Origin of the sequence: Pantoea sp. PNA 03-3, from assembly GCF_003201175.1 — a bacterium.
GTDB classification, from domain to species: Bacteria; Pseudomonadota; Gammaproteobacteria; order Enterobacterales; family Enterobacteriaceae; genus Pantoea; species Pantoea stewartii.
This window is the reverse complement of record NZ_QICO01000004.1, coordinates 115344-230686: the sequence shown is the minus strand read 5'-3', so window position 1 is coordinate 230686 and position 115343 is coordinate 115344. Positions and strand designations below refer to the sequence as shown.

The 115343-nt window shown below is 53.9% G+C and carries 110 protein-coding genes and 1 other RNA gene (2 of these 111 cut by a window edge); 58 read left to right on the top strand and 53 right to left on the bottom strand.

Features of this window, described 5'->3' with window-relative positions; translation table 11 throughout:
• Both C7433_RS14110 and C7433_RS14105 read right to left on the bottom strand, forming a co-directional pair.
• Positions 1 to 206 carry the 5' end (the start) of an MFS transporter gene (locus tag C7433_RS14110; protein WP_110268383.1) on the bottom strand. The gene continues 1069 nt to the left of window position 1, outside the view, so 206 of the gene's 1275 nt are visible here — the first part of the coding sequence; the start codon lies at positions 204 to 206; its stop codon lies beyond the left edge, outside the window.
• Entirely contained in the window at positions 203 to 1624 is a 1422-nt protein-coding gene (locus tag C7433_RS14105) for a M20 family metallopeptidase (protein ID WP_110268382.1), read from the bottom strand. Before C7433_RS14105 ends, C7433_RS14110 begins: the two co-directional genes overlap by 4 nt.
• A 145-nt stretch (positions 1625 to 1769) precedes the next feature.
• On the opposite strand from C7433_RS14105, the gene C7433_RS14100 reads away from it, so the two are divergent.
• Positions 1770 to 2684 (top strand): LysR family transcriptional regulator, encoded by a 915-nt coding sequence (locus tag C7433_RS14100; RefSeq protein ID WP_033740086.1) that lies wholly within the window; start codon positions 1770 to 1772, stop codon positions 2682 to 2684.
• A 442-nt stretch (positions 2685 to 3126) separates the two neighbouring features.
• The gene (locus C7433_RS14095; RefSeq protein ID WP_006118252.1) at positions 3127 to 3489 is read left to right on the top strand and encodes a hypothetical protein; all 363 of its coding nucleotides are present in this window, start codon (positions 3127 to 3129) and stop codon (positions 3487 to 3489) included.
• 131 nt (positions 3490 to 3620) lie between these two features.
• Here the strand turns inward: C7433_RS14095 and C7433_RS14090 are convergent, their stop codons facing one another.
• The 8 genes from C7433_RS14090 to C7433_RS14050 form a co-directional block, all read right to left on the bottom strand.
• Entirely contained in the window at positions 3621 to 4829 is a 1209-nt protein-coding gene (locus C7433_RS14090; RefSeq protein ID WP_110268381.1) for an aldose 1-epimerase family protein, read from the bottom strand.
• A gap of 294 nt (positions 4830 to 5123) precedes the next feature.
• Positions 5124 to 5876 (bottom strand): DUF1868 domain-containing protein, encoded by a 753-nt coding sequence (locus tag C7433_RS14085; RefSeq protein ID WP_226374735.1) that lies wholly within the window; start codon positions 5874 to 5876, stop codon positions 5124 to 5126.
• Positions 5877 to 6343: 467 nt separating this feature from the next.
• Positions 6344 to 7630 (bottom strand): PAS domain-containing methyl-accepting chemotaxis protein, encoded by a 1287-nt coding sequence (locus C7433_RS24065; RefSeq protein WP_110268380.1) that lies wholly within the window; start codon positions 7628 to 7630, stop codon positions 6344 to 6346.
• A gap of 758 nt (positions 7631 to 8388) precedes the next feature.
• Positions 8389 to 9675 carry a PAS domain-containing methyl-accepting chemotaxis protein gene (locus C7433_RS14070; RefSeq protein ID WP_110268378.1) on the bottom strand — a complete coding sequence of 429 codons (1287 nt, stop codon included), beginning with the start codon at positions 9673 to 9675 and terminating at the stop codon, positions 8389 to 8391.
• A gap of 288 nt (positions 9676 to 9963) precedes the next feature.
• Entirely contained in the window at positions 9964 to 10359 is a 396-nt protein-coding gene (locus C7433_RS14065) for a thioesterase family protein (protein WP_006118258.1), read from the bottom strand.
• A gap of 187 nt (positions 10360 to 10546) precedes the next feature.
• Entirely contained in the window at positions 10547 to 12124 is a 1578-nt protein-coding gene (locus tag C7433_RS14060) for a methyl-accepting chemotaxis protein (protein WP_039342287.1), read from the bottom strand.
• 441 nt (positions 12125 to 12565) lie between these two features.
• Positions 12566 to 13231 (bottom strand): YfdX family protein, encoded by a 666-nt coding sequence (locus tag C7433_RS14055; protein ID WP_033739721.1) that lies wholly within the window; start codon positions 13229 to 13231, stop codon positions 12566 to 12568.
• A gap of 111 nt (positions 13232 to 13342) precedes the next feature.
• Complete coding sequence (locus C7433_RS14050; RefSeq protein WP_110268377.1) at positions 13343 to 13585, bottom strand: hypothetical protein; 243 nt, start codon at positions 13583 to 13585, stop codon at positions 13343 to 13345.
• 443 nt (positions 13586 to 14028) lie between these two features.
• Here C7433_RS14050 and C7433_RS14045 point away from each other — a divergent pair, with 443 nt between their 5' ends.
• The 5 genes from C7433_RS14045 (at position 14029) to C7433_RS14025 (ending at position 18204) form a co-directional block, all read left to right on the top strand.
• Complete coding sequence (locus C7433_RS14045; RefSeq protein ID WP_033739717.1) at positions 14029 to 14967, top strand: sensor domain-containing diguanylate cyclase; 939 nt, start codon at positions 14029 to 14031, stop codon at positions 14965 to 14967.
• Between the two features lie 140 nt (positions 14968 to 15107).
• Complete coding sequence (locus C7433_RS14040) at positions 15108 to 15938, top strand: alpha/beta fold hydrolase (RefSeq protein WP_110268433.1); 831 nt, start codon at positions 15108 to 15110, stop codon at positions 15936 to 15938.
• A gap of 596 nt (positions 15939 to 16534) precedes the next feature.
• Entirely contained in the window at positions 16535 to 16699 is a 165-nt protein-coding gene (locus C7433_RS14035) for a general stress protein (protein ID WP_006118264.1), read from the top strand.
• A gap of 504 nt (positions 16700 to 17203) precedes the next feature.
• Positions 17204 to 17701 (top strand): ferritin-like domain-containing protein, encoded by a 498-nt coding sequence (locus tag C7433_RS14030; RefSeq protein WP_110268376.1) that lies wholly within the window; start codon positions 17204 to 17206, stop codon positions 17699 to 17701.
• Positions 17698 to 18204 carry a ferritin-like domain-containing protein gene (locus C7433_RS14025; RefSeq protein ID WP_033739715.1) on the top strand — a complete coding sequence of 169 codons (507 nt, stop codon included), beginning with the start codon at positions 17698 to 17700 and terminating at the stop codon, positions 18202 to 18204. The genes C7433_RS14030 and C7433_RS14025 overlap by 4 nt, the downstream gene beginning before the upstream one ends.
• A gap of 70 nt (positions 18205 to 18274) precedes the next feature.
• Here the strand turns inward: C7433_RS14025 and C7433_RS14020 are convergent, their stop codons facing one another.
• The gene (locus C7433_RS14020) at positions 18275 to 19933 is read right to left on the bottom strand and encodes an alpha,alpha-trehalase (protein WP_050504863.1); all 1659 of its coding nucleotides are present in this window, start codon (positions 19931 to 19933) and stop codon (positions 18275 to 18277) included.
• 317 nt (positions 19934 to 20250) lie between these two features.
• Here C7433_RS14020 and C7433_RS14015 point away from each other — a divergent pair, with 317 nt between their 5' ends.
• The gene (locus C7433_RS14015) at positions 20251 to 20757 is read left to right on the top strand and encodes a GNAT family N-acetyltransferase (RefSeq protein WP_054687182.1); all 507 of its coding nucleotides are present in this window, start codon (positions 20251 to 20253) and stop codon (positions 20755 to 20757) included.
• A gap of 49 nt (positions 20758 to 20806) precedes the next feature.
• On the opposite strand, the gene C7433_RS14010 is transcribed toward C7433_RS14015, so the two are convergent.
• From C7433_RS14010 to C7433_RS13995, 4 genes are all read right to left on the bottom strand, one after another.
• Positions 20807 to 21517 carry a helix-turn-helix transcriptional regulator gene (locus tag C7433_RS14010; protein WP_110268375.1) on the bottom strand — a complete coding sequence of 237 codons (711 nt, stop codon included), beginning with the start codon at positions 21515 to 21517 and terminating at the stop codon, positions 20807 to 20809.
• Positions 21518 to 21522: 5 nt separating this feature from the next.
• Positions 21523 to 21906, bottom strand: a complete 384-nt coding sequence (locus C7433_RS14005) for an amino acid-binding protein (protein WP_110268374.1) — start codon at positions 21904 to 21906, stop codon at positions 21523 to 21525.
• The gene (locus C7433_RS14000) at positions 21899 to 22222 is read right to left on the bottom strand and encodes an antibiotic biosynthesis monooxygenase (RefSeq protein ID WP_006118272.1); all 324 of its coding nucleotides are present in this window, start codon (positions 22220 to 22222) and stop codon (positions 21899 to 21901) included. The genes C7433_RS14005 and C7433_RS14000 overlap by 8 nt, the downstream gene beginning before the upstream one ends.
• 171 nt (positions 22223 to 22393) lie before the next feature.
• The gene (locus tag C7433_RS13995) at positions 22394 to 23251 is read right to left on the bottom strand and encodes an SDR family oxidoreductase (protein ID WP_058702231.1); all 858 of its coding nucleotides are present in this window, start codon (positions 23249 to 23251) and stop codon (positions 22394 to 22396) included.
• 103 nt (positions 23252 to 23354) lie between these two features.
• Here C7433_RS13995 and C7433_RS13990 point away from each other — a divergent pair, with 103 nt between their 5' ends.
• The 8 genes from C7433_RS13990 (at position 23355) to C7433_RS13955 (ending at position 30154) form a co-directional block, all read left to right on the top strand.
• A complete protein-coding gene (locus tag C7433_RS13990) occupies positions 23355 to 23738 on the top strand; it encodes a helix-turn-helix domain-containing protein (RefSeq protein ID WP_033739707.1) in 384 nt (127 codons plus the stop codon).
• A 769-nt stretch (positions 23739 to 24507) separates the two neighbouring features.
• Positions 24508 to 25920, top strand: a complete 1413-nt coding sequence (locus tag C7433_RS13985; protein ID WP_033739705.1) for a cytochrome ubiquinol oxidase subunit I — start codon at positions 24508 to 24510, stop codon at positions 25918 to 25920.
• Between the two features lies 1 nt (position 25921).
• Positions 25922 to 26926: a cytochrome d ubiquinol oxidase subunit II gene (gene cydB / locus C7433_RS13980; protein WP_033739704.1), complete on the top strand. Its 1005-nt coding sequence runs from the start codon at positions 25922 to 25924 to the stop codon at positions 26924 to 26926.
• Position 26927: 1 nt separating this feature from the next.
• Positions 26928 to 27095 (top strand): DUF2474 domain-containing protein, encoded by a 168-nt coding sequence (locus C7433_RS13975; RefSeq protein ID WP_006118277.1) that lies wholly within the window; start codon positions 26928 to 26930, stop codon positions 27093 to 27095.
• A 223-nt stretch (positions 27096 to 27318) separates the two neighbouring features.
• Positions 27319 to 28185, top strand: coding sequence for a helix-turn-helix domain-containing protein (locus C7433_RS13970; RefSeq protein ID WP_110268432.1), 867 nt, complete (start codon positions 27319 to 27321; stop codon positions 28183 to 28185).
• 166 nt (positions 28186 to 28351) lie between these two features.
• Positions 28352 to 28546 (top strand): hypothetical protein, encoded by a 195-nt coding sequence (locus C7433_RS13965; protein WP_110268373.1) that lies wholly within the window; start codon positions 28352 to 28354, stop codon positions 28544 to 28546.
• A 212-nt stretch (positions 28547 to 28758) separates the two neighbouring features.
• Positions 28759 to 29541, top strand: coding sequence for a siderophore-interacting protein (locus tag C7433_RS13960; protein WP_058709065.1), 783 nt, complete (start codon positions 28759 to 28761; stop codon positions 29539 to 29541).
• Between the two features lie 79 nt (positions 29542 to 29620).
• Positions 29621 to 30154, top strand: coding sequence for a PadR family transcriptional regulator (locus C7433_RS13955; protein WP_110268372.1), 534 nt, complete (start codon positions 29621 to 29623; stop codon positions 30152 to 30154).
• Positions 30155 to 30170: 16 nt separating this feature from the next.
• Here the strand turns inward: C7433_RS13955 and C7433_RS13950 are convergent, their stop codons facing one another.
• Positions 30171 to 30464: a SelT/SelW/SelH family protein gene (locus C7433_RS13950; RefSeq protein WP_006118282.1), complete on the bottom strand. Its 294-nt coding sequence runs from the start codon at positions 30462 to 30464 to the stop codon at positions 30171 to 30173.
• 257 nt (positions 30465 to 30721) lie between these two features.
• On the opposite strand from C7433_RS13950, the gene C7433_RS13945 reads away from it, so the two are divergent.
• Positions 30722 to 31237 carry a CinA family protein gene (locus C7433_RS13945; protein WP_033740083.1) on the top strand — a complete coding sequence of 172 codons (516 nt, stop codon included), beginning with the start codon at positions 30722 to 30724 and terminating at the stop codon, positions 31235 to 31237.
• On the opposite strand, the gene C7433_RS13940 is transcribed toward C7433_RS13945, so the two are convergent.
• Complete coding sequence (locus C7433_RS13940; protein WP_039342315.1) at positions 31234 to 32217, bottom strand: MDR family oxidoreductase; 984 nt, start codon at positions 32215 to 32217, stop codon at positions 31234 to 31236. The genes C7433_RS13945 and C7433_RS13940 overlap by 4 nt on opposite strands.
• A 581-nt stretch (positions 32218 to 32798) precedes the next feature.
• Between C7433_RS13940 and C7433_RS13935 the strand changes: the two genes are divergently transcribed.
• Complete coding sequence (locus C7433_RS13935) at positions 32799 to 34949, top strand: ornithine decarboxylase (RefSeq protein ID WP_039342318.1); 2151 nt, start codon at positions 32799 to 32801, stop codon at positions 34947 to 34949.
• Between the two features lie 1415 nt (positions 34950 to 36364).
• On the opposite strand, the gene mltC is transcribed toward C7433_RS13935, so the two are convergent.
• The 5 genes from mltC to C7433_RS13905 form a co-directional block, all read right to left on the bottom strand.
• The gene (gene mltC / locus C7433_RS13925; RefSeq protein ID WP_033739669.1) at positions 36365 to 37444 is read right to left on the bottom strand and encodes a membrane-bound lytic murein transglycosylase MltC; all 1080 of its coding nucleotides are present in this window, start codon (positions 37442 to 37444) and stop codon (positions 36365 to 36367) included.
• A 52-nt stretch (positions 37445 to 37496) separates the two neighbouring features.
• Positions 37497 to 37769: an oxidative damage protection protein gene (locus C7433_RS13920; RefSeq protein WP_006120869.1), complete on the bottom strand. Its 273-nt coding sequence runs from the start codon at positions 37767 to 37769 to the stop codon at positions 37497 to 37499.
• On the bottom strand, positions 37769 to 38854 hold the full coding sequence (mutY, locus tag C7433_RS13915; protein WP_110268431.1) for an A/G-specific adenine glycosylase: 1086 nt from the start codon (positions 38852 to 38854) through the stop codon (positions 37769 to 37771). The genes C7433_RS13920 and mutY overlap by 1 nt, the downstream gene beginning before the upstream one ends.
• 248 nt (positions 38855 to 39102) lie before the next feature.
• Positions 39103 to 40515, bottom strand: a complete 1413-nt coding sequence (gene melB, locus C7433_RS13910; RefSeq protein ID WP_110268371.1) for a melibiose:sodium transporter MelB — start codon at positions 40513 to 40515, stop codon at positions 39103 to 39105.
• Between the two features lie 84 nt (positions 40516 to 40599).
• Positions 40600 to 41955 (bottom strand): alpha-glucosidase/alpha-galactosidase, encoded by a 1356-nt coding sequence (locus C7433_RS13905; protein WP_110268370.1) that lies wholly within the window; start codon positions 41953 to 41955, stop codon positions 40600 to 40602.
• 252 nt (positions 41956 to 42207) lie between these two features.
• On the opposite strand from C7433_RS13905, the gene melR reads away from it, so the two are divergent.
• The 4 genes from melR (at position 42208) to C7433_RS13885 (ending at position 45123) form a co-directional block, all read left to right on the top strand.
• Positions 42208 to 43143: a transcriptional regulator MelR gene (gene melR / locus C7433_RS13900; RefSeq protein WP_006120865.1), complete on the top strand. Its 936-nt coding sequence runs from the start codon at positions 42208 to 42210 to the stop codon at positions 43141 to 43143.
• A 175-nt stretch (positions 43144 to 43318) separates the two neighbouring features.
• Entirely contained in the window at positions 43319 to 44038 is a 720-nt protein-coding gene (gene trmB / locus C7433_RS13895; protein WP_033739664.1) for a tRNA (guanosine(46)-N7)-methyltransferase TrmB, read from the top strand.
• A complete protein-coding gene (locus C7433_RS13890) occupies positions 44038 to 44364 on the top strand; it encodes a YggL family protein (RefSeq protein WP_058702224.1) in 327 nt (108 codons plus the stop codon). The genes trmB and C7433_RS13890 overlap by 1 nt, the downstream gene beginning before the upstream one ends.
• Before the next feature lie 42 nt (positions 44365 to 44406).
• Positions 44407 to 45123, top strand: a complete 717-nt coding sequence (locus tag C7433_RS13885) for a DUF2884 domain-containing protein (RefSeq protein WP_110268369.1) — start codon at positions 44407 to 44409, stop codon at positions 45121 to 45123.
• Between the two features lie 56 nt (positions 45124 to 45179).
• On the opposite strand, the gene C7433_RS13880 is transcribed toward C7433_RS13885, so the two are convergent.
• Genes C7433_RS13880 through C7433_RS13870 form a run of 3 tightly spaced genes read right to left on the bottom strand, consistent with a single transcriptional unit; the run spans position 45180 to position 47357 of the window.
• Positions 45180 to 46556, bottom strand: a complete 1377-nt coding sequence (locus tag C7433_RS13880) for a PTS ascorbate transporter subunit IIC (RefSeq protein WP_033739662.1) — start codon at positions 46554 to 46556, stop codon at positions 45180 to 45182.
• A 44-nt stretch (positions 46557 to 46600) separates the two neighbouring features.
• A complete protein-coding gene (locus C7433_RS13875; protein WP_006120860.1) occupies positions 46601 to 46870 on the bottom strand; it encodes a PTS sugar transporter subunit IIB in 270 nt (89 codons plus the stop codon).
• A 25-nt stretch (positions 46871 to 46895) separates the two neighbouring features.
• Positions 46896 to 47357: a PTS sugar transporter subunit IIA gene (locus tag C7433_RS13870; protein WP_054633250.1), complete on the bottom strand. Its 462-nt coding sequence runs from the start codon at positions 47355 to 47357 to the stop codon at positions 46896 to 46898.
• A gap of 456 nt (positions 47358 to 47813) precedes the next feature.
• Here C7433_RS13870 and C7433_RS13865 point away from each other — a divergent pair, with 456 nt between their 5' ends.
• Positions 47814 to 48548 (top strand): GntR family transcriptional regulator, encoded by a 735-nt coding sequence (locus C7433_RS13865; RefSeq protein WP_039339294.1) that lies wholly within the window; start codon positions 47814 to 47816, stop codon positions 48546 to 48548.
• Positions 48549 to 48600: 52 nt separating this feature from the next.
• On the opposite strand, the gene hemW is transcribed toward C7433_RS13865, so the two are convergent.
• The 4 genes from hemW to C7433_RS13845 are packed head-to-tail and all read right to left on the bottom strand — an operon-like array spanning position 48601 to position 51622.
• Positions 48601 to 49740 carry a radical SAM family heme chaperone HemW gene (hemW, locus tag C7433_RS13860; protein WP_033739660.1) on the bottom strand — a complete coding sequence of 380 codons (1140 nt, stop codon included), beginning with the start codon at positions 49738 to 49740 and terminating at the stop codon, positions 48601 to 48603.
• The gene (locus C7433_RS13855; RefSeq protein WP_006120856.1) at positions 49733 to 50326 is read right to left on the bottom strand and encodes an XTP/dITP diphosphatase; all 594 of its coding nucleotides are present in this window, start codon (positions 50324 to 50326) and stop codon (positions 49733 to 49735) included. Before C7433_RS13855 ends, hemW begins: the two co-directional genes overlap by 8 nt.
• Before the next feature lie 21 nt (positions 50327 to 50347).
• Positions 50348 to 50902 carry a YggT family protein gene (locus C7433_RS13850; protein WP_006120855.1) on the bottom strand — a complete coding sequence of 185 codons (555 nt, stop codon included), beginning with the start codon at positions 50900 to 50902 and terminating at the stop codon, positions 50348 to 50350.
• Positions 50903 to 50914: 12 nt separating this feature from the next.
• Positions 50915 to 51622 (bottom strand): YggS family pyridoxal phosphate-dependent enzyme, encoded by a 708-nt coding sequence (locus tag C7433_RS13845; RefSeq protein ID WP_110268368.1) that lies wholly within the window; start codon positions 51620 to 51622, stop codon positions 50915 to 50917.
• A 15-nt stretch (positions 51623 to 51637) separates the two neighbouring features.
• Between C7433_RS13845 and C7433_RS13840 the strand changes: the two genes are divergently transcribed.
• Positions 51638 to 52633 carry a type IV pilus twitching motility protein PilT gene (locus C7433_RS13840; RefSeq protein WP_110268367.1) on the top strand — a complete coding sequence of 332 codons (996 nt, stop codon included), beginning with the start codon at positions 51638 to 51640 and terminating at the stop codon, positions 52631 to 52633.
• On the opposite strand, the gene ruvX is transcribed toward C7433_RS13840, so the two are convergent.
• The 9 genes from ruvX to metK all read right to left on the bottom strand — a co-directional run bounded on the left by ruvX (position 52630) and on the right by metK (position 62105).
• Complete coding sequence (ruvX, locus tag C7433_RS13835; protein ID WP_110268366.1) at positions 52630 to 53046, bottom strand: Holliday junction resolvase RuvX; 417 nt, start codon at positions 53044 to 53046, stop codon at positions 52630 to 52632. The two genes, C7433_RS13840 and ruvX, sit on opposite strands and share 4 nt — an antisense overlap.
• Entirely contained in the window at positions 53046 to 53609 is a 564-nt protein-coding gene (locus C7433_RS13830; protein WP_033739653.1) for a YqgE/AlgH family protein, read from the bottom strand. Before C7433_RS13830 ends, ruvX begins: the two co-directional genes overlap by 1 nt.
• 79 nt (positions 53610 to 53688) lie before the next feature.
• Positions 53689 to 54639, bottom strand: a complete 951-nt coding sequence (gene gshB, locus C7433_RS13825; protein ID WP_033739652.1) for a glutathione synthase — start codon at positions 54637 to 54639, stop codon at positions 53689 to 53691.
• 112 nt (positions 54640 to 54751) lie between these two features.
• Positions 54752 to 55483, bottom strand: coding sequence for a 16S rRNA (uracil(1498)-N(3))-methyltransferase (rsmE, locus tag C7433_RS13820; RefSeq protein WP_039339281.1), 732 nt, complete (start codon positions 55481 to 55483; stop codon positions 54752 to 54754).
• Positions 55484 to 55557: 74 nt separating this feature from the next.
• Positions 55558 to 56265, bottom strand: a complete 708-nt coding sequence (gene endA, locus C7433_RS13815; protein WP_033739651.1) for a deoxyribonuclease I — start codon at positions 56263 to 56265, stop codon at positions 55558 to 55560.
• A gap of 75 nt (positions 56266 to 56340) precedes the next feature.
• A complete protein-coding gene (locus C7433_RS13810; RefSeq protein ID WP_110268430.1) occupies positions 56341 to 56853 on the bottom strand; it encodes a SprT family zinc-dependent metalloprotease in 513 nt (170 codons plus the stop codon).
• Between the two features lie 95 nt (positions 56854 to 56948).
• Positions 56949 to 58883, bottom strand: a complete 1935-nt coding sequence (locus C7433_RS13805; RefSeq protein ID WP_054687090.1) for a methyl-accepting chemotaxis protein — start codon at positions 58881 to 58883, stop codon at positions 56949 to 56951.
• A 234-nt stretch (positions 58884 to 59117) separates the two neighbouring features.
• Positions 59118 to 60509 carry a sugar porter family MFS transporter gene (locus C7433_RS13800; protein ID WP_006120845.1) on the bottom strand — a complete coding sequence of 464 codons (1392 nt, stop codon included), beginning with the start codon at positions 60507 to 60509 and terminating at the stop codon, positions 59118 to 59120.
• A gap of 444 nt (positions 60510 to 60953) precedes the next feature.
• Positions 60954 to 62105, bottom strand: coding sequence for a methionine adenosyltransferase (gene metK, locus C7433_RS13795; protein ID WP_110268365.1), 1152 nt, complete (start codon positions 62103 to 62105; stop codon positions 60954 to 60956).
• Positions 62106 to 62906: 801 nt separating this feature from the next.
• Here metK and speA point away from each other — a divergent pair.
• Both speA and speB read left to right on the top strand, forming a co-directional pair.
• Positions 62907 to 64886, top strand: a complete 1980-nt coding sequence (speA, locus tag C7433_RS13785; RefSeq protein WP_033739647.1) for a biosynthetic arginine decarboxylase — start codon at positions 62907 to 62909, stop codon at positions 64884 to 64886.
• 159 nt (positions 64887 to 65045) lie between these two features.
• Positions 65046 to 65966: an agmatinase gene (gene speB / locus C7433_RS13780; RefSeq protein WP_033739645.1), complete on the top strand. Its 921-nt coding sequence runs from the start codon at positions 65046 to 65048 to the stop codon at positions 65964 to 65966.
• A gap of 42 nt (positions 65967 to 66008) precedes the next feature.
• On the opposite strand, the gene C7433_RS13775 is transcribed toward speB, so the two are convergent.
• Complete coding sequence (locus C7433_RS13775; protein ID WP_110268364.1) at positions 66009 to 66764, bottom strand: M48 family metallopeptidase; 756 nt, start codon at positions 66762 to 66764, stop codon at positions 66009 to 66011.
• A gap of 269 nt (positions 66765 to 67033) precedes the next feature.
• Between C7433_RS13775 and tkt the strand changes: the two genes are divergently transcribed.
• The 7 genes from tkt (at position 67034) to C7433_RS13740 (ending at position 75616) form a co-directional block, all read left to right on the top strand.
• Positions 67034 to 69028, top strand: a complete 1995-nt coding sequence (gene tkt / locus C7433_RS13770) for a transketolase (protein WP_006120840.1) — start codon at positions 67034 to 67036, stop codon at positions 69026 to 69028.
• Between the two features lie 308 nt (positions 69029 to 69336).
• Entirely contained in the window at positions 69337 to 70356 is a 1020-nt protein-coding gene (epd, locus tag C7433_RS13765) for an erythrose-4-phosphate dehydrogenase (RefSeq protein ID WP_033739643.1), read from the top strand.
• 51 nt (positions 70357 to 70407) lie between these two features.
• Positions 70408 to 71571: a phosphoglycerate kinase gene (gene pgk / locus C7433_RS13760; protein ID WP_033739641.1), complete on the top strand. Its 1164-nt coding sequence runs from the start codon at positions 70408 to 70410 to the stop codon at positions 71569 to 71571.
• 109 nt (positions 71572 to 71680) lie between these two features.
• Positions 71681 to 72760 carry a class II fructose-bisphosphate aldolase gene (fbaA, locus tag C7433_RS13755; RefSeq protein WP_039339288.1) on the top strand — a complete coding sequence of 360 codons (1080 nt, stop codon included), beginning with the start codon at positions 71681 to 71683 and terminating at the stop codon, positions 72758 to 72760.
• A gap of 361 nt (positions 72761 to 73121) precedes the next feature.
• On the top strand, positions 73122 to 73997 hold the full coding sequence (gene mscS / locus C7433_RS13750) for a small-conductance mechanosensitive channel MscS (protein ID WP_006120836.1): 876 nt from the start codon (positions 73122 to 73124) through the stop codon (positions 73995 to 73997).
• A gap of 122 nt (positions 73998 to 74119) precedes the next feature.
• On the top strand, positions 74120 to 74743 hold the full coding sequence (gene argO, locus C7433_RS13745; protein WP_039339289.1) for an arginine exporter ArgO: 624 nt from the start codon (positions 74120 to 74122) through the stop codon (positions 74741 to 74743).
• Between the two features lie 141 nt (positions 74744 to 74884).
• Positions 74885 to 75616, top strand: coding sequence for an oxidative stress defense protein (locus tag C7433_RS13740; RefSeq protein ID WP_006120834.1), 732 nt, complete (start codon positions 74885 to 74887; stop codon positions 75614 to 75616).
• Between the two features lie 455 nt (positions 75617 to 76071).
• Here the strand turns inward: C7433_RS13740 and C7433_RS13730 are convergent, their stop codons facing one another.
• On the bottom strand, positions 76072 to 76974 hold the full coding sequence (locus C7433_RS13730; RefSeq protein ID WP_006120833.1) for a LysR family transcriptional regulator ArgP: 903 nt from the start codon (positions 76972 to 76974) through the stop codon (positions 76072 to 76074).
• Positions 76975 to 77155: 181 nt separating this feature from the next.
• Between C7433_RS13730 and rpiA the strand changes: the two genes are divergently transcribed.
• A complete protein-coding gene (gene rpiA, locus C7433_RS13725; protein ID WP_033739634.1) occupies positions 77156 to 77815 on the top strand; it encodes a ribose-5-phosphate isomerase RpiA in 660 nt (219 codons plus the stop codon).
• 280 nt (positions 77816 to 78095) lie between these two features.
• The gene (serA, locus tag C7433_RS13720) at positions 78096 to 79334 is read left to right on the top strand and encodes a phosphoglycerate dehydrogenase (RefSeq protein WP_006120831.1); all 1239 of its coding nucleotides are present in this window, start codon (positions 78096 to 78098) and stop codon (positions 79332 to 79334) included.
• A gap of 42 nt (positions 79335 to 79376) precedes the next feature.
• Here the strand turns inward: serA and C7433_RS13715 are convergent, their stop codons facing one another.
• From C7433_RS13715 to zapA, 3 genes are all read right to left on the bottom strand, one after another.
• The gene (locus tag C7433_RS13715; RefSeq protein WP_033739632.1) at positions 79377 to 79973 is read right to left on the bottom strand and encodes a 5-formyltetrahydrofolate cyclo-ligase; all 597 of its coding nucleotides are present in this window, start codon (positions 79971 to 79973) and stop codon (positions 79377 to 79379) included.
• Between the two features lie 77 nt (positions 79974 to 80050).
• A non-coding RNA gene (ssrS, locus tag C7433_RS13710) (6S RNA) lies at positions 80051 to 80234 on the bottom strand.
• A 39-nt stretch (positions 80235 to 80273) separates the two neighbouring features.
• Positions 80274 to 80603, bottom strand: coding sequence for a cell division protein ZapA (gene zapA / locus C7433_RS13705; protein WP_006120829.1), 330 nt, complete (start codon positions 80601 to 80603; stop codon positions 80274 to 80276).
• Between the two features lie 170 nt (positions 80604 to 80773).
• Between zapA and C7433_RS13700 the strand changes: the two genes are divergently transcribed.
• The 8 genes from C7433_RS13700 to C7433_RS13665 all read left to right on the top strand — a co-directional run bounded on the left by C7433_RS13700 (position 80774) and on the right by C7433_RS13665 (position 90797).
• Complete coding sequence (locus C7433_RS13700; protein WP_006120828.1) at positions 80774 to 81352, top strand: YecA family protein; 579 nt, start codon at positions 80774 to 80776, stop codon at positions 81350 to 81352.
• 33 nt (positions 81353 to 81385) lie between these two features.
• Positions 81386 to 82708 carry a Xaa-Pro aminopeptidase gene (gene pepP / locus C7433_RS13695; RefSeq protein ID WP_080752861.1) on the top strand — a complete coding sequence of 441 codons (1323 nt, stop codon included), beginning with the start codon at positions 81386 to 81388 and terminating at the stop codon, positions 82706 to 82708.
• Positions 82705 to 83883 carry a 2-octaprenyl-6-methoxyphenyl hydroxylase gene (ubiH, locus tag C7433_RS13690; RefSeq protein ID WP_110268362.1) on the top strand — a complete coding sequence of 393 codons (1179 nt, stop codon included), beginning with the start codon at positions 82705 to 82707 and terminating at the stop codon, positions 83881 to 83883. Before pepP ends, ubiH begins: the two co-directional genes overlap by 4 nt.
• A gap of 13 nt (positions 83884 to 83896) precedes the next feature.
• A complete protein-coding gene (ubiI, locus tag C7433_RS13685; protein ID WP_006120825.1) occupies positions 83897 to 85099 on the top strand; it encodes an FAD-dependent 2-octaprenylphenol hydroxylase in 1203 nt (400 codons plus the stop codon).
• Positions 85100 to 85530: 431 nt separating this feature from the next.
• Positions 85531 to 86628: a glycine cleavage system aminomethyltransferase GcvT gene (gene gcvT, locus C7433_RS13680; RefSeq protein ID WP_054687098.1), complete on the top strand. Its 1098-nt coding sequence runs from the start codon at positions 85531 to 85533 to the stop codon at positions 86626 to 86628.
• A 24-nt stretch (positions 86629 to 86652) separates the two neighbouring features.
• A complete protein-coding gene (gene gcvH / locus C7433_RS13675; protein WP_033739626.1) occupies positions 86653 to 87039 on the top strand; it encodes a glycine cleavage system protein GcvH in 387 nt (128 codons plus the stop codon).
• An 81-nt stretch (positions 87040 to 87120) separates the two neighbouring features.
• Positions 87121 to 89994 (top strand): aminomethyl-transferring glycine dehydrogenase, encoded by a 2874-nt coding sequence (gene gcvP, locus C7433_RS13670; RefSeq protein WP_110268361.1) that lies wholly within the window; start codon positions 87121 to 87123, stop codon positions 89992 to 89994.
• Positions 89995 to 90053: 59 nt separating this feature from the next.
• Complete coding sequence (locus tag C7433_RS13665) at positions 90054 to 90797, top strand: SDR family oxidoreductase (RefSeq protein ID WP_110268360.1); 744 nt, start codon at positions 90054 to 90056, stop codon at positions 90795 to 90797.
• Positions 90798 to 90831: 34 nt separating this feature from the next.
• Here the strand turns inward: C7433_RS13665 and C7433_RS13660 are convergent, their stop codons facing one another.
• Both C7433_RS13660 and C7433_RS13655 read right to left on the bottom strand, forming a co-directional pair.
• The gene (locus C7433_RS13660) at positions 90832 to 92259 is read right to left on the bottom strand and encodes a 6-phospho-beta-glucosidase (RefSeq protein WP_110268359.1); all 1428 of its coding nucleotides are present in this window, start codon (positions 92257 to 92259) and stop codon (positions 90832 to 90834) included.
• A 114-nt stretch (positions 92260 to 92373) separates the two neighbouring features.
• On the bottom strand, positions 92374 to 93093 hold the full coding sequence (locus C7433_RS13655; protein ID WP_110268429.1) for a MurR/RpiR family transcriptional regulator: 720 nt from the start codon (positions 93091 to 93093) through the stop codon (positions 92374 to 92376).
• Positions 93094 to 93255: 162 nt separating this feature from the next.
• On the opposite strand from C7433_RS13655, the gene C7433_RS13650 reads away from it, so the two are divergent.
• Positions 93256 to 93909 (top strand): hemolysin III family protein, encoded by a 654-nt coding sequence (locus C7433_RS13650; RefSeq protein WP_110268358.1) that lies wholly within the window; start codon positions 93256 to 93258, stop codon positions 93907 to 93909.
• Positions 93910 to 93941: 32 nt separating this feature from the next.
• On the opposite strand, the gene ygfZ is transcribed toward C7433_RS13650, so the two are convergent.
• Complete coding sequence (ygfZ, locus tag C7433_RS13645) at positions 93942 to 94928, bottom strand: tRNA-modifying protein YgfZ (protein ID WP_033739617.1); 987 nt, start codon at positions 94926 to 94928, stop codon at positions 93942 to 93944.
• Between the two features lie 224 nt (positions 94929 to 95152).
• Here ygfZ and sdhE point away from each other — a divergent pair, with 224 nt between their 5' ends.
• Both sdhE and C7433_RS13635 read left to right on the top strand, forming a co-directional pair.
• Positions 95153 to 95419, top strand: coding sequence for an FAD assembly factor SdhE (gene sdhE, locus C7433_RS13640; RefSeq protein WP_006120816.1), 267 nt, complete (start codon positions 95153 to 95155; stop codon positions 95417 to 95419).
• A complete protein-coding gene (locus tag C7433_RS13635; protein WP_110268357.1) occupies positions 95394 to 95810 on the top strand; it encodes a protein YgfX in 417 nt (138 codons plus the stop codon). Before sdhE ends, C7433_RS13635 begins: the two co-directional genes overlap by 26 nt.
• 10 nt (positions 95811 to 95820) lie before the next feature.
• Here C7433_RS13635 and fldB read toward each other — a convergent pair whose 3' ends face one another.
• Positions 95821 to 96339, bottom strand: a complete 519-nt coding sequence (gene fldB, locus C7433_RS13630; RefSeq protein WP_006120814.1) for a flavodoxin FldB — start codon at positions 96337 to 96339, stop codon at positions 95821 to 95823.
• A gap of 102 nt (positions 96340 to 96441) precedes the next feature.
• On the opposite strand from fldB, the gene xerD reads away from it, so the two are divergent.
• The 6 genes from xerD to C7433_RS13600 all read left to right on the top strand — a co-directional run bounded on the left by xerD (position 96442) and on the right by C7433_RS13600 (position 103248).
• Positions 96442 to 97335 (top strand): site-specific tyrosine recombinase XerD, encoded by an 894-nt coding sequence (gene xerD / locus C7433_RS13625; RefSeq protein ID WP_110268356.1) that lies wholly within the window; start codon positions 96442 to 96444, stop codon positions 97333 to 97335.
• Between the two features lie 21 nt (positions 97336 to 97356).
• The gene (dsbC, locus tag C7433_RS13620) at positions 97357 to 98070 is read left to right on the top strand and encodes a bifunctional protein-disulfide isomerase/oxidoreductase DsbC (protein ID WP_110268355.1); all 714 of its coding nucleotides are present in this window, start codon (positions 97357 to 97359) and stop codon (positions 98068 to 98070) included.
• A 3-nt stretch (positions 98071 to 98073) separates the two neighbouring features.
• Positions 98074 to 99813, top strand: coding sequence for a single-stranded-DNA-specific exonuclease RecJ (gene recJ, locus C7433_RS13615; RefSeq protein WP_039338426.1), 1740 nt, complete (start codon positions 98074 to 98076; stop codon positions 99811 to 99813).
• Between the two features lie 190 nt (positions 99814 to 100003).
• A protein-coding gene (gene prfB / locus C7433_RS13610; RefSeq protein ID WP_100208631.1) for a peptide chain release factor 2 occupies positions 100004 to 101102 on the top strand; the annotation gives its coding sequence in 2 pieces (ribosomal slippage) (positions 100004 to 100078 and positions 100080 to 101102; 1098 coding nt in all).
• Between the two features lie 9 nt (positions 101103 to 101111).
• The gene (gene lysS, locus C7433_RS13605) at positions 101112 to 102632 is read left to right on the top strand and encodes a lysine--tRNA ligase (protein ID WP_033739607.1); all 1521 of its coding nucleotides are present in this window, start codon (positions 101112 to 101114) and stop codon (positions 102630 to 102632) included.
• A 124-nt stretch (positions 102633 to 102756) separates the two neighbouring features.
• A complete protein-coding gene (locus tag C7433_RS13600) occupies positions 102757 to 103248 on the top strand; it encodes a cupin domain-containing protein (protein ID WP_039338424.1) in 492 nt (163 codons plus the stop codon).
• Here C7433_RS13600 and C7433_RS13595 read toward each other — a convergent pair.
• Complete coding sequence (locus C7433_RS13595) at positions 103245 to 103871, bottom strand: hypothetical protein (protein WP_006120808.1); 627 nt, start codon at positions 103869 to 103871, stop codon at positions 103245 to 103247. The two genes, C7433_RS13600 and C7433_RS13595, sit on opposite strands and share 4 nt — an antisense overlap.
• A 368-nt stretch (positions 103872 to 104239) precedes the next feature.
• On the opposite strand from C7433_RS13595, the gene C7433_RS13590 reads away from it, so the two are divergent.
• Positions 104240 to 105403 carry an MFS transporter gene (locus tag C7433_RS13590; protein WP_033739603.1) on the top strand — a complete coding sequence of 388 codons (1164 nt, stop codon included), beginning with the start codon at positions 104240 to 104242 and terminating at the stop codon, positions 105401 to 105403.
• Here the strand turns inward: C7433_RS13590 and C7433_RS13585 are convergent.
• A complete protein-coding gene (locus tag C7433_RS13585; protein WP_110268354.1) occupies positions 105400 to 106320 on the bottom strand; it encodes a LysR family transcriptional regulator in 921 nt (306 codons plus the stop codon). The genes C7433_RS13590 and C7433_RS13585 overlap by 4 nt on opposite strands.
• 101 nt (positions 106321 to 106421) lie before the next feature.
• On the opposite strand from C7433_RS13585, the gene lysA reads away from it, so the two are divergent.
• Positions 106422 to 107678, top strand: a complete 1257-nt coding sequence (gene lysA / locus C7433_RS13580; RefSeq protein WP_033739602.1) for a diaminopimelate decarboxylase — start codon at positions 106422 to 106424, stop codon at positions 107676 to 107678.
• A gap of 51 nt (positions 107679 to 107729) precedes the next feature.
• Here the strand turns inward: lysA and C7433_RS13575 are convergent, their stop codons facing one another.
• From C7433_RS13575 to mutH, 4 genes are all read right to left on the bottom strand, one after another.
• Positions 107730 to 108770 carry an NADP(H)-dependent aldo-keto reductase gene (locus C7433_RS13575; protein ID WP_006120804.1) on the bottom strand — a complete coding sequence of 347 codons (1041 nt, stop codon included), beginning with the start codon at positions 108768 to 108770 and terminating at the stop codon, positions 107730 to 107732.
• Between the two features lie 139 nt (positions 108771 to 108909).
• On the bottom strand, positions 108910 to 109128 hold the full coding sequence (locus C7433_RS13570) for a YgdI/YgdR family lipoprotein (protein ID WP_006120803.1): 219 nt from the start codon (positions 109126 to 109128) through the stop codon (positions 108910 to 108912).
• A gap of 119 nt (positions 109129 to 109247) precedes the next feature.
• Positions 109248 to 109958 (bottom strand): TerC family protein, encoded by a 711-nt coding sequence (locus tag C7433_RS13565; RefSeq protein WP_006120802.1) that lies wholly within the window; start codon positions 109956 to 109958, stop codon positions 109248 to 109250.
• Between the two features lie 98 nt (positions 109959 to 110056).
• Positions 110057 to 110734: a DNA mismatch repair endonuclease MutH gene (gene mutH / locus C7433_RS13560; RefSeq protein ID WP_006120801.1), complete on the bottom strand. Its 678-nt coding sequence runs from the start codon at positions 110732 to 110734 to the stop codon at positions 110057 to 110059.
• Positions 110735 to 111419: 685 nt separating this feature from the next.
• On the opposite strand from mutH, the gene rppH reads away from it, so the two are divergent.
• From rppH to thyA, 4 genes are all read left to right on the top strand, one after another.
• Positions 111420 to 111947: an RNA pyrophosphohydrolase gene (gene rppH / locus C7433_RS13550; protein WP_006120800.1), complete on the top strand. Its 528-nt coding sequence runs from the start codon at positions 111420 to 111422 to the stop codon at positions 111945 to 111947.
• A gap of 12 nt (positions 111948 to 111959) precedes the next feature.
• The gene (gene ptsP, locus C7433_RS13545) at positions 111960 to 114206 is read left to right on the top strand and encodes a phosphoenolpyruvate--protein phosphotransferase (RefSeq protein WP_006120799.1); all 2247 of its coding nucleotides are present in this window, start codon (positions 111960 to 111962) and stop codon (positions 114204 to 114206) included.
• Positions 114207 to 114314: 108 nt separating this feature from the next.
• Positions 114315 to 115196 carry a prolipoprotein diacylglyceryl transferase gene (lgt, locus tag C7433_RS13540; RefSeq protein ID WP_033739682.1) on the top strand — a complete coding sequence of 294 codons (882 nt, stop codon included), beginning with the start codon at positions 114315 to 114317 and terminating at the stop codon, positions 115194 to 115196.
• Positions 115193 to 115343: the beginning of a thymidylate synthase gene (thyA, locus tag C7433_RS13535; RefSeq protein ID WP_006120797.1), read on the top strand. The gene runs 644 nt beyond the window's last position; only the first 151 of its 795 coding nucleotides appear in the window; the start codon lies at positions 115193 to 115195; its stop codon lies beyond the right edge, outside the window. The genes lgt and thyA overlap by 4 nt, the downstream gene beginning before the upstream one ends.

The following is a 115343-nucleotide window of genomic DNA, read 5'->3' as shown; positions in this document are numbered from 1 at the left end:
GACACACCGAAACTGCCGAACGTAAGCAATATCGACACGGACGGATCGCGGGTCGGGAAAAACGCATGGGCGATATAGCTGGCAAAGAAGCCGTAAACCGCAATATCAAACCACTCCAGCGCATTACCGATGCAGGTGGCAAACAGGGTTTTGTGCAGGCTGGGTTTATTCGCGTGCGGAGATGCGGTGGTATTAAGTGTGCTCATGCGGCACCTCCGGCATGGTGACGATGCTTCGCGACCAGTTCGCGGCCTTGTTCGCCCAAATCCCACAGCAGTCGGGTCATGATCTGCAGGCCTTCGCGCGCAATTGACTTCAGCATATGCTCGTTCACGCCGTGCTGACCGCAGGCGGGATAAGAGTGCGGCACCCACAACGTGGGCAGGCCGAGAATGTCGGAGAACACCTCATTAGGCAGTGAACCGCCCAGGTTCGGCAGCAGTGCCGGCGTTTTGCCGCTGGTTTCGGCCATGCTGGCCAGCACCCAGTCGACTAACGGATCGGTGGGATCCAGCCGCGTGGCAGGCGATCCGCGCATAAACTCGACGTTCACGTTGTCAAAGCCGTGCTGTGAAAGGTGTTTCCTGACGTGCTGCGCCAGATTTTCCCAGTCGGTGCCGACCACAAACCGCAGCTGACATACCGCGGTCGCCTCGCCCGGAATGGCGTTCATGGGGCGGGCAGGATTGCCGGTGAGAAAAGACAGCACCTCCAGCGTGTTCCAGCCATACAGGCGTTCTGTGGGGGTAAGTGCCGGTTCGCCCCAGTCCCTGTCAATCTCGGGATCGCCAGGCATGCCGCCGACGTGAATCTGACGGAGAATATCGCGTACCTGCTGAGTGAGTGAACTGGGTTTCAGCGCCGCCACCTGAAGCACGCCCTGAGCATTCACCAGCGAGGCAATGGCATTGGCCAGTTGCGTGCCGGGGTTACTCAACAGGCCACCCCAGTTGCCGGAGTGATAGGCGTTGTCGCGAGCCGTGATGGTAAGGCGGAAATTGACGGCACCGCGCGAGCCCAGGAACAGGGTCGGCTGCACCGCGTTCAGGCGTGGACCGTCTGAGGCGACAAACAGGTCGGCTTTGAGCAGATCGCCGTGCTGCTGGCACAGCTGTGCCAAACCTGGCGAGCTGATCTCTTCGCCCATCTCGAACAGCAGCTTGCAGTTGAAACCCAGCCTGCCGCCGCGCGCCTGAAACACCTGTTCCAGCGCGGCCAGGTTGACGCAGTGCTGACCTTTGTTATCCGCACTGCCGCGGGCATACCAGCGGTCGTCTTCTTCAACAAGCTCCCAGGGCGTTAACCCTGCGCGCCAGTTTTCGTCATCGCCAAACACCACATCGCCATGACCATAGCTCAGCAGGGTGGGTAGGGCGGGATCTTCAATGCGTACCGCCACCAGAAAGGGACGGTGGGCTGCTTCGGTGTTCTCAATAAAGTGCAGAGTAAAGCCCAGCGCGCGCAGCTGCGGCCCAATCTCATTGTGTAAATAGTGATGCAACTCGCCGTCGCGATCCTGACGCTGGCTCTCGGTGCGCTGCGCCACGCGACGCGCCAGAATGCGTTGAAATTCCCCACTGTCGAACCAGGCGGTGGCCTGTTGTATGGCGTTTTGCGCTGTCATGTTTGCGTATCTTTTATGCGTATTATGTTGTCCCATCATTTCCGAAACGCTGCTTTGCCACAATTATCAATTTATCGAGTAAGATTTGCTTTTAAAGCAAAGCTAACCTGCCCGTTTTCGAGGCATGCACCAGCATGAGGCGCGCATGATCAGTAATGAAATCCGCTATTTTCTCGCCGTGGCAAATACGGGCTCGTTAAGTGCGGCGAGCGAACAGTTGTTTATTGCGGTGTCGGCTATCAGCCGTCAGATTCAGCGGCTGGAGACCCAGGTGGGCGTTCCGCTGTTTGAACGTCACGCTCGCGGGATGGTGCTGAATGAAGCCGGGGAGATTTTTGCCCACCATGTGCGCAAGAACATGCTGGATATGGACTATGCGCTGGCCGAGATCAAAGGGCTGAAAGCCGTGCGGCGCACGCTGATTCGGCTGGCCTGTACCGACGGGCTGGCCTTTACGTTGCTGCCGCGCATGATTGCCGACTTTCGCGAGACGAATCCCGGCATCCTCTTTGACATTAATGTCGCCAGCCCGCAGGGCGTGTCCGAACGAATACGCAGCGGCGAGTGCGACCTGGCGCTGCAGTTCAGTCTTCATGCCGAAACGGGCGTGGAAATTATCGGCTCCTGGCCTGCGCCGGTGTTGTTAGTGATGCATCAGAGCCACCCACTCGCCAGCGCGCCGCAGGTGACATTGCGTGATATCAGTCCCTATCCGCTGGCACTGCCCCAGCAGAATACCACCGTGCGTCAGCTGTTTGAGCTGGCGAGCCATATGAGTGGCAACCTGATTGAGCCGGTGGTGACCTGCGATAATTTCTCTACCTTATTCCAGTTTCTGCTGCGTACGCCGTTGGCCATGACCATCTGTAGTGCCTTCAGCGTGCTACAGGAAGCCGAAGCGCATGGACTGGTGATGCGATCTGTCGACATCGATCAACTGAGCCAGCGCAATCTGCAACTGCAAGTGCCTTCTGGTCGGCCCCGCAGCGCCGCGCTGGAAATGTTTTTAGCGTTTGCGCGGCAGCAGTTAACGGCGCTTGAGGCACTCACGCAGCCCTGAGAGGCCGGATTATAAAGCGGTAGGTTCAGGTAGGGCTTCCCAGACGATAAGAGCGTTTCCGCTCAACGCCCTGCAAGCCCGCCTCTTTGATCTGCAACGGCCACGATCCCCTGACGGATGACGAAAGCGCCGTGCGTTCACTTGCCTGGGCCGCTTCATTCTTCAGCCGTTTGATTACGTCATCAGGTTACGCACCCGCTGTGAAGGCAGACTGCGTTTTTCGGACTTCGCCTTATCGCTTTTCCGCTTTATCTGATCGCCAGTACGGCTGCGTTGTGGAGTAGTGTAAAGGACGTAAAAGGCTGTAAAAACGCGCGTTTTTAGCCTGTGACGCGCTTATCATTCCTGCCATACGTCACTGTCACTCAGTCGGAAGTTTGCCGATAAAACAGAAAACAGTGCACATACTGACCTGAACATTCATCTGCAAAGGAGAACCACCATGGATTCTTTCTTTCCTGAGGATGTCATTGATACCCTCAGTAAAACGTTCTGGCAGCGCGTCAGTGCGATGAAAGGGCTTATCGAACGTCACCAGAGTTTTCGTCTGCTGTGGTTTGGCGAGGCGCTGAAACGTAACCACAACTGGACCGATATCAGCGCGGAACAGGCCGTCAACCGCGTGATTAGCGAGAGTCAGGGGCTGCCGCTGGCGGAGGTCAGAAAAATGACCATCGCCCAAAAGTGGGTTGCACTGTCAACGGTGAGAAAGACGCTCTACTCACAACCGGATGGTAAAACGTTTCAGTGGCTGGTGGAGAAGAAGCTGGACGAGCTGGATAATCCCGGCCAGTTTTCAGCGTAACGCCATATTGCGTTCAGCTGCGCAATAAAAAACCTGTCCACGCTGTTCGCGTTAATATCAACTGGCCGGGGTTGCCCCCGGCTCTGTGATGAACAGCGAAACCTTACCGCTTTTGTGGCAGTAAACCGCGCTTATTCATTCGCGATCGGCGTCGAATTTTCCTCGATTTTGGTGTCGCCCTGAATCGCCTGAATCCGCTTCTCTACCGCATTGACCTGATCGCTGTTGTGCAACAGCGTGTAGGTCAGATCAAAGGTTGCACTCGCGCCCGGTGCCAGCTGTTTCACGCGCTTCTGCTCCCGTTCAATCGTGACCGGATAGGCATAGTTGGTGCCGGGCTCAATCCCGGTGACATAGCCTTGTTTAAGCGTGTCGGTATTTTTCCACAAGGTCAGCAGCGGCAACTGCTGAGTATCAAACTGAATGGACGCGCCTTTGTTGCCGGCTTTATTAACCACGGCGGCGACCGTCTGATGATTCTTGTCGGACAGCGGTTTGATGTTAAACACCATTTCATCGAAGTCTTTGGTTGGGCCTTGATAGGTCTGCCAGTTTTTCAGCCCCGCTTTGGCATAGTCATTGAACGGGCTGATGCCCGACATCGGGGCCATAAAGCGGGCACCTTCCTCCAGAATGGGCGTACTGAAGTTGCTGTGATAGATGATCTCGTAATCGTGCGGATAATCGGAATGGTTGGTCAGCACGTCGTGCAGGCTGAACTGATTACTGCCCGGCACATAACGCAATTCCGTCCACGTCTGCAGATCGGCTTTCTTAAACGTACTCTCTTTGATCAAACCGCGAATACGAATTTCATGCGGAGCCGCATCCGCCACCTCGACTTCAAGCTGCGAGACCGGCGTGTTTCCGGCTTTGCCATGCAGCGTGTAGATACGGCCTTTGTCGTTCACCGGATGGCCGGTCCATTCGTAGCCACAACGCACCATCATTTCGTTGAATCCTTCCAGCCAGCCCAGGCCATTGCGGCTTTCAAGATTGATGAACGCCGGGTTTACCACCTCTTTAACGGGGGAATCCCAGCCCAGGCGGGTGCCGAATCCCTCTACGCGGAGCAGGTTCATACCGCGTGTCGGAATAAGCGTAATAGTCAGGCCATCCTGACTGCGGATGACCAGAAGCTTACTGCCTTCCTGCTTGCCGCCATGCAACACTTTCTGCTCAATGCTGAACGGTTTGCCCTGAATGTTCAGCTCGCTGCTGTTTATCTGCCAGTTTCCTTTGTCGGTGCCTTGTTCAGCACTCGTCAGCACCCAGGTTTTTGCAGATACCGAACCCGAAATCATTACGGTCAGCACCGTCAGTGCGAGTTTCGTCTTCATCGTTTACCTCTCTGGCTGAATCGTTTTTTCATTAGTGAGAGGAATTTACTGATTTGGGCTACGCGGAAACGTGATTTCTCTCACCTGCTGGACAATCAGGCAGGATTAAGCGTGTTAGTGGGATGTTGCTCACATTTAAAATGCTTATTAATGCTGTTATGTCATCTTTTTATCGGCATAAACGCGAAAGCTGTAAACGTTTCAGCCACCACCGGTAAACCGTGGCTGGCGCGTAAAGTCAGGAATCAAAACAAAGGCGCGAAGCAGGGGCGTCGCGCTGCACAGTGAGGCGGATCAGGTCAGATAAAACTGTCGCTTGAAGGCAAACATATCATTCAGCAGGCAGTACTCGGGATTACCGAGCGTAATAACTGGCGCGCGCTGCGCGATCATCGTTTTCCAGTTCGCCAGTGAACGTCGCCAGGCGGCGTCTTCGTCGTCGGTCAACGGCGCAACCTGATATCCCAGCGTGATATGAAACTGGTAGCGATCGTGGTCTGGTTCGCGAATGCCGGTGACCTCGGACAGCCGATCGCGTAAACGGCGCAACCGCGTCTCTGTCTCCGCATCCGCCGTTAGCAGGCGCAGCGTTAACGGGGTTTCACGCGCAGACGGCGCCTCCGGATTGACGCGCATGCGGTAAGGCGAGGCATCCTCACCCAGTTTATATGTCCGCAGGCGTTCAGCCAGAATCCGGTCACACTCGTCCATGGGCATGTCCAGCGGCAGCCCGGCAGGCCATAAGGGATAGCGTCTTGCCTTGTCGTTGGCTCCGCCGAAAACAGTCATGTGATAACTGGAGGGCGGCAGTGCGGTAACCTTCCTTGACCAGCTTTCGCCGGGTAATTCACGATAGACATCAAGCAAGGCATCGAAAGGTTCTGAGCCGTCACCTTGCTGTGGCAGATGGCAGATAATCGTGTTTCCTTTAAAGGGAAGAACCCGGCCATCTGCGTCAAACTTACGACCCACGTCGTTGGGGCGGTGTTCCGCACCGATGGCGAGGGAAGCGGCCAGACCGCCCAGGGTGGCAATCGTACCTTTCAACAGCCTTCTCCGTGTTGTCATCGAATAACCTCTGCATTTAGCCGGTTCCGACAAGGTCGGTAACGGGACCGTTCCCCCGCGCAACGCCACCCGTATCTGCGCGTGCTGTATTCCTGAGAAGCTGTTCTCATGCCTGACCGGGCTTAACAGGCAGGGGGGCTGTGATAAGGGGACAATAACGCGCATGCGCAGAAACAAAGAACCCGACGTCATCCTGCACGGTGATCCGCTCAGGGCGCTTCTCAACCGGGGAGCTTAGTGAAGATCTGTGACTAAAAAATGACTGAAGATGTACAACGAGCGAAAGAGGAATATCTGTTATGACTAAGCGGGCCGCAATGGCGCTTGCAGCACGCTTCATAACGCCCGATGCAGCGTCGTCGTGGCTTGTTCATCTGCGCGCTTTTTTCTGCTCGTCTGAGAAAGAAAAAGCCAGCGTATGCGCCGCTGGCATGACGTTTTCATGCTTATACATTGAGCCGGTGGATGACCGTCACGAATTCATTTACCCCGCGATTGATCTCCTGGAAACTGCGCGAGAGGTTGCTGATCTTATCGTTTTCAGTCGTAAGAAAGCGTCTGATTTCATCAAGCTGCCGGGACATATTTTCAATGAGCGCGGTATTTTCTTCCACAACTTTCGTGATTTTAAGCGTCGCCTGCGACGTCGAAGCCGCCAGTCGCCGGACTTCCTCGGCCACCACGGCAAACCCACGTCCCGCTTCGCCTGCCCGCGCGGCCTCAATCGCCGCGTTTAACGCCAGAATATTGGTTTGTCCGGCGATGGTGTTGATCGTCGAAACAATTTCTTTTATGTCCATGGAAGAATGATTGAGTCTGTCGCCAATGTCTGCTGCCGCACCCACCTGTAACGACATGGATTCCGCATTGCGGATGGTCTCACCCAGGACATCATTGGCATTAAAGGTGATTTGCGACGTCTCTTCCGACGTTGTGACGGCAATGTCAGCGATCCGTTTGGCATTCTCTACGCGGTCGGTGATATCAGACGCCAGTTTAATAACCTTATAAACATGCCCGGAGGCATCTTTGACAGGGTTATAGCTGGCCTCCAGCCAGACGCGTTTTCCAGACGCTGTCACACGTTCAAAACGCCCTGTGAAAGCACGCCCCTGCTGAATCTTTTGCCAAAAATCAGGCTGCTCCTTATAAAATTCATCAAAGCAAAATATGCGATGATGTTTACCTTGAATGGCCTCAAGCTGATAGCCCATTAATTTCAGAAAATTGTTATTGGCGTCAATGACCTCACCCTGCGGTGTAAACTCAATCATGGCCATGGAGTTATTCAAGGCGGTAATGATGGCTTCTTTATGCTTTAACGCTTCATGTTTATGCGTAATGTCGTTGGCAATTTTTATGATTTTTTTCACCGCACCGTGACGATCTTTCACAGGGAAATAGGTGGCGCTCAAATACAGCCGGCTGTGATTTTTGCGAAACCGCTCAAAGATACCGCTGAACGAGTGACCTGAGCCGAGTGTTTGCCAAAAGTGCGTATAGTCGCTGGAGTGCACAAATTCATCATCGCAGAACAGGCGATGATGCTGACCGGCGATCTCATTTAGCGTGTAGCCTGTCAGTTCGAGGAAAGGCGTGTTTGCCGTAATGATGCGACCGTCGGGCGTAAATTCAATCCAGCCGATGTTGGCTTTGATCGCCTGTGTATTGGTCTGGTCGTCCGCTAACCCCAGTGAAGCTTTACCAGGTATAAAACGTGTCAGGGCTAACATACTTCTCTCCATCTGATTCAGTTAAAGGGGGCGTAAAGCGTCGGGCCTCGTGGCGGAGAGTTTGCTGTCTGATGGAAAGTAGAGCGTCCGGCCCGGGTCATTTAACTTATCGGCACAGGCCGGTTCATATTTAGAAATGTATTAAAAAAATTGATGCTTATCACAGTGACAGTCAGTGCACACAGATAACGAGCTACGTCTTCTGACAGACTGCCTGTAACAGTGAAAAGATGGCGAAAGCAGAAAAACAGCAGCCATGTGGCGGATTGCTTCCCGCTGCCAGACAGGACGGCAGATAAAAAAGCAGGATGAGCGGGGGCTTTTCCGGGCAGATGTCAGCGGCAACCGCTACAGCCCGGATAAGATTGTTAACCAGAGTTTGTCAAACGAGGTAAAAGAAGACATCAGGAGGGGTTATACAGTCTACATAAAGTGTTTAGGGCTTGTTGCAGTGTAGGGACGTTTTTATGACAGGAAAGCGCGAATCAGCGAGAGCGAAGCCGATGACAATGGCGTCGCCAGGCGTTTTCATGCACACCCGAGAACGCGCCTGCGATGGCGATGAGCCGGATTTTCTGTCGGGCAGGCATGTCGCCGCTGTGATACCCGTGAGCTGCATCACCACACGGCGGCGTTGACAGGCTGGTGGCAGCAGAAAAGGCTGACGCGTCAAACAATGACGCGCCCGTGTGTGGGGCGTAACCCTGACAATAAAACCGTATGCAGTGCCGTGAATCGCATCAATGCTGCCTGTGCCCTCAGACCTTCAGTCGATGAATCACCGTTACGAATTCGTTTACGCCGCTGAAAATTTCCTGAATGTTGTCGGACAGATGCGTGATTTTGTCGTTTTCTGTGGTGAGAAAGCTGTTAATGCCGTCGAGTTGCTGGTGCATATCGCCAATCAGGCTGGCATTTTCTTCGACCACCTTGCTGATTTTCTGCGTCGCCTGTGAGGTAGAAGCAGCAAGACGTCTGACTTCTTCTGCCACCACGGCAAAACCGCGTCCTGCTTCGCCTGCCCGTGCGGCTTCAATCGCAGCATTGAGCGCCAGGATATTGGTTTGTCCGGCAATGTTATGGATGGTTGAGACAATCTCTTTGATGTCTTTGGCTGAGTAATTCAGTTTGTCGCTGATTCCCGCTGCCGCAGCGACCTGCGAGGCCATCGATTCGGCGTTACGCACCGTCTGACTGAGAACATCATTGGCATTCACGGTGATGTGTGACGTTTTTTCAGACGTGGTCATGGCGATATCCGCCACGTCCTGCGCCGTGACGACACGTTCGGTAATATCCGACGCCAGCTTAATCACTTTATAAACGTGTCCCGAGGCATCTCTCACCGGGTTGTAGTTGGCCTCAAGCCAGACGCGTTTTCCTGATGCTGTTACCCGTTCGAAGCGCCCGGTGAACGCGCGCCCCTGTTGAATTCTGTGCCAGAAGTCCGGGTTTTCTTTATAGAACGCGTCAAAACAGAACAGACGGTGATGTTTGCCCTGAATAGCGGCCAGATCGTACTCCATCAGCGTAAGGAAGTTTTTATTGGCATTAATGACCTCGCCCTGTGGCGTAAATTCAATCATGGCCATGGTGTTGTTCAGCGCCGTAATAATCGCTTCTTTATGCGTGAGTTCTTCATGCCGATCGGTAATGTCGTTAGCAATTTTGATAATTTTTTTGACCGTGCCGTGTTTATCTTTCACGGGGAAATAGTTAGCGCTTAAGTAGAGCAGGCTGTTGTCTTTGCGGTAGCGTTCGAAAATGCCGCTGAATGACTGGCCTGAGGCCAGGGTTTCCCAAAACAGGGCATATTCACGGGAGCGCACAAAATCAGGCTTACAGAACAGCCGATGGTGCTGACCGGTGATCTCACTGAGCTGGTAACCCGTTACGGCAAGGAAGGCCGGGTTAGCCGTGAGAATAATGCCCTCGGGCGTGAATTCAATCCAGCCGCTACAGGCCTGGATGGCCTGGATATTATTCTGATCATCCGAGGCGCTCCGCGCGTTTTTGCCGCGAAGTAAACGCATAAGGGAAAACATAGATCTCTCCAGATATCGCTGTAATAAGCTCGAAAGGTGATGACCGCGTAGTGGAGAGACAGCGACCCGGTTAAGGGGAAGTCGATCGGCTCGGGTCTACTTCGGTTATCGGCATTGCGCATGTCATATTTAGGTCACATTTCAGCCACGGTGAGCGCACAGTGAGATGCGTCACGTTACAGGTGGTGGGCAAGGCAGGTACATCGACACAGGAGAGGACGTCTCGATCTCAACATGATGAGAATGTCGTGATCGAGCGTCGCGGTAATCAGCCGGAAAGCCGGCGCGTTAGTTTCCGGCGTCAGGTATCGCACTACGTAAAAAAGCCGGAATAACGGGACGCCCTTTTTCCAGACAGGTGCCGGTGAAAACCGCCTCAGCATAAACAACGTTATCAACCAAAATTTGCTGAACGAAATTAACACGGTTACGCTTTTCGTTTGCCGCGAGTGCGCAGGTCACCTGCATCTCATCGCCTTTTTTCAGGCTCTTTTTAAAGCGAAGCGTATATTCAAGCAGCATATGGATACGGCCTTCGGCAAACTCCGCTTCCAGATCCACGCCAAGGTGCTCTTTCATAAACGCGTGGCGTGTCCATTCCATATAGAAGGGATAGTAAAGTCCGTCTACAACGCCCTGAAAATCGATATGCTTTTCGTCAACCTGATACGTTTTGCTAAACATAGTATGGCCACTGGTAAGTAAGGGAAGGCCCACTTTAGTCGGCATGGCTGTTTTTTTAAACGGCTTTTTTCAGGCGACAGAGGAAGGTGAGTGATTCATGCTAACAGTAAAATCGGCACGCGCCAGAATCATCCAGACACGTGCCGGGTGGGCTTTACGTCATGCCGCAGCTAAACACCGAGGCTGTTTAGCGCAGCACAGCGGCTGGCTGGTGTCGGTCAATACGGAAAATGGACACGGCATTACGTAACAGGGTCGTTTGTTCCACCATGCCCTGGGCCGCAGAAGAGACCTGCTGCACCAGCGCGGCGTTCTGCTGGGTGACCTGGTCCATTTGGCTGACGGCAATGCTGACCTGCCCGATACCGTTGCTTTGCTCATCCGACGCAATGGTGATTTCGCCCATAATGGTCGTCACGCCCTGTACGGATTTCACGATCTCCTCCATCGTGTTACCTGCCTGTTTCGCCAGGCCCGAACCTTTTGCCACGTGTTCAACCGACTGGGTGATCAAATCTTTGATTTCTTTAGCCGCGGTAGAACTGCGTAAGGCGAGCGAACGCACTTCTCCGGCAACCACCGCAAATCCGCGTCCGCCTTCACCAGCCCGTGCGGCTTCAACGGCGGCGTTCAGGGCCAGAATATTCGTCTGGAATGCAATCCCTTCAATGACAGAGATAATCTCGGCCACTTTGCCTGAGCTTTCTGAAATAGAGCGCATGGTTTCGACAACCTGTTTCACCACATCTCCCCCCTGCAGGGCCACGTGCGAAGTGGTATCCGCCTGAGAATTTGCCTGACGGGCGTTATCGGTATTTTGACGGACGGTAGCGGTCAGCTCCTCCATACTGGCGGCCGTTTGTTCCAGTGCGGCAGCCTGCTCTTCAGTGCGCTGAGCCAGGTCAATATTGCCCTGGGCGATTTCGCTCGCTGAGTTATTGATCAGTTCCGCAGAGGACTGAATGCCACTCACAATGGTGACCAACTGTTGGCGCATGGCTTCCAGCGAGGCCATCAGGCTGCCCTGGCCTTTAAGCGGCACAGCAATGTCTACCGTCAGGTTACCCTGGGCAATCATGCCAGCAATATCGGCAGCCGCTTTGGGTTCGCCGCCCAGTGCGCGAACGATACTGCGTGTAATGATGGTGCCCAGCACCAACGAGAGCAGGATGGTGGTTAACCCGGCCAGACTGAGCGTCATTTTCGTGGCAAAGGCCAGGCTGTTTACGTCGTCAGAGCGCGTAGCCAGCAGCGACGATTCTGCGTTGTTGAAATCGGCGGCGACGGCGCGGTAGCGATCCATAAAGGCTTTATCACGCCCTTCCTGAAAAAAATGCGTCAGGGCATCGAGCGGTTGTTGTCCACCATTAACCTGACGACGCAATGCGATTAGCTGATCGTCAATGGCCTGGACGCTGTTGTGCAGGTCAAGTAATGACGTCAGTCTTTGCTGTTGACTGGCATTGTCTGCCGTCATGGTGCGGAGCTGATTATATTTCTGGTCGAACGCCGTTTTGCCTGCGTTGAACGGTGCCAGGAAGGCTTCATTACCGGAAATGACAAATCCCCGCACGCCCGTTTCCATATTAACCATGTCAGTTAACATGCTGTCGCTCAGACTCATCACCTTATAACTGTGAATATTCCAGCTATTGGCCTGCCGTAGCTTGAGAAAGTTAATAATCGACAAGCTGCTGCCTATTAATGACACAAGAACGATGATGCCGAACGCGAACGCGATTTTGCGGCCTGTTGTGATTTTCATGTTGATTCCCCGTTTAGTAATTTTTTTATTTTTGTAATAACAACCCTTGCTTTTCGAGTATCGGCAACAAAGGAAGGCAGTTTATGAAAGCGAAGCCGTTTTTTAAAAAAAAGTTTAAAAACTATCCTTAAGTTTAGTAAAAAGTTAATTTCCTGAGTTATCTATAGTATTCGATAGAAAGGACGAGATTAGCGTAAGGTGTATAAATAAACTGAAAATAAAAGTGATAATGAAAAGGAGATGCGGGGGATTTGTGTTAAGTGAGCGTAGTCGCTGGAACGGGGAGAAAAAAATGGATGATAATCAGGCCGTATCATTGTGCGCTTGATATCTGAACGGATTAAATAAGGTTGACGCTTTCATCTCACCTTATCGATGAAATGAAAGCGGCCTTGTTGTTTAACATCGTCATCGTGTATCTAATGTCACGCTTATTGATAATTACGAGCCTTTATTACTCTGTGATGCACTGGCTCCGGTTTGTGAGTGATGCAGGGTCGGGCTCACAGGCAGTTCAGAATAAGTTTGCGTATCGTAAATCACGCCTTCTTCTGCGGATTTCAGCAGCATGCCTGCCTGGTAGTATTTATCCTGTTTCATTAAAGCAAGGGCATTTGAAACATCATTTTCTGTTTGTTGTAGCGGCATCAGTTCCTGCGTTTCAGTGACGGCTACGCCAGCCAGCTTCAGCGCATCAAGCGCACCTTGCTTATCACCTGCTTTAATATGCTGATTGGCTTTATCGATCGCGTCATTTTTCTGTTTTGATAGCTGGTAATCTTCCGACACGGATACATCGGAGCCGATGCGAATATAATTATCTCCCGTCATCGGGGCTTTTTTGTCATAGCGAATATACTTTGTCCAGTCCACACTATTATCTTTCAAATAAGTGTCAGCCTGAGTCGCCAGCGCTTTTGCTTGTTGAGTTTGGCCATTAAATAACGCGTTGCGTGAAAGCTGAATATCATTCATGGCCTGCGCGGCCTGGGCCGAAATGACTTCATTATTTAATGTATGGCTGTCTTTAAAGGACTCAGCGGCCGCAGCGCCACCAGTAAACACTAATACGGCTACAATCATTGAGCTAATAATCATCTTTTTCATGATATTTATCCTCTGTATTTATGCATCCGAAAGGTGCTAACGTCATTGATTACATCTGTAGTGTTCATTTACCAGGACTGTCTTTTTCGAAAAAGCAATAACACTGCGTTGTCAGACAAATGCAACGTCGCTGTTTTTGCTTTTTGGGAAACAGTTATCCAGAATGGCATTCTTCACGCAAAAATAATGAGGTGAAACGGCGTTGAAAACATAATCCGCCTGCGAAATGTCCGGGCTGTTTATTGAGAAAAACATATCGCCAACAAACAGGGCGTCGGTCAGATGTGAATCCTGGCGTGAATAATCACTTTTACACAGGTTACCGTGGTAAGAAAGCAGAAGGGGCAGAGCCATGATGTTATCTCCTTGATGTCGTCTTGACGTCTTTACTTAACACCCGGAGGATATTTAATTGTAATTATGAGTTTGCAGAAAAATGTCACTGTTACAATTGCATGGTTTTTTTATCATTTTAATTCAATGGCTTGCGAATCAGTGTTTGTTACATCTTACCGCTTCTTTAAAAAACCTGAGTTTTCTATAGAAGAAAGCGTACAGGCTGACAGTCGGGTCATAAAAGGAGCCACATCAGCCTCGCCGTCGTTGATCACTCTCTGTGCAAGATAATCATTCAGCGCGCTGTCACTGAGCGTCTGCCGTATGCTGGTTCTGATGCGGCTAAGCGTGGTTAATTCTGAACGGGTTGACTTTATCCCTGTCTCATCGTGTTTTGAACATGTTGCTTTACAGTGCGCATGGCAATGGCAAAATAGCCTTTTCCCTTTCCCGCTATCGATATGTCTGAAGATGCCCTGCGGCAGCAAATTGCGAATTTAAAAAAACACAATGCGCGATTAAGGCGTATTGCGCATGATGCCCGCGATAAATTGGGTGCTGCGCTGGACGGCACGGGCCTGTGCTTGTGGCAACTGGATATTCCCACGGGCAAGTTGGTTATTTTTAACCGCCGCTGGGGATCCATGCTGGGTTTTCAGCCTAAAGAAACGGATGCCCATTTTGATGTCTGGAAATCCTGCCTGCATCCTGAGGATGCCGCAGATGTTCTGAAGGCGTTCTATGACCATATCGAGGGCAAAGCACCCTTCTATGAAGCCTTACATCGGATGATTGGTAAAACAGGAAAAATTACGTGGGTGCTGGACCGGGGCCGCGTCAGTGAATGGGACGAGCAGGGCAGACCGATCAAAGTGACGGGCACACACATTGATATGACCAAAGAGAAACAGTACGAAGCGCAACTGGCTTCACTGGCCATGCACGATCCCCTGACGCAATTAACCAACCGGCATGCGTTGATCAATCATTTTCGCGATATGAAGAAAAAGGCATTATGTATTGCCTTTATTGATTTAGATAATTTTAAGCATGTCAACGACACGTTAGGGCATCGCAGTGGCGACGAAGTCCTGATTCAACTTAGTCTGCGCTTTATCGCAGCCTGCCCACCGGGTGTCATTATTGGGCGACTGGGCGGCGATGAGTTTGTTTTACTGATTCCGCTCGCGTTAACCCATCCACTCACGAAGAGGCTCACGCACGCCTGTCTTAATGCTGCCCTGCAACCTTTTGAGCTGGCCAACGGTACTGCCGTCATTGGCGCATCCATTGGGGTTGTTCAGGTTGAGGAGCCAGAAAACTTTGACAGTGCGCTTGCCCGTGCTGATGAGGCGATGTACCGCATCAAAAAAAACGGTAAACGCGGTGTAGCGTTGTAAAAACGCGTTTTTTCTGCTTCTGGTTTGACCATCGGTTTCCCTCTGCCATGCTTGACAGGTAGTGCCGCGCGCCGGAACGTCGCTGAGCTTCTCAGACGATGGCCGGAAGCGTCATCACCTTCATCCATAGCGAGGCGTTTATGAGTCTGTTTAAAAGCAAAGATGGATTTAACCTCTACTACAAAGACTGGGGCAAAGGGCAGCCGGTACTGTTTAGCCATGGCTGGCCGCTGGACGCGGATATGTGGGATAGCCAGCTCAACTTCCTTGCCGAACGCGGCTATCGGGTTATTGCTTTTGACCGGCGCGGTTTTGGACGTTCCGACCAGCCATGGGAAGGATACGACTACGATACGTTTGCTGACGACATTCATAGCCTGATCACACATTTACAGCTCAAGGATGTCACGCTGGTCGGGTTCTCAATGGGCGGCGGCGACGTATCGCGTTATATTGGAAAATATGGCACGGGCAACGTTAAAGGGCTGGTTCTGTTAGGCGCAGTCACGCCCGTGTTTGGTAAGAAAGACGATCATCCCGAAGGCGTAGAGAAATCGGTTTTCGACGATATCAAACAGGGACTGCTTGACGACAGAGCGCAGTTTATTAAGGATTTTGCCGCCCCCTTTTATGGCACCAATGCTGGCCAGCCAGTATCCGAGGGCGTATTGACGCAGACGTTAAACATGGCCCTGCTGGCATCGCTCAAGGGAACGCTGGACTGTGTTACCGCTTTTTCTGAAACCGACTTTCGCGCGGATCTCGCTCGCGTTGATGTGCCCACCTTAATCATTCATGGCAGCCATGATCAGATCGTCCCGTTCGAGGCAACCGGAAAGCTGGCCCATGAACTGATTACGGGTTCAGAGCTCAAGATCTACGATCAGGGGCCTCATGGATTCGCTGTCACGCATCAGGCTCAGCTCAACAACGATTTACTCGCCTTCCTGCAAAACAGCAGGGCAGAATAGTCCGAAAAAAACGCCCGTCAGGGCGTTTTTATTTTTATTGCCGCTTCGCTTACCTGAAATGTGATGAGCGGTATTTCTTCCGCTTGTGAGAAGTGCCATTTTACTAATTGTCGCCTGCCTGGTCATTTTATGATCTTTTCTTTCTCTTCATTCTAATAAACGAGACGTTTACCGCTTCGCTTATTTTTGCATGTTGCAAACCCTGCCGTAATGGATTCGATTTTATCGCGCTTAGTTAAATAGATCATTTATTGATCATATTGACGATAGGCAATGTCACCTGGCCGTCCCTGTGCTGCGATTGAAAATAAAATCAGTGTGGACTTTTTAATAAATAGATCGATTAATAGAGCCTTAGAGGAGCGTTTTCATTAAAGTTTTCGCCAGGAGCGTTAAACTAGAGTTTCCTCGAAAAATAGTTTCATCACTAAAGAATTAACTGGATGTACAAATAAGGTATATGTATCTGCCTTTGTGAGTGTCGTGGCCGTCATGCTTGATTAGGTGATTTTTACAGCTACATTTGTTTGTGCACTCTTTAGTTGATGCAACTTCCACTGTGCTATTTCAATAATTAAACTTGCGGAGAACACAGAATGACTCAATATCGTGGTGGGGCCGGTAATTTCGCTGCAGACAAAGAGAGAGCAGCAGAAGCAGGCCGTAAAGGCGGACAAAACAGCGGTGGGAATTTCAAAAACGATCCCCAGCGAGCTATTGAGGCGGGGCGTAAGGGAGGTAAGGTCAGTCGAAGAAGTTAATTCAATATTAACAAGGGGTTAGCTATTTAAACTGAAACCTTCAGTGAAGCTGACTTCTACTCAATATATAAACTTCGCTGTTTAATCCATGAAATAAACCACCTCTGGTTTAGGATTTGGTCAATCTTGCCGGAAAGGATATTCCTTTCCGGTTTTTTTATTGCTGCTTTTCCGGTCAACGCACGGCTGTCTGAACGAAAAAATGAAATCCGGGTTCACCAGGTGAAACGCCTCTATTTTAACTGAAGGTTAACTTGTACGGTTTTTGCTAATTCTGTACAGGTTTGTCTTAATTGAGGTGAGGCGGAGCATTTATCAAAATAACTCATTTTGAGTAAAGTACTGGTAATTAAGGGAAAAAGGCATTTTCAATGCTACTTTAAAATCTGAATTAAACGGAGCCGAATGCATTCTTCGTTAAATAGTCTAAGGTTAGTGAGTACATTGTCACTGGCGCTGCATTAAAAAATAGTGGCGTAGCCGTTCAATTAATGAGGCTCTTTTATGACTGTCAAAACGTTAAACGATCTCTTTATCCATGACTTGTCCGATGTTTACAGTGCGGAAAAACAAATCGCGAGAGCACTGCCCAAAATGGCGCGTGCGGCAAGTGATGAAAATCTTATCGCTGCGTTTAATCAGCATCTCGAAGAGACACGCGGGCAAATCGAACGTCTGGACGAATTAGTCGACGTTACGCCTGAAGTGAAAATCAAGCGAATGAAATGCCATGCCCTGGAAGGCCTGGTAGAAGAAGCCCAGGAAATTATTGAGTCTGTTGAAAAGGGTGAAGTACGCGATCAGGGATTGATCGGGGCGGCGCAGAAGGTCGAGCATTATGAAATTGCGACCTACGGTACGCTGCACGCGCTGGCCTCAAAGCTGGGCTATACCAAAGCCGCGAAGCTGCTGGCCCAAACCCTTGCGGAGGAAAAGCAGACGGATGAAAAACTGACCAGCGTTGCACAGACCATCAGTTCGGCTGAAGGAGTCGTGAAATGACGGCCATTGAAAACTATCATGACTGGTTGCGTGACGCGCATGCCATGGAGAAGCAGGCCGAGAGCATGTTGAGCAAAATGGCGGGTCGTCTGGAGCATTATCCCGCTCTGGAGCAGCGCCTTGCCCAGCATCTGGATGAAACTAAGCATCAGCTTACTCTGCTTGAACAACTGTTGGATCGCCACGGCATTGACCATTCCATTATGAAAGACGTGATGGGCAAAATGGCCGCCACAGGACAGGCGATTGGCGGCATGTTTACTTCTGACGAAGTCGTCAAAGGCGCGATGAGCGGCTATGTGTTCGAAAACGCGGAAATCGCCAGCTACACCAGCCTGATCGCGGCTGCCGAGCAGGTCGGCGACAGTGATGGCGTCAGAGTCCTGACCGAAATTCGCGATCAGGAAATTGCGATGGCCGAATGGCTGTTCACGCATCTGCCGGAAGTCACTCAGCAGTTCCTGCAGCGCTCTGCGGCACCAGGCGTTGAAGCGAAAAAGTAAGTTCTCTACAGAGAAATCGCCAGAAAAAAGCCGGGAACGTTTCCCGGCTTTTTTGTGCCTGCGACACAGATTAATCCATCATCATATGGCCATACATCGCCATCAGCCGACGGGTTACGCCGTTTGTCCAGCCAAAGCCGTCCTGCAGAGGATATTCACCGCCGCCACCGGGACGCGCGCGGTCACCGCTGATATCGTACTTCTCGACCAGTTTATGGTGTAGCTGGTAGAAGTTATTCACGGTTGTCAGCCAGTTCACGGCGATTTCGCTTGCCAGGGTTTCTTCGCCGTAGTTATTCAGGCCCACCACCGCCATCCACTGCATAGGCGCCCAGCCGTTAGGTTTATCCCACTGTTCGCCGCTTTCCACCATAGAGGTCAGCAGCCCGCCATTGCTGAGCAGCAGATGGCGCAGCGCGATAGCCTGTAAATGCGCCTGATAAGGCGTTGCCAGTCCGACGAAGAGCGGCACTACCGCAGCGGCGGTGAACGCGCCAAAGCGGGCGCGGCGCCAGTCATAATCACGGAAAACGCCTGCGGTACTGTCCCACAGGTAACGGGTAATGGCACGTTTGCGGGCGTCCGCCTTATTCTGCCAGGCCAGCGCAGTCAGCTCTTCGCCTTTAACGTGAGATAACGTCGCAATCATCAGCTCAAGCTTGTACAAAAACGCATTGAGATCGATCGGGATAAACTGCGTTGTACGGATGCTCGACAGACGTTTTGGATTACGCAGCCAGCGTGATGAATAGTCCCAGCCTGACGCGGCACCCGCGCGCAGATCGCGGTAAACTTCGCTTGCCGGACGCTTAGAATGACGCGCTGTTTCGATGTCCTCGATCCAGGATTCATCACGTGGTGTGTCGCGGTCGTCCCAGTAACGATTCAGAAGCGAGCCGTTCGGCATCCGGACCACATGGCGATAAGCCTGGTTGGGCATCAGTGAGCCGGCGCCATCCATCCAGAACTGATACTCTTTCATCAGCTGATCCAGATAGCGCTGTGAGCCTTGCACGCCGTCCTCTTCGAACAGTTCCACCATCAGCGCAAACACAGGTGGCTGTGAGCGGCTCAGATAATAAGTGCGGTTCCCGTTCGGAATGTGCCCGTAGTTATCAATCAGCCAGGCAAAGTTGTCGGCCATATGACGTAACAAATCGTCACGCCCTGATTCCGCCAGGCCGAGCATCGTAAAGTACGAGTCCCAGTAATAGGTTTCGCCAAAACGACCACCGGGCACGACATAAGGTTTAGGCAACGGCAGCAACGACGAATGCGGCATATGCTGCTGCGGCATCTTGGTAAGAACCGGCCACAGATCGTCGATGTGCTCGTTAAGCGTTTTGTCAGGGTTCGAAACGTAGAAGCTTTCGTTGATACCTGGCATGTAGAAATGGTCGGCAACGAAACGCGCCAGATCGAAGTCCTTGCTGCGCTTCTGACGGCGGTAACGCATCAGCACATCAAGCGGATCGTATTTGGGCGAGCAGTCGGGGAACGTTTTGCTGTCCTCGAAGATGCCCGACATCTGAACGGCCTCGAAAAGCTCAAGATAGCGATCGGCAGGCGTCAACGCATCCGGGGCAGGCAGACCTTCGATCAGCTCTGGCTCGGGTTCAGAATCCTGCATGCGCTCCAGCTTCAGTTCATGGGGATCGTATTGATACTCAACTTCCGCCCCGGCACGATTCTCTTCGAATGCATTGAGTTGCTGGCGATAAGTATTAATAACGGCCTCCTGAGCGAACGGGGTTGCACAAAAAGGAAATTATAGACCTCTCGCAGGCAGGAACAACAATGCAGATTGTCTATGAACGTAATAAAAATTGTCTATTAATCGTATAGATTGAATAAAACACAGACAATTCAACCGAATATCTCGACTTATGACGTAAATGCATTTCAGATGAATCTCTTACGGCAGGCTTAATAAAATTTTGCCTGGGCCAAAAGGGGCTGTTTTTTCCCTGTGCGGCAGGAAAATGAAGCAAAAGTGGCATGATGTAAGAAAATACCCTCTGGGGTGCCCTGTTAAGGAGAATGATCGTGCGTTCCTTTATTCTGCGACGACTCACCAGCAGCGACAGTGTAGGCTATCGCGCCATTCGGCTGGACGGATTACAACGCCATCCTGAGGCGTTTGGCGCGGATTATGCGCGTGAGCGCTCAGAACCTGACGCGTTTTTTGCGGCTCTGCTGCAAAACAATACTGTGCTGGCCGGATTCGATCCCCAGGGCGAGATCGTGGGCGTGACGGGTTTACGCTTCCATCCCGGCCAGAAACAGCGGCACGTCGCCACGATTTGGGGAATGTATGTGCTGCCTGAGTGGCGGGGAAGCGGCCTGGCGAAGACGCTGCTCATGACCGCAATCGCGCAAGCCCGTGAATGCATCAGCATCCGGCTTGCCGTGAGCGCCACCAATGCAGCAGCAACGGCCCTGTACCGGTCTGCGGGATTTACGACCTACGGAACAGACGTCGCGGCGCTGTATGTCGACGGTGTGTTCCACGATACCGTGCTGATGCGGCTGGACTTAACGGCTATCGGCTGAGGCGCACTGCCAGCATGCCCGCGCGTGGTATAAGGCGAAAAGGAGGCTGTCAGCCGAGGCGGAGGTTAAATATGCGCGACAGCCCAGTTTGGCCGCGTGCGGTGACGCCAAGTTCCCGATAGCCGGGCGTCTGCTGTAGCCAGGCTTTTTGTATCATGAAGCGCAGCAAGGCTGCACCGGCCTCGCCACCAAGATGAAAGCGCCTCTCACACCAGTCCAGGCAGGGGCAACAGGGCTTTCGTCGCGACGGCGAAGTCAGCTCGATGCCTGTTGCGGCAAAATGCGCCTTGCCCTCCATTGTGAGCGCCGTGCCATCCGACATCAGCCAGCCCGCTGACTGCATAGCATCATAGATACCGACGGCAATCTCACCGGCCAGATGGTCATAACAGGTGCGGGCTCGCCGGAGCCGGTCTGGCGTGGTTGTTTTCAGGACTGAACCGGGCCGGGTCGAAATGCCCATCAGGTTTTCCAGCAGGCCCGCCACCTCATGGCTGGCCAGACGGTAATAACGATGCCGTCCCTGTACCACGCAGGTCAGCAACCCTGTCTCCGTCAGCTTATTCAGATGGCCGCTGGTAGTGGAGGGCGCAACGTCAGCGACCACGCTCAGCTCGGTCGCCGTCCAGGCCCGGCCATCCATCAGGGCACAGAGGATGTGCATGCGCGAGGTATCCGCCAGCGCAGTGGCCACCGTCGCCATGCTGAAGGTCAGAGAAGAGTGTGTGCTGTCATCACACCGGGCCGCCATGCGTGTCATTCTGCTCATCCTTTCCACTGGCGGGTCAGTGCTTCGGCCCGCCTGTCATCATCGGTAATCAGCACCAGCCAGTTGCTGTGATCGCTGTACTGCGCGCGAATATTAATGCCATTTTGCGCCAGGCACTGCGCAATTTCACCCAGTTCACCTGGCCGCTGCTGAGGGAGTTTTCGGCGCAGTGGCCTTCGGACGTCCCTGACATCGAAACCGGCATTCACTAACACCTGCTGGGCGCGCGGGCCATCCTCCACCAGAAAATGAGCGTGACTTTCCTTGCCCGTTGAAAAGACGCCGCCGCCTTCCAGGCCGATGCCATGCTGCCCAAGCAGTGTTCCAAACGCGGCCAGCGACCCCGGTTCGTTCCTGAAGACCACATAAAGATTAAACATGCCGGGTGTTCTCCTCTGGACCAGCATAATCACGCATAACCTTCGCAACGCGCAGGCGGTAATGGCTGAAAATTGTGTTCTGGCCTTCCCGCTGTGCCGACTGATGCAGGCTGTTTTCCCGCCAGTGACGCACCGCCCGTTCATCTTCCCACCACGACAGGGACAATATCTTGCCAGGCTCGCTCAAACTCTGAAAGCGCTCAATCGCGATAAATCCTGGTATCCTGTCCAGTTCGGGCCGAAGTTCGGCCGCCAGTTCAATGTAACGCTGTTGCGCTGCCGGTAAGGCCTCTGCTTCAAAAAGTACGGCAATCATTTCTCTCTCCCTTAAGTCAGCCTGCAGACAGCGTACCCGATGCAAAAGCGGTTACTTCGGTGTGCACCGAATCGTGGCTGATGGAGCATCAGAAAGGGGAGAAAGGGAGTGAGAGAGGATAATCGCTGCGGTTAACCGGCAGGGCTTAACCGCAGCGTAAGCGTGAGTGCGTTATCCCTTTGTCAGCGCCGCGCGGATCACCTCGGCGTAAGGCGTGGTGGGGCGACCAAGCAGTTGGCTCAGTGTGCGGGACGCATCGAACAGACCGCCCTGAGCGGCACCCGCATCGGAATCTGCCAGAAGCTCTGCCAGCGGGGCCGGCAAGCCTGCGCTTTTCAGTGCGGCGGCAAAATCTGCCTGTGGCAGATTGACGTAATCCACCTTTTCGCCGCTCTGCGCGGCGATTTCAGCCGCAAACTCCGCCAGCGTATAGCTGTCATCGCCGGCCAGCTCGTACACCTTGCCCGCCTGGCCGTCACGCACCATAACTTCCGCTGCCGCGTCGGCATAATCCCGACGCGCCGCAGAAGCGATACGGCCCTGTTCTGCCGCACCGAGAAACGCATGGTGCGCCAGGGCAGGGGCGATGCTCGCCGCGTAGTTTTCGGTGTACCAGCCGTTGCGAAGCAGGGCATAAGGGACGCCAGACGCTGCCAGCAGGGCTTCGGTAGCCCGATGCTCAGCGCCCAGCGACAGCGGAGACTTATCCGCATGGAGGAGGCTGGTATAGGCGATAAATTTCACGCCTGCGGCTTTAGCGGCATCAATAACTGCACGGTGCTGCGCTTCACGCTGGCCCACTTCACTGCCGGAAATCAGCAGGAGTTTGTCGACCCCTTGCAGGGCGGCCGTTAAGGTTTCTGGGCGGTTGTAATCAGCCTCACGAACGTGAACACCACGGGCGGCGATGTCACTCGCTTTCGCCGGCGTGCGTACGGCGGCAACCAGCGTATCTGCGGCTACTTTTTTCAGTAATGCGTCGATAACTAAACGGCCCAGTTGGCCTGTTGCTCCAGTCACTGCGATCATCACATAGCTCCTTTAAGAGGACAGTTGGTCAACAGCAGCCTATGCGATATGCTAACTTTTCGTAAGTACTTACAGAATTGTTAGGATAAAGGGTTTTGTTTAAATGACTGATAAATTAAGCGAAAAATTTATGCGCGGCGAATTGCTGAATGTTAACTGCCCGTCGCGCGATGTGTTAAAGCGCATTACCAGTCGCTGGAGCGTATTAATTTTACTGGCGCTGAAAAATGACACGCTGCGTTTTAGCGAACTCCGGCGTGCAGTCGGCGGCGTCAGCGAACGTATGCTGTCGCAGAGCCTGCGCTATATGGAGGAAGACGGCTTTGTTGAGCGCATCGCTTACGATGTTGTGCCGCCGCATGTTGAATACCGACTGACACCGCTGGGTCTGGAAGTAGGGGAGCAGGTGGTAGGACTGGCCGACTGGCTGGAGATGAATGTAGAACGCATCCTCGCCCACCGGGAGAAACAGTCCGCCGACGCGTAAGACCGTTCATAAGACGGGACCGAAGCGCGCAGAGAAACACTCCCCTCGGCCACCGTAAAAAAATGCCTGTCCGACATAACAGATTCATTCTGCGTCGGGCGGTCTTAATTACTCACAGCATTTCTTTAACATCCTTTTTACCAGGCGACTTTTTCCTGAGGTTTCTGGCTGCGTTAATTATTGCGCGTGATAAAGATGTGATGAGTTATTTACATATTGCATATGATTTTTAACATGCCTGACCGGTTGAGCTTCGTTTTCCTGCCCGGAAATAGCGAAGCCAGAGTGCGAAAAACCGGACGTATTCTAAAAAAAAGCATCATAAAGCGCAGATAAGATAAATATCCTGCTAACAATATAATAAAACACGTGATTCCCCTGTCAGAACGGTACTTTTCTCTGTTTAACGAAGCGTGGAAATGGCGAATGACGCTTAAAAACAGCGAGTTGCGTTATTTTTTAGCGGTAATCTCGTTTGGCCGTTACGGCTCCGTGCAGGGTCTGTTTTAATAACAATAATGTCACATTGCCCCTTTGAAATTAACGTTTTGCTTATCCGTCCTAAATAAGAAAACTTTCAACAAAAAAATGATCTTAATCAAAAAATACTGTTATAGTTTTTACTTATCTGATTGTCTCTGTTTTACCAGGACGAAGCATCTTACATTCGTCATGGCATTTTTCCATGCAATGGAATGACATGCTTTGTGTATAAGTCGTTAATTATAAGTAACTATATGTGGTGCTCTATGTGGCAAAGAGGTAAGCAATGTTTGGATTAGATGCCTTTCATCTCGCCAGGATCCAGTTCGGTTTTACTGTTTCCTTCCATATTATCTTTCCAGCCATCACCATCGGTCTGGCCAGCTTTCTTGCTGTGCTGGAGGGAATGTGGCTCAAAACACGTAATCAAACCTACCGCGATCTCTATCATTTCTGGTCGAAAATTTTTGCGGTGAATTTCGGCATGGGCGTGGTTTCCGGGCTGGTCATGGCGTATCAGTTTGGGACCAACTGGAGTGGTTTCTCCCAGTTTGCCGGCAGTATCACGGGTCCCTTGTTGACCTATGAAGTGTTAACGGCTTTCTTCCTTGAAGCGGGCTTTTTAGGTGTAATGTTATTTGGCTGGAACCGCGTCGGCCCCGGGCTGCACTACTTTGCGACCTGCATGGTGGCACTGGGAACGTTGATTTCCACCTTCTGGATCCTGTCTTCTAACAGCTGGATGCAAACACCGCAGGGCTATCTCATTCAGAATGGCATCGTGGTGCCAGAAAACTGGTTTAAAATTGTCTTTAACCCGTCCTTTCCTTATCGCCTGTTACATATGTCCGTGGCGGCATTTTTGGCCAGTGCGTTCTTTGTCGGATCGTCGGCGGCCTGGCATCTGCTTAAAGGAAATGACAATCCTGCCATCCGTAAAATGTTCTCAATGGCGTTGTGGATGGCGCTGATTGTCGCCCCTGTGCAGGCCATGATTGGTGACGCGCATGGACTGAACACGCTGGAGCATCAACCTGCAAAAATTGCGGCCATTGAAGGCCACTGGGAAAACCCACCCGGTGAAGCCACGCCATTAATACTGTTTGGTTTACCGGATATGGAAGAGGAACGTACTAAATATGCGCTCGAAATCCCGTATCTGGGCAGCCTTATCCTGACGCACAGTCTGGATAAACAGGTCCCGGCGCTGAAATCTTTCCCGAAAGAGGACCGTCCTAACTCCACCATCATTTTCTGGTCATTCCGCGTCATGGTGGCAATGGGACTGTTAATGATCACCCTTGGCGTAGTCAGCCTGTGGCTGCGTTACAAAGGACGCCTGTACCAGTCGCGTCCGTTCCTGTGGTTTGCTTTGCTCATGGGACCCTCCGGCCTGATCGCGATTTTAGCAGGCTGGTTTACTACCGAAATCGGTCGTCAGCCCTGGGTAGTTTATGGCGTTCAGCGAACGATTGATGCGGTATCTCCCCATGGCGAAATGCACATGAGTATCAGCCTGCTCGCCTTTATTCTGGTTTACTCCTCCGTCTTCGGTGTGGGTTATCACTATATGATGCGCTTGATTAAAAAAGGGCCGGTCACCGGCGAAGGCGATACCGTGGAAACAGGTGGCCCCGGACAAATCAAAACGCCAGCGCGCCCGCTCTCTGCGGCCACTCACCATCATGAGGAGCGTTGAGATGATTGATTTTTCTGTTATCTGGTTCGCGATTATCGTTTTTGCTGTCCTGATGTATATCGTCATGGACGGTTTCGACCTGGGCATCGGCCTGCTGTTTCCTTTTAACAAAGACGCAGGCGAGCGCGACATGATGGTCAACACCGTTGCGCCTGTCTGGGACGGCAACGAAACCTGGTTAGTGCTGGGCGGCGCAGGACTGTATGGCGCTTTCCCGCTGGCCTATGCGGTAATAGCGGATGCGCTTTCCGTGCCGTTAACCGCCATGCTGATTGGGCTGATTTTCCGTGGCGTCGCCTTTGAGTTCCGCTTCAAGGCTGTCGAGCACCATCGGGCCTTCTGGGACAAGTCGTTTATTGCCGGTTCACTCCTCGCAACCTTTAGCCAGGGCGTTGCCGTCGGCGCGATGCTGGATGGCATTCCTGTCGAAGGCCGCAGCTTTGCAGGCTCGACGATGGACTGGCTGGCCCCGTTCCCGCTGTTCTGCGGCGTCGGGCTGGTTGTGGCATATGCGCTGCTGGGCTGCACCTGGCTTATCATGAAAACCGAACATGAACTGCACCGTAAAATGTCAGCCCTGGCGACACCGCTGTTGATTGCGCTGTTGTTAATTATTGGCATCATCAGTATCTGGACACCGTTCACGCATCAGAACATTGCACATCGCTGGTTCACCACGCCAAATCTGTTCTTATTCCTGCCGGTGCCTGTACTGGTGCTGCTGTGTGCATGGGGACTGCGCCGCGCAATCAAGCGCGAGGCGCATTATTCGCCTTTCCTGCTGACGCTGGCCCTGATTTTCCTGGGCTTCTCGGGTCTGGGTATCAGTATCTGGCCGAATATTATTCCGCCCTCGGTATCCATCTGGGACGCCGCGTCCCCGCCGCAGAGCCAGGCCTTTATGCTGGTAGGTAGCTTACTGATCATTCCAATGATTCTGGGATATACCTTCTGGAGCTACTACGTGTTCCGTGGAAAAATCAAAGCAGACGAAGGATACCATTGATATGCAGACCCAGGTCAGCAGCAAAGAACGTCAGAATGAAACCCGGTCACCGTGGTGGAAACGCGTGCTGTGGCTGGTGGTCATCTACAGTGCCAGCGTGCTGGCACTCGGTGTGGTCGCGACGCTGTTCAGAATGATGATGACCGCCGCAGGCATGCGTAGCCACTGAGTCCTCCGAACGAGGCAGTGCATTCCTGACTGCCTCCGTTGTTCCCCTCGTCCTTCCATAAGCCAGCCTGTGTGCTGGCTTTTTAAAGTAGTAACCCAGGCAATTAATGCGCTTTTTGCCGCTATCCGGCCCTGGCTGGCCCATGAGTCATGACATCCTGCAACGCTTTTTGTTACTATTTTATTACAAATCTTTCCCTCTTTTTTCTTTTCACGTTTTTAAAATGCTAAGTCAAACCATAAAAAAACAGCATATAAATGATTTAGTCGACTGGATTGAAGCCAACCTGACCAACGACATTTCCATCGATCTGATTACGCTCAAATCGGGCTATTCCAAATGGCATATGCAACGTTTGTTCAAGGAGATGACCGGACAAACGCTGGCGGCCTATACGCGCAAGCGCCGCTTAACCCTTGCCGCTATGGCGTTAAGACTGACGCGCATGCCGTTAATTGATATCGCCGTCCGTTTCGGGTTTGAAAATCAGCAAAACTTTAACCGCGTGTTTAAAAATCACTTCTCTGTTACGCCGGGCGGTTTTCGCCGTCTTAACGTGCTGCCTGTCCGGTATTTTCACGGCCGTATTGCCCAGCGCGAGCCGGTCATGCCGGTATTGCTTTACCGGCGCGAAGAGGAGTTGCTCCTGCAGGGCGATACGCTGGAATGGGAATGCCCGTATGGCGACTATATTCGCGACCGGCATCAGCGTATGGCCAGCCTGGTACGCCATTTTGTCCGTACGCAGCAGGGTGACGCGCAAGGATGGCTGGGATTTCAGTATGGCCCCGGCAACGCGTCCGTCGATCAACAGCACATCAGCCTGTTTCGTGGCGTCGCGCTGGCAAACACGGATGCCGGGCCAGGCGATCTTCAATGCCGCACGGTGCCTGCGGGGCTTTACGCCCGCCTGGCATGGCGTGGCTCACCGGAAGAACTGACGCGTTTCATCGCGGATATTTACTACCTTTATCTGCCGCAGCTGAATGTGGCCTGCCGACCGGGAATGGATTTGCTCTGTCTGGATTTAACCCGATGCACAGCCGACAACATTGAAGGCGTGTTCTCTATTCCTGTCACGCAGGGATAATGCACATTATGTGCGTCATTGTGTGATAAAGCGCACGATTTTATAAGCAGGTTGGCAGGCAAGGCGTAAAATCCTTACCGAAGCGCTGAGCGCAGCTACGCATACTGTATTTCCTTCTCAGCGCTGGATATTCACCTGCTTTTTACGCCTGAACAGGCAAAACACCATGACCAAAATAACACAAATAGCCGCCTTTTTTCTGACTATCGCGCTGTGTGCCGCTCCCGGCCTGGCGACTGCACAACTCACCGATCCCGGCAATGTTCGCACAGGATTACATCCCGGCAGTCAGGCCGGCCACAGCGAGATACTCGGTGACAGCTCGCTGCCGCAAAACAGCGGACAAAATCAGGCGCAGTAACCGCCCGATGACCGACAGTCCTCCTTTAAAAGGCGCGTAAGCGCCTTTTTGCTTTTCAGCGATAAAAGGCCGACAGATGTGCCTGCACCTACTGCCGGACCGCATTTTTAGTCATTGTTCTTAAAATATATCATAGCTATTCTCTCCGACTGACATGAGAATGATTGTTGTTTACTAAGGTTGCGTGCAACCCTGTTTTTCGGAGAGCCACTGTGCCTGTATCTTCTTCCCGCCGTTTACCTGAACGTATCCGTAACGCGCTCCGCTTTCGCTGTATTCACGTTGCCACCAAAACCAAAGTGGCTGACCGGTTTTGGCGCATCGTGTTTACGGGCGACGACCTGAAAGGATTTAATTCGCCCGGTTTTGATGATCACATCAAAGTCTTTTTCCCACCCACCGCTGACACGACGCTGCAACTGCCGACGATGGACGATGACGGCATTCACTGGAAAGACGGCTTGCGGCCGGCTGCGCGTGACTACACGCCGTTTGACTTTGATGGTGAATCTTCGCTGACAATCGATTTTTACCTGCATGAAAGCGGTGTCGCCAGCGACTGGGCCGCGCAGGCACAGACCGGCGACAGCCTGATTATCGGTGGACCTCGCGGTTCTCTGCTGGTCCCAACGGATTATGCTTTCCAGCTTTATGTCTGTGATGAAACCGGTCTGCCTGCGTTTCAGCGCCGCAGCCGCAGCATTGAAGCCGAAACCCTGCACCTGTTTGCCTTCACCGATGAAAAAACGGGGCGTGACTACTTAGCGGACACCGGCAAGGCAAATGTGGCCTGGCTCGGTAGCCAGCAGATGACGCAGGCGGCTTTGCCAGCCCTGACGGCGGCGCTGGATAAGATAGCGATTCCGTCGCATGACGCTTTTATCTGGCTAACGGGAGAAGGGCGCGTCGTTAAACAGCTCGCTGATTACTTCACAACGCAACGCGGCGTGGATGCTGATCTTGTGCGTGCGGTTGCTTACTGGCATCACAAGTGAGTGACCTGCCGTTGATTGAATTTTACCTGGTGGCTCTCTACCATCAGGCTCTTTCTCCTTAAACAGGCAGAGGCGACAGATGGATTCGGCCCATTCAGAACAGGATAACCGCAGCCAGTCTGCGCGGCCTTGCGCAGCGCGGCGGAAGCGCCGGGAAAAGATGCTTGATGCGGGTGAAATGCGCCTGTTGATGCTGCATTTTATCGCTCAGCGCGCCTCGCACGGTTATGAGCTGATTAAATGCGTTGAAGAACTGTCGAAAGGGGAATATTCCCCCAGCCCGGGTATCATTTATCCCAACCTGACCTTGCTTGAGGAAATGGAGGCCATTGAGATTGTCGATCCTCAGGCGGCGAGAAAGGCTTATGCAGTGACCGCAACGGGTCAGGCGATGTTAGAGGCCGAAGCCCAGCCATTGTCGCGTTTGATTACGCGCCTTTCCTCGCTGGCTGTATTAGTCAACAACCGCAGTATTCCCGACATAGAACAGGCCATCTTTCAGTTTAAAAACGCTTTAAATGGCCGTCTGGCACAGCAGGACATCACGGACGAAACACGGCATAAGATTGTGGCTGCGCTGAACGCAGCCGCTGAGCAAATCAGCCGCAGTTAACGCCGGATCGTGCCCGTCAACTTCCGTCAGTTTTGTTTTTGTCGATGTGTCCCAGTGAACGTTCCGGAAAGCAGATATCTCTGACACGCTGCTTGAGCACCTGAGCATCGGGAAAGCCGCCGTCACGTTTACGTTCCCACACCAGATGGTCATCTACCGTGACTTCAAATATGCCGCCGCTGCCGGGGCGAAGCGTGACGCTGGCCAGGTCCTGAGCAAAAGTGTGCAGCAATTCCTGTGCCATCCAGGCTGAGCGCAGCAGCCAGTTACACTGGGTACAGTAGTGGATCACAACGACAGGTTTTTGCATATTCTTTTCTCCTTTTCCTGAATAAGGGCTGTCAGCGATGTTACGCAATGGCAGACAGGCTACATGAAACATCTACAGGCTGACCGGGACAAACCGGTTCGCGTTGCCAGCCGAAACGGCAGAGAACGATGGGCGACGTGTTAGCCGAAACGGCACAGGCCATTTTCCTGTTTACGCTGATAAAACATCAGATTAGCCGCATCAGATTACTGAGTTTCAGCCATACTTTACCTGTGACAGAAAACAAAGGAAAACTCATGACCATGAAACTCAGTCAGGCTGCTGAACAACTGGGTCAGCAGCTTTTATCCTCTGGTTTGCGTCTGGCAACCGCAGAGTCCTGCACGGCGGGATTGATCAGTATTACGCTGGCGGCGGTCGAAAACAGCGGTAATTTTTTTACCAGCGGCTTCGTCACCTACAGCGAAAGCGCAAAAGTGCGTCTGCTTGGCGTTAACCCGCAAACGCTGGAAAATCACACTGCAGTCAGCAGAGAAACCGTGTGTGAAATGGCGCTGGGGGCGCGTGAACGGTCCGGCGAACCGGTGAGTCTGGCGATAAGCGGCTATGCCGGACCGGACGGCGGCGAAGATGGTACGCCTGCAGGCACTATCTGGGTAGGATGGACATTGCCTGATGGCAAAGTTGTTGCCCGTTGTCAGCACTTTTCTGGCGACCCCAAAGCCGTCATGGAGCAGGGCGCGAGCTGGGCACTGCAGGGGCTAAGCGCGTTACTGATGCAGCAGGATGCGCCGCCCCATAAAGACCGTTAGCGGCAGTCCACCACCAGGCGGCCGCGAACCTTGCCTTCAAGCAGATCCCGCGCGCCCTGACTGGCTTCGCTCAGTGGGATGACCGTGATCATCTGAGACAGTTGCGCATCATTCATCAACTGTCCGAGCCGTTGCCAGGCCTGCTGGCGAAGCGGTTTAGGGCACATCACGCTGTCCACGCCCGCCAATGTCACGCCGCGTAAAATAAAAGGCGCGACGCTGGTGGGCAGATCCAGCCCCTGAGCCATGCCACAGGCGGCGACAACGCCATCGCGCTGCGTACCCGCCAGAACGTTACTCAGCGTATGGCTGCCCACGCTGTCGACAGCCGCGGCCCAGCGCTCTTTGCCCAAAGGTTTGCCCGGCTGAGACAGTTCAGCACGATCCATAATCCTTTTCGCGCCCAGCGTGTTGATCAGCCAGTTTTCATCGCTGGCGCGGCCGCTGGAGGCGATCACCTCGTAGCCGAGTTTTGCCAGCAGGCTGACGCTAAAGCTGCCCACGCCACCGCTGGCACCGGTGACCAGCACGGGGCCGCGATCGGGCGTAACGCCCTGTTTTTCTAAAGCCAGCACGCACAGCATGGCGGTAAAACCGGCGGTGCCAATGGCCATCGTATTCAGTGGCGATAAGCCGTCTGGCACGGGCACTAACCAGTCGCCTGCGACACAGGCTTTTTGCGCCAGGCCGCCCCAGTGTTTTTCTCCCACTCCCCAGCCGGTCAAAATAGCGGTGTCGTCCTGCTTCCAGTCGGAATGCTGGCTGGCGACTACGCGACCGACGAAATCAATCCCCGGCACCATGGGAAATTCACGCACAATCGGGCCTTTATTACAGATGGCCAACGCATCTTTGTAGTTCAGGGTGGAATAGTGCACGTCGAGCGTGACATCCTGGTGGGGCAACTGTGTTTCGGAGAGTTCTTTTAACTCGGTACGGTAACCTTGTTCGTCATTTTCAATGACCAGTGCCTTAAACATACAGCCTCCGTCAGGCGTAAGAATCATCAGGCAAGTTTACGCCCGACAGCCTGAGAGGGCCAGGTACTGGCCCGACAAGTATCCCGCTCTGAGGCATTATCAAACATCCCGGTGGCGGGGCGGCAATGTCCGGACATGGCATAATTTTGCATTGATTACAGAAGCTTAGTCGCTTAAAGATATTGCAACTGAATGATATGTATTGTTTTTTATTTTAAAGTTATTGACCTGATATTTAACGTTGTCGGGTTGTCCCTGTCAGTAAAAAATGACATTATTGCCGCCACATTTTTCCCCGCCGCCATCCCAGACAGAGGACGCTACCATGTCCGGATCAATGCGTTTTTGCACTTGTTCCCACTCGCCAGACCTGGCGCGTGACCTGTTTTCCGCCGTCATACCGGTTACACAAATTTCCGTCACTATGCGGTGACGCCAGCCTGGTCGTTGCTGTTGGACATGAGTAAGGACTACTCTTTACTGATGTCTATCGGTTTGGCCCGTCAGATATCATTCGCCGGGGAAATTTCCCTATTGCCGTGCCTCAGGCACCCACTCCCTGACTGTTAGGGATTTGTGTTATGACACCACTTAAAATTGCTGCCAGCGCCGCCGTTGCGCCAAGTCTGTCCCTGAATACTGCGCGCGACGTGGTCACGCTGGATAATACTGATTTTACCGATGTGGCGGCTGTGGTCGTCTCGCTTGCGGATACACGCAGTGGCGTGCTGGCCTTATTGCGGCATACCGGTTTTAACTTACCGGTGTTTGTTGCCAATGCCTTTGAAGAAGAGGTCATGCATCTGCCCGGCGTGACGGGTGAGTTGAACGGTGAACCGCAGGACTGGGCGGCACTGGAAACGGCGGCGCAGGCGTATGAAGCTGAGTTGCTGCCCCCGTTCTTTGAAACGCTGACCCGCTATGTCGATATGCAAAACAGTACATTTGCCTGCCCCGGTCATCAGGGCGGTGCCTTTTTTAAAAAGCATCCGGCAGGTAAGCAATTTTATGATTTTTATGGCGAAAACGTTTTTCGCTCAGACATGTGTAACGCTGACGTCAAGCTGGGCGATCTGCTGATCCATGAGGGATCGGCCAAGCATGCACAGAAGTTTGCTGCCAAAGTTTTTAATGCCGATAAAACCTACTTTGTGTTGAACGGCACCTCAAGCGCCAACAAAGTGGTCACGAATGCCTTGCTGACGCGCGGCGATTTAGTGCTGTTTGACCGCAACAACCACAAGTCCAACCACCATGGGGCGCTGATTCAGGCTGGCGCAACGCCCGTTTATCTCGAAGCGGCCCGTAATCCGTTTGGCTTCATCGGAGGCATTGACGCGCACTGTTTTGATGAGGATTATCTGCGTGCTCAGATCGCCAACGTGGCCCCTGAGCGAGCGCAGGAAGCACGTCCTTTCCGCCTGGCGATTATCCAGTTAGGCACCTATGACGGCACGGTGTACAACGCGCGTCAGGTGGTGGATCGCATAGGTCATCTGTGTGACTACATCCTGTTTGACTCCGCCTGGCTGGGCTACGAACAGTTTATTCCGCTGATGGAAGGCTGCTCACCGCTGACGCTGTCGTTAAACGAAAACGATCCCGGCATTTTTGTGACGCAGTCGGTACACAAGCAGCTTGCGGGCTTTTCACAGACCTCGCAGATTCATAAAAAAGACAACCATATCCGTGGTCAGAAGCGTTTCTGCCCGCATAAGCGATTGAATAACGCCTTTATGCTGCACGCCTCTACCAGCCCGTTTTATCCGCTGTTTGCCGCACTGGATATTAACGCCAAAATGCACCAGGGCGAGGCGGGACGTCGCATGTGGGACGAGTGCGTCATGCTGGGCATTGAGGCGCGCAAGGCAATCTTTGAGCGCTGCGATATGATCCTGCCTTTTGTTCCTGAAACGGTGAACGGCAAACGCTGGCAGGATGCGCCCACAGAGGAGATCGCGCGGGATCTGCACTATTTCAGCTTCGAACCCAACGCCAAATGGCACGGTTTTGCAGGATACGATCGCGATCAGTACCGCGTCGATCCCTGCAAACTGCTGCTGACCACGCCGGGCATTGACGCGGCAAGCGGCGAATATGCTGACTTTGGGATTCCGGCGACGATCCTGGCCAACTACCTGCGTGAAAATGGCATCGTGCCGGAAAAATGTGACCTTAACTCCATCCTGTTTCTACTTACGCCAGCGGAAAGCCCGGAGAAAATGGCCAACCTGGTCGCCATGCTGGCGCAGTTTGAGCAGCATGTAAAAGACGACACGTTGCTGGCTGAAGTCCTGCCCACGCTTTACCGTAAGAACGCCAAACGCTACGCCGGATACACGTTGCGCCGCCTGTGCCAGGAGATGCATGACCTGTACGTGAGCTTCAATGTGAAAGATCTGCAACGTCTCATGTTCCGTGAGCAGGGCTTACCTCAGGTCAAAGTGAATCCACAGGACGCACATCAGGCTTATATTCGCGGTGATGTGGAGCTGGTGCCGATTGCGTCAGCAGAAGGGCGCATCGCCGCGGAAGGCGCGCTGCCTTATCCGCCTGGCGTACTCTGTGTTGTTCCCGGTGAAGCCTGGGGTGGGGCGGTACAGCGTTATTTTCTTGCGCTGGAAGCAGGCATCAACCAGCTCCCGGGTTTTTCACCCGAGCTACAGGGCGTTTACACCGAGGAAGATGCCGAGGGACGTAAGTACCTGGTGGCGAACATGATGCAGGGGTAAGTGCTGGGTGGCTGTTTGCACAGCCTGGCTGGAATCAGGGGCCATGGCTGGCCCTGAGATGGTTTGAGTCGCTGGCAGCTTATGAAACGCTGAGAGGGTTTCGCTCGCCAGACGGCCTGGAGTTTCAGCCAGCCCGGTGCGGGCGGCCGACAAGGGGCCGCCAGCCGCCGCGGCCCCTTGACCCCGGCTCCTGTCCTGCCCAATTCCCCCGCTCTAAGATTTGCGCCTGTTCAGGCGTTTTTATTGCTTTGGATACAGATAATGAGTTGCGGTGATGCTTGCGCGAGCAGGCGTTGAGAAGGTTTGAGTCGCTGACAGCTTATGAAACACTGAGAGGGTTTCGCTCGCCAGGCGGCCTGGAGTTTCAGTCTGCCCGGTGCGGGCGACCGACAAGGGGCCGCCAGCCGCCGCGGCCCCTTGACCCCGGGCTCCCGTCCTGCCCACCCGCCGCTTCGCGGTGCCTTCGCTGCTTCAGGATTTCTGCGGACCGCCAGGACGCGCCCTCCGTGGCGCGGCCCGGCTCTCGCCGACGTCCTGTCGGCTCATCCGGAAATCCCTCATCCGCTCAGCGGGTGGGAAGGCCGCCCCAAACCCCCGCTTCACTATCTCTGTGTTAAAGCCACTTCCGGTGTCGCTGTAGGTGACCGGAAAGTCCTACAGTCGGCTGGTTTTGAGTCAATGCCCTGTTTATTAAAGCGTTCATTTTTGATCCTCACTTCATACACTGACCACAGACAACACCGGCTTTTTAAAAACCCAGGACTGGCAGGCGGGGGTTTTTCTGCCGGCATCCGGCGCGCTGAGGAGAGAACGGAGGCCAGGGCGGCGCGGCAGGGATGCCGCGACGAGGACGGCTGCGCCAGGGAGGGCGCATCCGGACGGCCCGTGAGGCCGGAGTGAGAGACGAAGGAACAGCGACGGCTGACGGCCGCCGGGATTGTTAAGGGGCTGGCGCGAGCCCCTTAACACGTCCGCCTGCACGGGCAGGCTGAAACTCCCGGTCGCCTGGCGGGCGGAACCCGCTCAGAGCAACCCGCAGCTCCCGCCACCAGGCGGGCGGAACCCGCTCAGAGCAACCCGCAGCTCCCGCCACCAGGCGGGCGGAACCCGCTCAGAGCAACCCGCAGCCCCGTCACCTGGTGAGCGGACCCCGCTCAGAGCAACCCGCAGCTCCCGCCACCTGGTGAGCGGAACCCATTCAGAGCAACCCGCAGCCCCCGCCACCTGGTGAGCAGAACCCGCTCAGAGCAACCCGCAGCCCCGCCACCAGGCGGGCGGAACCCGCTCAGAGCAATCCGCAGCTCCCGCTATCAGGCGGGCGAAACCCGCTCAGAGCAACCCGCAGCTCCCGCCACCAAGCGGGCGGAACCCGCTCAGAGCAACCCGCAGCACCTGCTGAGCGGAACCCCGCCAAATCAATACCTGTGATAACTCCGCTGCGCCGAACTCACCTTATACAAATACCGCCGCGATTCCGCCGACGGATGCTGCTTCGACAGCGTCTGATAAACCTGACCCGGCGACATACTGTTAATAATGGTAAAGGCACGATCTTTATCGCTGGAGAACACGCGCAGTACACTACCGGCGCCGCCGTTATAGGCGGTGATAACCGCATAGCGGCGTGAAACCGGATCCTGAATACCGGCCAGATAGTTGCTCTGCAGCAACGACAGATAGGCAGTACCGGCATCAATGTTGTTCTCGGGATCCAGCAGATAGCTGCGGCTCGGTTTGCCCCATTTGCCCTTCATGCGGAATACATCCACACCGGCGGTATGCTGCACTACCTGCATCAGCCCGAGCGCATCAGAATGGCTGACTGCGTAGGGGTTAAAGCTGGATTCGGTCTGCATAATAGCCAGAATCAGAGACGCATCTACACCGTACTCTTCGGCGGCTTTACGCACCATAGGCAGATATTTATGCGCACGCTTATCCAGATGGTTTGGCACCATCGGAATCGTGACCGAGTAGATTACATGCAGGCCGGACGTACGGCGTTGCAGTTTATTGGCAATCAAGTAGTCAGCAAAGGCCTGAGCACGTCCCTGCCAGCGAATCGCCTGACCGGTGTTATCCAGCACCTGTCCGTACAACAACGGCTCTTTACTGATCTGAATGTCGTTGGCATCAGAGTAGAGATCGACATTTCCCGGATCGTCGCCGATCAGTAACGTAGTCACGATCGCCTGACGCAGACTGGCGGCAGGATCGGTACCGGAAATGGTCTCAATGGTGATGTTCCCGCTTTCAAAGTTGATGTGGCTGCGGGTGTAATAATTGTCGGTGTATTTAACGTAGTCTTTCGGTCCGGCGATCAGGACCTCATTGATACCCCAGATGTTCTCAATGTTATGGGCGAATTGCCCCATCAGAATGTCAAATCCGTTGGTATCTTTGACCCATTCCTCTGAATATTCCGGATGTTTTTTACCGGAGCAGGACACCAAAAGGGGGGCAATCACCAGCAGGGCTATCAGCTTTTTATTCATCTAAAATACGTGCCTGACCTGGAAAACGGCCTCAACACGGAGGCCAATAAAGTTATGCTTCGGGTGGCGTGTAGCCTTCAATATGAACGTCTTTACCTTCGAACAGGAAATTGATCATTTCCTTTTCCAGCACTTTGCGATCGTCGGGATTCATCATATTGAGTTTTTTCTCGTTGATCAGCATCGTCTGCTTAGCCATCCATTGCTGCCAGGCTTCTTTCGAGATTTCATTGTAAATGCGTTTTCCCAGATCGCCAGGGTAGAGCTGAAAATCCTGCCCTTCAGCGTCGCGTTGTAAAAAAGTACAAAAAATGGTGCGGCTCATTACTCTTCCTCATTAATCTCACCGTCGCCCACAGGCAACGGCTGGGGATGGCGCAGTTCGTGTAAAAGACGCTCTACAGGTGCGGCTAATCCCACAGATGGCGGCAGCGTTAAGTTATACCAGAGACCGCCAGCTTCATCCATTAATGCCCCGGCAGAAGGCCATGACAGCCACATGGGAACGATATCCAGATGAAAATGGCTGAAGGTGTGACGAAATGCCGTAAGCTGCTGCGGTTTGGCATGGATGCCGCGCGTCGACAGCCAGGCGTTCAGATCGTCTTCGCTGGTGAACTGCGGGAAGCAGAATAAACCGCCCCATAAACCCACCGGCGGACGCTGTTCAAGCCAGACATTGTCGCCGTTTTGCATCATCAAAAACCAGCCGCTGCGTTCAGGCAACGTCTGCTTAGGTTTTTTGCCCGGATAGTTTGCCCAGCTGTTCGTCGCGCGGGCTTCGCAACCATCGCTGAGCGGGCAGATTTCACATTTCGGGCGCGAGCGGGTGCAAACCATGGCGCCCAGATCCATCATGGCCTGGTTAAACTGACTGACGCCCTCGGCTGGCGTCACGTCTTCACTAATTTGCCACAGACGTTTTTCAACATCTTTCCTGCCCGGCCAGCCAGCCACTGCGTAACAGCGAGCCAAAACCCGTTTCACGTTACCGTCCAGAATCGGGAAGTGCAGGCCCAGCGATAGCGATAAGATCGCACCCGCTGTCGAGCGGCCTACGCCGGGCAGCGCGGCGACGTCATCGTAGTTGCGCGGGAACGCGCCGCCGTGCACCTCAACCACCTGTTTGGCGGCTTTGTGCAGGTTACGCGCACGCGCGTAGTAACCCAGACCGGTCCAGAGATGCAGCACTTCGTCCAGCGGCGCGGCGGCCAGATCGCTGACGGTCGGAAAGCGCGCCATAAAGCGCTCAAAATAGGGGATAACGGTGGCGACCTGGGTTTGCTGTAACATCACTTCAGACAGCCACACCTTATAAGGTGTTTTCTCCAACTGCCACGGCAGGGTTTTGCGGCCAAAGCGTTGATACCAGTCCAGCACCTGTTGCGCGAACTGCGGGGCTTGCATCATAAAGGGGATATTTCCGTGATTACGCGACATTCAGGCGGGAATTCCAGCATAAGCGCCACTGAGAGTAAACCTGAAGATTGCAAAGGCCTGTTTCTTTCTGGTGGCCACTGAGGCCCGGTTGTCAGATAAGGCCGGTTACACACAAGAAGGCGATGGAAATGTTGCTGATAAAACACGGGTTGTTTCTCGTTTTCGGGCATAGCCGAAAGTCAGACTTAAAACAGAAGCCCCGGGTCGGGGCTTCGCGTTTAAATTTTTATCTCTTTGGTTGCTGCGATCGGCACCGCTTCCTTTTCCGGTGGCTTACGGTATTTATCCAGCAGGCGGATGTGAATTTTCCGTAGCATGTCGCCGTTCAGTGTATAGAAACGGAAATAGAGCAGCAGCGTCAGGGCAAAAAAGACAGCGGGCAGCACGATCATAATAAACTGCATGCCAGCAAGGGTTTCCTGCGACTGGTTGATGTTGGGCAGATAGCCAATCATGCCCAGCACGACAGCGATAAAGAAAGCCGCCAGCGCAGAGCCGCCTTTAACGACCATGGTTTGCACCGAATAGGCAATGCTTTCACAGCGCACATGCAGTTTGTATTCGCCGTAATCTACGGTATCCGCCACCATAATTACCTGAAGCACCCAGAAAAGCGCCGTTCCGGTATTGAATAAAATCCCGGCAATAACGATTAAGGATGTCGCGTGACTGCCTGCTAATGCCATAGCGAACAGCACACCGCCGCTCAGAATCGGCAGGGCAGACGCCGCCGCCCATAGTATCCGGCGTGACAGCAGATTCACTAATTTGGGGAACAGAACCAGTGTTGCCAGGTTCGCCGCGCCAGCATAGGAGAGGTAGTAAGGGAAGAGACTGGCATCGCCGATCACATAGGTAAAATAGTAAATCGCAAAACCGGTAATGATATTCGCCGCAATGTTATAGGCCAGCGCCATACCGAGCAGGCAGGCAAGCTGATCGTTGCGGTAGATAAGGCCGACGATCGCGCTCAGTCCCATCCGGCCGCCGTCCTGGGTCTGCGCGCCGTCTGATGAATAAACCTCATGAACATTACGCAGCGTGATGAGGGTTGCCGCGATGAAAAACACGATCAGGAGCAGGGTAAACATCTGAAAGCCAAAGCCGCGATCGTCGCCCCCGATATAACTGACAAACGGTAGCGCAATGCCGGCCGTGACAAAGGAAGCGAGGCTGGCAAAAAAGCGTGGCCAGGGCACCAGCTCTTCGCGCTCACGTTTGTCCAGCGTAATGGTCGGTACCAGTGACCAGAACGGAATATCCATTATGGTATAGGTCATTCCCCACAGAATGTAGGTGACCCAGACAAAAACCAGCTGTGTCGTCCCTTCAAACAGGTGGGCGCTAAATAACGCGAACAGCACCAGCGAGTTTGTCAGCGTGCCAGTTAAAATCCAGGGTTTAAATTTCCCCCAGCGAGAACGTGTAATGGTAACGATCCATCCCATAATGGGATCGTTAATCGCATCCCAGATCCGGGCGACTAAAAACAACGTGCCGACCATGCCAACCGATAATCCCACTACGTCGGTGTAGTAATACATCAGGTAGAGGTAAACAATGCCAATCGCGAAGTCTTTTCCAAACGCACCACATCCGTAACTGAGTTTTGTCGTTATCGAAATGCTCATCGGTTGCCGGGTCGCTGTTGCCAGCGCCCGCCCACTGTTATGACGTAGAATCGCGACCGGACCATAGCATCCGGCGACAAAGAATTAACGATGAAGCCAGGCGGGCAACCAACTGCCGTGCTCAGTGATGAGTTCGTCCACCAGTGCATAGATCTCATCAAGGCTTAATACCGCTGCCGTATGCGGATCCAGCATGGCGGCGTGATAAACCCGATCGCGGTTTTCAGTCAGAATGGCTTCGGTCAGCAGTGTCTGCACATTGATATTGGTTTGCATCATGGCGGCCAGATGTGACGGAATCGTGCCGACTTTGGTGGGCTGAATCCCATTGGCATCGACCAGACAAGCGACTTCCACGCAGCATCCCTGCGGCAGATTATCGATCAGGCTATCATTACGCACGTTGCCATAAATGACCGCCGGTTCGCCGGTCCAGATAGCGTTCATAATCGTGCTGGCGTACTCACGCGAGGGTTTGCTTTCAATACGTTCGGCGCGACGGTAACGTGCCAGTTCTGCTCGCCATTCCGCCAGTTGTTCTTCACAACGTTTGGGATATTCATCCAGCGGAATCTGATACCGTTCAATAAGATCTTCGCGGCCTGGTTTGATAAACCACGGTGTATATTCTGCGAAGTGCTCTGAGGATTCGGTGACGAAATAGCCCAGCTTTTTGAACATTTCATAGCGCACAATGTTGGGACAGCGCGTATTGCCGTGCAGGTTGGGCTTCGGCACCTGGCCAGCGTTCCAGGCCGCCAGCAGGTCGGGATAGAGATCAACGTAACTGCCGTCAGCGGTTTTACGCTCCAGCGTCAGATAAAACGCCATATGATTAATCCCGGCGCAGCGGTAACGCAGATCGGCAGGATTTAAATTCAGATCGTTGGCCAGTTCCTCCGCCGTTCCCTGTACCGAGTGGCACAGCCCAACCTGTTTGATATGGGGATAGCGCGCATACATTGCCCAGGTGTTCATCGCCATGGGGTTGACGTAATTAAGCAGGGTGGCATGCGGGCAGACTTCCGTCATGTCTTCGCAAATCTGCCACAGGTGCGGGATGGTGCGCAGGGCGCGCATAATGCCGCCGGGGCCCAGCGTATCGGCTATGGTCTGCTCCAGACCATAGCGTTTACAGACCTCAAAATCGGTGACGGTACAGGGCTGATAGCCGCCTATCTGAAAGGCGACCACGACAAAATCCGCATCCGCTAAGGCCGCTTTCTGCTCGCTGTGGCAGGTAATCTGGCCAGCCGCGCCCGCGGAATCCATAAGTTTACTGACGACGGTATAGGATTCTTCAAGCCGGGTTGCATCAATATCCATCAGGGCAATATGGGCCGATTTTAGCGCATCGCGATGGAAGACATCGCCAAGGATATTCTTGACGAAGATAGTGGAACCCGCGCCAATAAAGGTAATTTTGGGTGCAGACATCAGAACGCTCCATGACAGGGTGGGATAATCTCATGGTGGCACGCTGTGCGGGCGAAAACTTCCGTCTTATCGGATGAGCATTCCCAAAAACTCAGATCAGATGCTGGCAACGAACAGATCTGAGTTTTTGGGATAAATTAACGTAAAAAGAAGAGTATCTGGTCTGAAAGAGCGCTTAGTATAGGGAATCCACTGCTGTTTTTGACCGTCTCCGCGGGTACGCTGGGCGGGGTTCTGATAATTCAGGAGAGAATCATGACGACATTACAGCCCGTTGCCACGCTGCCGCCCGATCCGCATATGTGCAGCAGTGACGAAAAGCAAACCCGCAGCCCGCTGTCGCTCTATTCCGAATATCAACGTATGGATATCGAACTGCGTCGGCCTCTGGCGATGAGCAGCTGTCACTGGCATGGGCAGGTTGAGGTCAATGTGCCGTTCGACGGGGACGTGGAATATTTAATCAATAATGAAGTCGTGCAGATTAAGCAGGGCTATATCACGCTGTTTTGGGCCTGTACACCGCACCAGCTTACCCGGCCCGGTAACTGCCAGAACATGGCTATCCTTAATCTGCCGATGCATCTGTTTCTGTCATGGCCGCTCGACCGGGAACTCATCAATCATGTCACACATGGCATGGTGATTAAGTCTGTGGCAAAACAGCAGCTCAGCGCCTTTGAAGTGCAGCGCTGGCAGCAGGAACTGAACAGCCCGGATGAACAGATTCGCCAGCTTGCTGTGGATGAAATTGGCCTGATGCTTAAACGCTTTAGTCTGTCAGGGTGGCAGCCTGTGCTGGTGAACAAAACGTCGCGGACACACAAAAACAGCGTGTCGCGCCATGCGCAGTTTTATGTCAGCCAGATGCTGAGCTATATTGCCGACAATTATGACCAGGCTCTGACAATCAATGACGTCGCAGAGCACGTCAAGCTTAATGCAAACTATGCCATGGGCATCTTTCAACGCGTCATGCAGCTTACGCTAAAACAGTACATTACCGCGATGCGCATTAACCATGTCCGGGCGCTGCTGAGCGATACCGATATTACCGTGCTGGATGTGGCGCTGACGGCCGGCTTCCGTTCCAGTAGTCGCTTTTACAGCACCTTTGCCAGGTATGTCGGCATGTCGCCACAACAGTACCGCAAGCTCAGCCAGCAACGGCGGCAGACCATGACGTTATAATTCTGTTTCCGGCCAGCAGCCTCCCAGGCAATTTTCTTGCATTACTCTACACTCAGGCAGGAAAACGCATGTCAAAACACGCCGGGTGCGCGCGGAAAGTGGCAAAGGCTTGCTTCTGCTTTTGAACTTTGCATAATGCCCGTTTCCCTGAACAGGCTAACCAGCAGGCTTCAACATGATTAATGACGTCATCACCCCAGAATATGATGAAAATGGACGCCCGTTGCGTCGGATTCGTAGTTTTGTGCGCCGCCAGGGCCGCTTAACCAAAGGCCAGCAGCAGGCGCTGGACAACTACTGGCCGGAAATGGGTGTTGAATATCAGCCAGAGCCCATTGATTTGCCCGCGCTGTTTGGGCGCGATGCGCCTGTCACGCTGGAGATCGGTTTTGGTATGGGCGCGTCGCTGGTCACCATGGCGCAAAATAATCCGCATCAAAACTTCCTGGGCATCGAAGTGCATGCGCCCGGCGTGGGAGCCTGCCTGGCGTCGGCGAAAGAGGCCAATGTCAGCAATCTGCGGGTGATGTGTCATGATGCGGTGGAAGTGCTGGAGAAAATGATCCCGGATAATTCACTGCGCATGGTTCAGCTGTTCTTTCCCGATCCGTGGCATAAAGCCCGTCACAACAAACGCCGTATCGTGCAGGTGCCGTTTGCCGAGCTTGTGATGCGTAAACTGAAACTGGGCGGTGTGTTCCATATGGCGACCGACTGGGAAGCCTATGCCGGGCATATGCTTGAGGTGATGAGCAGCATCGCGGGTTATCGAAACCTGTCTGAAGACAATACGTATGTGCCGCGTCCTGAGACGCGTCCACTGACCAAATTTGAGCAGCGCGGGCAGCGTTTGGGCCATGGCGTTTGGGATTTAATGTTTGAGAGGGTGAAATAATGGCCACACAACGCAGCCGTCGTTTACGTAAAAAATTGCATATTGATGAGTTTCAGGAGCTGGGCTTTTCCGTAGCCTGGCGCTTCCCGGACGGCACCTCTGAAGAGGTTATCGACGATACGCTGAATCAGTTTATTAACGAAGCGATCGATCCCAATGGCCTGGCTTATGACGGCAGCGGCTATCTGGCCTGGGAAGGGTTAATCTGCCTGCAGCAAACCGGTAAATGCACCGAGGAACATCGCGAGCTGGTACGTAAATGGCTGGAAGATCGCCAGTTACTGGATGTGAAGGTGACCGAACTCTTTGACGTCTGGTGGGACTAAGTTACCAGCGATGTCGCTTTCACACCCAGACAGGGAGAACGTATGATTCGTAACGTGCTGGTCGCTGGCCTCTTGCTGGCGGCAACGCAGGCCCAGGCGGCCTGGGAATGCAGCGTTAAACCACAGGATGATGTGGTCATTAGCCCACAAAACGTGCAGGTCGTTGGCGCAAACGGCAATCTTGTGATTTCGCCGCAGGGCGATGTGCAGTTCAACGGGCAAAAAATCACGATGAACGCCGCCAGTCGTCAGCAGGCCATTAATTACCAAAATGCGTTACGTCGCGATCTGCCGTGGATCGATAATGGTGCCACGTCCCGTCTGGATAAAGGTCGGCTGGCGCTGGATAAGATCATCACTGAGCAGGTAGGGGAATCAAGCCGCTTGCACAGCCGACTGGCCACGCTGAATGCCCAGTTAAAAACCCAGATGAACCGCATTATTGAACATCGCAGTGACGGACTGACGTTCCATCACCAGGCGATCGATCAGGTTCGTGCCGATGGGCAGCAACTGGTGAATCAGGCGATGGGCGGTATCCTGCAGGACAGCATTAATGAGATGGGGACGAAAGCCATGACCAACGGTGGCGGCAGCGGGCTGCAGGGGTTGATGGGTAACCTTGGTGGTCTCCAGAACGCCATTCAGAGCGAATGGAATAATCAGGAAACGGACTTCCAGCAGTTTGGTAAAGACGTCTGTAACCGGGTTATCTCGCTGGAAAAAGACCGTAAAACGCTGGTTAAATCATTTAATTAACCCGTTTTATGTCCTGCCCTGTTAAGAAGGGGCTGAATCATCAGCCCCATTTTGTCTCAGTCGCTGTTAGCTTCTTTGGTCACGGTCTTGTTACCGGCGACATAGTTATAGATCACCAGCAGCGCAAAGATGCCCGTAATAATCATGGTAATGGTGCCTTTATCGAGGAACCTCGCCATGTTACCCAGCAGAATCCCTGTCACGCCAAAGTCCGTATCTGAGAATGTGGTATTCGTCAGACCAATCGCACCCAGCACAGGCAGTAACGCAACCGGCAGGAAGGTAATCAGAATACCGTGTGCAAAGGCGCCAATCATCGCACCCCGCTTGCCGCCCGTCGCATTGCCAAAGACGCCCGCCGTCGCCCCGCAGAAAAAGTGCGGCACCACGCCGGGCAAAATCAGCACCCAGTGCAGCTGCCCAAGGATAAACAACCCGACGAGTCCACCGATAAAGCTGGAAATAAAGCCGACCAGAACGGCATTGGGCGCATAGGGAAACACGATAGGGCAGTCCAGAGCAGGACGCGCGCTGGGCACCAGCTTCTCTGAAAACCCCGTAAAGGCCGGTACAATCTCCGCCAGAATTAAGCGCACGCCCTGCAGGATAATAAAGACCCCGGCAGCAAAGGTAATGGCCTGCACAAACGAATACACCAGATAGTTTTGACCATGACTGAACTGACTTTCAACATACTCTCTGCCCGCCGAGACGGACAAAATAAAATAGATGATCATCATGGTCAGAGAGATGGAGATGGTACTGTCGCGCAAAAAGCTCAGGTTTTTGGGCATGTTCATCTCTTCGGTGGACTTTGAACCTTTGCCAACTATAGAGCCTATCCAGCCTGACAGGACATAACCCACCGTGCCGGTATGAGCCAGCGCAACCTGATCGTGACCGATAATTTTACGCATATAGGGCTGAGCCAGGGCCGGGAAAAAGGCCATCAGCATGCCCAGCGTCAGCGAACCGGTATAAATCAGCTGCACACCTTCAAAACCGGCAACGGACAGAATAATGGCAATCATACAGGCCATATAGAAGGTGACGTGGCCAGAGAGATAGATATATTTCAGGCGGGTAAAGCGGGCGACGGTAATGTTTGCCACCATGCCGAACGCCATAATCAGCGTGGTAGGCGCGCCGTATTTCGCCAGCGCGATGGATACCATCGCTTCGTTATTAGGAATAATGCCCTGAACGTTGAATGCGTGCTTAAAAATATCGCCGAGCGGCGTCAGCGAGCCCACCAGAACGGTGGCACCGCCTGCCAGCACTAAAAAGCCCAGAATCGTTTTTACCGTTCCCTTTATCACATCCGGCAACGGCTTGCGCTGCGCGATCAGGCCGAACATCGCGACTAACCCGACCAGAATCGAAGGGACTTTCAGCACATCGACAACTACCAGTAAAAGGTTTTGTATAAACATAATAACCTCAGCGGTAAGTGTTCTTATCAAAGGGGATAACGGTGTTATTTGTTGAAGTAGTCGCGAATTTTCTGCTCAACTTCTTTCAGGTCGATGATGTTGTTGATGATAATGACTTTTTCCGGGGGCAGATTAGCGCTGTAGGCAATGTCTTTTGCCATCACGAATACGTCTGCGACGTCCGGCGTCACCGAGCCGAGGTCGGCATGTTCGACCTCCGCCGTCATATCAATCGCTTTAAGCACTTTTTTGATGTTCATTTCCATCATGAAGCTGCTTCCCAGGCCTGAACCACACACTGCCATAATTTTCATAACTACCTCTTCTTATTTGAAATTGTTAACTGATAAGGTCGTCTGCCAGCAGAACCGTGCACAGTTCCTGCTGGCTTTGTGCGTGATAAACGCGTTGCATGATGTCCTCGTCTGTCAGCACTTCAGCCAGCTGCGAAATCATCTCGATATGGCTGTTGCTGTCAGGGGCCGAGAACATAAAAAGGATGTCGACAGGATCGTTTTCATCAGCATCAAAGTTGACAGGGGTTGCCAGTTTCACGACGGACAAGCCCAGTTTCTTCGCGCCCTGTTCAGGACGCGCATGTGGCATCGCGATTCGGGGGGCGATCACGAAGTAGGGGCCGGTCTCTTCTTTGAGCCGGACGATGGTGTCAATGTAATCCTGCGAAATAGCGCCTTCACGGCAGAGAGGATTACCGGTGACCTGAATCGCCTCTTTCCAGTCGGAAACGCGCTCAATGTATTGAATTTTTTCAGCATTCAGCCATTGGGTAAGATTTGCCATACGGTGTCCTGGATAAAAAAGTTGGGCCAGCAGGCAGGCTGCTTGTCATTGCAAGATGTACAGTCAGCTTTTTGCCTTTTTCAGGCGGTCAACCTGTTTGTTTTTCCTGATTCTCTTCCACACACGTCAGGGTAGATAAAAAGTCAAAACCAGTTATTTGATTAGTAATGACTTTTATTGCTAAAGCAGGCGTCAGTTCTGACAATTGCCTGTTGCACAAATTTATTTATACGTATAGACATGTTTAACATGTCTAGTCATCTTGATGATGCACCTCGACCTGTACAGATACAATATGCAAGAATCAATTCTGGCTGGACAGGCGACACTGGAGTGCAAAATCGTTAGCTGGATCACACTGGTTCCTGTCTCACTCATACGCAGCGACGGAAATCAGGCATACAGGCGATGCGGCGGCGCACCGCAGGCACGGGCTTACTATTCGGGAACAGCGTGATGTTCGATGGCATAACAGAGAAACAAAAAGAGGTTGTCGACTATATTCTGACCAAGATCATGCAGGACGGACTGCTGCCGGGCGACAAGCTGGATACCGAAATTGCGATAGCAAAGAACATCGGTATCACCCGGGCGACGGTACGGGAAGCAACCCGTATTCTGATTGAGCAGCAGCGTATTTATCGCGTGAAGGGGTCGGGACTGTTTGTCGGTTCTATCGGCAAGAGCAATCACGCTGGCCGGTTCCATGCGCTTTCGCCCTTCGATTATCAGGCTCATAAAAAAGGCCATAAAGCGGTCAGAAAGGTGCTCACTGCCAGCATCATCAAGGTGCCCGGACCGGAGATGGCGCAGGCGTTACGTATCAGAAACAGCGATCAGATATACAAAATTCTTCGACTGATGTGCTTTGACGATATTCCCGTGGCGCTGGAATATATCCACCTGCCTGTCAGCCTGTTCAGCAGCATGGAGTTTGGCCGGCTGGAAATCTCGAAATACTCTTACATTGAACAAATCACCGGCAAAAAGATTCAGCGCCGCGACCAGCAGCTTAATGCGATTAACGTGACCGACAGTGAGCAACTCAGACTGCTGAATTTTAGTGCGAATGAGGCGGCGCTGGAGATTAATGAGACGGTTTATCTGGATGATGGCATGCCCTGCGAGGTGAACATTGCCATCATCAATACCCGGTTGTTGCAACTGAGACAGAATACCGAGCGCGGATAAGGATTCGGCCTCCTTCATACAGCCGCAGTTTGCACGCCGAACCCGAAGCGCGTTACTCGTCGGCCAGGAACAGTTCCAGTAGCGAGTTCAGAAACAGTTTGCCCTTCTCGGTAATTTGCCAGATGTCCGCTGTTTCAGTGATGTAACCTGCGGCAATAGCCTGATCGAGCTGTGGACGAATCAGCGCTTCATTCAGTCCGGTATAGCGGCTGAAGTCCGCGCGTGGCGCAGGCTCCAGCAACCGGAAACGGTTCATAAAGAACTCGAACGGCTTGTCACTGTCTGCTACCTCGTACTGTTTATCGAGATAGTTGCCCTTCATAAAACCCCGCGGATGGCGCACTTTGACCGTGCGAACAATACGGCCATCGGGTTGGGTCAGCTTGCCATGGGCACCACAGCCAATCCCAAGATAATCGCCAAAACGCCAGTAATTCAGGTTGTGCTCACAGCGGTATCCCGGTTTGGCATAGGCCGATGTTTCATATTGCTCATAACCGGCAGCGGTCAGCAGCTGATGTCCCTGCTCAAAGATGTCCCACAACGCATCGTCGTCGGGCAATTTAGGCGGACGTGAGCCAAACAACGTATTCGGTTCGATGGTCAGCTGATACCAGGACAAATGCGGAGGATTAAGCGCGATCGCCTGACGCAAATCGTCCAGCGCTTCCGTCAGTGACTGGTCGGGCAAACCGTGCATCAGATCGAGGTTAAAGCTGCGGAGGTTCAGGCCCTGCGCCAGCGCCGCGGCGCGCTTCGCTTCCTCGGGACCATGGATGCGACCGAGACGTTCCAGCTTCTGCGGGCTAAAGCTTTGTACCCCAATGGAGATGCGGTTAATCCCGGCGCGCTGATAGGCGCTGAAACGGTCGGCTTCGACCGTGCCTGGATTCGCCTCCATCGTAATCTCCGCCCCTTCTGCCAGCGTCAGGCGCGCGCGTACGCCATCCATCAGCATCTGCATCGCGCTACTGCTTAACAGGCTTGGCGTTCCGCCACCGATAAATATCGTGCGCACGTCACGTCCGTGAATCAGCGGCAGATCGTTTTCAAGATCGCGCAGCAGGTGCTGCACATACTCAATGTGCGGCACCTCATCTTTTAACGCGTGAGAATTAAAATCGCAGTAAGGGCATTTCTGGACGCACCAGGGAATATGGATATATAAACTCAGCGGGGGTAAATCAGGCATTACGCATCGCTTCCAGTAACAGCGTCAATGCTTTACCTCGATGAGAGACTTTTCCTTTCTCTGCTTTTGTCAGCTCGGCGGCGGTTTTACCCAATGCCGGAATGTAGAACACCGGGTCGTAGCCGAAGCCGCCTTCACCGGCTGGGGTGCGGGTGATTTCGCCGTCCCAGGCGCCGTGAAACACCAGCGGCGTCGGATCGGCAGCGTGACGTAAATACACCAGCACGCAGTGGAACTGGGCCTGACGCTGTCCGTCCGGGGTGCTTTCCAGCGCCTGAAGCAGCTTTTCCAGGTTCTGTTGGTCACTGGCGTCGTCACCGGCATAGCGGGCCGAATAAATGCCCGGCGCGCCGCCCAGCGCGTTGACGGCCAGCCCGGAGTCATCTGCGATAGCGGGCAGCCCGGTCACCTGCGCGGCATGGCGCGCTTTCAGGATGGCGTTTTCAATAAAGGTCAGGCCGGTCTCCTCGGCGGATTCAACGCCGAGGTCGGTTTGCGCCACGATATCCAGTCCAAAGGCGGAGAGCAGATCCGCCAGTTCACGGACTTTGCCGGGATTACCGGTGGCAAGAACAACTTTTTGCATAACAGTTCCAGTTTGGTTCATTTACAGCAAATACCAGAGACCCGGGAACAGGTCCATGCCGAGGAAATTCAGGGCATACAGCACCAGAATGACGATCATGGCGGAGAAGTCGATGCCGCCCATCGCGGGCAGAATGCGGCGAATCGGCGCCATTAACGGCTCGGTCAGCTGAATCAGCACATAGTCCATCGGACCGCGGCCCTGGCTGATCCAGCTCATCAGGGAACGGATAATAATGACCCAGAACACCAGATAACCGGCGGATTTCAGTAGCGACAGCAGGCCGACCAATAAGTTAGCGGGATCGACAGAGAACACGCCGACCTGAATCAGCAGCAGAAGCGGATATTTCAGCGTAGTGAGCACAAACGCCAGCAGCAGAGAAGCCGTATCAATCGGACCCAACGCAGGCAGAATGCGACGCAACGGTTTCACAATCGGCTGAGTGATCTTCACGACAAACTGGGCAAGCGGATTATAAAAATCGCAACGTGACCACTGCATCCAGATGCGCAGCAACAGCACCATGACGTAGAGATCGATTAGCGTTTTTACCAAAAACGTCATTGTTAACATGAAGTTCCTCAATTATTGTTGTGAAGGCTGTGTGTAATCACGTGCGCCAAATATTGCGGTGCCAATGCGCACCAGGGTGCTGCCTGCGGCAATCGCCGCCTCCATATCATCACTCATTCCCATCGACAGCGTATCAACATCACTATAGTGCTGTTTTAACTGGTGAAATGCATCAGCCATTTGCTGACATACCGCCAGCTGTTTCTGATAATCCTGTTCGGGTGCCGGAATCGCCATCAGCCCGCGCAAACGCAAACGCGGCATCGCGGCAATAGCCTGCGCCAGTTCGTCGACGGCCTCCAGCATGATGCCAGATTTGCTGTTTTCGTCACTGATATTTACCTGAATCAGCACATTGAGCGGTGCCAGATGTTCAGGCCGCTGATCGTTAAGCCGCTGTGCAATCTTCAGACGATCAAGGGTGTGGCACCAGGCAAAGTGTTCTGCCACCAGTCGGCTTTTATTGGACTGCAGCGGGCCAATGAAGTGCCATATCAGATTGAGATGTGAGGTCAGCGCCTGAACCTTTTCAACCCCTTCCTGAACGTAATTTTCCCCGAACGCGAGCTGACCCGCCGCCGCCGCTTCTTCGACTGCGCTCGCAGGTTTCGTTTTGCTCACTGCAAGTAGCGTAATTTCTTCGGGAGCCCGGCCGCAACGCCTTGCAGCAGCGGCGATTCGCTGGCGGACTTGCTGTAGGTTGTGCTGGATTGAAGTCATAGTCGGGAGAACACAATGAATCTGGATGAAATCGTGGCGCTTAGTGTAAAGCATAACGCTGCCGATCTGCACCTTTGTAGCGGACATTTGCCGTACTGGCGGCGTCAGGGCAGGCTGGAGCCGCTGCCCGATCGGTCTGCGCTGTCACCTGACTGGATGGCGCAGTTTACGTCGGTGTGGCTGGACAGCGAACAGCAGCAGCAACTTAAGCGGGAAGGGCAACTGGATTTCGCGTTGACCCTGGCGGCGGGACAGCGCCTGCGCGCCAACCTGTTTATGCAGCGTAACGGGCTGTCTCTGGCGCTACGCACCATCGCCAGCGAATGCCCGACGCTGACCGATCTGCGCGTACCGGAAGGGGTGCAGGCGTTACTGAAGAAACGGGACGGACTGATATTAATCACCGGGGCGACGGGCAGCGGTAAGTCGACCACCCTCGCGGCAATGGTGGATGCGATTAACCGGCAGCAGGCCCGCCATATCCTGACCCTGGAGGACCCGATTGAGTTTATCCATCACAGTCAGCAATCTCTGATTCAACAGCGTGAAGTCGGTATGCATTGCCGGAGTTTCAGCCAGGGCCTGAAAGCCGCACTCAGGGAAGATCCTGACGTTATTATGCTGGGGGAACTGCGCGACAGCGATACCATTCGTCAGGCGCTCACTGCCGCAGAAACCGGCCATCTGGTGCTGGCCACGCTGCACACGCGCGGTGCGGTGCAGGCGGTAGACAGGCTGGTGGATGTGTTTCCTGCGGAGGAAAAAAATCTGGTGCGCACTCAACTGGCAAGCAGCCTCAACGCAGTGATCGCGCAGCAACTGGTGCCAGCCTGTGATGAGAAGAGGACCGGGCTGTTTGAAGTATTGATGGCGACCAGTGCCGTGGTCAATCTGATTCGGGAAGGCAAAATGCATCAGATTCCGGCGCTTCTGCAAACCGGCGCTCGGGCCGGGATGCAGACATTCGAACAGAGCCGCGCAGCCCGTCAGGCTGAAGGGGTCATTCGCTAGTGAGTGTCGAACCAGTCCTGCAGGATAATGGCCGCTGACTGTGAATCGATCGACCCTTTGTTCAGCGCACGGTAACCGCCACGCTCAAACAGGCCCGCACGGGCTTCAACGGTACTGAGGCGTTCGTCCTGCAGCTCCACGCGAATGCCGAAACGCCCGTGTAAGCGGTTGGCAAACTTGCGCGCACGCGCGGTCAGTGGCTGTTCGCTGCCGTCCATATTAAGCGGCAATCCCACCACCACAAAATCAGGCTGCCACTCTTTCAGCAACTTTTCGATTTGCAGCCAGTCAGGCGTACCGTCCTGTGCTTTGAGGGCACTTAACGGACGGGCGCTGCCCGTCAGCTGCTGCCCGACGGCAACGCCAATGCTTTTGGTGCCGAAGTCGAAGCCTAACAAGGTTTGATGTGTCATCAGGCGTGACCTGCATCGCTGGCCATATTGTGAATATCCACCCCGATGCTTCGTGCCGCTTCGCGCCAGCGCTCAGCGATGGGCGTCTGAAACAGAATATTGCTGTTTGCGGGGGTGGTCAGCCAGGCGTTTTCCATCAGCTCATTTTCAAGCTGATCTTTTTCCCAGGCGCAATAGCCCAGCGCCACCAGAACATGATCGGGCTGATCGGCGGTACCTATGGCTTCCAGGACATCGCGTGATGTCGTGATCACCGTGTTGTCTGAGACACGGATGCTGGAGGTAAACGTGCGCTGGGCAGAGTGCAGGATAAATCCGCGATCTTCTGCCAGCGGGCCGCCGCTGAATACCGGCTTATCCAGGTTGATTGCCGGATCGCGGTTTTCCTCGGCAATCTTGAGCTTTTTCAAAATGCCTTCAACCGTCAGGTTTTCCATAGGCTTGTTAATAATCAGCCCCATTGCCCCTTCTTCGTTGTGCTCGCAAATGTAGACCACAGAACGTTTGAAAAAGGGATCCTGCAACGCTGGCATGGCAATCAAAAAGTGATGCTGTAAATTCATTCTCACATGCTTTACCAAAGATAACCGGTGCGTAAAGTCAGCACCGGTGTTGGGTTGATCACGGAGCATGGTCCCAGCGTTATGCTGAGCCCAGACGCTTCTCAATGGCATCCATCAGCATACCGGTGATGGACACAGGGAAAGCGGCCTCGATTTCACGAATGCATGTTGGGCTGGTCACGTTAACTTCTGTCAGTCTATCACCAATAATATCGAGTCCGACAAAAATCAAGCCTTTGGCTTTAAGCGTGGGTCCGACTTTGCGGGCGATCGCCCAGTCACTTTCGCTCAGCGGGCGCGCTTCACCGCGTCCACCGGCGGCCAGGTTACCACGGGTTTCACCGCCTTGAGGGATACGCGCCAGGCAATAGGGAACGGGTTCGCCATCGACGACCAGTACGCGTTTGTCGCCCTCTTTGATCGCTGGCAGATAATTTTGCGCCATGCAGTAGCGGCTTTCATGCTCTGTCAGCGTTTCGGCGATTACGCCAAAGTTCGGGTCATCCTGCTTCACGCGAAAGATGGATGCCCCACCCATGCCGTCCAGCGGCTTCATAATCACATCGCCATGCTCCTGCCAGAACGCACGGAGTTGCTGCTTCGAACGGGTCACCAGCGTATCCGGCGTAAATTCAGCAAACCAGGCGGTATAGAGTTTTTCATTGCAGTCGCGCAGGCTTTGCGGCTTGTTAACGATCAGCGTGCCCTGTTCTTCGGCACGTTCCAGAATGTAGGTGCAGTAGATGAATTCGGTATCGAACGGTGGGTCTTTGCGCATCAGGACGACATCAAGATCGGCCAGTTTGATCTGCTGTTCGCTGCCAAACTGGTACCAGCTCGCGGCATTCTGTTCCACGCTGAGCAGGCGCGTGCGGGCAAAGGCCACGCCGCCGCGGAGGGAGAGATCGTTCATCTCCATATAGTGAATTTCGTAGCCCCGGCGCTGGGCTTCCAGCAGCATTGCAAAGCTGGAGTCTTTCTTAATGTTGATGGATGCGATCGGGTCCATCACGATGCCAAGCTTAATCATTATTCTCTCCTGAAGGAGGCGGCACTAACCGTCTCGTTCCGTTCGGGCAAAAGGGGCTGATCTATCAGGCTGGCGGTGAGGCTGCATGACCTGAACGTGCTAAAAGTATCGCTTAACCCAGGTCGCCAAACCTCACCTGAAGTGCCGTAATGGCCGTCAGCGCGGTGGTTTCGGTGCGTAAAACGCGTGGGCCAAGCAAAATATCCGTAAATCCATGCTGTGCCGTCATGGCAATTTCTTCAGCGGACAGCCCACCTTCCGGGCCAATCAGCAACCTGACGCGCTCGACCGGTTGGGGCAAGGTGTTAATACTGTGGCTGGCGCGCGGATGCAGATTCAGTTTTAACCCACTTTCCGCTTCACTGCACCAGGCTTCCAGCGTCATCGCCGGACGGATTTCCGGTACCCGGTTACGGCCACACTGTTCACAGGCGGCAATCGCAATCTTTTGCCATTGCTGAATTTTTTTCGCCAGACGTTCGGCGTCCAGTTTGACACCACAGCGCTCAGAAAACAGCGGCGTGATGACATTAACGCCCAGTTCGATTGATTTCTGGATGGTAAATTCCATTTTTTCGCCACGCGACATCACCTGGCCGAGATGGAGATAAAGGGGCGATTCACGATCGTCTGTCTGACTCGCTGTGATGGATACTTTTACACGTTTTTTATCAACTTGCGTGATTTCTGCTGCGAAAGTCAGATTACTGCCATCAAACAGTTCCAGATGCTGTCCGCTGGTCATGCGTAATACGCGACCAACATGGTTAGAGGCATCGTCATCCAGTGTAATCTCACTGCCAACATGCAGCGGCTGTGAGTGAAAAATGCGAGGTATGCGCATAAAGTACCTGAGAGCAAAACGCCGCGCGATCCACGCGGCGAGGCCGTAAAGACAGTTAGTTTAGGGCAGGGATTTTAACGCTTGCAAGCTTCGAGCACATAAGGATTATGATTCCCCTGAACCCGTGCGATACGTTGGTCTCGCTCGCATTCCCACTGGCTGACCGGATAGAGCTTGTTCCAGGCCGTAAATAGCTGGGTTTGCTGGCGCGACAAGCGCAGATGATATTGATCGCGCATATAGAAGTAGGTGCGCGCGATGGCACCGCGGGCCCGTTCTGGTGGCTCTGCCTGTTTGTTTTTAAAATCAATGTGCATGCTGCACTGACCATATTGCTTCTCTGTCCCGTTCCACTGGCTGTAAGCAAAGTTACCCCGGTCGCCGTTTACTTCACCTATTGCCGGTTGCAGATTGTGCAGATCGGTCTCCATATGGCGATAGTCGGCATCTTTACTGCAGTTTTTGCGTCCACCATTCTGCCAGCACTGACGTTGATGACCGAACTCCCAGGCAGGCATCACGTGCTCCCACTCGATGCGCGCGGCACGGTTGGCATTTTTACGCGGTTGATAACCGCAGCTGCTCAGATCAGGTTCGCCCTTTTTACCGTGCCAGGTCATTTTGCAGCCGCAATAAAAGCTGCCCGGTGCATCGGCATTAATCTCGGCCGCATAAGCTTTTGCCTGCTGAAAATTATTCTGATGGTAATTATTCAGGTTAAGCGCGGTAGCATGAAAGGAGGCCAGCAGCAGCGCGGCGGTCATGATTATTTTGTGAGACATATTCCAGTTATCACCTTGATCCTAAAAAGGGCGGCAGGGTACCAGAATGCGGGGGCAGGCGGAATGAGAATCCGGTCAGGATGGAAGGAAAAGGCCGGCTTTTAATACGTTGCCGCAATGGACACAGCGGTATTCGCTTTCGCCGCGAATCACGCGATTATGACGCCGTACGGTAAGGTGGTGCTGCTGGCACTGACAGCGGTAGGCAAAGGTGCGACTACGGACGGACGCGACTTCAAAACGGTGGGTACGCTGGGCCGGAACACCGAGGACGGTTTCCATCATCCACTTCCACTCTTTCCCGTGCGGTGCCACGCGACCAAAGGTCTTCCACACCAGCAAATGGGCCAGTTCGTGAGGGACGACTTCATCAATAAACGCCTGTTGGTTCTCCAGCAGCAGCACAGGATTGAGGCGAATCTCCCATTTTTCCAGCCAGGCGGTACCGGCGGCGGTGCCCCGTTGCTGATAAACCAGCGTGGGCTCAGGGTAGGTGCGTTCAAGCGTGCGATTAGCGCGCTCAAGAGCATCACGCAGGGCGCGCATAACGGCTTGTTGCAGGGCAATCGGAAGACGAGGTGTTTTCATGGCGCTCAGCATAAGCGCCGCAGAGGCGGAACTCAATATGAATGCGCGGGGCAAAGATGGCGATGCCCGTCTGTCACGACGGACATCGCCACGGCTTAATGGAACTGCGCGACGGTTTGTGCCAGCTGGCGGGCCTGATCCTCAAGCGAACTGGAGGCCGCCGACATCTGCTGAACCAGTGCCGCATTTTGCTGAGTCGTGCCGTCCATTTCATTAACGGCAATGGTGACCTGAGCGATACCGCGCGCCTGTTCATCGGATGCGGCAACAATTTCACCGATGATGCGCTGCACGGATGAAACGGCATTTGTCATTTCATGCATGGTTTTGCCCGCATCATTGACCAGCACAACGCCATTCTCGACGCGCAGCGCTGACTCTTCAATCAGGGCGGCGATGTCCTTTACGGCACTGGTGGTGCGCTGCGCCAGGTTACGCACTTCTGAGGCCACCACGGCAAATCCGCGTCCCTGTTCCCCTGCACGTGCCGCTTCAACGGCGGCGTTAAGCGCCAGAATATTGGTCTGGAAAGCAATGCTGTTAATCAGCGTGGTGATATCACCAATTTTCTGCGAGCTTTCATCGATCTTCGCCATGGTTGTCACGACCTGATCCACCAGCGTTTCGCCACGGTTAGCGATACGGGTGGCATTTTCCGTCAGGCCTGTCGCCTGTTGTGCGTTGTCAGCGTTCATACGAATGGCCGCGCTAATCTGTTCCATGCTGGCCGCAGTTTCCTCCAGGGCGGCAGCCTGCTCCTCAGTTCGGGAGGACAGGTTCAGGTTGGCGCTGGCGATTTCGCCCGCGCCCTGCTGGACAGAGAGGCTGGCATCTTTGATTTGGCCGACCATCGTCCTAAGCTGTGACTGCATGGTACTCAACGCGTAGAACAGACTACGGCTATCGTCGGGCGCAACGCCAATGCTGTTGTTTAACCGCCCCTCAGCCACAGCCAGCGCGATACGCGCAGCCTCTGCCGGTTCACCACCCAGCGGGCGCATCACTTTGCGACTGAACAGCAGCCCCAGTACGGCACCCACCGACAGGATGCTGATGATCATCAGCCCGATGGCCCAGTACAGCTGGCGGTCAGCGGCCGCCATCACCTGACTGACGGGCGCCACGATCCCGACATACCAGGGTTTATCACTCTTCCCAACGCGCACGGGATACCACGTATACATGGCCTGTTCTTTGAGCACCGGATCGTATTGCTCCGTCACGTTGGTACTGGTGCTGTTTACGTTCCCCGGCCATTTCTTGCCCGCTTCACTTGTATCGGGGGAGGAAATCACGTTACCGCTGTTCGAAATCAGCAGCGCGTAACCGGTGCCTTGCCAGGGTTTGATCTGGTTGATTTTTTTCTGGATAGACGACAGCAGAATATCCGAGCTGACGACCAGTTTTAGCTTATCGTTCACCATGACAGGCGTGGCGACTGAGGTTAACCACTCGGGTTTCGCGCCATCATAGGCGAAGCTGTAGGGTTCAATCAGCGTGTCTTTAAGCGTTTCTTTCGGCAGCAGATAGTAATTGCCCGCACCGGGTTGTAAAAAATCCAGCGCCGGATTCATTTTAAAATGCCCGTCTTTATCCCGATCAATATACCAGGCATAGCGCCCCTCGGGTGGCATTCCCTGCTGGCCGGCGAAAGCACTGTCACGACCGTCGAAGGCGTTGGGTTCGAACACCACGGTCATCGATACAAAGTCAGGATTTTTCTGCAGGGCATATTCCATGAGCTTATGGGCAACGTTGCGATCGGTCACGCCGGCCGCTGGCAGCGCGGCAAGGCTTTGCCCCAGGTTTTGTGCCGCGTCCAGTGCATGTGTCAGTTCCTGTTGAATTTGTCCGGCATGGCTGGCAGCAATTTGTTGCAGGTAGTCAGCGGCCAGAGATTTTTGCGCTTTTGAAGACTGCCAGCTGAGCAATCCGATGGTCGCTGCAAAGCCCACGACAATCGTCATTCCCCCTGCCAGCAGCATCTGAGCCCGAGTGCTCATTGTCTTTTTTACGCTGGGGTTGTTCATTGGATTTCCTGATGAAAATAAAGTCTGAAAACGGGTTTTTATAAGGGAAACGTCAGGTCATTTATCGGCGTATATTTTTTCGACTTTAACGAAAGAAAAGCGAAGCGGGGCGGCGCAAGCCAGGCGTGGCAGGGTTTGAGCGTGAATACGCTGAGCTGTTGGCGTGGGTAAAGGGTTAAAAAAAGCCAGTCAGTTTACACTGACTGGCTTTCACGGACGCGGGCGCGAAGGAATTTACTGGCCGATATCGCGCAGTTTTTTACCCGCCATCAGGTTACGTTCAATATGTTCCAGCGACACGTTTTTAGTCTCCGGAATGAGCATAACGGTGAGCACAATAAAGAACACGTTCAGCAGCGCGTAAACCCAGAAGGTCGGTGCATTACCCAGCGTGTTCAGCATGGTCAGGAAGGTTGCGCCAACGATCATATTGGCAATCCAGTTGGTGGTGGTTGAAACCGTGATACCAAAATCACGCCCTTTCAGCGGCTGAATTTCGGAACACAGTACCCAAATCAACGGACCGGCTGACATGGCGAAGCCCACGATAAACATCAGCAGCATACCAATGGCGAAGTACTGCGCGCCTGGTGTATGGATGCCCATGTGCAGCATAGTGCCCAGGATGCCCATACCGGCAGCCATGACCAGGAAGCCCAGAATCAGTGTAGGCTTACGGCCCCAGCGATCCACCAGGCCAATGGCGATGAAGGTGGCCAGTACGTTAACCAGACCGACAATAACCGTTCCCCACATCTGCTGAGTCGTATTCGCAAAACCGGCGATCTCAAAGATTTTCGGCGCGTAATACATGATGACGTTCATCCCGGTGAACTGCTGCATCACCTGAAGCAGAATGCCGAGGAAGACCGCGCGGCGGAAGTTGGCGTTATTGGTAAACAGACCCCAGCCAGACTGCTTCACTTTCAGGCTTTCGCGGATCTCATCCAGTTCGCGTTTTGCCTGTTCACTGGTGTCACGCAGACGATCCAGAACACGCTGTGCGTCGCGGAAGTTGCCTTTCGCCGCCAGCCAGCGCGGGCTGTTCGGCAGGAAGAACACACCAATCAGCAGCAGAATGGCAGGGATCGTGATCACGCCCAGCATCCAGCGCCAGTTTCCGGTAAAGCTAAATGCGGTATCGGAGAGATACGCACCCAGAATACCGATGGTAATCATCAGCTGGTACAGCGAGATCATGCTGCCGCGGATTTTCTCTGGTGCGATTTCAGAAAGGTAAAGTGGCGCGGTATACGAGGCGACACCCACGGCGAGACCTAACAGTACGCGCGCGCAGATCAACATTTCCGGATTAGGTGCCATCGCTGACCAGAGTGATCCAATGACAAACAGAATCGCACCGGCCATCAGGCTTTTTTTACGGCCCAGACGTGATGACATCCAGCCGCTGCCGATAGCACCAATGGCTGCACCAAACATCATGGAGCTGACAATCCACTCCTGTTGGTGGGCAGTAACATTAAAGTCCTTAGCGATAAAGGGCAGGGCACCTGCGATAACGCCGATATCCAGCCCAAAGAGCAGGCCTGCGAGCGCTGCCAGAAAGCAGACAAATAAGGTCATTGCCTTATTTGAGGTTCTGCTTTTATGTGAGTTGCCAGGCATGGTTGCCTCCAAATTATCCATCATTGTTGTTATCGATGTTAAAAAACCTTATCTGGGTTAAAAGTGAGCCCGATCACATTGATGTAATCGCTTACACATGCTGAAACCCTGAAATCCAGCATTTACAACCCAGAAAGGTCAAGTAACCAGTGAGGTATAGTACCCTCGAAGTTTCTGACAATGTCCTGATTAACGCCTATCAGATGACGCTGAAAATAACGCATTTTTAAAAGAATAACTACGGCGATAAATTCCTAAATAGCCGATATTTAAAGCGTTTCAAATTGTAATCGTTAACACAAGGGCAGGGTACAAACTGAAAGAAAGTGTAGTTGAGTTAAAAAAATGTGCCGCAGGAAAAAAGCGGAGGACGAATGCGGGATAAAGCTCATAAAAAAGCCCCGCCATCGGGCAGGGCTTTCAGGTGCACTTACTCACCAATGCTTACAGACCAGCGGCCTCGCGCAGCTGTGCCGCTTTGTCGGTTTTTTCCCATGGGAAATGTTCGCGACCAAAGTGACCGTAAGCGGCCGTTTCTTTATAGATTGGGTGCAGCAGATCCAGCATCTGAATCAGACCGTATGGACGCAGGTCAAAGAATTCACGGACCAGCAGCGTCAGCTGTTCAGTAGAGACTTTCTCGGTACCAAAGGTTTCCACCATGATAGATGTCGGCTCTGCCACGCCGATGGCGTAGGAAACCTGAATCTCACACCGATCGGCCAGGCCAGCCGCCACGATATTTTTGGCAACATAGCGCGCAGCGTACGCCGCGGAGCGGTCAACTTTTGAGGGATCTTTACCTGAGAATGCGCCGCCACCGTGACGCGCCATCCCGCCGTAGGTATCGACAATGATTTTACGACCGGTCAGGCCACAGTCACCCATTGGACCGCCGATAACAAAACGGCCGGTTGGGTTGATGTGGTATTTGGTGGACGCGTTCAACCACTCAGAAGGCAGTACCGGCTTGATGATTTCTTCCATCACCGCTTCCTGCAGATCGTGCTGGCTGATGGCTTCGCTGTGCTGAGTCGAGAGCACGACCGCGTCGATGCCTACAATCTTGCCATTGTCATACTGGAAAGTGACCTGGCTTTTCGCATCCGGGCGCAGCCATGGCAGCGTGCCATTTTTGCGGACTTCAGCCTGACGCTGAACCAGACGATGCGCATAGGTTACCGGGGCGGGCATCAGCACGTCGGTTTCGTTGGTCGCGTAGCCGAACATCAGGCCCTGATCGCCTGCACCCTGTTCCAGCGGATCGCTGCGGTCAACGCCCTGGTTGATGTCCTGAGATTGTTTACCGATGGCGCTTAACACGGCGCAGGAATTGGCATCAAAGCCCATATCGGAATGAACATAGCCGATTTCACGTACGGTATTACGGGTGATTTCTTCGATATCAACCCAGGCGCTGGTCGTGATTTCGCCGCCGACCAGAACCATACCGGTCTTCACGTACGTTTCGCAGGCCACGCGCGCTTTAGGATCCTGCTCCAGGATCGCATCAAGCACCGCATCGGAAATCTGGTCAGCGATTTTATCAGGATGTCCTTCTGATACGGACTCGGATGTAAAAAGATGTTTAGCCATTATGTTCTTTACCTTACCAATGGTTTGAGTTCGACTGCGTAGCGCAAGTGAGTGTTAGCTGACTTAACGCCCCTTAAGGCAAAGCCGAGAGCAGTCAGGTAGTGTCAGCACGCCAGGCCAACACCGCCTGGATATTAACCTGTTTAGATGGAAAACCATCTGGACGTCTATTTTAGGTTACGAGATGAGCGAATTACCAGCCCTTTTTTCTGATGCACTGCCGGCCTGGTGCTGAGTAGTGAATAATGCTGCGGGCAGGGCCAGCATTAAGCGAATAATCTCTTTGCATTTTTCAGGCGCAAATTGTATAAAACGCCGCTGCGTTTGCAGCAGAAAAAGGATGACGCGCTATCGCGTCGCGCCCGTCAGACCACTGTCTGGCTTTCACCCTGATGGTTTGCCACATGACGGCGTCATGTGCGGAGGTGATACACGTCATGAGCCTTATCTTCTCCTTCACGGCTTCTTTGCGTGCTGGCTTTGCGTCAGCGTTATCCTGTTTCCCGTCTTTATTTCTTTCCTGCCACCCTTTTATTCGCTTCGGTAATTATCCCGACACAAGCGCTGGCTAACCTCTGACACGTCAACGTGGGCAAGTGGCCCGACCGACGTGGTGTGAATTATTCGCGGCCCTTTTTTCCCCTGTCGTGGCGGAGTGTTTTACACTTAGGTCATGCAAGGGGATTATCTGGGCGCATGACGCTGACAGAGCATGACGTAATATGTGGCAACGAATTTCCCTACATCCGGCTGTTGAGTCGGATTACAGTATTATCTTTCAACGGAAAATTGAGGTTCGTGATGTCTGACGGCATGAAGAATATCAAGGGTTCGTCAGCTGGCGAACAAGGTGCTCTCCGCTCTATGCAGGAGGTGGCGATGAACGATCAGGACGCCAGCCTGATGCTGCGGACCTATAACATTGCCTGGTGGGGCAATAACTATTATGACGTGAATGAACTGGGTCATATTAGTGTCTGTCCCGACCCGGATCGCCCGGACGTGCGCGTTGATCTGGCAAAACTGGTGAAAGAACGTGAGGCGCAAGGCCAGCGTCTGCCGGCGTTGTTCTGTTTTCCGCAGATCCTTCAGCACCGCCTGCGCTCAATCAACGCCGCGTTCAAACGCGCGCGTGAATCCTATGGCTATACCGGTGACTACTTCCTGGTTTATCCCATCAAGGTTAACCAGCACAAACGCGTGATTGAATCGCTGGTGAACTCCGGTGAGCCGTTGGGCCTTGAAGCCGGATCAAAAGCGGAACTGATGGCGGTGCTGGCGCATGCCGGCCACACCCGCTCAGTGATTGTCTGTAACGGTTATAAAGATCGTGAATACATTCGTCTGGCGCTGATCGGCGAAAAAATGGGGCACAAGGTTTATCTGGTTCTGGAGAAGATGACCGAAGTGCGTCTGGTGCTGGAAGAAGCGGAACGCCTGAATGTGGTGCCGCGCCTCGGCATTCGTGCGCGTCTGGCGTCGCAAGGTTCCGGTAAATGGCAGTCGAGCGGTGGCGAGAAATCCAAATTTGGCCTGTCTGCCACGCAGGTGCTGAAGCTGGTTGAAATCATGCGCGAAGCCGGACGCATTGACAGCCTGCAACTGCTGCACTTCCACCTTGGCTCTCAGATGGCGAATATTCGCGATATCGCCACCGGCGTGCGCGAGTCGGCACGTTTTTACGTGGAGCTGGCGAAGCTGGGCGTCAACATTAAGTGCTTCGACGTCGGCGGCGGTCTGGGCGTGGATTATGAAGGGACGCGTTCACAGTCTGACTGCTCGGTAAACTACGGGCTGAATGAATACGCTAATAATGTTATCTGGGCCATCGGTGCCGCCTGCGACGAACACGGACTTGAACATCCTACCGTCATCACCGAGTCCGGTCGCGCCGTAACGGCGCACCATACGGTGCTGGTCTCTAACATCATTGGTGTTGAGCGGAACGAATTCAGCAAACCTGAAGCGCCCGATATCGATGATGCGCCACGTCCTATCCTGAGCATGTGGGAAACCTGGCAGGAGATGCACGAGCCGAATACGCGCCGCTCTCTGCGTGAATGGCTGCACGACAGCCAGATGGACCTGTTTGATATTCACACCGGCTATTCGTCAGGCATTTACAGCCTTAAGCAGCGCGCCTGGGCTGAACAGCTGTACCTGAGCATTTGCCATTATATTCAGCAGCATCTGGATCCCAGCAACCGCGCACATCGCCCGATTATTGATGAGCTGCAGGAGCGCATGGCGGATAAGATCTATGTGAACTTCTCGCTGTTCCAGTCGATGCCGGACGCGTGGGGCATCGATCAGCTGTTCCCGGTGCTGCCACTGGAAGGCCTGAATAAAAAGCCCGAACGTCGGGCCGTGCTGCTGGATATAACCTGTGACTCCGATGGCACCATCGATCATTACGTGGATGGCGACGGCATCGCGACGACCATGCCGATGCCGGAATATGATGTGGAGAACCCACCGATGCTGGGCTTCTTTATGGTCGGCGCGTACCAGGAAATTCTGGGCAACATGCACAACCTGTTTGGTGATACCGAAGCAGTGGATGTCTTCGCATTCCAGGATGGCGAAGTGGAAGTACAGCTTTCCGATGAAGGCGATACCGTGGCCGACATGTTGCAGTATGTGCAGCTGGACCCCAATGAGCTGATGACGCTGTTCCGTAAACAGATTCAGACCTCTGAACTGGACGAAGACCTGCGTGAGCAGTTCCTGCAGGAGTTTGAAAGCGGTCTCTATGGCTACACGTATTTAGAAGACGAATAACGCCCTGCGAAGCGCTTGCAGCCGGGTGGGACATTGTTGATAATCGGCGGCAACACATCCCTTCCTCGTCGGGCCTAACGACGCGGAGGGGATTTTTTTTATCTCAACCTGAAAGGTGTGCGGGCCCGGCCCGGTTCAGACATTAACAGAGGACGACTTATGTACAATACCCTCGGTAATCAGTACGACAATTCACTGGTTTCTAACGCCTTTGGTTTTATGCGTTTTCCAGTCAATTTTCAGCCTTACGACAGCGACGCAGAGTGGGTGATCACCGGCGTTCCATTTGATGCAGCAACCTCTGGCCGTCCAGGCAGCCGTCTTGGCCCTGGTGCCATCCGTCAGATTTCAACGAATCTGGCCTGGGAAGGCTGTCGCTGGCCGTGGGATTTTGACCTGCGTCAGCGCCTGAATGTCGTGGACTGTGGCGATCTGGTTTATGCCTTTGGCGACTCTCAGGACCTGTCTGACAAGTTGCAGGCTCACGCAGAGAAGCTGCTGGCTAACGGTAAACGTATGATGACGTTTGGCGGCGATCACTACGTCACGCTGCCGCTACTGCGTGCCCACGCGAAGCACTTCGGTAAAATGGCGCTGGTGCACTTCGACGCGCATACCGATACCTATTCTAACGGCCCCACGTTTGACCATGGCACCATGTTCTTTACGGCGCCAAAAGAGGGCCTGATCGATCCGCAGCACTCCGTCCAGATCGGTATCCGTACCGAGTTCGATAAGAGCCTGGGCTTTAACGTGCTGGATGCGGCGCAGGTTAACGACCGCAGCGTGGACGATATCCTGGCGGAAATTAAGCGCACCGTTGGCGATCTGCCGGTTTACCTTACCTTTGACATTGACTGCCTGGACCCTGCGCATGCGCCGGGTACCGGTACGCCAGTGATCGGTGGTTTAACGACCGACAAAGCGACCAAGTTGATTCGGGGTTTGCAGGGCATGAATATTGTCGGGATGGATCTGGTGGAAGTGGCCCCGGGCTATGATCACGCCGATCTGACCGCGCTGGCTGCCGCAACGCTGGCACTGGATATGTTACACGTTCAGGCCGCCAACAAAGGCTAATGCCACAGCGGGATAACGCAGCGTTATCCCGCTGATTCAGGCTTACTTGCTGTCTGCCGCGATACGATCGCGAATGTGTTGTGCGCGGGCTTCAGAATCAGGGTGCGAATCGAACATAGAGCTCTGGCGACCCTGTTCCAGTTTCGCCAGTTTTTCAAAGCTGGTCGCTAATCCGACAGGGTCAATTCCCCGTTTTTTAAGCAGATCGTAAGAGTAGTCATCCGCCTGCGTTTCCTGAGTCTGGGAGAACTGCGCATTCACCAGTTTTTCGCCCATATCGCCCAGTTGTGACTGCGACAGCGAGCCAATGATGCCTCCTATGGACGCGGCAGCGGTGCGCGCGGCGGTCGTGGTAAAGGCAACCTGCATCGCTTTACGTGTATGGCCCAGCGCGACGTGACCCATTTCGTGCCCCAGCACCGCCTCCACTTCATTGTCGTTCATCATGTCCATCAGGCCGCTGTAAACGCGTATACAGCCGTTGGCCATCGCCCAGGCATTCACATCTTTGGTCTGGTAGACCTTATAGTTAGCCGGCGTACCGTTAATGTTGTCGCCCAGTGCGGCCGCGATTTTATTCAGACGTTGCTGGTATTCGCTGTTCGCCGGCGCGACCTGATTGTCTTTGTCCATCTGGGCACAGGATTGATCGCTCAACTGCTTCACCTGGGCATCGCTTAATGTGTACGCCTGGAAAGCCTGTGCACCTGACTGCAGCAGGCCGTTGTTATTCATCCCCTCGCAGCCGCTTAACAGCGCGATCATCCCCAAAGCCAGTACCGTTTTCTGAATTTTCATTCCATCTTCCCAATAGTAACAAGATAAAAAACAATCACCTGACGCGGTGGCTGGTGATCGAACTTACTGGTTATAGTCGGCGGTAAACCGTTTTGCTAGCAGACATTACCGGAAAAGCCAAACGCGCCGGGCATATTTCGCGTTTTACGACATTACTTTTAGGCCGTTTTTCATGTACATTGTTGTGAAAGTTTCCCCTCGCTTTGCCCGATAACTGATTAATTACAAAAGGTTAAGGCGCAAATCGTTAATCCGAAATGGAGTAGAAGATGCCCTCTCGTAAAGATCTTGCCAATGCCATTCGCGCGTTAAGTATGGATGCAGTGCAAAAAGCTAAATCGGGACATCCGGGTGCCCCTATGGGCATGGCGGATATCGCCGAAGTGTTATGGCGTGGCTACCTGAATCATAATCCAACTAACCCATTGTGGGCTGACCGCGACCGTTTTGTGCTGTCGAATGGTCACGGTTCGATGCTGATCTACAGCCTGCTGCATCTGACCGGTTACGATTTGCCCATCAGCGAACTGGAAAACTTCCGTCAGCTGCACTCTAAAACCCCGGGTCACCCTGAGTACGGCTACACCGTTGGTGTGGAAACCACCACCGGTCCGCTGGGCCAGGGCATTGCCAATGCCGTGGGTTTTGCCATCGCTGAGCGCACATTAGCGGCGCAGTTCAACCGTCCGGGTCATGACATCGTAGACCATAACACTTGGGTGTTTATGGGCGATGGTTGCATGATGGAAGGCATCTCACACGAAGTCTGCTCACTGGCCGGTACGCTGAAGCTCGGTAAGCTGGTGGCCTTCTATGACGATAACGGTATTTCAATCGATGGCCATATCGACGGCTGGTTTACCGATGACACCGCTAAGCGTTTTGAAGCCTATGGCTGGCATGTGGTGCGCGGTGTGGATGGGCATAACGCGGATGCGATCGCGAAAGCCATCGAAGAAGCGAAAGCCGTAACCGATAAGCCTTCACTGCTGATGTGCAAAACCGTGATTGGTTTCGGTTCACCAAACAAAGCGGGCACCCATGATTCACATGGCGCGCCACTGGGTGACGACGAAGTGGCCTTGACCCGTAAGCAACTGGGTTGGGAGTACCCGCCATTTGTTATCCCGTCTGAGATTTATGCCGAGTGGGATGCTAAAGAAGCGGGCCAGGCGAAAGAAGCCGCGTGGAATGAAAAATTTGCCGCTTACGCTAAAGCCTTCCCGGAACTGGCTGCCGAATTCAAACGTCGCATGAGCAACGAACTGCCAGCTAACTGGCAGCAAGAGTCGCAAAAATTCATTGAGCAGTTGCAGGCGAACCCGGCGAAAATTGCCAGCCGTAAAGCTTCGCAGAATGCGATTGAAGCGTTTGGTAAGATCCTGCCGGAATATCTGGGCGGCTCAGCGGATCTGGCACCCAGTAACCTGACTATCTGGTCGGGCTCTAAGCCAATCAATGAAGATGCTGCGGGTAACTACATCCATTATGGTGTGCGTGAGTTTGGTATGACCGCGATTGCTAACGGTCTGGCCCTGCACGGCGGTTTCCTGCCTTATACCGCAACCTTCCTGATGTTCGTGGAATATGCGCGTAACGCGGCACGTATGGCTGCGCTGATGAAGATCCGTCAGATCATGGTGTATACCCATGATTCAATCGGTCTGGGTGAAGATGGCCCGACGCACCAGCCTGTTGAGCAGATGGCAAGCCTGCGCACGACGCCGAACATGAGCCTGTGGCGTCCGTGTGACCAGGTTGAATCTGCCGTGGCGTGGAAATATGCCATTGAGCGTAAAGACGGCCCAAGCGCCCTGATCTTCTCGCGTCAAAACCTGGCACAGCAGGAGCGTACACCCGAGCAACTGGCCAACGTGGCCCGCGGTGGTTATGTCCTCAAAGACAGCGCAGGCACGCCAGAACTGATTCTGATTGCCACCGGTTCCGAAGTGGAACTGGCCGTCGCGGCTTACCAGAAGCTTACCGAAGAAGGTCGCAAGGTGCGCGTGGTGTCTATGCCATCGACCGATGCTTTCGATAAACAGTCCGAAGAATACCGTGAATCTGTTCTGCCAAAAGCCGTTGCGGCGCGCGTCGCTATTGAGGCTGGTATCGCCGATTACTGGTTTAAATACACCGGGCTGAACGGGGCTATTGTTGGGATGACCACCTTTGGTGAGTCGGCTCCTGCTGAGAAGCTGTTCGAAGTGTTCGGTTTCACGCTCGACAACGTTGTCGCAAAAGCAAAAGCGTTGCTGGCGTAATGCCACAATCCTGACGCGTGCCTGCGCGTCAGGATAGCAATAAAAAGGGGGGCGCTTTCTGCCCCCTGACTGACGCAATTATTCCTGGAGTAATCGCTCATTTTTGCTCAATTATGTGATGCAGATCCAAAAATTCGCAGCTCGCTTGATCGCAGTCATTCCTGTTATTCCTCACTTCTATTATTCTCGCTGAACCGTTTCAGTTATGGCGCGTTCACCCTGCATCGGGTAAGAATCTCCTGTACAAAACGTGGTGAAACGCTCAGGCTATCTGCACCTTTTTTTCAGTCTGGTTTGGCAGGAGAAAGATGACCATTCGGGTTGCAATAAACGGCTTTGGTCGCATTGGACGCAACGTGTTGCGTGCACTGTATGAAACGGGACGCCGTGCTGAAATCACCGTGGTGGCGATTAATGAGCTGGCGGAAGCCGCAGGCATGGCGCACTTATTAAAATACGACACCAGTCATGGCCGTTTTGCACTGGATGTTCGCCAGGAGCGGGACCTGCTGTGGGTGGGAGAAGATACCATTCGTATTCTGCACCACGCCGGACTGGACGCGCTGCCCTGGCGCGAACTCAATGTCGATGTGGTACTGGACTGTACCGGCGTTTATGGTTCCCGCCAGGATGGTGAAGCTCATCTGCGCGCTGGCGCTAAAAAAGTCCTGTTTTCCCATCCGGGTGGTCACGATCTTGATGCCACCGTCGTGTACGGTGTTAACGAGCAGGAACTGAAACAAACGGACTGTATTGTCTCGAATGCCTCTTGCACCACCAACTGCATTATTCCCGTGATTAAGCTGCTGGATGATGCGTTTGGGATTGAGTCGGGCACGGTGACGACGATCCATTCGGCGATGCACGATCAACAGGTGATCGATGCCTATCACAGCGATCTGCGCCGCACGCGTGCAGCCAGTCAGTCTATTATTCCGGTGGACACGCGCCTGGCGGCAGGCATTACGCGTATTTTTCCGAAATTTAACGATCGCTTTGAAGCCATTGCAGTGCGTGTGCCGACGATCAACGTGACCGCCATTGATCTCAGCGTTTCTGTGCGTCAGCCGGTTAAGGCCTGTGAGGTTAACGCCTTGTTGCTGAGCGCGGCAGAAGGGGCGTTTCGTGGTATAGTTGACTATACGGAGTTGCCGTTAGTCTCAATAGATTTCAACCATGATCCGCACAGTGCCATTGTGGACGGTACACAAACGCGGGTCAGCGGTCAGCATCTGATCAAAACCCTGGTCTGGTGCGACAACGAATGGGGCTTTGCTAACCGAATGATCGACACGACGTTAGCGATGGCCGCAAGCGGTTTCAGGTAAGACGCGGTTTGCGTCTGGCAAAACTTATGAGAATCAACGAGAGGGTTCACCATGTCCGTAATTAAGATGACCGATCTGGATCTTGCTGGCAAACGCGTTCTAATCCGCGCCGATCTCAACGTGCCGGTAAAAGAAGGGAAAGTGACGTCAGATGCACGTATCCGTGCGTCTCTGCCTACCATCGAAGCAGCCCTGAAGCAGGGCGCTAAAGTGATGGTTACCTCTCACCTGGGTCGTCCGACCGAAGGTGAATACAACGACGAATTCTCACTGCTGCCTGTAGTGAACTACCTGAAAGAAAAACTGAACGGCACCCCGGTAACGCTGGCGAAAGACTACCTTGACGGCGTCGATATCGGCGCGGGCGAGCTGGTTGTGCTGGAAAACGTTCGCTTTAACAAAGGCGAAAAGAAAGACGACGAGGCGCTGGCAAAAAAATACGCAGCACTGTGTGACGTGTTCGTGATGGATGCTTTTGGCACCGCGCACCGCGCCCAGGCCTCTACACACGGCGTGGGTAAATTTGCGCCTGTCGCCTGTGCGGGCCCGCTGCTGTCGGCTGAGCTGGACGCGCTGGGTAAAGTGATGAAAAACCCTGAGCGTCCGCTGGTGGCCGTCGTCGGTGGTTCAAAAGTCTCAACCAAATTTGATGTGCTGCAGTCGCTGGTCAAGATTGCTGACACCGTGATTGTCGGCGGTGGCATTGCGAACACCTTCGTCGCTATCGATAACAAAGTGGGTAAATCGCTGTATGAGCCAGACTTTGTTGAAGCGGCAAAAGGCCTGCGCGATCAGTACGGTATTCCTGTCCCAACCGACTCACGCGTTGGCACGGAATTCTCTGAAACTGCCCCGGCAACCGTGAAAAAGGTTTCGGAAGTGGCAGATAACGAAGAGATTATGGACTTCGGCGACGAAACCGCTCAGGCCATGGCAACCATCCTCAAGAATGCGAAAACCATTCTGTGGAATGGCCCGGTTGGTGTGTTTGAGTTCCCGAACTTCCGTAAAGGCACCGAGATTGTCGCTAACGCGATTGCAGACAGTGACGCGTTCTCTGTTGCAGGTGGCGGTGATACGCTGGCTGCTATCGATCTGTTTGGCATTGAAGACAAAATCTCCTATATCTCGACGGGCGGCGGCGCGTTCCTTGAGTTCGTTGAAGGCAAAAAACTGCCTGCCGTTGCCATGCTGGAAGAGCGTGCGAAGCAGTAATCCTTTGGGGGCGGTGCCTGGCGGCACTGCCTGAAAACTCGCCCGATACCGGGCGTTTAAATCGCTGTCCCCATGTTGGGGATAACCGGTCACGAAACAGGACACAATCATGTCTAAAATTTTTGATTTCGTAAAACCCGGCGTTGTCACTGGTGACGACGTTCAGAAGATCTTCAAAGTAGCGAAAGAGAATAAATTCGCTCTGCCAGCGGTTAACTGCGTCGGTACTGACTCAATTAACGCTGTGCTGGAAGCCGCCGCGAAAGTTAAAGCCCCGGTTATCGTACAGTTCTCTAACGGCGGTGCTGCGTTCATCGCCGGTAAAGGTTTTAAAACCGACAAGCCACAGGGCGCCGCCATTTTCGGTGCGATCTCTGGCGCACAGCACGTGCATCTGATGGCTGAACAGTATGGCGTGCCGGTTATCCTGCACACCGACCACTGTGCCAAAAAACTGCTGCCGTGGATCGACGGTCTGCTTGACGCAGGCGAAGAGCACTTCAAAAAAACCGGCAAGCCGCTGTTCTCTTCTCATATGATCGACCTGTCTGAAGAGTCACTGGAAGAAAACATCGAAATCAGCAGCAAATACCTGGCGCGCATGGCGAAAATCGACATGACCCTGGAAATCGAACTGGGCTGCACCGGCGGTGAAGAAGATGGCGTGGACAACAGCCACATGGACGCTTCCGCCCTGTACACCCAGCCAGAAGACGTGAACTACGCGTACGAAAAACTGAATGCGATCAGCCCGCGTTTCACCATTGCGGCATCCTTCGGTAACGTCCACGGCGTTTACAAACCCGGTAACGTGAAACTGACCCCAACCATCCTGCGTGACTCCCAGAAATTTGTCTGTGAAAAACATGGCCTGCCGCACAATGCGCTGGATTTCGTGTTCCACGGTGGTTCAGGTTCTTCTGCTGCAGAAATCGAAGAGTCTATCAGCTACGGCGTGATCAAGATGAACATCGATACCGATACTCAATGGGCGACCTGGGACGGTATTCTGCAGTACTACAAAAAGAACGAAGGCTATCTGCAGGCGCAGCTGGGTAACCCAGAAGGCGCTGATAAGCCGAACAAGAAATACTACGATCCACGCGTCTGGCTGCGCGCTGCGCAGGCATCCATGGTGGTGCGTCTGGAGCAGGCGTTCAAAGAACTCAACGCCGTTGACGTTCTGTAAGTAGCGTTGCTCAGCGCTGAGGTCTTCAGGACGTCAGCGTGACTGACTCTGTCCCGATCAGCCGATCGGGACTTTTTTTATCCCGCCTTTGCACACCTTTCTCTTTGCGCTTTTGATAAGTCGACGTCCGGTTACAGCGGCATCGCTCACCACCTTTTATGCTCAAAAACTTCTCAACAGGGAAGGGCGAAGCGAGGGGAGTCAAACGCATTGTGGCGACGATTCAGGCTGCCCGTCCTCATTATGGTGCCATGTAATTTGGCACCAGGCTAAATAATTGATTACCCTTAATCCCTGGGTGTCGGATTACATCTGGCAGTTTTTGTTTTTCCCCTCGGGGATTCATCAACAGGGCTTACAAATGGAAGACTTAAATGTTGTGGATGGTATCAACAGTGCCGGTGGCTGGTTAGTACACAACCAGGCGCTGATTCTGAGTTATGCCGTGAATATCGTTGCGGCTGTTGCCATCATTATTGTCGGGATGGTCATCGCCAGAGTGATTTCAAACGCCGTTAATCGTCTGCTCATCGCGCGTCATATTGACGCCACCGTGGCAGACTTTCTTTCCGCGCTGGTTCGTTATGGCGTCATTGCGTTTACGGTGATTGCTGCGCTGGGACGCGTTGGCGTGCAAACTGCGTCGGTCATTGCCGTGCTGGGTGCGGCAGGTCTGGCCGTCGGCCTTGCGCTACAGGGTTCATTGTCCAATCTGGCAGCCGGTGTACTGCTGGTCACGTTCCGTCCTTTCCGTACCGGTGAGTTTGTTGATCTGGGCGGCGTGATGGGCACCGTACTGAATGTGCAGATTTTCTCGACCACACTGCGGTCGGCGGATGGCAAGATTGTGGTGGTGCCCAATGGCAAAATCATCAGCGGGAATATCATCAACTTCTCGCGTGAACCCGTGCGCCGTAATGAATTCATTGTCGGCGTGGCCTATGAAGCCGATGTGGATGAGGTGATTGCCCTGCTGCGTGAAGTGGTGGAAGCCGATCAGCGTGTCTTAAAAGATCGTGGCATCCAGATTGGCCTGAATGAATTGGGCGCTTCATCGCTGAATTTCGTTGTGCGTTGCTGGAGCAACAGTAGCGATCTGCAGGACGTTTACTGGGATCTGCTCAAGAACTTCAAACGTGCGCTGGATAACAAAGGCATTGGTATTCCTTACCCACAGATGGATGTCCATCTGCATCAGGTGAACAAACCTGACGCGGAAACTGCGGTCACCCGTTAAGCCGATGGGCGGCAGCCGCCGCCCATTAAAATGGCTAATGACGTATTAATTTTTTCCATTTCCGCTAATCATATCGGCTTCCCTATAATGCCTGACATCTGACTGATGTAAGGATATTTCCCGTGTTATCGATTTATTTTCAAGGGCTTGCTCTTGGGGCCGCGCTTATTCTGCCGCTGGGGCCACAAAATGCCTTCGTACTTAATCAGGGCGTGAAACGGCACTATCATCTGATGACCGCCACGCTCTGCTCGCTGAGCGATGTCGTGCTGATCTGCGCGGGGATTTTTGGGGGAAGTGCGCTCCTGCAGCAGTCGCCACTGCTGCTGACCGTGATTACCTGGGCAGGTGTGGCCTTTTTGCTCTGGTATGGCTGGGGCGCATTACGGACCGCTTTTCGCCGCGAGCTGGCGCTGGCGTCAGGCCTGGATATCCGGCAGAGCCGAGGCCGGATCATTGCCACCCTGCTGGCAGTCACCTGGCTCAATCCCCACGTTTATCTCGATACCTTTGTTGTGCTTGGCAGCCTGGGAAGCCAGTTTCCTGATACCCACGCGCGTCAGTGGTTCGCCCTGGGGACCGTCAGTGCCTCTGTGTTGTGGTTTTTTGGCTTAGCCCTGTTGGCGGCCTGGCTTGCGCCGTTACTGCAGACAACGCGCGCGCAACGCCTCATCAACCTGCTGGTCGGCGCGGTCATGTGGTTTATCGCGTTTCAACTCGTACAGCAGGCCATCAAAGGATTTTGAGCAAAAGGTAAACGAAAACGGGTTATCCAGACCCGTTTTCCGAACTTTTGTCATTACCTTCACTCCAAGCAAGGCGTAATATGATGCGCGTGCCGGCTTCGGACCCGAAGCCACCGAACTGACCTTTCAAGGAGGACTTTCATGAAACTGAAAGCATTGGCGCTTGTCGCGATGATGAGCGCAGGGGCATTGCCTTTAAGCGCACAGGCTGATGAACTGCCAAACGGACCGCATGTTGTGACGTCAGGCAAAGCGACGGTTGATGCCCGCCCGGATATCGCGACGCTGTCAATTGTGGTGAATGTCTCATCGAAAGATGCCGCAGAGGCAAAGAAACAGGTCGACAGTCGTGTTGCGCAGTATTTTGATTTCCTGCAGAAAAACGGCATCGAGAAAAAGGATATTGAAGCGGCCAACCTGACCACGCAGCCAGAATACGATTATACCAAAGACGGTAAATCGCAGCTGAAAGGTTACCGTGCGGTACGTCAGGTTCAGGTGACCGTCCGCCAGCTGGACAAGCTGAATGAGCTGCTTGACGGCGCGCTGAAATCGGGCCTGAACGAAGTTCGCAGCGTCGAGTTAGGCGTCGCCAATCCTGAGCGCTACAAGCAGCAGGCGCTGAAAGCCGCCATCAAAAATGCGACTCAGCAAGCCACAGAACTGGCAGAAGGCTTTAACGCCAAACTGGGGCCAATCTACAGCATTCGCTATCAGGTCGCTAACTACCAGCCTATGCCGATGAATCGCATGTTTAAAGCCTCCGCGGCAGCGGCCGATACTTCCGCGCAGGAAACCTACGACCAGCAAAGCATTAACTTCGATGACCAGGTTGATGTGGTTTTTGAGATGAAACCCAATACGGCACAGTAAGCCTATCGACGCTGTCGTGAAGCCATCAGCGGCCGTGTTTACCAGGCGCGCTTTGCGCCGCTGATGTGGTGCCTTTCCATCGCTCAGCAACCTGACGGACTGTCGCAGTCGGCCTGTTCCTTTGCCGGCGGCGCTTTTCCCCCGCATTCCTGCGGGGGCAATCCCTGGTTGATTCCCGCTTTTCAGCGCCCGGTATCACCTGCTGAAATCACGCCCCTGATGGCCATGGAGCCGTGCTGCTTTTAGCAGGGTACACTCTCACTGCAATGCCTGACGCTTGCTGTGGCACAGGGGATTATTCTCTTTAGTTCAGCAGAAGCCCGGACAGGCTGTCCGGTTCCGGGCGGTTTGTCAGGAGAATAAGCAGACCGGGAATGCTGCCCGGTAGCGGCAGAGAGTCGCGTTTGACACGCACCGTCCCCAGTTTATCCGACCTTCACTTTCGCCTTTGGCCGCTATTCCATCGTGTCCTGACGCAGAACTCGATGACCATGCGCAATCAGCGCATCGGTGACCCGACGCATCAGTCGGCTTTCCGGTGCAAAACGGTGCCAGTACAACATCCGGCGCTGATACAGCCCCGGTGTCAGATCGATCAGCTCACCGCTCGCCAGTTCGCGCTCAATCTGCAGATGCGGGATCATACAGCAGGTCGAGCCCTGACGGGCCATCTGCACAAAGGCTTCAGAAGAGTTAACGATATGGCAGGGCACGCTGCCCGGCGAAAGATCGAAGTTCTGCTGTAAAAAGGCCTGATGCATATCATCCAGATGGTCAAATGCGACGGCAGGCGCTTTCAGCAACGCGGAACGGGTGACGCCGTTGGGAAAAAAGCGCTCGGCAAAGTCACGGGAAGCCACAAACAGGTAATCCAGGGCGCCCAGTTGATCAACCAGACAACTGGGTAAAGGCTGGGGCTGGATACTGACTGCGCCGACCACTTCGCCACGTCTCAGCCGTTCCTGCGTACGGGTTTCATCTTCAACCTGGAGGTTAAGGCGCACCGGCGAATCGGCCAGCACGTCTTTTAATGCAGGCAACAGCCAGGTGGCCAGACTGTCGGCGTTCACCGCCAGGGAGAGCAGTAACGGCGTCGTACCGCTGATTTCGTCCCCCAGCCACTCTTCCTCCAGCAGTTCAACCTGGTGCAACAGCGCAAGCAGCTTTTGCCCCTGCTCAGTGGGACGAGGGGGCACGGTGCGAACCAACAGCGGCTGACCAAACAGGTTTTCCAGCTGTTTGATGCGTTGCGATACGGCCGACTGGGTGATGCACAGTTTTTGCGCAGCACGTTCAAAGCCACGTTCACGTATCACTGCGTCCAGCGCCTGAAGCGTTCTGTAGTCCGGGCGTTTCATTATTCTTTTCTCTCCTTCAGGGTGGACGTTACGATGCCACAAATGTGCCTGAGCAAAAGTCTGGGGTATTTTTGTGGGCTGGCTTCCAAAGCATTAAATCCGCCCAATGCATCCGAGCATTTTCAGCAAACCTTGCTTTATACTACGCGCATTTTCTTATCGCACAGGTTCTAAACATACCATGACGCAGGATGAACTGAAAAAAGCTGTTGGTTGGGCTGCACTTGATTATGTCCAGCCAGGTACGATCGTCGGCGTGGGAACAGGCTCTACCGCTGCCCATTTTATTGATGCGCTCGGCAGCATCAAACACCAGATTGAAGGTGCCGTGTCCAGTTCTGAAGCCTCCACGCAAAAGCTCAAAAGCCTCGGTATTCAGGTGTTTGATTTGAATGAAATCGATGACCTGGCCATCTATGTTGATGGTGCCGACGAAATTAATCCCCAGATGCAGATGATCAAAGGCGGCGGTGCCGCGCTGACCCGCGAAAAAATCGTCGCGGCCGTGGCTAAAAAGTTTATCTGTATTGCCGATGCATCGAAAGAAGTCGACGTGCTGGGGCGTTTTCCGTTGCCCGTTGAAGTGATTCCCATGGCACGCAGCTACGTCGCGCGTGAACTGGTCAGGCTGGGCGGTTTGCCTGAGTATCGCCAGAATGTCGTCACTGACAACGGTAATATCATCCTGGACGTGCATAATCTGCGTATTCTGGATCCCATTGAGCTGGAAAAAACCATTAACGCGTTACCGGGCGTCGTCACCGTCGGGCTTTTCGCTACCCGGGGTGCCGATGTGGCGTTGATTGGCGGACCGGATGGGGTCAAAACGCTGAAAAAATAACGCGACGGGCGCATAATTTGCGCCCGCGTTTTTTTAATTAAAAAAAAACTTTTCTCGCCAGGCTGAAATTTGGTGACTTATGTCACATAAGCGTCATCAACAGCGGGTTCATTCTCCCCGATGCGGCCAACCCACGATTTTGTCCGGCAAAGTTTGGCTTCTGAATCCAGCCAGCCAGCCGGTCAGGCAATCGTTTGTATTGCTGCTGGCGTTTTTTTTGATATTTTGACTGCTGGCTGACTGCGTTCAGTCCTCGTTGAATTCTGAATAGGGTTGGGAAATGGCAAAGGTTTCACTGGAAAAAGACAAGATTAAGTTCCTGCTGGTGGAAGGTGTCCACCAGAGCGCGCTGGACAATCTTCGTGCTGCAGGTTACACCAATATTGAATTCCACAAAGGCGCACTGGATAGCGAGTCATTAAAGGCTTCCATCCGTGACGCGCACTTTATCGGTATCCGTTCCCGTTCCCAACTGACTGAAGAGATTTTTGCCGCAGCAGAAAAACTGGTCGCTGTGGGCTGTTTCTGTATCGGTACCAACCAGGTTGATTTAAATGCGGCGGCAAAGCGCGGTATTCCCGTTTTTAACGCCCCGTTCTCTAACACGCGCTCGGTCGCCGAACTGGTGATTGGCGAAATGCTGCTGATGCTGCGTGGCGTGCCAGAAGCGAACGCCAAAGCCCATCGCGGTGTCTGGAATAAGATTGCTAAAGGCTCATTCGAAGCGCGCGGTAAGAAGCTGGGCATTATCGGCTATGGTCACATTGGTATGCAGTTAGGCGTGCTGGCTGAGGGCCTGGGCATGCACGTGTATTTTTACGATATTGAAAATAAGCTGCCGCTGGGTAATGCCTCGCAGGTGCGAAGCCTGACGCAGTTGCTGAATATGAGCGATGTCGTCAGTCTGCATGTGCCTGAAACTGCCTCGACACAAAATATGATCTCTGCTGACGAGCTGGCGCAGATGAAACCTGGCGCGCTGTTAATCAACGCCTCACGCGGCACCGTCGTGGATATTCCGGCACTGTGTGACGCGCTGGCCAGCAAGCAGGTCGGGGGCGCGGCCATTGACGTGTTCCCGGTTGAGCCAGCCACAAACAGCGATCCGTTTGTCTCGCCACTGAGTGAGTTCGATAATGTCATTCTGACGCCACACATCGGGGGTTCCACCGAAGAAGCGCAGGAAAACATTGGTATCGAAGTGGCAGGCAAACTGGCGAAATATTCCGATAACGGTTCAACGCTGTCTGCAGTGAACTTCCCTGAAGTGTCCTTGCCGATGCACGGCGTCAGCGCAAGCCGTCTGCTGCACATTCATGAAAACCGTCCGGGTGTGCTGACCGCAATTAACCAGATTTTTGCCGAACAGGGCATCAATATCGCCGCGCAGTACCTGCAAACCTCACCCATGATGGGGTATGTGGTGATTGATATCGATGCCGAGCACGAACTGGCAGAGAAAGCGCTGCAGCTGATGAAGGCTATCCCTGGCACTATCCGCGCCCGTCTCCTCTACTGATTTATCAAAATAATCAACCCAGGCGCACAACAGTGCCTGGGTTTATTCTTCCCACAACCACAACGTTGACGGCGTCAGCACGGCGGGCAAAGGAATATCCCAGGCCGCCACAGGCAGCGAATCGACCAACTGGCAGTCGTGCGCGATGCCAACCGGTAAAAAAGCGTGCTGTTTCCAGTTTTGTAACGTGCGGTCGTAAAAACCGCCCCCCATGCCCAGACGCTGACCACTGCGATCAAAGGCCACCAGCGGCACCATCATCACATCCAGTTCGTCCAGCGTAACCATATGCCGGATATCGAGTGGCGGTTCAGGAATACGTAGCTTGTTCGGGCTCAACGGCGTTTCTGGCGTATAGCGCAGAAAAAGCAGATGACCGGCAGAGAAGGGATGAAGCACAGGAAGATAAACGCGTTTGTTCTGCTGCCATAATTTTGCGATAAGCGGACGCGTATTAATTTCCCCATCGACGGATAAGAACAGCGCGACGTTTTGGGCGTCGGAGACAGGCGCAAAGTTAATCGCGTGTTCCGCAAGCTGTTCGGCGGCAGTATGTTGCTGTTCCGGGGTTAAGGCGCGACGTAAATGACGAACATGCTGACGAATGTCCTGTCGCTGAAGTAAAGAGGGTTCTGACATGGTGTCCCCCAGAAGAAGTCGCCTGAGCGACGCACTATATCATGTCTGGTGGGGGATAATGCAGTACAACCAGAAAGGAGATCTCCGAGATGCCGCCGTAGGCTGTAACCCTTGAACCCTTGGTTCAAGGTGAACATGCCGTCGCAACCATCAGGCTTCTCGGACGGACCGAGCATGCTCACAGGTTGCGGAGCGTCACATTCTGTTGGTATGAAATATCGGCTCAGGGGACTGGCCCACTTGCAAACATCTCAGAGAAAATTGACTTCACCGTCAGTGTAGCACAGTGACCATGAAGTATTATTCGAACTTCGCATCCTGACGATCAGTTATGCGACCTTGCTCAACTAATGCCTGCTCTATCGTCTGCTGTAACATACGGATTCGTTGTTCCATATTAGCAGCATAGTCGCGCGTCTTGTTTTTTTCTTGTGCCAGTTCATGGCAAATGTTTAACGCGGCAATGAACACCAGTTGCTCTGTATTGGTGACTCTAGTGCGAACTTTTAAATCTTGCAACCGTTGATTGAGATCTTCCGCCGCCGCGTTCAGCGCATCTTGCTGTTCAGGCGGACAATTTACTCTCAAAGAACGACCAAAAATTTGTAAATCTACCGGTTGTGCAGACATGCCACCTTCCTGACTGATTACCTGGCTCGCCATTCCCTTAGCCTTCAATGGCCTGGGAGGCGGGCAACTATATAGACCTGAGAAATAAGATACAACCCCTTTTCTGGAAACCTTGAGGCAGCTAGTGGTAGCATACCACGAACTCTTACAGCCAACGACGATGAAAAATGATGTCTTCACAGAACGCAACCCCTGATTACAATGCGCTGGCGGCGGCGCTCTCACAGCACGGCGTCGGAATGACACCTGCCGAAATGCACGGATTACTCAGCGGTATTCTGTGTGGCGGTAATCAGGATACCAGCTGGAAAACGCTGGTCCACGATCTCGCGAATGAAGGCATGGCTTTTTCGCACACGCTGGCCCAGCCGCTGCAGGATTTGCATGCAAATATTACGACGGCGCTTGAAGAAGATGGCTTTCTCTTTCAACTGATGCTGCCCGACGATGATGACATCACCGTGTTTGATCGGGCTGACGCCCTGGCTGGCTGGGTAAACCATTTTTTACTCGGTCTGGGCGTAACTCAGCCTAAACTGGATAAGGTCACCGGCGAAACCGGCGAGGCCATTGATGATCTGCGTACTATCGCGCAGCTTGGCTATGACGAAGACGAAGATCAGGAAGAGCTGGAGCAGTCGCTGGAGGAGGTGATCGAGTACGTCCGCGTCGCGGCGCTACTTTGTCACGATACGTTCACGCGCCCGCAGCCAACCGCACCTGAAGTACAGAAGCCAACGTTACACTAAGCCAGATATCTCAGTTCAACAGGGAGTGCAGACATGATTTCACTGGAGACCTTCCAGCAGCGTCGTCAGGCGCTGTTAGCGAAAATGGTTCCGGGCAGCGCAGCGTTAATTTTTGCGGCGCCTGAAGTAACGCGCAGTAACGACAGCGAATATCCGTTTCGTCAAAACAGTGATTTCTGGTACTTCACAGGTTTTAATGAGCCTGAAGCCTTACTGGTGCTGATCAAAAGTGATGAGAACCACAACCACAGTGTGCTGTTTAATCGTGTCCGCGACCTGACCGCAGAAATCTGGTTTGGTCGCCGTCTGGGCCAGGAGGCGGCACCGGCAAAACTGGGTGTGGATCGCGCACTGCCCTGGAACGATATCGGTGAGCAGCTTCATCTTTTGTTGAACGGTCTGGATGAGGTTTATCACGCGCAAGGGTTATATCCTGAGGCTGACAAGCTGGTGTTCAGTGCGCTGGATAAACTACGTCGCGGTTTCCGCCAGAACCTGAGCGCCCCTGCCAGCCTGACAGACTGGCGTCCCTGGGTGCATGAGATGCGCCTGTTCAAAAGTCCGGAAGAAATCGCCATTCTGCGCCGTGCAGGTGAGATCAGTGCGCTGGCCCATACGCGCGCTATGCAGGCCTGTCGCCCCGGCCTGTACGAATACCATCTGGAAGGCGAAATTCATCATGAGTTTAACCGCCACGGTGCGCGTTTTCCCTCCTACAACACCATCGTCGGTTCCGGTGAAAATGGATGTATTCTGCACTATACCGAGAATGAATGTGAGCTGCGGGATGGCGACCTGGTGCTGATTGATGCGGGATGTGAATGGCAGGGGTACGCAGGCGATATTACCCGCACCTTCCCGGTAAACGGTAAATTCTCACCTGCTCAACGTGCTGTCTACAACATCGTGCTGAAATCATTAGAGACGGCATTATCCCGTTTCCGGCCTGGCGTCAGTATTCGCGAGGTGAATGATGAGGTGGTGCACATCATGGTGACCGGTCTGGTTGAACTGGGCGTGTTGCAGGGCGAGGTTGACGCGTTAATTGCTGAAGACGCGCATCGCAAATTCTTTATGCATGGCCTGAGCCACTGGCTGGGGCTGGATGTCCATGATGTGGGGCACTACGGCACGCCAAGCCGGGATCGCATTCTGGAACCGGGCATGGTCATTACTATTGAACCAGGCTTATACATTGCCCCCGATGCCGACGTGCCGGTGGAATACCGCGGTATCGGCATTCGCATTGAGGATGACATTGTGATCACTGAAACAGGTAACGAGAATCTCACTGACAGCGTGGTGAAAGATCCGGATGCTATTGAGGCGCTGATGGCGGCGGCACGCGCAGGATGACCGTCCTCATCGCGGGTGGCGGAATGACCGGTGCCACGCTGGCGCTGGCTATTTCGCACCTGACACAGGGCGCGCTGCCCGTCACGCTGATCGAAAGCAGCGAACCTGCCAGCCGCGCGCATCCGGGTTATGACGGCCGTGCCATTGCGCTGTCTGCCGGCACCTGTCAGCAACTGGCCAATATTAATCTCTGGCAGCGCATTGCCCCCTGCGCAACGCCGATCACGACGATCCATGTTTCCGATCGGGGTCATGCGGGTTTTGTCTCACTGGCGGCCAGCGACTATGCGATTCCCGCGCTGGGCCAGGTCGTCGAATTGTTCGACGTAGGCCAGCGTTTATTCGCGCAGCTTAAACAGGCTCCCGGCGTCACCCTGCGCTGTCCGGCACGGGTCACCAATGTGAACCGTACTCAGGCGCACGTGAAGGTCACGCTGGATAATGATGAACAACTGGACGCTGATGTGCTGGTGGCGGCTGATGGCACGCGTTCGGCTGTCGCGGCAGCCTGCGGTATTCAGTGGCAAACCGAAACTTATCAGCAACTGGCACTCATTGCGAATGTCACCAGCGAGATACCGCACCAGGGGCGGGCCTTTGAACGGTTTACTGCGTTCGGCCCGCTCGCCCTGCTGCCGATGTCTGACAACCGACTGTCGCTGGTGTGGTGTCATTCATTGGATAAACGCCCGCAGCTTGAGCGCTGGGACGACGAGACGTTTCTCAGCGAACTTCAGCACGCGTTCGGCTGGCGACTGGGGAAATTTACCCACACCGGTAAACGCGATATCTATCCGCTGGCATTGCAACAGGCCGAACCGGTCGTTTCACATCGTGTTGCCACCGTGGGCAACGCAGCCCAGACGCTGCACCCTATTGCCGGGCAGGGATTTAACCTGGGCCTGAGGGATGTCATGTCCTTAGCCGAAACCCTGGCCACCGCGCACCGGCAGCAACAGGACCCCGGCAGCTATGCTGTCCTGCAGCATTACCGCCAGCGTCGCCAACAGGATCGGGCCACGACCATCGGTCTCACCGACGGTCTGGTGCGCCTGTTTGCCAACCGCCATGCACCGCTGGTCGTCGGGCGCAACCTTGGCCTGCTGGCAATGGATCATCTGCCGTTGCTGAGAAATCTTCTGGCCGAGCGCACGCTTGGCTGGGTTAAGCGTTAACTGAGAGGCACTGATGCAAACTTATGATGTGGTGATCGCCGGTGGCGGTATGGTAGGACTGGCCGTGGCCTGCGGTCTGCAGGGCAGTGGCTTGCGTATCGCCGTACTCGAACAAGCGCCCGAGCCGCAATTTGATGCCACCGCTTCTCCGTCTGTCCGCGTATCGGCTATCAATGCGGCCAGTGAACGTCTTTTACAAAAACTGGATGTCTGGTCGACGATCCTGTCGCTCAGAGCCAGCCCTTATCAGGCCATGGAAGTCTGGGATCGTGACAGCTTCGGTGCTATCTCATTTGACGGTGAGCAGCAGGGCTTAACCCATCTCGGGCACATTATCGAAAACCCGGTAATTCACTGCGCCTTATGGCAGCGAGCCAGGCAGTGCAGTGACGTGACGTTGCTGCCGTCGTCACATCTTCAGCAGGTGGCATTTGGCGATAACGAAGCCTTCATTACGCTACAGGATGGCGGCATGATGAGCGCACGGCTGATGGTTGCCGCAGACGGTGCCAATTCCTGGCTGCGCAACAAAGCCGATATTCCGCTGACTTTCTGGGATTATGAACACCATGCCCTGGTGGCGAACATCCGTACCTCCATGCCACATGATGGCGTCGCGCGTCAGGTATTCCATGGGGATGGCATTCTGGCGTTTCTGCCGATGCAGGATCCGCATCTGTGCTCCATCGTCTGGTCGCTGTCGCCCCAGGAAGCCACCCGGCTGGAAACGATGCCTGAGGCGCTCTTTAATCAACAGTTGTCGGTGGCGTTTGATATGCGCCTTGGCCTGTGCGAACTGGAAGGCGAACGGAAGGCATTCCCCCTCACGGCACGCTATGCGCGCAGCTTTGCTGCACATCGCCTGGCGCTGGTGGGCGATGCTGCGCATACCATTCATCCGCTGGCCGGGCAGGGTGTCAATCTCGGTTTTATGGATGCCGCAGAGTTGATTGGTGAAGTTCGCCGCCTGCATCAGCAGGGCAAAGATATCGGGCAGCACCTCTATCTGCGCCGCTATGAACGCAGCCGTAAACACAGTGCCGCCATGATGCTCGCGGGCATGCAGGGATTTCGGGAGCTGTTTGCGGGCAATAATCCGGCTAAAAAGCTGCTTCGCGATGTCGGGCTAAAATTGGCCGATAATTTACCGGGCGTGAAACCTGTCATGTTGCGGCAGGCGATGGGCCTGAACGACATTCCCGCCTGGCTTCGCTGACGCGAATCCCTTTCTTAAAGCCAGCGTAATTGCTGGCTTTTTTATTTTAAAAAAGGACTGCACCGTAAAAATGCAGTCCTGCACCGTTGCAGCGCCTCATTTGATTTATTCTAATTTTGCGTGATGTTTCGCATTACTTATTTTTATTCGACGCCATTTTTGCTTCGCTATTTTTTTAACATCTTGCGTGTCGGTACGAATAAAATGGCTGTAAAAAAATGAATAGGTCGTATTTGTTGTGTGTTTAATCACAAAATTACAGTCTTTTGTCCTGCTTTTTCTTTTGCGCGATTAGGCTGTGCGTCTGCGTTCGACCTCGCTTTGCTTATGGTTAATCGACCCGTTCAGTGGTAACGTCATTGCAAAGAGAACGTTTGCGTCGGCTCCCGGCGGCGTGGTTTCAAACTTACTTGTTTCAGCACAGGATAGTTATGACTCAGCACACACCTCTGTTTGACCAGCATCAGGAAAACGGTGCGCGTATGGTGGATTTCCATGGCTGGATGATGCCGCTGCACTATGGCTCCCAACTGGATGAACATCATGCTGTTCGCAACGACGCAGGCATGTTTGATGTTTCGCACATGACCATCGTCGATCTGCACGGTGCACGTACGCGTGAGTTTTTGCGTTTTCTGCTGGCAAACGATGTCGCGAGGCTGACGCAACCCGGCAAAGCGCTTTACACCGGCATGCTGAATGCGTCGGGCGGCGTGATTGACGATCTGATCGTGTATTTCATGGATGAGACGTTTTTCCGCCTGGTCGTGAACTCTGCGACGCGTGAAAAGGATCTGGCATGGATCAATGAACATGCGCAGGGTTATGGCGTGGAAGTCCGGGAGCGTGACGATCTGGCGATGATCGCCGTGCAGGGCCCACAGGCCCAGCAAAAAGCACAAACGCTCTTCAGTGATGCACAGCGTCAGGCTGTACAAGGTATGAAGCCGTTCTTTGGCATCCAGGCCGGGGAGCTGTTTATCGCCACCACCGGTTATACCGGCGAAGCGGGTTATGAGATCGCGCTACCTGCGGCGCAGGCCGTTACATTCTGGCAGCGCCTGCTCGCCGCGGGCGTCAAACCCGCCGGACTGGGCGCACGTGATACATTGCGTCTGGAAGCGGGCATGAATCTTTACGGTCAGGAAATGGATGAAAGCGTCTCACCGCTGGCCGCCAACATGGGCTGGACCCTGTGCTGGGAACCGGCGAACCGCAATTTTATCGGGCGCGAAGCACTGGAAAGTCAGCGCGAAAAAGGCACTGAAAAACTGGTTGGCCTGATCCTGACAGAAAAAGGCGTACTGCGTAACGGCCTGCCCGTGCGTTTTACGGATAGTCAGGGGCAGATGCAGCAGGGCATTATTACCAGCGGATCTTTCTCACCAACGTTGGGTTACAGCATTGCGCTGGCCCGCGTGCCTGCGGGCATTGGCGAAGACGCTATCGTTGAAATCCGCAACCGTGAAATGCCCGTAAAAGTGACTAAACCCGTTTTCGTTCGCGCCGGCAAGCCGGTTGCGCAGTAAAACATAATTACAGGAGAAAGGGCGATGAGCAATGTGCCAGCTGAGTTGAAATACCGCGACAGTCATGAATGGCTGCGCAAAAATGCGGATGGATCTTACACCGTCGGCATCACCGAACACGCGCAGGAATTACTGGGCGATATGGTCTTTGTGGACCTGCCAGAAGTAGGGGCGACGTTCGCTGCCGGCGAAGAGTGCGCCGTCGCCGAATCCGTAAAAGCGGCTTCCGATATCTATTCTCCTGTCAGTGGCGAAATTATCGCCGTGAACGACGCGCTGAATGATTCCCCAGAGCTGGTTAACAGCGAGCCTTATCAGGACGGCTGGTTATTCCAGATCAAAGCCAGCGATGAGTCAGAACTAGACTCACTGCTGGACGCGGATGCCTACAAAGCATCTATTGACGAGTAATCGTTGCGCGGCCTCCAGATGAGGCCGCCGATATCTGACCAGCACTCTCTGTTCCCCAGCCCGATTCAGGATTTACAGCTCATGACTCAGACTCTCAGCCAGCTTGAACACAACGGTGCGTTTATTGAGCGCCATATTGGTCCGTCGCCAGAACAACAGGCCGTTATGCTGGAGGCGATTGGTGCCAGCTCTCTGGCGTCGTTGATTGGTTCTATTGTTCCCGCCGACATTCAGTTGCCCGGTCCGCCCGCTGTTGGCGATGCGGCAACTGAACAGCAGGCGCTGGCAGAGTTAAAAGCGATTGCCGCGCAAAACCTGCGCTACAAATCCTGGATCGGCATGGGATACAGTGCGGTGATAACGCCGCCCGTTATCCTGCGGAACATGCTGGAAAATCCGGGCTGGTACACGGCTTACACGCCGTATCAGCCCGAAGTGTCTCAAGGACGCCTGGAGGCGCTGCTAAACTTCCAGCAGGTCACCATTGATCTGACCGGCATGGATATCGCGTCCGCTTCACTGCTGGATGAAGCCACCGCGGCGGCCGAAGCGATGGCGATGGCAAAACGCATCAGCAAACTGAAAAATGCCAACCGGTTCTTTATCGCTGATGATATCCATCCGCAAACGCTGGATGTGGTACGGACCCGCGCCGAAACCTTTGGTTTTGAACTGATTATCGACAGCGCGGAGAAAGCCCTGGAGCACGATAATCTGTTTGGTGTCCTGCTTCAGCAGGTGGGCACCACGGGCGAGGTACACGATTACACCAGCCTGATTGCCGAGCTGAAAACCCGTAAAGTAGTCGTCAGCGTGGCCTCGGATTTTATGGCCCTGGTGTTACTTGAATCGCCGGGCAAGCAGGGCGCGGATATTGTGTTCGGTTCCGCTCAGCGCTTTGGTGTACCAATGGGCTATGGCGGTCCTCATGCGGCCTTTTTTGCCAGCCGTGATGAACACAAGCGTTCTATGCCTGGCCGTATTATCGGTGTCTCACGCGACGCCGCTGGCAACACCGCGTTGCGTATGGCGATGCAAACTCGCGAGCAACATATCCGTCGGGAAAAAGCCAACTCCAATATCTGTACCTCTCAGGTGCTGCTGGCCAATATCGCGGGACTGTATGCCGTGTTCCACGGACCTGTTGGGCTGAAACGTATCGCTTCACGTATTCACCGCTTCACCGATATCCTGGCTGCCGGACTGCAACGTGGCGGGCTGAAGCTGCGTCATCACCACTGGTTCGACACGCTGACAGTGGACGTGACCGATAAAGCCGCCGTGTTAAACCGTGCGCTGAGTTTCGGCGTTAACCTGCGTAGTGATATTCATAACGCTGTCGGTATCACGCTGGATGAAACCACATGTCGTGAAGACGTTGCGACATTGTTCGCCATCCTGCTGGGCGATGATCATGGTCTGGATATCGATCAACTTGATAGCCAGGTTGCGGCAGACAGCCAGTCAATCCCTGCAAGCCAGCAGCGCGTCAGCGACATCCTCTCTCACCCTGTGTTCAATCGCCATCACAGTGAGACCGAGATGATGCGCTATATGCACAGCCTGGAGAAAAAAGATCTGGCTCTCAACCAGGCGATGATTCCGCTGGGTTCATGCACGATGAAGCTTAACGCTGCCGCAGAGATGATTCCCATCACCTGGCCTGAATTTGCCGAAATGCATCCGTTCTGCCCGGCAGAACAGGCGGGCGGCTACCTGCAAATGATTAGCCAGCTTTCCCAGTGGCTGGTTCAGCTTACCGGTTACGATGCGCTCTGCATGCAACCGAACTCCGGTGCACAGGGGGAATACGCGGGGCTGTTAGCGATTCGTCGTTACCATGAAAGCCGTGGTGAAGGTGAACGTCACCTTTGCCTGATTCCCAGCTCAGCACACGGGACCAACCCGGCCTCAGCCCAGATGGCGGGCATGGATGTGGTGGTCGTGGCCTGTGACAAACAGGGTAATATCGATCTGGGCGACCTGCGCGAAAAAGCCGCACAGGCGGGCGATAAACTGTCATGCATCATGGTGACCTACCCATCCACGCACGGCGTGTACGAAGAGACTATTCGTGAAGTGTGCCAGATCGTGCATCAGTATGGCGGCCAGGTGTACCTGGACGGTGCGAACATGAATGCCCAGGTGGGCATTACGACGCCGGGTTATATTGGCGCTGACGTTTCGCACCTTAACCTGCACAAAACTTTCTGTATTCCGCACGGCGGCGGCGGCCCGGGCATGGGACCTATTGGCGTGAAAGCGCATCTGGCACCGTTTGTACCCGGTCACAGCGTGGTGCAGATTGATGGTGTGCTGACACAGCAGGGCGCTGTCTCTGCTGCACCGTTTGGCAGTGCTTCCATTTTACCAATCAGCTGGATGTACATCCGCATGATGGGCGCGGAAGGGCTCAAGCAGGCCAGTTCGGTGGCGATTCTCAATGCCAACTACATCGCCAGCCGTCTGAAATCAGCTTATCCGATTCTGTATACCGGGCGGGATGGTCGTGTGGCGCACGAATGTATTCTGGATATTCGTCCGCTGAAAGAGCAGACCGGGATCAGTGAACTGGATATTGCAAAACGCCTCATCGACTACGGTTTCCATGCGCCAACCATGTCATTCCCGGTCGCGGGCACGCTGATGGTGGAACCTACCGAATCGGAAGGCAAACTGGAGCTGGACCGCTTTATTGATGCCATGCTGGCGATTCGTATGGAAATTGGGCGGGTGGAAAAGGGCGAGTGGCCAATGGATGATAATCCGCTGGTTAACGCGCCTCACACACAAATGGAAGTGACTGGCGAATGGTCGCATCCTTACAGCCGCGAGCTGGCCGTTTTCCCGGCAGGCAGCCACAATAAATACTGGCCAACAGTGAAGCGCCTGGATGATGTTTTTGGTGACCGCAACCTGTTCTGCTCATGTGTACCGATGAGCGACTATGCCTGAGTCGGGTTAACACAACTGTTTTGAGGGCCGGTTTTCGGCCCTTTTTTATGGAGGCTCAGATGAAACTCGCGCTTGTTACTGGCGGTAGTCGCGGCATTGGCCGTGCGACCGCCGTTTTACTGGCGACACGGGGCTACCGTGTGGCCGTGAATTATCGCGCGCGCGAAAGTGAAGCGCAGCGGGTGGTGGATGAGATTGTGCGTAACGGCGGAGAAGCCTTTAGCGTACAGGCCGATATCAGTGACGAGGCGCAGGTCATGGCGCTGTTTCAACGGCTGGATCAGGAGAACCTGCCGCTCTCGCTGCTGGTAAATAACGCCGGTATCCTGTTTCAGCAATGCCGTCTTGAGCAACTGGACGCGGCGCGCATTCAACAGGTTTTTGCCACAAATGTCACGGGCACCTTCCTCTGCTGTCGTGAAGCCGTCCGGCGCATGGGAACGCACCTGGGAGGACTGGGCGGCAGTATCGTGAACGTTTCCTCCGCGGCAGCCCGTACGGGTTCTCCCGGTGAATATGTCGAATATGCCGCATCGAAGGGCGCGATGGATACGCTGACGAAAGGTCTGTCACTGGAGGTCGCGCAACAGGGGATTCGTGTCAATGGTGTGCGGCCCGGTCTGATCTACACCGGGATGCATGCCGATGGCGGGGAGCCCGGCCGGGTCGACCGACTGGCGAGCGGCGTTCCGATGGGACGTGGTGGACATGCCGAAGAAATTGCAGAAGTGGTGATCTGGCTGGCCAGCGATGCGGCCTCTTACATCACCGGCAGCATCATTGATGCCGCCGGCGGGCGGTAAATTCATGCCGCAGCGTGACGCTGCGGCAGCCGACTTACAGCTTTTCACCGTTACTGGCGATAACCTGCTGATACCAGGCAAAGCTTTTCTTTTTCGCGCGTGAGAAATCACCGCTGCCATCGTCGTTTTTGTTAACGTGAATGAAACCGTAGCGCTTGTCGTACTGGCCGGTCGTAAAGGATACACAATCGATGCAGCCCCACGGCGTATATCCCATCAGATCCACACCATCATGAATGACGGCTTTTTTCATCTCTGCGATATGCGCCGCCAGATACGCAATGCGGTAATCATCTTCGATCACGCCCTGCGCATTCGGTTTGTCGATCGCGCCAAAGCCGTTTTCCACGATAAACAGCGGCTTCTGGTAGCGTTCGTACAGGTCGTTCAGCACATAACGCAGGCCAACGGGATCGATCTGCCAGCCCCAGTCTGAGGCGCTGACATGCGGGTTTTTGACCACCCCGTCAAAACCGGTAATGGGGTCGTCAATACCGCTGGCGCTGTGCTGCACGGCATTACTCATGTAATAGCTGAAACCGATGTAATCGGCACAGCCCTGACGCAGGGTATCTGCATCCTCTGGTTGCATCTCAATGTGGTAGCCTTTGCGTTCCCACTCTTTCAGCGCGTAGGCAGGGTAGTAACCGCGCATTTGTACATCGCTAAAGACATAGCGTTGATGCATCGCTTCTTTAGCCAGCATGACATCGTCCGGATGGCAGGAGAACGGATAAACCGGCACCATGGCGATCATGCAGCCAATTTTGAAGTCCGGGTTGATCTCGTGTCCGCGCTTCACCACCCGGGCACTGGCAACGAACTGATGGTGCATGACCTGATACATCGCCTGTTCAGGTTTTTCATGGTCGGTGAAAATAACGCCGGAACAGCAGTAGCCAAACAGCGGATATTGCCAGTTACGTTGGTTGTTAATTTCGTTAAAGGTCATCCAGTATTTAACTTTATTTTTGTATCGTTCCAGCACGACTTCACTGAAACGCACAAAGAAATCGACGACTTTACGGTTATGCCAGCCGCCATACTCTTTTACCAGGTGGTAGGGCATTTCAAAATGGGAAAGGGTGATTACTGGTTCGATGCCATATTTCAGTAATTCATCAAACAGGTCATCATAAAACTGCAGGCCGGCTTCGTTAGGTTGCTGCTCATCGCCACTAGGGAATATACGCGTCCACGCAATCGAGGTACGGAAGCATTTAAATCCCATCTCCGCAAATAACGCAATATCCTGCTTGTAGTGTGAGTAAAACTCGACGGCCTGATGATTAGGGTAAAATTTTCCGGGCTGAACGCCATCGGTAATGACACGATCCACGCCGTGTGCACCCCCTGTCAGCACGTCAGCGATGCTAATACCTTTTCCACCCTGATCCCACCCGCCTTCAACCTGGTGAGCCGCGACGGCACCGCCCCACAAAAATGTGTCTGGTAAGCTCATTACCCACTCTCCAATAAAGATAAAATTGGGCTGAGTGTAGCAAAGCACTTTATAAAGTCACGGTATAACACCGTGCGAAAAAAGGGATTTGTCACAGCTAAAAAACGCTGTGTTTTACTGGCTTAACCGTCGGCCAAGCGATTCGATAATATAAATCGCCGGTACCTGAGTGGTAATATCGCAGTTATCCTCCAGGCGGATAACCGGGACGTGATAGGAAACCGTAAAGTCGCTCATTTTTGCCAGCGAACAGTTTTCACTGTTGGTGACCGCAATAATTTTGCATTTATTCAGGCTAAACTGGCTGGCGATACGCAGTACTTCTTCTGTTTCGCCCGAGACAGAAAGGATGATCGCCAGGGCATTTTCATACAGGCTCGGACTGACGGGATAATAAGGATCATCAATAGCATGACTGAATTTCCCCACATTCGAAAAAAAACGTGCACCGTATTTTCCCAGGCTTCCTGATGTGCCCACACCAATAAAAAAAACCCGCTCAGCCTGCCTGATCATCGCGGCTGCCTGGGTGATGACCTGCTCAAATTCAGCATTATTGATGCTTTTAAAAAAACTCAGCATATCGGCCGGGCCAGAGACCGGTAAAGCTGGGGCCGTGTGTTCCTGGGCCAGCCGCAGACGGATACGAAACTCAGACCAGCCTTCACAGTGCATTTTGCGACAGAAACGCAGCACGGTGGTAGTTGACACGGCGGCCTGCTCCGCCAGTTCACGAATGGTCATGTAACCGACACTTTCACGATGTCTGATGATGTACTGATAAACCTGCAATTCCAGATCGTTGAGCGTGGCAAGATCGTGATGCGCGAACATGAAAAAATCACCAGATAGTTGACCAGTCAGCATTTTAACAGAATTTGAACCGGCGTTGACCGCATTAATTAATTTAAGCTTACACTTGTACACTGAAAGTTTTTCTGATTAATTTGTCTGGTGATTAATCTGCAATGGCTCTCACTTTTAGGCAGGAAGGTTATGACGCATAAACATTTTTCCACGCAGGGCTATCCACTGGCAGAGGAAATTGCCAACAGTATCAGTCACGGGCTGGGTTGCCTCTTTGGAATCGTTGGGTTAGTGCTGCTACTGGTTAAAGCAACAGCGATCCATGCGGATGTCACCACCATTGTCAGCTCAAGCCTGTATGGCGGCAGCATGATCGTGCTGTTTCTGGCGTCCACGCTTTATCACGCTGTCAGTCATCCACGCGCCAAACGCGTGCTGAAAAAAGTGGATCACTGCGCCATTTATCTGTTGATTGCGGGCACTTATACGCCGTTTTTGATGACAGGGCTGCAGTCACCGCTGGCTCACGCATTAATGGCGGTCATCTGGGGACTGGCGCTGCTGGGCATCCTGTTTAAACTGACGATCGCTGAACGCTATAAGGTGCTGTCACTGGTCACGTATCTTTGTATGGGATGGTTGTCGCTGGTGGTGGTCTATCAACTGGCGATGAAACTGTCGCCGGGGGGAATCTGGCTGTTGGCGCTGGGAGGCATCATCTATTCCCTGGGGGTGAGCTTTTATGTGGCGCGCCGCGTGCCGTTTAATCACGCCATCTGGCACGGTTTCGTGTTAGGCGGCTGCATCTGTCATTTCTGCGCCATTTATTTCTACGTCATGTAGAAACAGGGCGGGAGAGGTTCCCGCCCCGACACTCAGTTTTCGTCCAGCGAATAAGGCAAAGGCTGAATAGTGAGTTTGCCTCCTTCATCCCCTTCGACGCGCAATACGCTGTCTGGCTCCAGATCGTTATTCATCACGACCTGCACCCAGGTCACGCCATCATCAAGCTGCACGGCGGCGAGAACGGTACCTGTGCGACGCCAGCGTTCACCCATCTGCAATTCCAGCGAGTCGTTTGCGGCAGGCAGATGGCTGGCCTGGCCTGACAGCCAGTACAGGGCGCGCTTATTGGCGCCACGGTATTTCGCGCGGGCCACCATCTCCTGCCCGGTGTAGCAGCCTTTTTTGAAGCTGATCGCGTCCAGTGCCTGCAAATTAGTCGCCTGGGGAATAAACTGCGCGCTGGTCGCAGGTTCAATCACCGGAATACCGGCTTCAATGTCCAGGGCCAGCCACTGTGTGCTGTCTGTTAACTGAGCATCCTCGGCCAGCTTCTGTTTCAGTGCTTCTGCCTCAGCAAGCGAGGTGACCAGTAAAAAGCGCTCTGCGGGCTGGGCAAACCACAGCAGGGTGGTTTCGCCCTGTTGCACCACGGGAGTGGTACTGTCAGGAAGGGCTTCAAACCGGTCGGCCAGCGCCGCCCGAGCCTGGAAACCGGCAACGCCCAGTAACACCACATCGTCATCGGCGGCCAGCGTCACTTTAGAGAATACGGCGTATTTTTTTAGCTCCGGCAACTGAGTATCACGCAGTGCCCGGCGCACTAAATAGGCATAACCTTCGCCGCGGTGAAACAGACGCAGATTGCTCCACATTTTGCCTTTCGCATCGCAGTGGGCGGCGGGCAGATGATGGGCGGCATCCAGCGCGGCGACATCCAGCGTCAACTGACCCTGCAAATAGGACGTACTGTCAGGGCCCACTACAGACACCAGAGCCCAGGTATCCAGAGACATTAACGTGAGCGGCAGACGCGATGAGGCCGCAGGTTGACGTGGGGGAAGCGTAAATGTTGGCATTGATAAATCCTGAGTATGAAGGTTCATCCGGAACAATATCTTCAATGGTAAAAGAGCAGACTGGCATTGCAACCTGTTTACTGAACAGGGCGCACAAAACGCGTGATGAACGCCAGCAAAAGCGTCATCCTGCGGCGTTGTGCACATGACGAAGTCTGGAGCCTGCAGCCGCTGTTAATCCAGGTTACACTAGTCGCCACGATGTGAAACAGGAAAACTGATGCATGGATATTCATGATAAATCGCGCGTTCAATGGGCCTGCCGTCGTGGCATGCTGGAACTGGATGTCGCTATTATGCCGTTCTTCAAGTACGAATATGACACGTTAAACGATACCGACAAGCAGGTTTTCATTGCCCTGCTGAAAAGTGACGATCCGGACCTTTTCAACTGGATGATGAACCACGGCGAGCCAGCCGATCCCGAGCTGAAACGCATGGTGAAGCTTATTCAGCAGCGTAATCGTGAACGCGGCCCGGTGGCAATGTAACCTTCATCCCTCGTTGCAGGCGCGTACAATCCTTGCCCTGACGCTGGTGGTAACGCTAGCCGGCGTCGGGCTGATGCCCTTGCCTGCGGCAGAGTGGGTGATAAAGCCGGTGCTGTTCGCCCTCATCGTGTGGGAAGGATGGCGGCAGGACAGGCGCTTGTGTCTGCGCTGTGGAGCGCTACGACGCGACAGTGCCCGTGACTGGCACTGGCAGGATGAACACTGGCAAACGCAGCAACCGCTTTACTGGTTACCTGGCGCGGTGTTGCTGGTCATGAAGAACCCTCAGGGCAGGATAACGCGGTTTTGGCTCATGCAGGATAATATGCAGCCTGCTGAATGGCGCGCCTTACGCGCCTGCTGTTTTCGCGACAGACAACGCGCGCGTTAACACCGACAGCCTACAGGCGTTCGGCCGTTTCCGTCAGAATCTGCTCGCACCACTGCTCAACGCGCTCATCCGTCACGTCAAACTGATTGACGTCATCCAGCGCCAGCCCCACAAACTGTTTGCCATCCGCGCTAAGCGGTTTGGGGCTGGTAAATTCATAGCCATCCAGCGGCCAGTAGCCGACAAACTGCACGCCCATGGGTTGCAGCAGGTCGTGCAGCATACCCAGCGCGTCGAGAAACCATTCACCATAGCCAATCTGGTCGCCCATGCCGTAAAGCGCCACTATCTTGTTATGCAGATTGAGGGTGGGCAACTGCGGCCAGATGGCCTCCCAGTCTTCCTGTAGCTCGCCAAAGTCCCAGGTCGGAATGCCCAAAATCAGCAGGTCGTACTCTTCCATCAGACGCGGATCGTCATCTTTCACGTTGTGCAACGTCACTAACTCGTCGCCAATAAAATCCCGAATCTTCTCCGCTACGATTTCGGTGTAGCAGGTACTGGAACCGTAAAAAAGACCAATTTTCATGCAGATAGTGCTCTGTTAATCCAGACTTTGGCGTAATTGTATCAGAAGCAGGGGTGAATCAGGCATAATGAGCACGATTTCAGACTGAACGGCGGGGAAAACGTGCAAGACAGCGAACTGACAGAACAGTTTCTTGACGCGCTGTGGATTGAGCGCAATCTGGCGCAAAATACCTTGTCCTCCTATCGACAGGACCTGCAAACGCTCACCGGCTGGCTGGCACATCACGGCCTGACGCTGGTGTCATTAAGCCCGCAGGATCTGCAACAGTTTCTCGCAGAGCGACTGGAAGGCGGCTATAAGGCCACCAGCTCAGCGCGTCTGCTCAGCGCTATGCGCCGCCTGTTTCAGTACCTGTACCGTGAAAAGATTCGTGTGGACGATCCCAGCGCCCAACTGGCCGCGCCAAAGCTGCCCCAGCGGCTGCCCAAAGATCTGAGCGAGGCACAGGTCGAGCGTTTACTGCAGGCTCCGGATGTCAACGTGCCGCTGGAACTGCGCGATAAAGCCATGCTGGAATTATTGTATGCCACCGGGCTGCGTGTTTCGGAGCTGGTGGGATTAACCCTGAACGACATCAGCCTGCGTCAGGGCGTGGTGCGGGTGATCGGTAAGGGCAATAAAGAGCGCCTGGTGCCATTAGGTGAAGAGGCGGTTTACTGGCTGGAATATTATATGGAACATGGTCGTCCGTGGTTGCTCAACGGGCAAACGCTGGATGTGTTCTTCCCCAGTAGCCGCGCGCAGCAAATGACGCGGCAGACGTTCTGGCACCGAATCAAGCACTACGCCACGCTGGCAGGCATTGACAGCGAAAAGCTGTCGCCCCATGTGCTGCGCCACGCCTTTGCCACACATTTGCTGAACCACGGAGCAGACTTGCGTGTCGTACAGATGTTACTGGGACACAGCGATCTCTCCACGACCCAGATTTATACTCACGTCGCCACGGAACGTCTGCGACTGTTACATCAACAGCATCATCCGCGTGCATGACCGACGGATATAAGGAAAACAATGAACAAACATGTTGCCACGCTGGCGCTGCTGGTCAGCGCCTTTTCCGGTTTAACCCACGCTGATGACAGCGCTATTCAGCTTTCCCTGAAAAAACTGGGTTTACACCAGACCGAGATTCAGCCGTCTCCGCTGCCAGGCTTCAAAACCGTGCTCAGCGAAAGCGGCGTCCTGTATGTGACCGATGATGGTAAGCACATGATCCAGGGTCCCCTTTATGATGTCAGCGGCACGCAACCGGTGAACGTGACCAATACGCTGCTGGATAAAAAGGTCGACGCGCTGGTTCCGGAGATGATCATCTATAAAGCGCCAAAAGAGCAGCATGTGGTCACGGTGTTCACGGACATTACCTGTGGCTATTGTCACAAGCTGCACGAGCAGATGGCCGATTACAATGCGCTGGGCATCACGGTTCGTTATCTTGCTTTCCCACGCGAAGGGATGAACGGTAATGTCGCCAGCGCCATGAAAGCGGTCTGGTGCAGCGCCGATCGTAACAAAGCCTTCGATGACGCGATGAAAGGTGATGCGCCGAAGATGGAGGCGCCTGCGTCATGCAACACTGACATTGGTCAGCAGTATAAACTCGGCATTCTGTTCGGCATTCAGGGCACGCCCGCCATTCTGACCGATAGCGGAATGATGATCCCGGGCTACCAAAGCCCTCAGGAACTCAAACAGGTACTGGATAATCAAAAGCGTGGTGGTTAAGGCGTGGTAAAGCACGAAGTCGAATTACGTCGTCGTGAGGCGGTACCGGATTTGCCCGGGCTCCCTGCTGATTTGCCGCCGCTTCTGCGTCGGCTTTATTTGCAACGTGGCGTCAGTGATGCCGCTCAGCTTGAAAGAGGCGCGAAAAACCTGCTGCCGTTTAGTGCGCTGAGCGGTATTGATAAGGCCGTCGCCTTGCTGCATGAAGCGCTGCTGGATGGACGCTGTATTATGGTCGTCGGCGATTTTGATGCTGACGGTGCCACCAGTACCGCGCTTACCGTGCTGGCTCTGCGCAGCATGGGATGCAGCAATGTTCAGTATCTGGTACCTAACCGGTTTGAGGATGGATACGGCCTCAGTCCTGAGGTTGTCGAACAGGCGAAAGCGCGCGGCGCGGAGATGATCCTCACTGTCGATAACGGTATTTCCTCTCATGCTGGCGTCGCCGTCGCGCATGCGCACGGGATTGCGGTGCTGGTGACCGACCACCATTTACCCGGCGAAACGCTGCCTGACGCGGACGCTATCGTTAACCCAAACCTGCCTGATTGCACTTTCCCGTCGCGTGCGCTGGCAGGCGTTGGTGTGGCCTTTTACCTGATGATGGCGCTGCGTGCCCATCTGCGAACCCAGGGCTGGTTTGGCGTCACGCGGGCAGAACCTAACCTGGCTGACCTGCTCGATCTGGTGGCGCTGGGCACGGTTGCGGATGTCGTGCCGCTGGATGCAAATAACCGTATTTTGGTCTGGCAGGGCCTGAGCCGCATTCGTGCCGGTAAATGCCGACCGGGCATCAAGGCGCTACTGGAAATCGCCAATCGCGATGCGCGCCAGCTGGCCGCCAGCGACCTGGGGTTTGCGCTGGGACCGCGGCTGAATGCGGCCGGAAGGCTCGACGATATGTCAGTCGGCGTCGCGCTGTTACTGACGGACGATCTCAGCCAGTCGCGTATGCTAGCCAGCGAGCTGGATGCGCTCAATCAGATGCGCAAAGAGATTGAACAGGGTATGCAAAGCGAGGCGCTGGCGCTCTGTCAGACGCTGGAGCGTGAGCAAACCGATTTGCCGCTGGGGCTGGCCTTTTATCATCCCGAATGGCATCAGGGCGTGGTAGGTATTCTGGCTTCCCGGCTCAAAGAGCGTTTTCACCGTCCGGTCATCGCCTTTGCGCCTGCGGGCGACGGCATGCTGAAAGGCTCGGGACGTTCGATTGCGGGCCTGCACCTGCGGGATGCCCTGGAACGGCTTGATACGCTCCACCCCGGGCTGATGCAGAAGTTTGGTGGTCACGCCATGGCGGCCGGGCTGTCGCTGGAGGAGGCGCGCTACGAGGAGTTTCGTCAGCGGTTCGCTGAACTGGTCGGCGACTGGCTGGCTGGCGAAGCGCTGCAAGGGGTGATGTGGTCTGATGGCGCGTTACAACCCGCTGAGTTTTCTCTGGAGACCGCCGAAATGCTGCGCGATGCCGGTCCCTGGGGACAGGCCTTTCCGGAGCCTGCGTTTGACGGCAAATTCCGGCTGTTGCAACAGCGGCTGGTGGGGGAACGTCATCTGAAAGTCATGGTGGAGCCACTGGGCGGCGGGCCATTGATCGACGGTATCGCGTTTAACGTAGATACCACGCTGTGGCCTGACAGCAGCGTTCGCGAGGTTGAACTGGCGTACCGGCTGGATATCAATGAATATCGCGGTAACCGCTCAGTGCAGTTGATTATTGAACATCTCTGGCCGCTCAGTTAACGGATGAAGGTGGACGGACGGGAGTCCGTCCGCCAGGCCTTTCTGACGTTGCCTCCCTCCCTTTCAGCACAGCCTGTCCCAAACGTTTACACCCTGCGCATTTTCTCAACGCTACAAACTGTCGCCGGTTTCGGGTAAACTCGCAGGTTACATTTCTTATTCCATCAAACGTTAAAAAGACGCTAAACACATGTTTGAAATTAATCCGGTCAAATACCGTATTCAGGACCTCACCGAGCGCAGCGACGTTCTTCGGGGGTATCTTTGACTACGATGCCAAGAAAGAACGCCTTGAAGAAGTAAACGCAGAACTCGAACAGTCTGACGTCTGGAACGAACCTGAACGCGCCCAGGCGTTGGGTAAAGAGCGCTCCTCTCTCGAAGCAATCGTGAATACGCTGGATCAGATGACGCAGGGGCTGGAAGACGTACAGGGCCTGCTTGATCTGGCTGTGGAAGCCGATGACGAAGAAACCTTTAACGAAGCGGTCGAAGAACTGGACGCGCTGGACGTTAAACTGGGTGAACTCGAATTCCGCCGTATGTTCTCGGGTGAGTACGACAGCGCAGACTGTTATATCGATTTGCAGGCTGGCTCTGGCGGCACCGAGGCGCAGGACTGGGCCAGCATGCTGATGCGTATGTATCTGCGTTGGGCCGAAGCGAAAGGCTTCAAAACCGAGATTATTGAAGAGTCCGAAGGCGAAGTGGCGGGCATTAAATCGGTAACCATTCGCGTGTCGGGCGATTATGCGTTTGGCTGGTTACGCACCGAGACAGGCGTTCATCGCCTTGTTCGTAAGAGTCCGTTTGACTCCGGTGGTCGCCGCCATACGTCATTCAGCTCCGCGTTTATCTACCCGGAAGTCGATGACGATATCGATATCGACATTAACCCGGCAGACCTGCGCATTGACGTTTACCGTGCCTCGGGTGCCGGTGGTCAGCACGTTAACCGGACGGAATCTGCGGTGCGTATCACCCATATTCCGACCGGTACGGTCACGCAGTGTCAAAATGACCGCTCTCAGCACAAAAACAAAGATCAGGCGATGAAGCAGATGAAGGCGAAGCTGTACGAGCTTGAGATGCAGAAAAAAAATGCCGAGAAGCAGGCGCTGGAAGACAATAAGTCGGATATCGGCTGGGGAAGCCAGATCCGTTCTTACGTTCTGGACGACTCACGAATTAAAGATCTGCGTACCGGCGTGGAAACGCGTAATACGCAGGCGGTTCTGGATGGCGATCTGGACCGTTTCATTGAAGCAAGTTTAAAAGCAGGGCTATAAGGAACCGACATGTCTGAACAACAACCGCAGAGCGCTGACGTCGCACTTGAGTTAAATAACGAACTGAAAACGCGTCGCGAGAAACTGAGCGTGCTGCGTGAAAACGGCGTGGCGTTTCCTAACGATTTTCGTCGTGATACCACCTCCGATCGGCTGCACGCCAGCTATGACGAGAAGAGTAACGAAGAGCTGGAAGACTTAGGCATTGAGGTCAGCGTGGCGGGCCGTATGATGACGCGCCGTATTATGGGCAAAGCGTCTTTCATCACCCTGCAGGACGTTGGCGGGCGCATTCAGCTGTACGTAGCACGTGACGATCTGCCTGAAGGCATCTATAACGAGCAGTTCAAAAAGTGGGATCTGGGCGATATCCTCGGCGCACGCGGTAAGTTGTTCAAAACCAAAACCGGCGAGCTGTCTGTTCACTGTTCAGAACTGCGTTTACTGACCAAAGCGCTGCGTCCGTTGCCTGATAAGTTTCACGGCCTGGCCGATCAGGAAACACGTTATCGTCAGCGTTATCTTGATCTCATCGCCAACGATGAATCACGCAACACCTTCAAAATTCGCTCTCAGATTATGGCCGGTATTCGCCAGTTCATGGTCGCTCGCGACTTTATGGAAGTGGAAACGCCAATGATGCAGGTGATCCCGGGCGGCGCATCAGCGCGTCCGTTTATCACGCATCATAATGCGCTGGATATCGATATGTACCTGCGTATTGCGCCAGAGCTGTATCTGAAACGTCTGGTTGTGGGCGGTTTTGACCGCGTGTTTGAGATCAACCGTAACTTCCGTAACGAAGGGATTTCACCACGTCATAATCCAGAGTTCACCATGATGGAACTCTATATGGCGTATGCGGATTATAAGGATCTGATCGAACTGACCGAAAGCCTGTTCCGCACGCTGGCGCAGGATGTGCTGGGCAGCACCGTCGTGCCTTATGGTGAGCAGGAATTCGATTTCGGCAAGCCGTTTGAAAAGCTCACCATGCGTGAAGCCATCAAAAAATACCGTCCGGAAACCGATCTGGCCGATCTTGACGATTTCGATAAAGCCGTGGCAGTCGCCCAGGCCATCGGCATCAAAGTCGAGAAAAGCTGGGGCTTAGGCCGCGTGGTGACCGAGATTTTTGAGGAAACCGCAGAAGCGCACCTGATTCAGCCTACCTTCATTACCGAATACCCGGCGGAAGTTTCTCCGCTGGCTCGTCGTAACGATGAAAACCCGGAAATCACCGACCGTTTCGAGTTCTTTATCGGCGGACGTGAAATCGGCAACGGCTTCTCTGAGCTTAACGATGCGCAGGATCAGGCTGATCGCTTCCTGCAGCAGGTTAATGCCAAAGACGCGGGCGATGATGAAGCCATGTTCTATGACGAAGACTACGTTACCGCACTGGAACACGGCTTACCGCCAACGGCAGGTTTAGGCATTGGTATCGACCGGATGGTGATGCTGTTTACCAACAGCCATACCATCCGTGACGTGATCCTGTTCCCGGCGCTGCGTCCTGGCGCTAAATAAGTCTTGTTGTTCTGTAAAAAGGCCGGGTTATCCCGGCCTTTTTTCTTTCTGCTGTTCGCGATGCCGTGCTTGAGTCATCCCGCCCCCTCTGCCAGACTGAAATCTCAACAGGGAGCCAACCACGATGACACAACGTCCCGACTGTATTCGCCACTGGCAGACGCTGGAAGGCGACGATAACGAACACTATTCTGACAGCGATGAGCGCATGTCGATTGGCGCGCCACTGGGGCGGTTACTGGGGTTAACCCGCCTCGGCATTCACCATGAAAGGCTGTTGCCCGGACGCCGCATGTCCTATCCGCACGCGGAGAGCGCGGAAGAAGAGTTTATCTTTGTGCTTGAAGGTCATCCTGACGCCTGGATCAACGGTGAGTTGTACCCGCTGTCGCCGGGCGATGCCGTTGCTTTTCCGGCCGGAACCGGCATCTGCCATACCTTTATCAACAACCGCGACCATGAGGCGCGCTTTTTAGTGGTGGGCGAGGTGAGCAAACCCGAAAACCGTATTACTTATCCGCTCAATCCGGACTACGAAGCAACCCGTGAGGACAGGTGGCTGAATCCGCCTGAACAGACGATGGGCAAGCATCCCGGTTTGCCCGACAAAAATTAAGATTTTACGGCGTCATCCAGCCAGTGCTGAAAGCGAGAGTAAGGAACATAGAGGGCGACGTCTTTATACAACGTCTTGCCGCTGTGGTTATCGTTAATGCGCTGGCTGTAGCCGACGATCACGCCTGCCAGTGTGTCGTCAGAAGCATTGTAAACCGCGCCACCAGACATCCCTTTCACTACGCCGGCATTCGCTGCCACCACCACACAGTTAGCTTTGTTCCAGTCATTGGCCAGCGTGGTATTCACCAGATTCTGACCGGTTGAGCTGACCGGCATGGCCGAGATAAAGCTGTACCCGTAAAGGTTCACCTTATCGCCAATGTGGCTGTTACGGAAGGCAGGAGGAAGGTTGGCTTCGCTGTTCTTGTGGTAGACCACCGCCAGGTCGCACTCCGGATGCCAGGCTTTCACCCGGTAAAGCGAATATTTCGCCACGTGGGCCGCCGTGAGGCTGTAGTCCGGGGTCAGGGGAATGGTCGTACCCAGCGTGCCCAGCCCCATGATGGTTGGAATGCCGGTAACGGTCATATCAACCCGCTTTTCAGCTTCTTTACTGTACTCATAGTGACCGACTGAGCAACCCGTTAAGCCCAGTACCAGTAAGAGGGTAAGCCGTTGCATTATTCTCTCTCCGCGTCAGTTGGACTGCATTTCATCTGGCGATTCATAAGAGCTTTATCGGCAACGCTAATACTTTATTGATAACTAAAATCGGTATTAGCTAAAAAACGGCTACTTCGCTGGCAACCTTTCTGCTTGTTTTAAGTGGCGGGCTATCCCTTTCTCCTTAACCTCATGTTTAATAAGCATAGTTCATCTTACTGTCAATTATTGCCTTTCCTGCAATACAGTGTTGCCTCTGTGTGAGTATCCGATGACAGTCAGCTATGGTGTAATACAGAATGTGACAGAGATCATAAATTATAGCCTGTTCATCGCGATGCACGCGGAAGCAACCGCGTCGCAATAATCATATTTGGGAGAGTGTTATGCCTGTGGCATTACTGGCATTGGCGCTGAGTGCGTTCGCCATCGGAACCACTGAGTTCGTTATTATGGGGTTACTGCCGGAAGTGGCAAACGATTTACAGGTGACCATTCCGTCAGCGGGCTGGCTCATCAGCGGCTATGCCCTGGGCGTGGCCATTGGCGCGCCGGTCATGGCACTGTTGACCGCGAAACTGCCACGCAAGAAAACGCTGATTCTGTTAATGGCCATCTTCATCATCGGTAACCTGTTGTGCGCGCTGGCGTACAGCTACAACCTTCTGATGCTGGCGCGGGTGATTACCGCCCTCTGTCACGGTGCGTTTTTTGGCATTGGCGCTGTGGTGGCTGCCAGTCTGGTGGCTGCCGATCGCCAGGCGTCCGCCGTGGCGCTGATGTTTACCGGCCTGACGTTAGCCAACGTATTAGGCGTGCCATTGGGGACCTGGTTTGGTCAGCTGTTTGGCTGGCGTGCCACCTTCTGGGGCGTTGCGGTAATTGGTGTGCTGGCCTTTATTGCGTTGATCACCAGCCTGCCGGAAAATAAAAACGAGAAGCCCGTCAATCTGGCCAGCGAAATCAGCGCGCTGGCAAACGGTAAACTGTGGCTGTCGTTACTGATGACGGTCTGTTTTGCTGCCGCCATGTTTACGCTGTTCAGCTATATTGCGCCGTTGCTGTTGCAGGTCACCGGCATCAGCGATCATGGCGTGAGCTGGACTCTGTTCCTGATTGGGGCGGGGCTGACGGCAGGCAATATTTTGGGCGGCAAACTGGCTGACCGCAATGTGGCGCTCAGCCTGACAGGCAGTTTCCTGCTGATCGCGCTGTTCTCACTGCTGTTTAGCTGGACCAGCCATGCGCTGTGGCTGGCGGAAATCACCTTGTTCCTTTGGGCGATGGCTACCTTCGCTACGGTACCCGGCTTGCAGATAAATGTCGTGCGCCACGGTAAGGAGGCACCAAATCTGGTGTCGACCCTGAACATTTCGGCCTTTAATGTCGGGAATGCACTGGGTGCCTGGGTAGGCGGAGCGGTTATTGCCCGGGGCTATGGGCTGACCAGCGTGCCGGTTGCCGCGGCTGCGCTGGCGGCGGTGGGGCTGATCGTCTGCCTGATCACCTTCCGTAAATCAGGCGGCGCGGCGGCCAGCGTACACGCCTAAACCAGTCTGGCCGCAATCAGCGCCGGAAAACGGGCAATCTGATGTTGAAAGTGCGCTGCAAAGGCGTCAACCAGCGCTGAAGCCGGCCGGTGGCGCGGCCGGACCAGACTGACGGTAAAGGGCACCGCCACGCTAAACGGACGCATGACGATCCCGCTGTCAGCATAATCGAGTGCTGTCAGCGGATTAACGACAGAAATACCCACGCCAGCCTGCACCATCGCGCACACCGAGGCTGCGCTATGGGTTTCCATCACCATCCTGCGCGTCACGCCTTGCTCATGAAACAGTGCATCCAGTAACTGCCGATAGCTGTCCGTACGTGACAGGCTGACATAGTTCTCACCCGCAAAATCCTGCGGCGTAAGTAAGTTGCGCTGCGCCAGAGGATGCTGTTTCGGTAAGACACAGACTTCATCGCAGGTCAGTAAAGCCTGGCGATCGGTACCGGCAGGTGCGTGCAGCGTTTCTGTCAGGCCCAAATCATAGCGCTGCGCCGACAGCCACTCTTCCAGCAGCGGTGAATCCTGCGGAATGATGTTCAGGCTGACGTCGGGATAGCGTTGTAAAAACGTCTGACAAATGGGCGGCAGCAACGACTGTGAGAAGGCCGGCAGACAGGCAATCGACAGCTCGCCCTGACGAAACTGCCGCAAACCTTCTGCCGCATCCATAATGCGGTCCAGCCCATACCACGAGCGCTGCACCTCTTCAAACAGGCGTAGTCCCTGCACCGTCGGTTGCAGACGGCCACGCACGCGCTCAAACAGTTGCAGACTCAACTGCCGTTCAAGCCGCGCCAGTTCACGGCTGACCGTGGGCTGTGAGGTTTGCAGCAGCGTGGCGGCCTGGGTGAGGTTGCCGCTGGTCATCACGGCATGAAAGATCTCGATGTGGCGCCAGTTAATCGTGGCCATGGGATATCCCATATCATTTATGCATAGATGCTATTAAAACAGATATTTTTCGGCATGGCACGAATCTGGCTTAATAGGAGGATTGCCACAGGAGACATGCTATGCCGCGTCCGTTAAACACCACAGAAACCGCCCTCAACGTTGATCATCTGCTGCCGCTTGCCCGCCAGTATTCTGGCCCGTTCTGGGCTTATGATGCGCAGGTGATTCAGCAGCGTATTGCACAGCTTCACGCTTTTGATGTGGTGCGCTTTGCTCAAAAAGCCTGTTCAAATACGCACATCCTGCGCCTTATGAAATCGGCCGGGGTTAAAGTGGATTCCGTTTCGCTGGGCGAAATTGAGCGCGCCCTCGTGGCTGGTTTTACGCCCGGCGGTGACGACATCGTGTTTACGGCTGACGTGCTGGATGAACCTACACTCGCCAGAGTTGCAGAACTAAAGGTGCCGGTGAATGCCGGTTCGGTCGATATGCTGCATCAGCTGGGTGCGGTTTCGCCAGGGCACGCGGTCTGGCTGCGTATCAATCCGGGATTTGGTCATGGCCACAGCCAGAAAACCAATACCGGCGGTGAAAACAGTAAACACGGCATCTGGCCGAGTGATTTGCCTGCTGCTCAGGCGGCGATTGAGCAATATGGATTGCGCCTGATCGGCATTCACATGCATATCGGCTCGGGCGTGGACTATGCGCACCTGCAGCAGGTCTGCGATGCCATGGTCGATCTGGTGGTGGCGTTCGGTCAGGATCTGGAGGCGATTTCTGCGGGCGGCGGTTTATCCATTCCCTATCACTATGGGGAAGAAGCGATTGATACCGATCACTATTTTGGCCTGTGGGACGCCGCGCGCCAGCGTATTGCCTCACATCTGGGTCACGCCGTGAAGCTGGAAATTGAACCGGGCCGTTTCCTGGTGGCGGAGTCAGGCGTGCTGGTGTCGCAGGTGCGGGCCGTTAAAGAGATGGGCAGCCGTCACTTTGTGCTGGTGGATGCCGGATTCAGCGATCTCATGCGACCATCGATGTACGGCAGCTATCACCATATCTCCCTGATGGCTGGCGACAACCGACAGATTGATGAACAGGACACGCGTGAAAGCGTTGTCGCGGGGCCACTTTGCGAGTCCGGCGATGTGTTTACTCAGCTTGAAGGGGGCAAAGTGGAAACCCGGGCGATTCCCGACGCGAAAGTCGGCGACTATCTGGTGTTCCACGATACCGGGGCGTACGGTGCGTCCATGTCCTCTAACTACAACAGTCGACCGCTGATTCCGGAAATCCTGTTTGAAAACGGCACGCCACGCGAGATTCGTCGCGCGCAGCGTATCGAGGATCTGCTGGCTCTGGAATTGGGTTAACGCAGGCTGTCAGTCAGAACTGCCAGCCGCACTTGCGGCTGGCACATGGCATCACGGTGCTGGGTAGGTATAACGGCGGTGAATCGCCTCAAGCTCTTCCAGAATCTCACTACTGAGCGTCAGGTTGGCGCTGTCGATATTGATCTTTAACTGATCCAGCGTGGTGGCGCCCAGCAGCGTGCTGGAAACAAACGGCTGCTGGCGAACAAACGCCAGGGCCATTTGCGAGGGATCGATCTGATGCTTGTTTGCCAGCGCCACATATTCTGCGACTGCCAGCTGAGACTGCTCGCCACTGTAGCGGGTAAACCGGCTAAACAAGGTATTACGTGCACCAGCAGGCTGTGCACCGTTCAGGTATTTCCCACTTAGCGTACCAAAAGCCAGGCACGAATAGGCCAGCAGTTCCACGCCTTCATGCTGGCTGATTTCCGCCAGGCCCACCTCAAAACTGCGGTTCAGCAGGCTGTAGGGATTCTGAATAGAAACAATGCGCGGTAACTCATGCTTTTCTGCCAGTTGCAGGTAACGCATCACGCCCCAGGGGGTTTCATTAGAGACGCCGATGTAGCGAATTTTACCGGCCCGCACCTGTTCTGCCAGCGCTTCCAGCGTTTCCAGCAGGGTCACCGGGACGCTGGAAGCGCTGTACTGATAGCCAAGTTTGCCAAAGAAGTTGGTCTGGCGCTGCGGCCAGTGCAGCTGGTACAGGTCGATATAATCGGTATTCAGGCGCTTCAGGCTGGCATCCAGCGCTTCGCGAATGTTCTTACGATCCAGCGCCATATTAGGGCGAATGGAGGCATCGTTGCCGCGGGTCGGCCCTGCGACTTTACTGGCGAGAATGATTTTATCGCGGCTGCCGGTCTTTTTTAACCAACTGCCAATGTACTTTTCGGTCAGGCCCTGGGTTTCCGGGCGAGGCGGCACCGGATACATTTCGGCAGTATCGATCAGGTTGATGCCGGAACTGATCGCAAGATCCAGTTGCGCGTGGGCGTCGGCTTCGCTGTTTTGCTCACCAAACGTCATGGTGCCCAATCCAAGCTGACTCACTTCCAGCGTGCTATGGGGGATACGGTGATAATGCATTGCCGGCTTCCTTTTCTCTGAGGATGGATATTGTGTCTTAAGGGACTATAGCGCGAGGCGTAGCGGCTAAGAAAGGGAAACAACAAGGAGAAACAGCCTGCCGGAGAGGGAAAGGTCGACAGGCCTGCTCGTTTCGCATTTAACGCTCAATGATGGTTGATACTTCATCACTGTTAATCTGTACCGTATGGCCTGACTGATCGGTGTACTGTACCAGTCCGGTCTCCTTATCAATGCTCGGTTTGCCTTCCGTCATAATCATGCGACCGTCTTTTGTCGCCATCACATAATCAGAACTACAACCACCTAATGTCACTGCGGCAACGGCCGCCAATATAATCTTACTCAGCCCTTTCATTGTGCTTATCCTCGCAACGCGTCCACTGTAAAAAAGTGTAGTAATAAATCCTTTTACCGATTGGGTTAATCGTATCAATCTGAAAATAGGTGGGCGGCAGGCCGCCGCCCTTGACAACGCTAGCTGACTTTTTTCTTACTGCGCATCAGGTTAAGGCACTCAACGGCCATCGAGAAGAACATGGCAAAATAAATGTAACCTTTTGGTACATGCACGCCGAAACTCTCCAGAATGAGGGTGAAACCCACCAAAATCAGGAAAGAAAGCGCCAGCATTTTGACCGACGGATGACGGTCAACAAATTCGCCAATACTGCGTGCCGCAAACATCATCATTAAGACGGCAATCACCACGGCGGCCATCATAATAAACAGATGGTCTGAAAGGCCGACGGCTGTAATAACCGAGTCGAGGCTGAAAATAATGTCGAGCAACATAATCTGCACAATCGCTCCCAGGAACGAATGCACATTGGATTTGTGTTCGGTTTCCTCACCTTCGATAGTTTCATGGATTTCCATGCTGGATTTCCAGAGCAGAAATAAGCCACCAAACAGCAGAATAAGATCGCGTGCGGAGAACGGATGATCCATAAGGGTAAACAGGGGATTGGTCAGTTTTGCTACCCAGGCAATCGAGGCCAGCAGTCCCAGCCGCATCAGCATCGCGCCCATCAGACCAATGCGCCGTGCGCGGGCCTGCTGATGTTTAGGCAGTTTTGCCACCACTAATGACAAAAAGATAATGTTATCAATGCCCAGAACCACTTCCAGAATGGTCAGGGTGCCCAACGCCAGCCAGGCGTTAGGATCGGAAATCCACTCGAACATACCTGCACTCGTATCCTAAACGAAAAGTAAACGAAGATTATACGCACCTAATCTGTCGAACTCACATTTAAATAGTGCATGGCCTGGGGAAAGGGGATTCAGAGAAGAAAATGGCGGGCAAGCAGCGGGGCGGTAAAGCTTTTCTTGAGATAAAATCCGCGCGGTAACGTCATAATGGGCTGTCCCTGTTCGCCGATCCCTTCGGTCAGGGCCCGGCTGTTAGCCGCTTTGGGACGAATTTGCAGCCAGGCACCATGACGGGCAGTAATACGTTCCACCTGACCCAGCACAATCATATCCATAAGTTCTTCCCAGTCCTGACGCAGCATGTCTTCTTCTTGTGCCGTCGGGCTCCACAGCAAGGGTGCGCCTACACGGCGCTCGCCAGGGGGAATATCACGCTCACCCTCAACCGGCATCCATAGTACGCGAGCCAGCTTATGGCGAACATGACTGTTTTCCCATGTCACGCCGCTGTTACCGGTCAGCGGTGCAACGCAGACAAATGTGGTTTCCAGCGGTTTGCCTTCACGATCGACAGGGATGGTTTTCAACTCAATGCCCAGATGCGCAAAATCCTGCTCGGCTTTACTGCCTGCGCTGGCCCCCAAATGCCATTCCAGCAGCATGCCCACCCAGCCTTTATCGCGCTTCAGATTGGCTGGCGTTGGAATGCCGGCCTGTTCTGCCAGACAGTGTAAAGGTAAACCTGCCAGTGCCTGCGCCCGCGCGAACAGTACCGATTCGTTTTCAGGTGGCTCTGGAAGAGTGATCATATGCGTAACCCGATGTGGTTAAAAAATAAGCGCCCTGCGGCCTGTCAGGTTTTCCACAGGAATGAGCAGGGTAAGGTGCGCATAATAACATGAAACATAGTGCTTTTTTAAGAATGCACCGCTTCATGCTGTTAACGACGGGTCAGGTTATCCCAACTTGCTATCAACAATGAACAGGATCTTATGACCAGTTATCCACAGAAAGATGGGATAACCTGGCATCAGACGGGTTACTGGTTCGATTTACAGCCTTGACTTTGCTGTTTTTTAGCAAAAATTAGCCGGTTTGCTGCAAGCTTGAACCGATATCTGTGGATAAAAAGCCGGGTGGTGGATATTTAGCCAATTGTCAGCGACAGGACATTATACAATGTCACTCAGACGAATTTATTCAAACCTCAGCAGAGAAATAGTCTTATATTTCAATAGCTATTTCAGAATGACAGTAAAGCGTATTCAGATTCCTCCCAACGGGTTATTCAGTTAACTCCCGTGTTCTACACAAAGCTATCCACAGAAAACGTGAATAAGATCGATGTTTTCTCGGTACTTTGTTTATAACTTTGCATTCTTCTGTGAGTTATCCCGAGATTACGGTCCCCATTGCCCGCGAATCCAGTGGTTTACCGCCTGTAAGGAGTGTGAAACAATCAGACCATTCAAATTTAGCTTTTGAGGTAGTCCAGTGATCGATGATGATGGCTACCGCCCGAATGTTGGTATCGTAATTTGTAACAGGCAGGGACAAGTGTTATGGGCCAGGCGCTTTGGACAGCACTCCTGGCAATTTCCTCAGGGAGGCATCAATCCCGGTGAAACCGCAGAACAGGCGATGTATCGCGAATTGTTCGAAGAAGTAGGGTTACACAGAAAGGATGTCCGAATACTTGCATCTACCCGTAACTGGTTGCGCTACAAATTGCCAAAACGTTTGGTGCGTTGGGACACAAAACCGGTTTGTATTGGTCAGAAACAAAAGTGGTTTCTTCTGCAGTTGATGTGCAGTGATGCAGATATTAATGTGCAACACAGTAGCACGCCGGAATTCGACGGCTGGCGCTGGGTGAGCTTTTGGTATCCGGTACGTCAGGTTGTCTCTTTTAAACGCGATGTGTACCGTCGGGTGATGAAGGAGTTTGCAGGCGTTGTCATGTCCATGCAGGAGAGTGCGGTGCAGCGAAATCATCCTGCCCATCGACGTAAAAGAGGATAGGCCACGCCCTTTATGCTCACTCAGTTGCGAGAAATTGTTGAAAAGGTGGCGAGTGCGCCCCGTCTGAACGAAGCACTCGACATCCTGGTTAATGAGATCTGTCTGGCGATGGAAACGGAAGTCTGTTCCGTTTATCTGGCCGATCACGATCATCGCTGTTATTACCTGATGGCGACGCGCGGTCTGAAAAAACCGCGTGGCCTGACGGTGAAACTGGCGTTTGATGAAGGGATTGTGGGCCTGGTCGGTCGCCTGGCCGAGCCTATCAACCTTGCTGATGCGCAGAGCCATCCGAGCTTTAAATACATCCCTTCCGTTAAGGAAGAACGCTATCGCTCTTTCCTTGGTGTGCCCATCATCAGCCGCCGCCAGCTTCTGGGCGTGCTGGTGGTGCAGCAGCGCGAGCATCGCCAGTTCGACGAAAGCGAAGAGTCTTTTCTGGTTACGCTCGCCACCCAGCTAGCGGCCCTGCTGTCACAATCGCAGCTGAGCCAGCTGTTTGGTCAGTATCGCCAGGCCCGTGTTCGCGCCATCGCGGCCGCACCGGGTGTGGCGGTTGCACCGGGCTGGGTGGATGAAACCCAACCCCTGCTCGATCAGGTCTCCGCGGCCTCCACGCTGGATCCACTGCGCGAACGTGAGCGCTTGTCACTGGCGATGAGTGAAGCCGCCAGTGAGTTTCGTCGCTTCAGTAAACGCTTTTCTGCCAGCGCGCAGAAAGAAAGCGCGGCAATCTTCGATCTCTACTCGCACCTGTTAACGGATGCCCGCCTGAAAAAAGATCTCTTCGATGAGATCGAACGCGGATCCGTGGCCGAGTGGGCAGTCAAAACCGTGATTGAAAAGTTTGCCGCGCAGTTTGCCAGCCTGACGGATAGCTATCTGAAAGAGCGCGCGGGCGATCTGCGGGTGCTTGGACAGCGGCTGCTGTTCCACCTTGATGATTCCCTGGTGGGCGTCAATGCCTGGCCCGAACGCTTTGTATTGGTAGCCGATGAGCTGACAGCGACAACGCTCGCCGAGATCCCGCATGATCGCCTGGCCGGTATTGTGGTGCGTGACGGCGCCGCGAATTCGCACGCCGCGATCCTGACCCGCGCCATGGGGATCCCCACGGTGATGGGCGCAGACATTCAGCCCGGCCAGCTCAATAAGCGCCTGCTGATTGTCGATGGCTATCGTGGTGAACTGCTGATCGACCCTGAACCGGTGATCGTGCAGGAGTACCAGCGGTTAATCAATGAAGAAAATGCCCTCAGCAAGATGGCTGAAGGCGGTGTAGACAGACCGGCAGAACTGAGAAGCGGTCAGCGCATACAGGTGATGCTTAATGCGGGACTGAGCCCGGAGCATGAGCAAACGCAGGGCAGTTGGGTTGACGGCATCGGTCTTTACCGCACGGAAATCCCGTTTATGCTGCAAAGCGGATTCCCGTCAGAAGAAGAGCAGGTGGCACAGTATCAGGGCATGTTACAGCTCTTTCACGACAAGCCCGTTACGCTGCGTACGCTGGATATCGGGGCCGATAAACAACTGCCTTACATGCCGATTAGCGAGGAGAACCCGTGTCTGGGCTGGCGCGGGATTCGATTGACGCTCGATCAACCGGAAATTTTTCTGGTGCAGGTGCGCGCGATGCTGCGTGCGAATGCCGCCTCCGGCAACCTGAGCATCTTACTGCCGATGATCAGCCACATTGATGAGATCGACGAGGCCAAACGGCTGATTCAGCGTGCCGGGGCAGAAGTGGAAGAGATGCTCGGCTATGCGATTCCGAAGCCGCGCATCGGCATCATGATTGAAGTGCCCTCGATGCTGTTTATGATCCCGCATCTGGCCTCGCGTGTTGATTTTATCTCGGTAGGCACCAACGATCTGACCCAGTATTTGCTGGCGGTTGATCGTAACAATACGCGCGTGGCGAATCTGTACGATTCCCTCCATCCGGCTATGTTGCGCGCACTGCAGGCCATTTCTGTTGAAGCCCATTTGGCGAATCTGGAATTGTGTTTGTGTGGTGAAATGGCAGGCGATCCGACCTGCGTGGCGCTGTTGGTGGGAATGGGATATCACCACCTCAGTATGAACGGGAAAAACGTCTCGCGTGTTAAATACCTGCTGCGTCATCTGGATTACGAAGAAACGCAGAAGCTCAGCACCCAGGCGCTTAAAGCCTCGTCAGCGACGGAGGTACGCCAGATGATGTCGGCGTTTATGGAACAGCGTGGTCTGGGCGGTCTGATCCGCGGCGGGCGTTAACCCAGGTTACATTTCTGCGACTACGCAAAAAACTGGCTGTGCTATGATGCACAGCCTTAATTTATGTGCATCACGTCCCCTTTCAGGGCAGAAAAAAAACGGTGAATGATGAATAACGGCTACATCGCATTTCCACAGTTTGATCCGGTGATTTTCTCAATCGGACCGCTTTCGCTTCACTGGTACGGGTTGATGTATCTGGTGGGATTTGTGTTCGCCATGTGGCTGGCGGTGCGCCGCGCGAACAAACCCGGCAGCGGCTGGAAAAAAGAGGAAGTCGAAAACCTGTTGTATGCCGGCTTCCTGGGGGTTTTCCTGGGCGGACGCATCGGTTACGTGCTGTTTTATAACCTGCCGCTGTTCCTGGAAAATCCGCTTTACCTGTTCAAAGTCTGGGATGGCGGCATGTCGTTCCACGGCGGTCTGATTGGCGTCATCCTGGTGATGCTGATTTTTGCGCGCCGTACCAAACGTCATTTCTTCCAGGTTGCTGATTTTATTGCCCCTCTGATTCCGTTCGGCCTCGGCGCCGGTCGTCTGGGCAACTTTATCAATGGTGAACTGTGGGGCCGTGTCGATCCCAATTTCCGTTTCGCCATGCTGTTCCCCGGCTCGCGCAGCGAAGATATCGCGCTGGCGGCTAACAACCCACAATATCAGGCACTGCTGAACACCTATGGCGTCCTGCCGCGCCATCCTTCACAGCTCTATGAACTGTTCCTTGAAGGCATTGTGTTGTTCATTATCCTGAACCTGTTTATTCGCAAACCCCGCCCGATGGGCAGCGTGTCCGGCCTGTTCCTGATCGGTTACGGTTGCTTCCGCTTTATTGTTGAGTTCTTCCGTCAGCCCGACGCGCAACTGGGTTTGCTCACCGGCGGCCTGAGCATGGGACAAATACTGTCTCTGCCGATGATCATCGCCGGTGTGATTATGATGATTTGGGCGTACCGTCGACGTCCGCAGCAACAACTTCACGAGGAAAAATGAAACAGTATCTGGACTTAATGCGCTACGTGCTGAACGAAGGCACACCAAAATCTGACCGTACCGGTACAGGCACGCTTTCAATTTTTGGTCACCAGATGCGTTTTAATCTGCAGGATGGCTTTCCCCTGGTCACGACTAAAAAGTGCC

Bases quoted from the DNA above. Each gene is read 5' to 3' on its own strand.
- C7433_RS13840 (WP_110268367.1), top strand. From the start codon at position 51,638: ATGAATCTGGATGAAATCGTGGCGCTTAGTGTAAAGCATAACGCTGCC.
- C7433_RS13665 (WP_110268360.1), top strand. From the start codon at position 90,054: ATGAAACTCGCGCTTGTTACTGGCGGTAGTCGCGGCATTGGCCGTGCG.
- C7433_RS14100 (WP_033740086.1), top strand. From the start codon at position 1,770: ATGATCAGTAATGAAATCCGCTATTTTCTCGCCGTGGCAAATACGGGC.
- C7433_RS13775 (WP_110268364.1), bottom strand. From the start codon at position 66,764: ATGAAAATTCAGAAAACGGTACTGGCTTTGGGGATGATCGCGCTGTTA.
- C7433_RS13585 (WP_110268354.1), bottom strand. From the start codon at position 106,320: ATGGCCACGATTAACTGGCGCCACATCGAGATCTTTCATGCCGTGATG.
- sdhE (WP_006120816.1), top strand. From the start codon at position 95,153: ATGGATATTCATGATAAATCGCGCGTTCAATGGGCCTGCCGTCGTGGC.
- C7433_RS13845 (WP_110268368.1), bottom strand. From the start codon at position 51,622: ATGACTTCAATCCAGCACAACCTACAGCAAGTCCGCCAGCGAATCGCC.
- C7433_RS13570 (WP_006120803.1), bottom strand. From the start codon at position 109,128: ATGAAAGGGCTGAGTAAGATTATATTGGCGGCCGTTGCCGCAGTGACA.
- C7433_RS13650 (WP_110268358.1), top strand. From the start codon at position 93,256: ATGACGCATAAACATTTTTCCACGCAGGGCTATCCACTGGCAGAGGAA.
- rsmE (WP_039339281.1), bottom strand. From the start codon at position 55,483: ATGCGCATACCTCGCATTTTTCACTCACAGCCGCTGCATGTTGGCAGT.
- fldB (WP_006120814.1), bottom strand. From the start codon at position 96,339: ATGAAAATTGGTCTTTTTTACGGTTCCAGTACCTGCTACACCGAAATC.
- C7433_RS13950 (WP_006118282.1), bottom strand. From the start codon at position 30,464: ATGCAAAAACCTGTCGTTGTGATCCACTACTGTACCCAGTGTAACTGG.
- C7433_RS13800 (WP_006120845.1), bottom strand. From the start codon at position 60,509: ATGCCTGGCAACTCACATAAAAGCAGAACCTCAAATAAGGCAATGACC.
- C7433_RS14000 (WP_006118272.1), bottom strand. From the start codon at position 22,222: ATGATTGCCGTACTTTTTGAAGCAGAGGCCTTACCGGCAGCGCAACAG.
- gshB (WP_033739652.1), bottom strand. From the start codon at position 54,639: ATGATTAAGCTTGGCATCGTGATGGACCCGATCGCATCCATCAACATT.
- C7433_RS13600 (WP_039338424.1), top strand. From the start codon at position 102,757: ATGACACAACGTCCCGACTGTATTCGCCACTGGCAGACGCTGGAAGGC.
- C7433_RS14060 (WP_039342287.1), bottom strand. From the start codon at position 12,124: ATGAAAATCACAACAGGCCGCAAAATCGCGTTCGCGTTCGGCATCATC.
- mltC (WP_033739669.1), bottom strand. From the start codon at position 37,444: ATGAATAAAAAGCTGATAGCCCTGCTGGTGATTGCCCCCCTTTTGGTG.
- mutH (WP_006120801.1), bottom strand. From the start codon at position 110,734: ATGATCACTCTTCCAGAGCCACCTGAAAACGAATCGGTACTGTTCGCG.
- epd (WP_033739643.1), top strand. From the start codon at position 69,337: ATGACCATTCGGGTTGCAATAAACGGCTTTGGTCGCATTGGACGCAAC.
- C7433_RS13935 (WP_039342318.1), top strand. From the start codon at position 32,799: ATGACACCACTTAAAATTGCTGCCAGCGCCGCCGTTGCGCCAAGTCTG.
- C7433_RS13920 (WP_006120869.1), bottom strand. From the start codon at position 37,769: ATGAGCCGCACCATTTTTTGTACTTTTTTACAACGCGACGCTGAAGGG.
- endA (WP_033739651.1), bottom strand. From the start codon at position 56,265: ATGTCTCACAAAATAATCATGACCGCCGCGCTGCTGCTGGCCTCCTTT.
- mutY (WP_110268431.1), bottom strand. From the start codon at position 38,854: ATGATGCAAGCCCCGCAGTTCGCGCAACAGGTGCTGGACTGGTATCAA.
- C7433_RS14050 (WP_110268377.1), bottom strand. From the start codon at position 13,585: ATGGCTCTGCCCCTTCTGCTTTCTTACCACGGTAACCTGTGTAAAAGT.
- pgk (WP_033739641.1), top strand. From the start codon at position 70,408: ATGTCCGTAATTAAGATGACCGATCTGGATCTTGCTGGCAAACGCGTT.
- C7433_RS13565 (WP_006120802.1), bottom strand. From the start codon at position 109,958: ATGTTCGAGTGGATTTCCGATCCTAACGCCTGGCTGGCGTTGGGCACC.
- C7433_RS13700 (WP_006120828.1), top strand. From the start codon at position 80,774: ATGTCTTCACAGAACGCAACCCCTGATTACAATGCGCTGGCGGCGGCG.
- C7433_RS13885 (WP_110268369.1), top strand. From the start codon at position 44,407: ATGATTCGTAACGTGCTGGTCGCTGGCCTCTTGCTGGCGGCAACGCAG.
- C7433_RS14030 (WP_110268376.1), top strand. From the start codon at position 17,204: ATGACTGTCAAAACGTTAAACGATCTCTTTATCCATGACTTGTCCGAT.
- fbaA (WP_039339288.1), top strand. From the start codon at position 71,681: ATGTCTAAAATTTTTGATTTCGTAAAACCCGGCGTTGTCACTGGTGAC.
- C7433_RS13730 (WP_006120833.1), bottom strand. From the start codon at position 76,974: ATGAAACGCCCGGACTACAGAACGCTTCAGGCGCTGGACGCAGTGATA.
- gcvT (WP_054687098.1), top strand. From the start codon at position 85,531: ATGACTCAGCACACACCTCTGTTTGACCAGCATCAGGAAAACGGTGCG.
- ptsP (WP_006120799.1), top strand. From the start codon at position 111,960: ATGCTCACTCAGTTGCGAGAAATTGTTGAAAAGGTGGCGAGTGCGCCC.
- gcvP (WP_110268361.1), top strand. From the start codon at position 87,121: ATGACTCAGACTCTCAGCCAGCTTGAACACAACGGTGCGTTTATTGAG.
- C7433_RS14045 (WP_033739717.1), top strand. From the start codon at position 14,029: ATGTCTGAAGATGCCCTGCGGCAGCAAATTGCGAATTTAAAAAAACAC.
- C7433_RS13975 (WP_006118277.1), top strand. From the start codon at position 26,928: ATGCAGACCCAGGTCAGCAGCAAAGAACGTCAGAATGAAACCCGGTCA.
- metK (WP_110268365.1), bottom strand. From the start codon at position 62,105: ATGGCTAAACATCTTTTTACATCCGAGTCCGTATCAGAAGGACATCCT.
- pepP (WP_080752861.1), top strand. From the start codon at position 81,386: ATGATTTCACTGGAGACCTTCCAGCAGCGTCGTCAGGCGCTGTTAGCG.
- C7433_RS13990 (WP_033739707.1), top strand. From the start codon at position 23,355: ATGACTGATAAATTAAGCGAAAAATTTATGCGCGGCGAATTGCTGAAT.
- mscS (WP_006120836.1), top strand. From the start codon at position 73,122: ATGGAAGACTTAAATGTTGTGGATGGTATCAACAGTGCCGGTGGCTGG.
- C7433_RS13715 (WP_033739632.1), bottom strand. From the start codon at position 79,973: ATGTCAGAACCCTCTTTACTTCAGCGACAGGACATTCGTCAGCATGTT.
- hemW (WP_033739660.1), bottom strand. From the start codon at position 49,740: ATGCCTGATTTACCCCCGCTGAGTTTATATATCCATATTCCCTGGTGC.
- C7433_RS13955 (WP_110268372.1), top strand. From the start codon at position 29,621: ATGGATTCGGCCCATTCAGAACAGGATAACCGCAGCCAGTCTGCGCGG.
- C7433_RS13875 (WP_006120860.1), bottom strand. From the start codon at position 46,870: ATGAAAATTATGGCAGTGTGTGGTTCAGGCCTGGGAAGCAGCTTCATG.
- melR (WP_006120865.1), top strand. From the start codon at position 42,208: ATGACGACATTACAGCCCGTTGCCACGCTGCCGCCCGATCCGCATATG.
- ygfZ (WP_033739617.1), bottom strand. From the start codon at position 94,928: ATGCCAACATTTACGCTTCCCCCACGTCAACCTGCGGCCTCATCGCGT.
- lgt (WP_033739682.1), top strand. From the start codon at position 114,315: ATGAATAACGGCTACATCGCATTTCCACAGTTTGATCCGGTGATTTTC.
- C7433_RS14055 (WP_033739721.1), bottom strand. From the start codon at position 13,231: ATGAAAAAGATGATTATTAGCTCAATGATTGTAGCCGTATTAGTGTTT.
- ruvX (WP_110268366.1), bottom strand. From the start codon at position 53,046: ATGACACATCAAACCTTGTTAGGCTTCGACTTCGGCACCAAAAGCATT.
- C7433_RS13740 (WP_006120834.1), top strand. From the start codon at position 74,885: ATGAAACTGAAAGCATTGGCGCTTGTCGCGATGATGAGCGCAGGGGCA.
- C7433_RS14040 (WP_110268433.1), top strand. From the start codon at position 15,108: ATGAGTCTGTTTAAAAGCAAAGATGGATTTAACCTCTACTACAAAGAC.
- C7433_RS14095 (WP_006118252.1), top strand. From the start codon at position 3,127: ATGGATTCTTTCTTTCCTGAGGATGTCATTGATACCCTCAGTAAAACG.
- C7433_RS13985 (WP_033739705.1), top strand. From the start codon at position 24,508: ATGTTTGGATTAGATGCCTTTCATCTCGCCAGGATCCAGTTCGGTTTT.
- C7433_RS13660 (WP_110268359.1), bottom strand. From the start codon at position 92,259: ATGAGCTTACCAGACACATTTTTGTGGGGCGGTGCCGTCGCGGCTCAC.
- C7433_RS13995 (WP_058702231.1), bottom strand. From the start codon at position 23,251: ATGATCGCAGTGACTGGAGCAACAGGCCAACTGGGCCGTTTAGTTATC.
- gcvH (WP_033739626.1), top strand. From the start codon at position 86,653: ATGAGCAATGTGCCAGCTGAGTTGAAATACCGCGACAGTCATGAATGG.
- melB (WP_110268371.1), bottom strand. From the start codon at position 40,515: ATGAGCATTTCGATAACGACAAAACTCAGTTACGGATGTGGTGCGTTT.
- C7433_RS14065 (WP_006118258.1), bottom strand. From the start codon at position 10,359: ATGTTTAGCAAAACGTATCAGGTTGACGAAAAGCATATCGATTTTCAG.
- cydB (WP_033739704.1), top strand. From the start codon at position 25,922: ATGATTGATTTTTCTGTTATCTGGTTCGCGATTATCGTTTTTGCTGTC.
- C7433_RS13940 (WP_039342315.1), bottom strand. From the start codon at position 32,217: ATGTTTAAGGCACTGGTCATTGAAAATGACGAACAAGGTTACCGTACC.
- C7433_RS14005 (WP_110268374.1), bottom strand. From the start codon at position 21,906: ATGTTTAATCTTTATGTGGTCTTCAGGAACGAACCGGGGTCGCTGGCC.
- C7433_RS13970 (WP_110268432.1), top strand. From the start codon at position 27,319: ATGCTAAGTCAAACCATAAAAAAACAGCATATAAATGATTTAGTCGAC.
- ubiI (WP_006120825.1), top strand. From the start codon at position 83,897: ATGCAAACTTATGATGTGGTGATCGCCGGTGGCGGTATGGTAGGACTG.
- C7433_RS14035 (WP_006118264.1), top strand. From the start codon at position 16,535: ATGACTCAATATCGTGGTGGGGCCGGTAATTTCGCTGCAGACAAAGAG.
- C7433_RS13965 (WP_110268373.1), top strand. From the start codon at position 28,352: ATGACCAAAATAACACAAATAGCCGCCTTTTTTCTGACTATCGCGCTG.
- C7433_RS14025 (WP_033739715.1), top strand. From the start codon at position 17,698: ATGACGGCCATTGAAAACTATCATGACTGGTTGCGTGACGCGCATGCC.
- C7433_RS14105 (WP_110268382.1), bottom strand. From the start codon at position 1,624: ATGACAGCGCAAAACGCCATACAACAGGCCACCGCCTGGTTCGACAGT.
- C7433_RS13945 (WP_033740083.1), top strand. From the start codon at position 30,722: ATGACCATGAAACTCAGTCAGGCTGCTGAACAACTGGGTCAGCAGCTT.
- speB (WP_033739645.1), top strand. From the start codon at position 65,046: ATGTACAATACCCTCGGTAATCAGTACGACAATTCACTGGTTTCTAAC.
- tkt (WP_006120840.1), top strand. From the start codon at position 67,034: ATGCCCTCTCGTAAAGATCTTGCCAATGCCATTCGCGCGTTAAGTATG.
- C7433_RS13810 (WP_110268430.1), bottom strand. From the start codon at position 56,853: ATGAAAACACCTCGTCTTCCGATTGCCCTGCAACAAGCCGTTATGCGC.
- lysS (WP_033739607.1), top strand. From the start codon at position 101,112: ATGTCTGAACAACAACCGCAGAGCGCTGACGTCGCACTTGAGTTAAAT.
- C7433_RS13880 (WP_033739662.1), bottom strand. From the start codon at position 46,556: ATGTTTATACAAAACCTTTTACTGGTAGTTGTCGATGTGCTGAAAGTC.
- speA (WP_033739647.1), top strand. From the start codon at position 62,907: ATGTCTGACGGCATGAAGAATATCAAGGGTTCGTCAGCTGGCGAACAA.
- C7433_RS13850 (WP_006120855.1), bottom strand. From the start codon at position 50,902: ATGTTAACAATGACGTTTTTGGTAAAAACGCTAATCGATCTCTACGTC.
- ubiH (WP_110268362.1), top strand. From the start codon at position 82,705: ATGACCGTCCTCATCGCGGGTGGCGGAATGACCGGTGCCACGCTGGCG.
- serA (WP_006120831.1), top strand. From the start codon at position 78,096: ATGGCAAAGGTTTCACTGGAAAAAGACAAGATTAAGTTCCTGCTGGTG.
- C7433_RS13805 (WP_054687090.1), bottom strand. From the start codon at position 58,883: ATGAACAACCCCAGCGTAAAAAAGACAATGAGCACTCGGGCTCAGATG.
- rpiA (WP_033739634.1), top strand. From the start codon at position 77,156: ATGACGCAGGATGAACTGAAAAAAGCTGTTGGTTGGGCTGCACTTGAT.
- C7433_RS13855 (WP_006120856.1), bottom strand. From the start codon at position 50,326: ATGCAAAAAGTTGTTCTTGCCACCGGTAATCCCGGCAAAGTCCGTGAA.
- C7433_RS14090 (WP_110268381.1), bottom strand. From the start codon at position 4,829: ATGAAGACGAAACTCGCACTGACGGTGCTGACCGTAATGATTTCGGGT.
- C7433_RS13655 (WP_110268429.1), bottom strand. From the start codon at position 93,093: ATGTTCGCGCATCACGATCTTGCCACGCTCAACGATCTGGAATTGCAG.
- lysA (WP_033739602.1), top strand. From the start codon at position 106,422: ATGCCGCGTCCGTTAAACACCACAGAAACCGCCCTCAACGTTGATCAT.
- C7433_RS13590 (WP_033739603.1), top strand. From the start codon at position 104,240: ATGCCTGTGGCATTACTGGCATTGGCGCTGAGTGCGTTCGCCATCGGA.
- C7433_RS13575 (WP_006120804.1), bottom strand. From the start codon at position 108,770: ATGCATTATCACCGTATCCCCCATAGCACGCTGGAAGTGAGTCAGCTT.
- C7433_RS13870 (WP_054633250.1), bottom strand. From the start codon at position 47,357: ATGGCAAATCTTACCCAATGGCTGAATGCTGAAAAAATTCAATACATT.
- C7433_RS13595 (WP_006120808.1), bottom strand. From the start codon at position 103,871: ATGCAACGGCTTACCCTCTTACTGGTACTGGGCTTAACGGGTTGCTCA.
- trmB (WP_033739664.1), top strand. From the start codon at position 43,319: ATGATTAATGACGTCATCACCCCAGAATATGATGAAAATGGACGCCCG.
- C7433_RS24065 (WP_110268380.1), bottom strand. From the start codon at position 7,630: ATGTTAGCCCTGACACGTTTTATACCTGGTAAAGCTTCACTGGGGTTA.
- C7433_RS13865 (WP_039339294.1), top strand. From the start codon at position 47,814: ATGTTCGATGGCATAACAGAGAAACAAAAAGAGGTTGTCGACTATATT.
- C7433_RS14010 (WP_110268375.1), bottom strand. From the start codon at position 21,517: ATGACACGCATGGCGGCCCGGTGTGATGACAGCACACACTCTTCTCTG.
- C7433_RS14070 (WP_110268378.1), bottom strand. From the start codon at position 9,675: ATGTTTTCCCTTATGCGTTTACTTCGCGGCAAAAACGCGCGGAGCGCC.
- zapA (WP_006120829.1), bottom strand. From the start codon at position 80,603: ATGTCTGCACAACCGGTAGATTTACAAATTTTTGGTCGTTCTTTGAGA.
- C7433_RS13890 (WP_058702224.1), top strand. From the start codon at position 44,038: ATGGCCACACAACGCAGCCGTCGTTTACGTAAAAAATTGCATATTGAT.
- dsbC (WP_110268355.1), top strand. From the start codon at position 97,357: ATGAACAAACATGTTGCCACGCTGGCGCTGCTGGTCAGCGCCTTTTCC.
- C7433_RS13830 (WP_033739653.1), bottom strand. From the start codon at position 53,609: ATGAATTTACAGCATCACTTTTTGATTGCCATGCCAGCGTTGCAGGAT.